Source organism: Cephaloticoccus capnophilus (assembly GCF_001580045.1).
Taxonomy (GTDB): Bacteria; Verrucomicrobiota; Verrucomicrobiia; order Opitutales; family Opitutaceae; genus Cephaloticoccus; species Cephaloticoccus capnophilus.
Genome location: NZ_LSZP01000062.1, coordinates 1 through 102,622, shown reverse-complemented (window position 1 = coordinate 102,622; position 102,622 = coordinate 1). Strand labels below are relative to the sequence as shown.

Annotated in this window: 78 protein-coding genes and 4 pseudogenes; 49 read left to right on the top strand and 33 right to left on the bottom strand. The window is 62.1% G+C overall.

All coding sequences use genetic code 11. From position 1 onward, the window contains the following. The coding region (locus AXK12_RS09555; RefSeq protein WP_156468943.1) for a helix-turn-helix domain-containing protein at positions 1 to 161 on the bottom strand (161 nt) is incomplete at its 3' end. A gap of 610 nt (positions 162 to 771) precedes the next feature. Between AXK12_RS09555 and AXK12_RS08340 the strand changes: the two genes are divergently transcribed. The 15 genes from AXK12_RS08340 (at position 772) to AXK12_RS08275 (ending at position 17,541) form a co-directional block, all read left to right on the top strand. Then, on the top strand, positions 772 to 2,148 hold the full coding sequence (locus AXK12_RS08340) for a TolC family protein (protein WP_269446584.1): 1,377 nt from the start codon (positions 772 to 774) through the stop codon (positions 2,146 to 2,148). Between the two features lie 68 nt (positions 2,149 to 2,216). After that, on the top strand, positions 2,217 to 3,329 hold the full coding sequence (locus AXK12_RS08335; protein ID WP_068713342.1) for an efflux RND transporter periplasmic adaptor subunit: 1,113 nt from the start codon (positions 2,217 to 2,219) through the stop codon (positions 3,327 to 3,329). A 62-nt stretch (positions 3,330 to 3,391) separates the two neighbouring features. Next, entirely contained in the window at positions 3,392 to 4,636 is a 1,245-nt protein-coding gene (locus AXK12_RS08330) for an ABC transporter permease (RefSeq protein ID WP_068713340.1), read from the top strand. Positions 4,637 to 4,645: 9 nt separating this feature from the next. Then, the gene (locus AXK12_RS08325) at positions 4,646 to 5,377 is read left to right on the top strand and encodes an ABC transporter ATP-binding protein (RefSeq protein ID WP_082782759.1); all 732 of its coding nucleotides are present in this window, start codon (positions 4,646 to 4,648) and stop codon (positions 5,375 to 5,377) included. A gap of 543 nt (positions 5,378 to 5,920) precedes the next feature. Next, positions 5,921 to 6,199, top strand: a complete 279-nt coding sequence (locus AXK12_RS09165) for a hypothetical protein (RefSeq protein WP_156468940.1) — start codon at positions 5,921 to 5,923, stop codon at positions 6,197 to 6,199. A gap of 39 nt (positions 6,200 to 6,238) precedes the next feature. Then, positions 6,239 to 6,895 carry a cytochrome c3 family protein gene (locus tag AXK12_RS08320; protein WP_068713338.1) on the top strand — a complete coding sequence of 219 codons (657 nt, stop codon included), beginning with the start codon at positions 6,239 to 6,241 and terminating at the stop codon, positions 6,893 to 6,895. Next, the gene (locus AXK12_RS08315; RefSeq protein ID WP_068713336.1) at positions 6,892 to 10,350 is read left to right on the top strand and encodes a TAT-variant-translocated molybdopterin oxidoreductase; all 3,459 of its coding nucleotides are present in this window, start codon (positions 6,892 to 6,894) and stop codon (positions 10,348 to 10,350) included. The genes AXK12_RS08320 and AXK12_RS08315 overlap by 4 nt, the downstream gene beginning before the upstream one ends. Beyond that, the gene (gene nrfD, locus AXK12_RS08310; RefSeq protein ID WP_068713334.1) at positions 10,350 to 11,813 is read left to right on the top strand and encodes an NrfD/PsrC family molybdoenzyme membrane anchor subunit; all 1,464 of its coding nucleotides are present in this window, start codon (positions 10,350 to 10,352) and stop codon (positions 11,811 to 11,813) included. The genes AXK12_RS08315 and nrfD overlap by 1 nt, the downstream gene beginning before the upstream one ends. A gap of 62 nt (positions 11,814 to 11,875) precedes the next feature. Further along, the gene (locus AXK12_RS08305) at positions 11,876 to 12,409 is read left to right on the top strand and encodes a DUF3341 domain-containing protein (protein ID WP_068713332.1); all 534 of its coding nucleotides are present in this window, start codon (positions 11,876 to 11,878) and stop codon (positions 12,407 to 12,409) included. Between the two features lie 12 nt (positions 12,410 to 12,421). Beyond that, the gene (locus tag AXK12_RS08300; protein ID WP_068713330.1) at positions 12,422 to 13,075 is read left to right on the top strand and encodes a c-type cytochrome; all 654 of its coding nucleotides are present in this window, start codon (positions 12,422 to 12,424) and stop codon (positions 13,073 to 13,075) included. Next, positions 13,072 to 14,397 carry a hypothetical protein gene (locus tag AXK12_RS08295; protein WP_068713328.1) on the top strand — a complete coding sequence of 442 codons (1,326 nt, stop codon included), beginning with the start codon at positions 13,072 to 13,074 and terminating at the stop codon, positions 14,395 to 14,397. The genes AXK12_RS08300 and AXK12_RS08295 overlap by 4 nt, the downstream gene beginning before the upstream one ends. Next, on the top strand, positions 14,390 to 14,740 hold the full coding sequence (locus tag AXK12_RS08290; protein ID WP_068713326.1) for a hypothetical protein: 351 nt from the start codon (positions 14,390 to 14,392) through the stop codon (positions 14,738 to 14,740). Before AXK12_RS08295 ends, AXK12_RS08290 begins: the two co-directional genes overlap by 8 nt. 64 nt (positions 14,741 to 14,804) lie before the next feature. After that, positions 14,805 to 16,226 (top strand): cbb3-type cytochrome c oxidase subunit I, encoded by a 1,422-nt coding sequence (locus AXK12_RS08285; RefSeq protein WP_068713324.1) that lies wholly within the window; start codon positions 14,805 to 14,807, stop codon positions 16,224 to 16,226. After that, a complete protein-coding gene (locus AXK12_RS08280; protein ID WP_068713322.1) occupies positions 16,223 to 16,861 on the top strand; it encodes a cbb3-type cytochrome c oxidase subunit II in 639 nt (212 codons plus the stop codon). Before AXK12_RS08285 ends, AXK12_RS08280 begins: the two co-directional genes overlap by 4 nt. Next, a complete protein-coding gene (locus AXK12_RS08275; protein ID WP_068713320.1) occupies positions 16,861 to 17,541 on the top strand; it encodes a c-type cytochrome in 681 nt (226 codons plus the stop codon). Before AXK12_RS08280 ends, AXK12_RS08275 begins: the two co-directional genes overlap by 1 nt. Before the next feature lie 190 nt (positions 17,542 to 17,731). On the opposite strand, the gene rfaD is transcribed toward AXK12_RS08275, so the two are convergent. The 5 genes from rfaD to AXK12_RS08250 form a co-directional block, all read right to left on the bottom strand. Next, a complete protein-coding gene (gene rfaD, locus AXK12_RS08270; protein ID WP_068713318.1) occupies positions 17,732 to 18,790 on the bottom strand; it encodes an ADP-glyceromanno-heptose 6-epimerase in 1,059 nt (352 codons plus the stop codon). Between the two features lie 28 nt (positions 18,791 to 18,818). Next, the gene (gene proC / locus AXK12_RS08265; protein WP_068713316.1) at positions 18,819 to 19,622 is read right to left on the bottom strand and encodes a pyrroline-5-carboxylate reductase; all 804 of its coding nucleotides are present in this window, start codon (positions 19,620 to 19,622) and stop codon (positions 18,819 to 18,821) included. Positions 19,623 to 19,625: 3 nt separating this feature from the next. Next, positions 19,626 to 20,570, bottom strand: coding sequence for a bifunctional methylenetetrahydrofolate dehydrogenase/methenyltetrahydrofolate cyclohydrolase FolD (folD, locus tag AXK12_RS08260; protein WP_068713313.1), 945 nt, complete (start codon positions 20,568 to 20,570; stop codon positions 19,626 to 19,628). Positions 20,571 to 20,661: 91 nt separating this feature from the next. Then, on the bottom strand, positions 20,662 to 21,618 hold the full coding sequence (locus AXK12_RS08255; protein WP_068713311.1) for a RodZ family helix-turn-helix domain-containing protein: 957 nt from the start codon (positions 21,616 to 21,618) through the stop codon (positions 20,662 to 20,664). Then, positions 21,611 to 22,480 carry a pseudouridine synthase gene (locus AXK12_RS08250; protein ID WP_231863609.1) on the bottom strand — a complete coding sequence of 290 codons (870 nt, stop codon included), beginning with the start codon at positions 22,478 to 22,480 and terminating at the stop codon, positions 21,611 to 21,613. The genes AXK12_RS08255 and AXK12_RS08250 overlap by 8 nt, the downstream gene beginning before the upstream one ends. 241 nt (positions 22,481 to 22,721) lie before the next feature. Here AXK12_RS08250 and AXK12_RS08245 point away from each other — a divergent pair, with 241 nt between their 5' ends. The 5 genes from AXK12_RS08245 (at position 22,722) to AXK12_RS08225 (ending at position 27,364) form a co-directional block, all read left to right on the top strand. Next, positions 22,722 to 23,891 carry a sulfite reductase subunit alpha gene (locus tag AXK12_RS08245; protein WP_068713309.1) on the top strand — a complete coding sequence of 390 codons (1,170 nt, stop codon included), beginning with the start codon at positions 22,722 to 22,724 and terminating at the stop codon, positions 23,889 to 23,891. Positions 23,892 to 24,052: 161 nt separating this feature from the next. Next, positions 24,053 to 24,805, top strand: a complete 753-nt coding sequence (gene fabG, locus AXK12_RS08240) for a 3-oxoacyl-[acyl-carrier-protein] reductase (protein WP_068713307.1) — start codon at positions 24,053 to 24,055, stop codon at positions 24,803 to 24,805. A 29-nt stretch (positions 24,806 to 24,834) separates the two neighbouring features. Further along, a complete protein-coding gene (locus AXK12_RS08235) occupies positions 24,835 to 25,095 on the top strand; it encodes an acyl carrier protein (protein ID WP_068713305.1) in 261 nt (86 codons plus the stop codon). Between the two features lie 196 nt (positions 25,096 to 25,291). Further along, positions 25,292 to 26,596, top strand: a complete 1,305-nt coding sequence (gene fabF / locus AXK12_RS08230) for a beta-ketoacyl-ACP synthase II (protein ID WP_082782758.1) — start codon at positions 25,292 to 25,294, stop codon at positions 26,594 to 26,596. A 42-nt stretch (positions 26,597 to 26,638) separates the two neighbouring features. Further along, positions 26,639 to 27,364, top strand: a complete 726-nt coding sequence (locus AXK12_RS08225) for a hypothetical protein (protein WP_068713301.1) — start codon at positions 26,639 to 26,641, stop codon at positions 27,362 to 27,364. A gap of 365 nt (positions 27,365 to 27,729) precedes the next feature. On the opposite strand, the gene AXK12_RS08220 is transcribed toward AXK12_RS08225, so the two are convergent. The 4 genes from AXK12_RS08220 to AXK12_RS08205 form a co-directional block, all read right to left on the bottom strand. After that, a complete protein-coding gene (locus AXK12_RS08220; protein WP_082782757.1) occupies positions 27,730 to 28,749 on the bottom strand; it encodes a D-alanyl-D-alanine carboxypeptidase family protein in 1,020 nt (339 codons plus the stop codon). After that, on the bottom strand, positions 28,746 to 30,437 hold the full coding sequence (locus tag AXK12_RS08215) for a peptide chain release factor 3 (protein WP_082782756.1): 1,692 nt from the start codon (positions 30,435 to 30,437) through the stop codon (positions 28,746 to 28,748). Before AXK12_RS08215 ends, AXK12_RS08220 begins: the two co-directional genes overlap by 4 nt. A 161-nt stretch (positions 30,438 to 30,598) precedes the next feature. After that, positions 30,599 to 30,916: a hypothetical protein gene (locus AXK12_RS08210; RefSeq protein ID WP_068713298.1), complete on the bottom strand. Its 318-nt coding sequence runs from the start codon at positions 30,914 to 30,916 to the stop codon at positions 30,599 to 30,601. A gap of 42 nt (positions 30,917 to 30,958) precedes the next feature. Continuing rightward, positions 30,959 to 31,879, bottom strand: coding sequence for an IPT/TIG domain-containing protein (locus AXK12_RS08205; protein ID WP_068713296.1), 921 nt, complete (start codon positions 31,877 to 31,879; stop codon positions 30,959 to 30,961). Positions 31,880 to 31,973: 94 nt separating this feature from the next. On the opposite strand from AXK12_RS08205, the gene hemW reads away from it, so the two are divergent. The 9 genes and pseudogenes from hemW to AXK12_RS08160 all read left to right on the top strand — a co-directional run bounded on the left by hemW (position 31,974) and on the right by AXK12_RS08160 (position 44,746). Beyond that, a complete protein-coding gene (hemW, locus tag AXK12_RS08200; RefSeq protein ID WP_068713360.1) occupies positions 31,974 to 33,152 on the top strand; it encodes a radical SAM family heme chaperone HemW in 1,179 nt (392 codons plus the stop codon). Beyond that, entirely contained in the window at positions 33,149 to 33,670 is a 522-nt protein-coding gene (locus AXK12_RS08195; protein WP_068713294.1) for a hypothetical protein, read from the top strand. The genes hemW and AXK12_RS08195 overlap by 4 nt, the downstream gene beginning before the upstream one ends. After that, positions 33,667 to 34,782, top strand: a complete 1,116-nt coding sequence (locus AXK12_RS08190) for a M23 family metallopeptidase (RefSeq protein ID WP_082782755.1) — start codon at positions 33,667 to 33,669, stop codon at positions 34,780 to 34,782. The genes AXK12_RS08195 and AXK12_RS08190 overlap by 4 nt, the downstream gene beginning before the upstream one ends. 116 nt (positions 34,783 to 34,898) lie before the next feature. Continuing rightward, positions 34,899 to 37,172, top strand: a complete 2,274-nt coding sequence (gene priA, locus AXK12_RS08185) for a replication restart helicase PriA (protein ID WP_068713358.1) — start codon at positions 34,899 to 34,901, stop codon at positions 37,170 to 37,172. A 151-nt stretch (positions 37,173 to 37,323) separates the two neighbouring features. Then, positions 37,324 to 38,025 (top strand): ABC transporter ATP-binding protein, encoded by a 702-nt coding sequence (locus AXK12_RS08180; protein WP_068713290.1) that lies wholly within the window; start codon positions 37,324 to 37,326, stop codon positions 38,023 to 38,025. A 142-nt stretch (positions 38,026 to 38,167) separates the two neighbouring features. Next, on the top strand, positions 38,168 to 39,580 hold the full coding sequence (locus AXK12_RS08175) for an ABC transporter permease subunit (protein WP_068713288.1): 1,413 nt from the start codon (positions 38,168 to 38,170) through the stop codon (positions 39,578 to 39,580). A gap of 21 nt (positions 39,581 to 39,601) precedes the next feature. Further along, positions 39,602 to 41,053: an ABC transporter permease gene (locus AXK12_RS08170; protein WP_068713286.1), complete on the top strand. Its 1,452-nt coding sequence runs from the start codon at positions 39,602 to 39,604 to the stop codon at positions 41,051 to 41,053. A 131-nt stretch (positions 41,054 to 41,184) separates the two neighbouring features. Next, entirely contained in the window at positions 41,185 to 42,981 is a 1,797-nt protein-coding gene (locus AXK12_RS08165) for an ABC transporter ATP-binding protein (RefSeq protein WP_068713284.1), read from the top strand. Then, positions 42,978 to 44,746 (top strand): annotated as a pseudogene (locus tag AXK12_RS08160) (ABC transporter ATP-binding protein). The gene AXK12_RS08165 and the pseudogene AXK12_RS08160 overlap by 4 nt, the downstream one beginning before the upstream one ends. A gap of 196 nt (positions 44,747 to 44,942) precedes the next feature. Here AXK12_RS08160 and rhuM read toward each other — a convergent pair. The 4 genes and pseudogenes from rhuM to AXK12_RS08145 form a co-directional block, all read right to left on the bottom strand. Next, a pseudogene (gene rhuM / locus AXK12_RS09610) lies at positions 44,943 to 45,039 on the bottom strand (RhuM family protein); the annotation flags it as partial. Further along, positions 45,036 to 48,212: pseudogene (locus tag AXK12_RS08155) on the bottom strand (type I restriction endonuclease subunit R); the annotation flags it as partial. The pseudogenes AXK12_RS08155 and rhuM, both read right to left, overlap by 4 nt. A 133-nt stretch (positions 48,213 to 48,345) precedes the next feature. Beyond that, positions 48,346 to 49,629 carry a restriction endonuclease subunit S gene (locus AXK12_RS08150; RefSeq protein ID WP_197457029.1) on the bottom strand — a complete coding sequence of 428 codons (1,284 nt, stop codon included), beginning with the start codon at positions 49,627 to 49,629 and terminating at the stop codon, positions 48,346 to 48,348. Beyond that, entirely contained in the window at positions 49,583 to 51,151 is a 1,569-nt protein-coding gene (locus AXK12_RS08145) for a class I SAM-dependent DNA methyltransferase (RefSeq protein WP_068713280.1), read from the bottom strand. Before AXK12_RS08145 ends, AXK12_RS08150 begins: the two co-directional genes overlap by 47 nt. A gap of 336 nt (positions 51,152 to 51,487) precedes the next feature. Here AXK12_RS08145 and AXK12_RS08140 point away from each other — a divergent pair, with 336 nt between their 5' ends. The 5 genes from AXK12_RS08140 (at position 51,488) to AXK12_RS08120 (ending at position 58,954) form a co-directional block, all read left to right on the top strand. Further along, positions 51,488 to 53,629: a TonB-dependent receptor domain-containing protein gene (locus tag AXK12_RS08140; RefSeq protein WP_082782754.1), complete on the top strand. Its 2,142-nt coding sequence runs from the start codon at positions 51,488 to 51,490 to the stop codon at positions 53,627 to 53,629. Between the two features lie 13 nt (positions 53,630 to 53,642). Then, a complete protein-coding gene (locus AXK12_RS08135; RefSeq protein WP_068713276.1) occupies positions 53,643 to 54,545 on the top strand; it encodes a DUF4198 domain-containing protein in 903 nt (300 codons plus the stop codon). A 191-nt stretch (positions 54,546 to 54,736) separates the two neighbouring features. Next, positions 54,737 to 55,246: a hypothetical protein gene (locus AXK12_RS08130; RefSeq protein WP_068713274.1), complete on the top strand. Its 510-nt coding sequence runs from the start codon at positions 54,737 to 54,739 to the stop codon at positions 55,244 to 55,246. A gap of 187 nt (positions 55,247 to 55,433) precedes the next feature. Continuing rightward, complete coding sequence (locus AXK12_RS08125) at positions 55,434 to 57,455, top strand: TonB-dependent copper receptor (RefSeq protein WP_068713271.1); 2,022 nt, start codon at positions 55,434 to 55,436, stop codon at positions 57,453 to 57,455. Between the two features lie 656 nt (positions 57,456 to 58,111). Further along, on the top strand, positions 58,112 to 58,954 hold the full coding sequence (locus tag AXK12_RS08120; protein ID WP_068713269.1) for a DNA/RNA non-specific endonuclease: 843 nt from the start codon (positions 58,112 to 58,114) through the stop codon (positions 58,952 to 58,954). Positions 58,955 to 59,027: 73 nt separating this feature from the next. Here the strand turns inward: AXK12_RS08120 and AXK12_RS08115 are convergent, their stop codons facing one another. The 3 genes from AXK12_RS08115 to AXK12_RS08105 form a co-directional block, all read right to left on the bottom strand. After that, positions 59,028 to 60,275, bottom strand: coding sequence for a glycine C-acetyltransferase (locus AXK12_RS08115; protein WP_068713267.1), 1,248 nt, complete (start codon positions 60,273 to 60,275; stop codon positions 59,028 to 59,030). 119 nt (positions 60,276 to 60,394) lie between these two features. Next, complete coding sequence (gene tdh / locus AXK12_RS08110) at positions 60,395 to 61,423, bottom strand: L-threonine 3-dehydrogenase (RefSeq protein WP_068713265.1); 1,029 nt, start codon at positions 61,421 to 61,423, stop codon at positions 60,395 to 60,397. 178 nt (positions 61,424 to 61,601) lie between these two features. Further along, positions 61,602 to 62,225 carry an HD domain-containing protein gene (locus tag AXK12_RS08105; RefSeq protein ID WP_068713263.1) on the bottom strand — a complete coding sequence of 208 codons (624 nt, stop codon included), beginning with the start codon at positions 62,223 to 62,225 and terminating at the stop codon, positions 61,602 to 61,604. A gap of 242 nt (positions 62,226 to 62,467) precedes the next feature. Here AXK12_RS08105 and serA point away from each other — a divergent pair, with 242 nt between their 5' ends. From serA to thrC, 5 genes are all read left to right on the top strand, one after another. After that, positions 62,468 to 64,057, top strand: coding sequence for a phosphoglycerate dehydrogenase (gene serA, locus AXK12_RS08100; RefSeq protein ID WP_068713356.1), 1,590 nt, complete (start codon positions 62,468 to 62,470; stop codon positions 64,055 to 64,057). Between the two features lie 192 nt (positions 64,058 to 64,249). After that, positions 64,250 to 64,945: a glycerol-3-phosphate 1-O-acyltransferase PlsY gene (gene plsY / locus AXK12_RS08095; protein WP_068713262.1), complete on the top strand. Its 696-nt coding sequence runs from the start codon at positions 64,250 to 64,252 to the stop codon at positions 64,943 to 64,945. Between the two features lie 27 nt (positions 64,946 to 64,972). After that, entirely contained in the window at positions 64,973 to 66,340 is a 1,368-nt protein-coding gene (locus AXK12_RS08090; protein WP_068713260.1) for a homoserine dehydrogenase, read from the top strand. A gap of 82 nt (positions 66,341 to 66,422) precedes the next feature. Next, complete coding sequence (locus tag AXK12_RS08085; protein WP_068713258.1) at positions 66,423 to 67,646, top strand: aspartate kinase; 1,224 nt, start codon at positions 66,423 to 66,425, stop codon at positions 67,644 to 67,646. A 40-nt stretch (positions 67,647 to 67,686) separates the two neighbouring features. Next, positions 67,687 to 69,045 carry a threonine synthase gene (thrC, locus tag AXK12_RS08080; RefSeq protein WP_068713257.1) on the top strand — a complete coding sequence of 453 codons (1,359 nt, stop codon included), beginning with the start codon at positions 67,687 to 67,689 and terminating at the stop codon, positions 69,043 to 69,045. Between the two features lie 107 nt (positions 69,046 to 69,152). Here thrC and AXK12_RS08075 read toward each other — a convergent pair whose 3' ends face one another. From AXK12_RS08075 to AXK12_RS08055, 5 genes are all read right to left on the bottom strand, one after another. Beyond that, entirely contained in the window at positions 69,153 to 70,151 is a 999-nt protein-coding gene (locus AXK12_RS08075; RefSeq protein ID WP_156468939.1) for a shikimate dehydrogenase family protein, read from the bottom strand. Between the two features lie 146 nt (positions 70,152 to 70,297). After that, on the bottom strand, positions 70,298 to 72,595 hold the full coding sequence (locus AXK12_RS08070; protein WP_068713255.1) for a TonB-dependent siderophore receptor: 2,298 nt from the start codon (positions 72,593 to 72,595) through the stop codon (positions 70,298 to 70,300). Positions 72,596 to 72,896: 301 nt separating this feature from the next. Beyond that, positions 72,897 to 73,520 (bottom strand): transcription termination/antitermination protein NusG, encoded by a 624-nt coding sequence (nusG, locus tag AXK12_RS08065; RefSeq protein WP_068713253.1) that lies wholly within the window; start codon positions 73,518 to 73,520, stop codon positions 72,897 to 72,899. Next, positions 73,511 to 73,945 carry a type II 3-dehydroquinate dehydratase gene (locus tag AXK12_RS08060; protein WP_068713251.1) on the bottom strand — a complete coding sequence of 145 codons (435 nt, stop codon included), beginning with the start codon at positions 73,943 to 73,945 and terminating at the stop codon, positions 73,511 to 73,513. The genes nusG and AXK12_RS08060 overlap by 10 nt, the downstream gene beginning before the upstream one ends. Positions 73,946 to 73,991: 46 nt before the next feature. Continuing rightward, a complete protein-coding gene (locus tag AXK12_RS08055) occupies positions 73,992 to 74,756 on the bottom strand; it encodes a Nif3-like dinuclear metal center hexameric protein (RefSeq protein ID WP_068713249.1) in 765 nt (254 codons plus the stop codon). Positions 74,757 to 74,834: 78 nt separating this feature from the next. On the opposite strand from AXK12_RS08055, the gene AXK12_RS08050 reads away from it, so the two are divergent. Beyond that, entirely contained in the window at positions 74,835 to 75,356 is a 522-nt protein-coding gene (locus tag AXK12_RS08050; RefSeq protein ID WP_082782760.1) for a deoxycytidylate deaminase, read from the top strand. Positions 75,357 to 75,537: 181 nt separating this feature from the next. Here the strand turns inward: AXK12_RS08050 and rpmB are convergent, their stop codons facing one another. The 5 genes from rpmB to nadE all read right to left on the bottom strand — a co-directional run bounded on the left by rpmB (position 75,538) and on the right by nadE (position 82,890). Then, positions 75,538 to 75,768, bottom strand: coding sequence for a 50S ribosomal protein L28 (gene rpmB / locus AXK12_RS08045; RefSeq protein WP_068713247.1), 231 nt, complete (start codon positions 75,766 to 75,768; stop codon positions 75,538 to 75,540). A 432-nt stretch (positions 75,769 to 76,200) separates the two neighbouring features. Beyond that, the gene (locus AXK12_RS08040; protein ID WP_068713245.1) at positions 76,201 to 78,693 is read right to left on the bottom strand and encodes a hypothetical protein; all 2,493 of its coding nucleotides are present in this window, start codon (positions 78,691 to 78,693) and stop codon (positions 76,201 to 76,203) included. Between the two features lie 29 nt (positions 78,694 to 78,722). After that, a complete protein-coding gene (locus AXK12_RS08035; RefSeq protein ID WP_068713243.1) occupies positions 78,723 to 80,594 on the bottom strand; it encodes a SpoIVB peptidase S55 domain-containing protein in 1,872 nt (623 codons plus the stop codon). Positions 80,595 to 80,692: 98 nt separating this feature from the next. Then, complete coding sequence (gene hemL, locus AXK12_RS08030) at positions 80,693 to 82,006, bottom strand: glutamate-1-semialdehyde 2,1-aminomutase (RefSeq protein ID WP_068713241.1); 1,314 nt, start codon at positions 82,004 to 82,006, stop codon at positions 80,693 to 80,695. A 5-nt stretch (positions 82,007 to 82,011) separates the two neighbouring features. Then, entirely contained in the window at positions 82,012 to 82,890 is an 879-nt protein-coding gene (gene nadE, locus AXK12_RS08025; RefSeq protein ID WP_068713239.1) for an NAD(+) synthase, read from the bottom strand. A gap of 129 nt (positions 82,891 to 83,019) precedes the next feature. On the opposite strand from nadE, the gene AXK12_RS08020 reads away from it, so the two are divergent. The 5 genes from AXK12_RS08020 to AXK12_RS08000 all read left to right on the top strand — a co-directional run bounded on the left by AXK12_RS08020 (position 83,020) and on the right by AXK12_RS08000 (position 88,771). Continuing rightward, the gene (locus tag AXK12_RS08020; protein WP_068713237.1) at positions 83,020 to 84,606 is read left to right on the top strand and encodes a TolC family protein; all 1,587 of its coding nucleotides are present in this window, start codon (positions 83,020 to 83,022) and stop codon (positions 84,604 to 84,606) included. Next, positions 84,603 to 85,199, top strand: coding sequence for a Maf family protein (locus AXK12_RS08015; RefSeq protein ID WP_068713235.1), 597 nt, complete (start codon positions 84,603 to 84,605; stop codon positions 85,197 to 85,199). The genes AXK12_RS08020 and AXK12_RS08015 overlap by 4 nt, the downstream gene beginning before the upstream one ends. Then, positions 85,200 to 86,366, top strand: coding sequence for a hypothetical protein (locus AXK12_RS08010; protein ID WP_068713233.1), 1,167 nt, complete (start codon positions 85,200 to 85,202; stop codon positions 86,364 to 86,366). Next, positions 86,363 to 87,265, top strand: coding sequence for an RluA family pseudouridine synthase (locus AXK12_RS08005; RefSeq protein WP_231863607.1), 903 nt, complete (start codon positions 86,363 to 86,365; stop codon positions 87,263 to 87,265). Before AXK12_RS08010 ends, AXK12_RS08005 begins: the two co-directional genes overlap by 4 nt. 450 nt (positions 87,266 to 87,715) lie before the next feature. Next, positions 87,716 to 88,771, top strand: coding sequence for a 3-deoxy-D-arabino-heptulosonate 7-phosphate synthase (locus AXK12_RS08000; protein WP_068713229.1), 1,056 nt, complete (start codon positions 87,716 to 87,718; stop codon positions 88,769 to 88,771). A gap of 333 nt (positions 88,772 to 89,104) precedes the next feature. Here AXK12_RS08000 and mutS read toward each other — a convergent pair whose 3' ends face one another. Then, entirely contained in the window at positions 89,105 to 91,777 is a 2,673-nt protein-coding gene (gene mutS / locus AXK12_RS07995) for a DNA mismatch repair protein MutS (RefSeq protein ID WP_068713227.1), read from the bottom strand. Between the two features lie 170 nt (positions 91,778 to 91,947). Between mutS and AXK12_RS07990 the strand changes: the two genes are divergently transcribed. After that, a complete protein-coding gene (locus AXK12_RS07990; RefSeq protein WP_068713350.1) occupies positions 91,948 to 92,826 on the top strand; it encodes an alpha/beta fold hydrolase in 879 nt (292 codons plus the stop codon). A gap of 59 nt (positions 92,827 to 92,885) precedes the next feature. Further along, the gene (locus tag AXK12_RS07985) at positions 92,886 to 96,215 is read left to right on the top strand and encodes a glycoside hydrolase family 2 TIM barrel-domain containing protein (RefSeq protein WP_082782751.1); all 3,330 of its coding nucleotides are present in this window, start codon (positions 92,886 to 92,888) and stop codon (positions 96,213 to 96,215) included. A 300-nt stretch (positions 96,216 to 96,515) separates the two neighbouring features. On the opposite strand, the gene AXK12_RS07980 is transcribed toward AXK12_RS07985, so the two are convergent. The 3 genes from AXK12_RS07980 to AXK12_RS07970 all read right to left on the bottom strand — a co-directional run bounded on the left by AXK12_RS07980 (position 96,516) and on the right by AXK12_RS07970 (position 100,011). Beyond that, the gene (locus tag AXK12_RS07980) at positions 96,516 to 97,961 is read right to left on the bottom strand and encodes a hypothetical protein (protein WP_082782750.1); all 1,446 of its coding nucleotides are present in this window, start codon (positions 97,959 to 97,961) and stop codon (positions 96,516 to 96,518) included. A 26-nt stretch (positions 97,962 to 97,987) separates the two neighbouring features. Continuing rightward, positions 97,988 to 98,638, bottom strand: a complete 651-nt coding sequence (gene tmk, locus AXK12_RS07975) for a dTMP kinase (RefSeq protein WP_068713223.1) — start codon at positions 98,636 to 98,638, stop codon at positions 97,988 to 97,990. A gap of 227 nt (positions 98,639 to 98,865) precedes the next feature. Continuing rightward, positions 98,866 to 100,011, bottom strand: a complete 1,146-nt coding sequence (locus tag AXK12_RS07970; protein WP_068713221.1) for a PfkB family carbohydrate kinase — start codon at positions 100,009 to 100,011, stop codon at positions 98,866 to 98,868. A gap of 215 nt (positions 100,012 to 100,226) precedes the next feature. Between AXK12_RS07970 and AXK12_RS07965 the strand changes: the two genes are divergently transcribed. Then, complete coding sequence (locus AXK12_RS07965; RefSeq protein ID WP_068713346.1) at positions 100,227 to 100,943, top strand: MotA/TolQ/ExbB proton channel family protein; 717 nt, start codon at positions 100,227 to 100,229, stop codon at positions 100,941 to 100,943. A 101-nt stretch (positions 100,944 to 101,044) separates the two neighbouring features. Beyond that, positions 101,045 to 101,476 carry an ExbD/TolR family protein gene (locus AXK12_RS07960; protein ID WP_068713219.1) on the top strand — a complete coding sequence of 144 codons (432 nt, stop codon included), beginning with the start codon at positions 101,045 to 101,047 and terminating at the stop codon, positions 101,474 to 101,476. A gap of 112 nt (positions 101,477 to 101,588) precedes the next feature. On the opposite strand, the pseudogene AXK12_RS09160 reads toward AXK12_RS07960, so the two are convergent. Both AXK12_RS09160 and AXK12_RS07955 read right to left on the bottom strand, forming a co-directional pair. Continuing rightward, positions 101,589 to 101,731, bottom strand: a pseudogene (locus AXK12_RS09160) (IS1595 family transposase); the annotation flags it as partial. Between the two features lie 107 nt (positions 101,732 to 101,838). Continuing rightward, on the bottom strand, positions 101,839 to 102,622 hold a 784-nt coding region (locus AXK12_RS07955; protein WP_156468937.1), incomplete at its 5' end, for a type 2 periplasmic-binding domain-containing protein.

Genomic DNA, 102,622 nt, shown 5'->3' with positions numbered 1-102,622 from the left:
CCCGCCTCAACCTTGTACAAGGTGGTCCGTGAAATTCCTGCTCGTTGCGCTACGGCGGCATTGCTTAGCCTGCGTCGCTTGCGGGCAAGACGGAGCCGCTCTCCCAGTGAGGACAGGAGCCGCTGCTCTTGAGGGAAGACGGTGGGCGGTTTACGTGGCATGTTCGCTATTATGGGCTATACCTATCTAATTTGTCCATAATAGATAAATATTTCGTTTTGAGCGCGTAGCGCGCCTTTTTCCCACTACGCGTGGGGCGGCACCCATTTACAGAGCCGCTTGGTTGCCGTGCATTCGCACAGCAGCCAAGCGGCTCTGTGAAAAGGACCCCATTGTTTGGAGGCGGGAGTTTACTGGTGATTTTTCCCACCTCGCCCAAACGGGTTATCACTCTACTTTTCCCTCCCTGTCGCAGCGCGACAGGGGAAAGTGCTTTCAAATTTTGGATTTCGCTTTCGCGCGATAGCGCGATGCGAAATCCAAAATTGAATGGGTGCAGCGATGGACGGCGGGCCAACGAGCCCGCCGCCAAATAAAACAGCCTGCGGCTGCGCCCCACGCGCAGTGGAAGCTTAGAGAGGGCGGGCACTGACCGCGCGGCATCTGGCTCGCGGCTCGCCACTCACGTGTGCTGCGCACGCTCGCCGCTGCGAACCTGTTCTAAGCTGATACGTAGCAAGGAGTAGCGGTCTGCGTTTCGTTTACTTAGATAACGGTTGCAATCGACTCTATGCGCTCTTCCCCTTGGCCCTTTTCGCTTTTTTTCCCTCTGTGAGATTACGCTCTGCATACCGACTTCTCCCCGCGCTACTCGTTTGCTCTGTTGGGCTTTTGCAGTCGTTGCAGGGGGCTGAAGGGAGGACTTTTGACCGACCACAGCTTCCCGAGGACTACTTCCCTCAGTTGCGGTCGGTTTTGGATGATGCGCTCCGCGAGTCTCCACGTATGCTTTTGGCGCGACTCGAGCTCGACGTCGCCGACGGCGCGCTTACCCAAGCGCGCGCAGGGCTCTACCCGACCTTGAACGGTTTTTCTCGAGGCCTGCTCACGAGCGACATCCGAAGAGACCGGCCGGGAACCGTTAACGCGACAAAGATCTACTACGACATTGGGCTTTCCCAGCCTCTTTTCCATTGGGGAGAAAAACGTAACAACGCCCGCATCGGCGCGATCCGCGCCTCGCTCGCCGAGCGTGATTACGAAGAAGGCTACCGGCTGCTCGCCCGTGAAATCCGGCAAGGCTACCTGAGGCTCATCTCGCTAAAATCCCAACTCGTCGGGGCACGCTTTGGGCGGGAGCAGGCCGCTGCGGCTTTGCGTGCTGCCGAAGAGCGCGTTAAGGCAGGGCTCATTACCGGAGCTGAGCTCTTTGGCCCACGGATTGCACTTGAGCGGGCCGAGCTCAGCGAAGCTTCGGCGGAAGCGGCCTTTATCGCGGCCAGTGAGCAGTTCGAGCTGCTCACGGGGGCGGCGGCTCCGACGGAGGTCGAGCTTCCCGAAGAGCTACCTGAAATCCAAGCGCAGGCCGAGGCCACTGGCTTACTCTTTGCCGAGTTTCTGGCGGAGCCGAAGCCCTCGACACCCACCTTAGAAAGGCTTGAGGAAGAAACCGAGATTGCTCGGCTGACTTACAAAAACCAAAAAACGCGACTGCGCCCGAAGTTCAATTTCACCCTCGGGGTGAGCCAAGACGAGCAGAGCTACACGATAAATAGCGGCCAACGTTATGGTGTGACCTCGCGCTACGCGGGCATTCAGGTGAACTGGGCGATTTTCGACGGCTGGGCAAATCGCGGCGCGGTCCGCAGTTCGCTCGCCCGGCTGCGCAGTGCCGAAGCCCGCTACACGCAAGCCCAGTCTGCCGCTCGCCAACAAGCCCGCGCGGCCACTCGCGCACTCGAGCTCGCCCAACGAGAGATGCAGCTCAATGATCGGCTCCTTAGCAGCAGCCGAGATTATCTGCAAATCCGAGAAGACGACTTCGCGGCGGGCCGCATCTCGCGCGAGGTGCTCGACCAAGCCCAATCGGGCTATTACTCGGCCCGCACTTCCGCCAACAACGCCCGCCTCAACTACCTAATGGCTCAAGTCGAGCTCCTCACCAAGCTCGACCGCGATCCGCTGCTGGAGCATCTCCCCAAGCCTTAACCCCTCCGCCCGTCTTGCCGCTCTGCGGCGACTGCCTTTAAAACGCCTCCCTGTCACCCGCTATACACATGGGCAAAAAGACCTTAATCGCTGCGTTTGCCGCGCTCCTCGTAGTTTTCGCTTACCTCTACTTTTCGCGTCCCTCGGCTTATGTTGCCGAGGCGCGAGCGGGTAGGGCGGTCAAGGCCGTGCCGGGGAGCATCACCGTCCAAGCCGAGTATGAGATGCAGCTTCGCAGCGACCTCGGCGGTCGCGTCCTGCGCAGTTTTATCGACAAGGGCCAGCACGTGAGCGAGGGCGATGTCCTCTGCGAACTCGATACGGGCGACCTGCGCCTCGAAATTGAGCGGATAGAAAACGAGTACGAAACGGCCAAGCGCCGCCTCGCCGTCGGCTCCGCAGTCGAGCTCCAACTCGCCACCTCTGCCGAAAACCTCGCCGAGTTTGAGCGGCTCAACCGCGCGGGGCGTTACGCCGATGCCGAGCTCACCAAGCGCCGCCGTGAGCACGCCCAAGTCGAGCAGCGCGCCGCGCTCGAAAAAGTTAACAACGAGCAAACGCTCGCCACTTACGAAAACACGCTTCGCCAAAAACAACGCCAGCTAGAGAAGATGACGCTGCGCGCGCCTTTCGACGGCGTCGTGAGCCAGGTCTACGCCCGCGCGGGCGATCTCATCGGCGGCGGCGCGTCCATCGCCTCGCTCATTTCCACCAGCCGCACCGTGGAGGCGAAGATCAGCGAAGAGGACTTTGCCGACATCCGCGTCGGCCAAAAAGTTTCCGCGCGCTTCCTGCCTTACGGCACCACGCTTTACGACGGCACGGTGAGCAAAATCCTCCCGACTGCCGATCCGACTACCCAACGCTACATCGTCGAGCTAGAGGTGGACATCCCCGCCGATCGGCTCGTCCCAGGAATCACTGGTGAGGTGATAATCGTCGTTGGCGAGCGCGACGCCAAGGCGCTCATCCCGCGCCGCGCGCTCTTTGGCAGCGCGGTTTACGTCGTGCGCGAAGGTCGCGTCGAGCTGCGCCCGGTCACAGTCGGCTACGTGAGCCTCACCACGGTCGAAATCACCAAAGGGCTCGAAGCGGGCGATCAAGTCATCGTCGAAGCCCTCGACCAATTCCGCGAAGGTCAGCGCGTGCGCCCCGTGCTTCCGGGGACAGAGGGTAATTAGTCTCGATTTCCGATAACCCACACCGCGTTCCCGCCGCTCATCGCTCCGCCGTTTTTCGCCCCATGTCGCCGAATCTGCGCATCGCCTACCGCTTCCTGACCGCGAAGAAGCGTGCCATGTTGATGAGCCTGTCGTGCATCGTGCTCGGCGTGGGCCTGTTTGTCGTCACGCAGGCGACGACCAAGGGTTTTGAGGAGTTTTTTATCCGCACCATCCTCGGCACGCGCGGCGCGATTGTCATTGAAGACCAGATACAGGACACGATACGCAGCATGAGTGCGGGCGGGGGCGGTTCCGGCTTCGAGCTTCAGCAAAAAGAAGGCCGCAAATACATCCAAGGCATTCGCGAACCCAAACTCCTCATAGAAGCGCTCGCGCAGTTCCCTAGCGTGCTGGCCGTCTCCGAAGTCGTCACCGGAAACCTTACAATCAAGAGCTCATTCCAAGACGCGGTGGTTAAGGTTTACGGGATAAATCTCGAAGACCACATGCGCGTCTCCGAGCTCGGTAACCAAATCGTGCGCGGCGAGCTCAACGAGTTTCGCGCGAGCCCCAGCGGGGCGATTCTCGGCCTCGAAATGGCGCAACGGCTCCAGCTCGACCTCGGCGATTCCTTTGTGCTGGAGACCGGCGGGCAAAGCCGCCGCTACCGCGTCGCCGCGCTCTACGAGACCGGCGTCAGCGACATCGACCGCGTGACCCTGTACCTCAATTTGAGCGAGGCTCGCTCGCTGCTCTCGCGCCCGACCGGCGCCTCCTACCTGCAAGTCAACCTCGCCGACAAAGATCGCGCCCCCGCAGAGGCCGACCACATGCGCGAAGTGCTCGGCCACAGTGCAAAATCGTGGCAAGAGCGCGAACGCTCCTGGCTCCAAGCCTTCGCTGCGCTCAGCTACTCGTCGGCCATCACGGTCTCGGTCTTCACGCTCATCGCCGGCCTCGCGATGTTTAACACGCTGGCCATGCTCGTTATGGAGAAGACCAAGGAAATCGCGATTCTGCGCTCGATGGGCTATACCCGAGAAGACATCTCCCAGATCTTCCTCTGGCAGGCAGGCATCGTCCTCGCGATCGGCTGTCTGCTCGGGATGGGCTTTGGCGCGGGCGTGACCTACGCCGTCTCAAAAATCCCGCTCTCGATTTCCGGAATTTTTAAAACCGAGACCTTCGTCGTCTCGTGGAACAAGTGGCACTACGTCAGCGCCAGCGCGACCGCCATAACGATGGTCATGATCGCCAGCCTTATCCCCGCCCGCCGCGCCGCCCGACTCGAACCCGGCGACGTCATTCGCGGCACCGCTCAATAACCGAAACTTATGACGCTGCCGCCTCACGCCTCTCCGGTTTCCGCTATTGCGGGCACTTCCCGCAACGACCAGCTCGCGCTACATTGTAGCGGGCTGCACCGCTATTTGGGCCAAGGCGAAGGCCGTGTGCACGTCCTCAAAGGCGTGTCCTTCGAGGCGCGACGTGGCCAAGTTTACGCAATCGTCGGCCCCAGCGGCTGCGGGAAAAGCACGCTGCTTTACCTGCTCGGCCTCCTAGACCGGCAAGACGCGGGCGACATCGTCATTAATGGCCAAGCCATGTCGCAGAGCAGTGATGCGGCACGCACCGCGGCCCGCTGCGAACACATCGGCTTCGTCTTCCAGTTTCACTTTCTGATGCCCGAGTTTAGTGCGCTCGATAATGTGATGATGCCCATGCGAAAGCTGGGCCGCCTCACCGCGCCCGAGATGGAGGCGCGTGCGCTCGAGCTTTTGGGCGAAGTGGGCCTGCGGCAAAAAGCGCACCGACTCGGCACGCAGCTCTCCGGCGGCGAGCAGCAACGCGTGGCAATCGCCCGCGCACTGGCCAACCAGCCGTCAATCATCCTGGCCGACGAGCCGACCGGAAACCTCGACGTAAAAAACTCCGCAATGATTTTCGACCTGCTTACGCGCCTAGCAAAGGACAACGGCCAAGCAGTGATCCTCGTGACGCACAACCCCGAGATCGCCGACGCGTGTGACACCGTGCGCCCAATGCGCGACGGCCTGTTTGTCTAGGAAACCGCCGCAGGCTGTTTTATTTTGCGGGCCGCTCGTTGGCGGCCCGTCAGTGTCAGCGCTTAAAGAGCTCCACTACGCGTGGGGCGGCAGCGTGTCGCTGCACCCATTTAGATTTTGGTTTCGCCTCTGCGCGTTGCGCAGAAACGAAACCAAAATCTGAAAAGGCCCCCAAACTTTGGGACGGAAGTTTACTGGTGATTTTTCCCTCCTCGCCCAAACGGGTTATCACTCTACTTTCCCCGCCCTGTCGCAACGCGACAGGGGAGAGTGCTTTCAAATTTGGGATTTCGCTTTCGCGCGATAGCGCGATGCGGAATCCCAAATTAAATGGAAGCGGTCACTGACCGCCGCTCCACGCGTAGTGGAAAAGGATCATCCAGCGCTAGGCGAGCGGGCACGGGCCGCCGATTAGCAGCCCTATGCGAACTATTAGCTAATGCTAATGATTAGCACGGCTTGGTATACGTAGTAGAATTTTGGGTTTACTTTGAAAAATCGGTGGGTTGCCTCGCGGCTTCCTTTGTTTGAACCACACGACCTGTGAGCCACGACTTATCGCGAAAACACTTTGTTGCTAAGGGCCTAGGGCTGCTCGCCCTAGTTGGGATTGCGCCCAAACTGCGCGCGTTTTCCGCGTCTCCTGCTGCTGCCCAAGCGCGTGTGTCCTCGTTGCGGTCTGGCGGCGTCCAGCGCAGCGCCACTGCTCGCAACCAAGCCCTGCCGCAAGTGCGCGTGGAGCCGCGTGCGGTGGCCCACGGCGATATTTCGACTGCGGCCTCATCATCCCCCGCTGCCACCGCATCTTCTTTTAGGAACTAAGCTCCTCCTACCCAAGCACGCGCGCTCGAACCCACGCCCATGTCCAAGCTTTTTCCTAAATCGGCCAACAAGCTCCCGTTACAGATCGTCATTTATCTGTTCGTGCTCGGTGGCATCGCCACGGCGGGCGTGAGTTACTACATGACGCCGAGCTATACGCGGATCGGCTACGCACCCACGCAGCCTGTCCCCTTTAGCCATGCGCTTCACGCGGGCCAGCTCGGCCTTGATTGCCGCTATTGCCATGTCGGCGTCGATAAAGGCCCGGCCTCGACTATTCCGACTGCGCAGACCTGCATGAACTGTCATAACCAGGTCAAGCTGGATAGCCCGCTGCTCGCGGTGGTCCGCGAGAGCTACGAGACCGGCGATCCGGTGCCCTGGGTAAAGGTGCACCAAGTGCCCGACTACGTTTACTTTAACCACTCCGCACACATTACTCGCGGGGTGAGCTGTGTGGAGTGCCACGGTCGCGTCGACCAGATGGACACGGTCACCCACGCCAAGTCGCTGAGCATGAGCTTCTGCCTCGACTGTCACCGCAACCCCGAAGCCGCCGTGCGTCCGCTCGACAAGGTCACTGACCTCGCGTGGGAGCATCCCGAAGGCAAGGCCGGTCAACTGCGTGACGGTGCAAAGTTTGTCCACGACTGGAACGTCAAGCCCCCGCAAAGCTGCTCTGGCTGCCATCGATGAAGCGCATAGTTCAACATCCCGCCCCCTCTGAGCAGGAGCTCGCCAATGGCCCGCGTTACTGGCGCAGCCTCGACGAGCTTGCCTCTACGCCCGGCTTTAAAGCGCAGCTTGAGCGCGAATTTCCCGAAGGCGCGTCCAGCCTCGAAGGGGTAGACCGCCGCGGTTTCATGAAGATCATGGCCGCGTCCTTCGCCCTCGGGGGCGTGGGACTCGCGGGCTGCCGCCGCCCAGAGGCGCACATCCTCCCTTACGGAAAATCCGTTGAGGGCGTCATTCCCGGCCTGCCGCTTTACTTCGCGTCGGCGATGCCCGTGCGCAAAGGCGCGGTGCCTATCCTCGCCGAGACGCACCAAGGCCGCCCGACAAAAATCGAGGGCAACCCGGGCTATGCGGCTTACAAAGGCGGCAACAATGCCTTCGTCCAAGCCAGCGTGTTAGACCTTTACGACCCCGACCGCTCGACGACTTCGACCGTCGATGGCGCGGCAGTGTCGCAAGCGGCGATTAACGACCTGTTGGCGGGCATCTACGTGGATGCTACGGGCAGCGACGGCGCAGGGCTCGCTATCCTCGCCGGGCACTCCAGTTCGCCGACCCGCGCGGCTCTCGTTAAAAGGCTGCGCAAGAAATTCCCCAAAGCGATTTGGGCGGAGTACGAGCCGGTGCAGGACGAAGTGCCGGTGAGTGCCGCGCGCGCTGCCTTTGGCCGCGACGTGAAGCCGATTTACCAGTTCGGAAAAGCGCGCCGCATCCTCTCGATTGACGCGGACTTTTTCCACTCCGAGGCGCACTCGCTCTACTACACCCGCGAATTCAGTAAGGGCCGCAAAGTCGTCAAAAGAGACGACCCGATGAACCGGCTCTACTCGGTGGAGAGTGCCTTCTCCCTCGTCGGCGCGATGGCCGATCACCGGCTGCGCTTGGCGAGCAGCCACATGCTCGCCTTTGCCGCTGCGCTCGCGGGCAAGGTCACGGGCACGAGCGACTTCGCGCCGCTCGCCCAAGGGCTCGACTTTAAAGACCGTGAAGCGTGGCTCGATGCCTGCGCCGCCGACCTGCTCGCGCACAAAGGCGAGTGCCTCGTCGTCGCCGGGGCGCACCTGCCGCCGCCTGTCCACGCTATCGTTTACGCGCTCAACTACGCGCTCGGAAATATCGGCAAGACGCTTGATTTCGTCGAGCTACCCGAGGATGAGCCGGTTGCCGCGAGCATCACTGCGCTCACCAAGGCAATCGACGCAGGCTCGGTCGAAACGCTGCTCATCCTCGGCGGCAACCCGGCTTACGATGCGCCTGCGGACTTGGGCTTTGCGGAAAAACTGGGCCGCGTGCCCAACGTTATCCGTTATGGCTACTATGTGGACGAGACCTCGCAGCTTGCCCGCACGCACATTCACGCGGCGCACTACCTAGAGTCCTGGGGCGACGCGCGCACGAGCGACGGCACCATCGTTCCGGTGCAACCGATGATTCTCCCGCTCTTTAATGGGCTAACGGAGATCGAACTGATCGCACGCATCCTCGGCGAGCCGGAGAGCGACCCCTATACGCTCGTTTATAAAACGATCAGCGAACTCGCTGGCACGCGAAACGAAGCGACCGCGCAGCAGCTATTTAAACAATTTCTGCACGACGGTTTCTTGGCCGACTCGGCTTATCGGAAGACTGAAGTGCGCTTCAACGCTGCCGGACTCGCGCCGTTTTTTGCGCTGGTGTCCGCTCCGCCGGAGCTTTCGCCCGACAACCTCGAAGTGCGCTTCACCTTCGACGCCAAGGTCGATGACGGACGCTACGCGAACAACGGCTGGCTCCAAGAATGCCCCGACCCGATTACCAAATTGGCCTGGGACAACGCGATTCTCGTTAGCCCGCGCCTAGGCAAGCACCTCGGCATCGACCCGCAAGGCTCGCTCCTGCAAGTCGCCCGCAAGGAAGTCGCCAATTTCAAGCAAGGCAAAGAGCAGGCCTTCATCGGCGAGGTGACGCTCAACGGCGTGACCGTGCGCGGCCCGCTCCACATCCAGCCCGGCCTTTCCAACTATACGATCGTCCTGCCGCTCGGCTATGGCCGCCGCGTTTCCGGTCGGGTGGGGAAGGGCGTTGGCCACGACTTCTATCCGCTGCGCACGACGAGCGGGCTCGGCTTCGCAACCGGCGCGACGCTGCGCGTGACCAAGGATGTTTACGCGCTCGCCAACACGCAGGAGCACTGGTCGATGGAAGGCCGCGAAATCGTCCGCGAGGAGAATTTTAAGGAAGATGGCACGACTGACCTCGGCTTCGTAAACAAGTTTGGCATCGAGTCGCACGCTCCCGCCAATCTCGGCGAGGGCAACAGTGCCGCAGAGCTCGCTGCGCTCCCGCCTGAAGAGCGCGCCGCCCGCCAGGCCTTGTTTGCGGTCAATACGCCGCGCGGCCAGTCGCTTTACGAGCATCCTGACTTCACCGGCACGCACCAGTGGGGCATGTCGATCGACCTGAACACCTGCATCGGCTGCAACGCCTGCATCATCGCCTGTCAGGCCGAGAATAACATCCCCATCGTCGGCAAAGACCAAGTCTTACGCGGACGTGAGATGCACTGGGTGCGGCTCGATCGCTATTACTCGGACGGCAACATTGAGGCCGCTGCCTTTGGTGGGCCCGGCAACAAAGAGATTCCCGAAGACCCGCAAGTCTCGCTCCAACCGATCTCGTGCATGCAGTGCGAGATGGCCCCTTGCGAAATCGTCTGCCCCGTAAACGCCACCGTGCACGACGAAGAAGGCCTCAACACGATGGCCTACAACCGCTGCATCGGCACGCGCTACTGCGCCAACAACTGCCCGTATAAAGTGCGCCGCTTCAACTTCTTCGACTGGAACGACCGCGCAATCGACGAAGTTTACCTCGGGCCGCTCGGCAAGTCCGGCATGCCCGAGCTGGTCAAGATGGTGCAAAACCCCGACGTGAGCGTGCGCATGCGCGGCGTCATGGAAAAGTGCACCTACTGTGTGCAACGCATCCAGCAGGCCAAGATTCGCCAAAAGGTGAAGGCCGGTGCGTCTGGCGCAGTCGAGATCCCCGACGGTGAAATCAAGGTCGCTTGCCAAGAGGTTTGCCCGGTCGATGGCGTCGCCTTTGGCAACCTCAAAGACCCGAATAGCGCGGTCTCGAAGGCCAAGGCCCGCGAGCAAGACTACGCGCTGCTCGGCTACCTCAACATCCGTCCCCGCACCACTTACCTCGGCAAGCTTCGCAATCCGAACCCTGCGATGCCCGACTACGCTGCGATGCCCTTTAGCCGCACCGAATACGAAAAGAAAAACCACCCGCCGCATCCTGAGGGCGCCCACGGTCACGGACACGACGACCACGGCGCACACGCGCACACGACGCTGGGGACGACGCAAACCAGCGAAGGCTCGGCGGCGTCCGCCGCCCTGCGCACTTCGCTAATGGGAGGGCTCGCCTAATGGCCGCCGCACACGCACAGGCCGCCGCCACCGCGCCGCGCAACGCGATTCTCGATGAGGTCGCGCCTGCGCACTTGCCCCGCGCCACACTCGTCGAGAGCGAGCGCAGCATGGGCTGGGTGACGGATAAGATTTGCGGAATTATCGAAGGCAAAACGCCGCGCTGGTGGTGGCTGCTGTTCATCGTCTCCTGCTGTGTCGCATCCTTCACGGTCGCCGGTATTACTTACCTCGTCGCGACCGGCGTCGGTGTTTGGGGACACGCCAACCCCGTCAACTGGGCCTGGGATATCGTTAACTTCGTTTTCTGGATTGGTATCGGCCACGCGGGCACGCTGATTTCGGCCATTTTGTGTCTGCTGCGCCAAAAGTGGCGCACGTCCATTAACCGTGCGGCGGAGGCGATGACGATTTTCGCGGTCGTCTGCGCGGCGATTTTTCCGGTCTTTCACGTCGGTCGGGTGTGGTTTGCGTGGTTCCTGTTCCCGCTGCCCAACTACAACGACATCTGGCAAAACTACCGCTCGCCGCTGGAGTGGGACGTGTTCGCCGTCTCGACCTATGGCACGGTTTCGGTGCTCTTCTGGTATGTCGGGCTCATCCCTGACCTCGCGATTTTGCGCGACCGTTTTTTCGCCGCCGGTAACAAGCTGCGCGCCTCGCTTTACGGTTTCTTCGCAATGGGCTGGCGCGGCTCGAACCGCCACTGGAGCAACTACGAGATGGCCTACTTGATCCTGGCCGGTATCTCCACGCCGCTCGTGCTCTCGGTGCACACCATCGTGTCGTTCGACTTTGCGGTGTCGCTCTTACCCGGCTGGCACACGACGATTTTCCCGCCTTACTTCGTTGCGGGCGCCATTTTCTCGGGCTTCGGGATGGTCTTAACGCTGATGCTGCCGGTGCGTGCCGTCTACGGCATGCAAGATCTCATCACGCAGTATCACATCGACTGCATGTGTAAGATCGTTTTGGCGACGGGCACCATCGTCGGCTACGCCTACGGGATGGAGTTCTTCATCGCCTGGTATGGGGCGAACCCCAACGAGGGCTTTGCCTTCATCAACCGTGCCTTCGGTCACTACGCGTGGGCCTACTGGTGGATGATCGGGTGTAACGTCATCACGCCGCAGTTCTTCTGGTTTAAGGCGGTGCGTAACAACACGACCTTCGTGTGGGTGCTCTCGCTCTTCGTTAACGTGGGCATGTGGTTCGAGCGCTTCGTCATCATCGTGACTTCTCTGGCGCGCGACTTCCTGCCGTCGTCGTGGGGCTACTACAGCCCCTCGATTGTCGAGATCTTCACCTTCTTTGGCACCTTTGGCGTCTTCGGCGTGCTCTTCCTGCTCTTCATGCGCTTCCTCCCGGTCATGCCGATGGCGGAAATTAAGATGGTCATGCCGCAGGCCGATCCGCACGCAGGCCACGACGACCACGGCCACGCTGCACACGCGAAACACTAATTGCGCAGCACCGACTCTTCACACGCACACAATCTAACGCGCTACCTTTTCACACGTCCGACATGTCTGAACAACCATACGGCTTGATTGCGACCTTCGACACTGCTGCGGGGCTCTACCATGCAGCGGAGCAGGTGCGCGATGCCGGTTACAAAAACTGGGACTGCATCACGCCTTGCCCCGTGCACGGGCTCGACGGCGCGATGGGCCTTGGCCGCTCGCGCGTGCCACGCATCTCGCTTTGCGGTGGCCTACTCGGCTTCACCACCGGCATGTCGCTCATCTATTGGAGCGGCGCGGTAAACTACCCGCTGATTGTCGGCGGCAAGCCGCTCTTTAGCCCGATGTTTGCGTTTCCGGTCAGTTACGAACTCACGATTTTGTTCACCGCGTTTGCGACGATCATCGGGATGTTCGTCTTAAACGGGCTGCCGCGCCACTATCACCCTGTCCTCAAGGACGACGTGATTCTGCGCGGGCTCGACGACAAATTTCTCATCGTTATCGAAGCGGGCGACCCGCGCTTCGATGCTATTCACACCCGCGCCTTACTCGAGAACATCGGCGGCACGGGGATCAAGGAGTTGGAGGCTTAACCGCGACCTACCATGCGCAACGTTTACCTAGTCACCGCGCTCGCCGTCGTCCTCCTCGTCTCCGTCCTCGGATTGCGGGGGACGGTCTTTACTGCGCCGCCGATGGACGTCTTCCCCGAGTGGGCGTTTCCCGGGATGAAGCGGCAGTCGAAGTATAAGCCGCAGGCGAGCAGCAAGCTCTTTGCCGATGGTCGCGCGGACCGTCCGCTCCCTGCGGGAGTCGTCGCCGCCAACTACGGCCCGCTCGGTCGCCCGCTGCAAAGCGACTCGCACTTGCTTAGCGGCAAGCTCGCGGACGGCAGCTTTGCGCGCGGCTTCCCCGAGTCGATCGAGGTCAACCGCCAGTTTTTGGAGCAAGGCCGTGAGCGTTACTCGATTTACTGCGCGCCGTGCCACGGTGCGCTCGGTGACGGCAACGGCATTACCAAGTCCTACGGCATGGGCGCGACGCCCACCTATCACGACGAGCGGCTGCGTGAGATCGCCGAAGGCGAGATCCTCAACACGATTCTCCACGGTAAGGGCAACATGCTCTCCTACGCCGATAAGCTCACGATAGAGGAGAGCTGGGCGGTCATCGCCTACGTGCGCGCCCTGCAACTCGCCCAACACGCCAGCCCGGCCGACGTGCCCGCTGCCCACAAACCTTCGCTCGGTATCAAATGAGTAGTCCCAACGTAACTACTGCCACTGCCTCCGTGGCCCTCGCCGCAAATGCGGTGAGCGCGGCGGCTGCGCCCGTTTCGGCAAGCCCCGCGTCAACGAAAGCCCTGGCCGCCAAGTTTCTCGGTGTCGGGCTCATCGGCATCGCGGCGACCGCACTCGGGCTCTTCGTCTCGCCGCCTAAAACGGTCGTGCTCGCCTGGCTCGTCGGCGTGTCGTTTTGGACGGCCATCGCCATCGGGATGCTGCTGCTCGTCCTCATCCACCATATTTTTGACGCGTCGTGGTCGGTCGTGCTGCGCCGCCAATTCGAGCACGGGCTGGCGAGCTTTAAGTGGCTTGGGCTGCTCTTTGCGCCGCTACTCATCATCACTTGGATGCAGCCCGGGTTTATCTGGGATTGGACGAATCTCGCGTCGCCGCTTCATGGCGGCCACGGCACAGTCGGTGACGATGTCCTCTACATCAAGAAGGCCGGCTTCCTCAACACCACCATGCTCACCGCGATGAGTGTGGGCTTCTTCCTCATCTGGATGTGGCTCTCGGCGCGGCTGCGCAAAGCGTCCTTTACCCAAGACAGCGACGGTAATGTGGGGTGGACGACCATGAACCGCACGACCGCCGCCTTCGGGATTCCGCTCGTCGCGCTCTCGCTCACCGGAGCCGCCATTTATTGGATGAAGAGCCTCGAGTATCACTGGTTCTCGACGATGTATGGCGTGTGGTTTTTTGCCAATTGCGCACGCGGGGCCCTCTCTATCGGCATCGTCATTACGCTGTGGCTTTCCGCGCGCGGGGACTACCAAGGCATTTTAAACAAGAACCACCTGCACAGCATTGGGCAGCTCATGTTGGCCTTCACTGTCTTCTGGGCCTACGTGACCTTCTCCCAATACTTCTTGATTTGGAACGCCAACGTCCCCGAGGAAACCTTCTGGTATAACTTGCGCGAAATTAACAACAGCGACGGCCAGCCCAACCAGTGGAAATGGGTCGGCATGCTGCTCCTCTTCGGTCACTTTTTCGGGCCCTTCCTCGCGCTGCTCTCCTACCGCTTCAAGGTCACGCCGCACATCATCCGTCGGATCGCCTACTGGATTTTGGCGATCATCCTCGTCGACCTGTGCTACAACATTTTGCCCGCGCTCAAAGATGCACATGGCGACCCCGAGCCCTTCCTTTCGATGACGCTCTTGTGGGTCGTGACTGCCGTCATCGGCGTGGGCGGTGTCTGTGCGTGGGCCTACCTGCGCAGCTTTCCCTCCGCCAAACTCATCCCGATTCGCGACCCGCGTATCACCGAGTGCCTCACACACCATGAGTAACGCCACGTCCCATACCCCTTTTGCTCCCGCGCAAAAAAAGGCCTGCCGCTGCGACTGTGCGTCGCTGCTCGCCGTGCTCGGCTGCTTCGCGCTTTTCCTCCTGCTGGTTTCGCTCGCTTACTTGCCCAAAAAACAAGGCACCGAGCGCGGGCCCTTTGACCAAGATGGGATTCGCACGCCCGCTGAGCGTTTGGAAAAACTCGCCGAGATCCGCGCCAACGAAGCCGCCGCCGCCCACGCTTACGCGTGGCTCGACCAATCGGCTGGCCAGCTCCAAATCCCCATCGAGCGCGCGATGGAGCTCATCGCCCAACGTCACTCGGCCAAGTCACAACAGCCGTAGGTTCTTGTCTTTTCGCGACCCCTTATGAGGACGGCGCATCTCTCTTTGTTTTCCAACTCCACCAATGACCACCTCTTCCAGTCCGGCACTCGCTGAAGTGAGCGACCTCGATCGCTCCGCCCGCTGGCCGCTCGCCTTTCTGATTTTGGCGAGTCTTGGCTGGCTGGTTTTTAGCGGTTTCACGGCTCTGCTCAACACGCTCCAAGTCCTCGAACCGCGCCTCCTCGCCGATTGCGAATGGTTCATCTATGGCCGCCTGCAAGCGATTCAGGAAAGCGCCTTCCTCTACGGCTGGGCGGTCAACGCCGCGCTTGCCGTTGGGCTTTGGCTGCTCGTGCGTCTGGGCGGTGCGCCGCTCCGCGCGGCAAACTGGGTGGCGGTTGGCGCGCTGTTTTGGAATCTCGGGCTGACGCTCGGCCTTGGCGGCATCGCTGCCGGGCACATGACCTCCTTCGCGCTTTTCCAGCTTCCCGACTACATCCAGCCGCTCATGCTCGCCGCCTTTGCCGCCATGGCTGCGCCGGGCGTCCTCGCGTGGACGGGTCGCCGCGAACGCCCGACCTTTGCTAGCCAATGGTATGTCGTCGCGGCGCTGTTCCTTTTCCCGTGGGCCTTTTCCGTCGCGCAAGTGATGCTGCTCTTTGCGCCGGTGCGCGGTGTCCTTCAGCCGATTATCGCGACTTGGTTCGGGCAAAACTTCCTCGGGCTCTTCCTCGCACCTATCGCGATCGCTGTGCTCTACTATCTCTTGCCCAAAATTAAGGGCCAAGTGCTGCCGGCTTACGACTTTGCGCCTTACGGGTTCTGGGCACTGCTGCTCTTTGCGAGTTGGACGGGCGGGCGGCACCTCATCGGCGGGCCGGTTCCGGCTTGGCTGCCCACGACGGCGATTGCAGCGGCGTCCATGCTCCTTTTCCACCACTTGATTCTGGCGCTCAATTTGCGCGGGCTCTTCGCCCCCGGCGGCAGCCTCGCGCTCAAGTTTGCGGCGGGCGGCCTCGCCGCCTATCTGCTCTCGGGCCTGAGTGACGCAGTCTTCTCGATGCGCGGCCTGTCCGTCATTACGCACTTCACTTATTTCGAGCAGGCGCAGTCCCAGCTTTTCTTGGGCGCGTTTTCGCTGAGCATTTTCGCAGCGATTTACACCCTCGCCCCGCGCCTCCTCGGTATAGTTTGGCCCTCGGTCACGCTTATCCGTGCGCACTTTCTGGCCTCATTCATAGGGATTCCCGTGCTCGTGCTCGTCCTTGCGCTTGCAGGCTGGCAACAGGGCGTCGCCCTCGCGGATGCGGAGATCCCGCTGCGCACTATCGCCGCCAACACGCGGCCTTGGCTCCAAGTCGCCGCCGCCGCGCAGGCCGTCCTCCTCTTTGGTAACCTTACGTTCCTTGTTCACTTCGCAGGGCTGCTCTGCTTCTCGCGCCGTGGTGGCGCGTCGATCGCCCAATTTCGCCAACTCCAAGCCTTGGAGGCCACTGCGTCATGAAAAATAGTGCCGTCTTCTTCTTAGGCCTTTTCGCGGTCTTCGCGCTCTCTTGGGCGGGCATCGTCCTCGGCACGCAGGCGCAACTCGGCGACCTCGCGCCGCACTTCGACGAGATGGAAGAAAAAGCCTTTCCGTTGCGCCAAAGTGGGCTCGCCACCCGCGGCCAGCAGGTATTCCAAGACCTCGGTTGCATCGCTTGCCACACGCAACAAGTGCGGCGCCCCGACTTCGGCAGCGACCAAGCGCGCGGCTGGGGCGATCGCCAGAGCGTCTCCCGCGACTACCTTTACCAGGCCCGCCCACTACTCGGAAATCAACGCAGCGGGCCCGATCTCGCCAACTACGGTGCACGCGCCGAGGCACGCGAACTCACCGAGGCCGACATGCTCGTAGAGCTTTACAACGGCAGCGACGAGCGCCCGCCGCACCGCTTCCTCTTTGAAGTGCGCGAAATCTTAGGCGAGCCCTCGCCCAAGGCCCTGCACGGCGTCGCGCCCGAAGGCTACGAACTCGTCCCCACTGAGCGTGCGCTGAACCTCGTCGCTTACCTCTTTAGCCTGAAACAAACTTACGACTTTGCCGAAGCGCAGCCCTACGAAGGCGGCGAAGACGCAGCCGAGGGAGGAGCCCAGTAATGAGTGCCAATAATTCCCCCCAGAACGACAGAGCCGCTGACCCGCGCTTAGAGCAGCTCGCTGCGAGCGACGAAAGCCTCCTCCACGTACATGACCGCGCCAGTGCCGGCGCGCCCGACGTGGGAGCCCGCTATCAGCTCCTGCCGCTTGCGCTACTCTTTATCTTTAGCGGACTCATCTTCTACGGCGGCACCTATCTGAACCGCTACTCGGGGCACTTTAGCGCGGAAGTCTTTGACGAACGCAAATTGCCCGGTGGCGAAGTCCAAGTCGTGCAAATCGACCCGATCACGCTCGGCAAACGTCAATACGCGCTCGCCTGTGTGACCTGCCACATGCCCAACGGCCAAGGCTTGCCCACGGTTTATCCCTCGCTCGTTGATTCCGAGTGGGTAACTGGCTCCGAAGAGCGGCTCATCCGCATCGTCATGCACGGGCTCAAGGGCCCGGTAACCGTGAAGGGCGAAACCTTTAATGCGGCGGCGATGCCTGCCTTCGGCCAAGTCCCCGGCAGCGGTTACAACTGGAGCGACGAACGGATCGCTGCCGTGCTGACCTACATCCGCCAAGAGTGGGGCAACGACGCTACGCCGATCGAGACGGCCACGGTCGCGGCCGTCCGCGCCGAAATCCCCGCCCGCGCCGAGTGGTCCGAAGCCGAACTGCTGGCGATTCCGTAAGCGGTAAATCAGGGCGCGGTCGCGCCCTGCGTCCTAATCGCTGCGGGATTCGCGGGCAGTGCAGCCGAAGCCTTTCCGGCTTCGCTGCGCTTTCTGATTTGTAGCCTCGGCGCGCGCTTGTGCCTGTCGCGCGTAAAGCGCCCCGGCTAGAGTCACCGCGCGCTCCCTTGCTGGAACAGCGCCGCCGTCTTTACTCGCCGAGTTTTTTGGCGGGGCGGAGGTAGTTTTGGACGTAGTCGCGGACGGAGTCTGCGAGCGGAGTGACGGGGGCGCTGTAGCCTGCGTCGCGGAGTTTTCCGATATCGGCGCGGGTGTGGTATTGGTATTTGCCGCGAAGCGACTCCGGCATGTCGATGAAGTTGATTTGGGGTTCGCGCCCGAGTGCCGCGAAGATGGCGCGGGTGAGTGTGAGCCAAGTATTGGCTTCGCCGGAGCCGAGGTTGAAGAGACCAGATGGCCGGTCGGAATTTGGGACAGGAGCGTCGCCCAAACGGCCTTCGGCCAAAAACAGCGTCATCGCGACGGCGTCTTTCACGTAGAGGAAGTCTCGCTGTTGTTCGCCGTCGGCGTAGTCGGGGCGGTAGCTTTTGAAGAGGCCGACGCTGCCGCTTTGCTCGATTTGCTGGTAGGCTTTGTTCACGAGTGAGCGCATGTCGGCCTTGTGGTCTTCGTTTGGGCCGAAGACGTTGAAGTATTTGAGGCCCACGATACTCTGGAGCCAGCCCTCGCGTTGGGCGTGTAGGTCGAAGAGGTGCTTCGAGTAGCCATACATGTTGAGCGGACGCAGCGCGGGAAGCTCGTCGCTGCGGTCGTCCATGCCTCGCGTGCCGTCGCCGTAGGTTGCCGCGGAGGAGGCGTAGACAAAGCGGGTTTTGTGGGCGAGGGCCCAGCGCGCGAGCTCTTTGGTGTAGGTGTAGTTGTTGTCGATTAGGTAGCTGGCGTCGCGCTCGGTGGTCGCGGAGCAGGCCCCGAGGTGAAAAATCGCGCTGAACTTCCCGAAGCTCTCGGGGTGCTCGGCGAGCTGCGCACGAAACGCGGGGGCCTCGACGTAATCGGCAAAGCGCAGCGGAGTGAGGTTTCGCCATTTCTCGTCGGAGCCGAGAATGTCGCTTACGAGGATGTTGGTGAGGCCTCGTTGGTTGAGCTCCCAGATGAGCGCGGAGCCGATGAAGCCGGCTCCTCCGGTGACGAGGATCCGGCCTGAGAACGGGGGAGCGGTGCGGGCGGCGGGCAAGGAGGCGGTGTGCATTTTTTGAGGCGGTTGATAGGTGGAGCGCTTAGCTTTCGCGGGCGATTTCGAGGCCGCGGGCTTGGGCGGCGCGGACGGTGGCCAGGACGGTTTCGCGGAGGCGGGCTTCTTCCATTTTACGGAGTCCGGCAAGGGTCGTGCCGTTGGGCGAGGTGACTTGGTTGCGAAGGGTTTCGGGGGCCGCGCCGCTTTGGGCGAGGAGTTGGGCGGAGCCGAGGAGGGTTTGCGTGACGAGCCGTTTTGCGACTTCGGGCTCGAAACCGATTTGCTGCGCAGCGGCACTTAACGCGGCGGCGAACTCGAAGAAATAGGCGGGGCCGCTGCCGCTGATGGCGGCGATGTCGTTGATTTGCGCTTCGGTGACTTCGAGGGCGAGCCCGAGCGGCGAGAGCAGCGAGTCGACGAGGGCGCGGTCAGCGTCGGCTAGCGTCGTGTGTGCGCACCAGCCGGTGACGCCCGCACCGATTTTCCCCGGAGTGTTGGGCATGGCACGAACCCAAGCGCGTGCGTGGGGGAAGGCGCTTTGGAGTTGCGCGAGGGTTTTTCCGACCATCACCGAGACGATGAGTTTTCCGGAGCTTGCCTCGACGAGTGCGGCGTCGCGCGTGGCGAGGTGCTGCGGCTTAAAGGCGACGACGAGCAGGTCGGCACCGGCGAGTAAGGCGGGGATAGACTCGGCGCGGGTGATGCCGGTCAGGGCAGAGAGTGCGCGGGCGCTTTGGCCGCTCTCGGTATAGCAGCGGAGCGCGGCGTGCGCGTGTCCGTTTTTTAAGAGGCCGCCGACCATCGCGGCGGCCATGTTCCCTGCGCCCAGAAATGCGATAACACTCATGCCTTAACCGGCTATGCGCTGCCGGTAGGCTTTCAAGGTGTTACTCATGAGCATGGCGACAGTCATGGGGCCGACGCCGCCGGGGACGGGCGTGATGAGCGAGGCGATTTCGGCGACTTGCGCAAAGGCGACGTCTCCGGTGAGGCGATAACCGGTTTTTCGCGTGGGGTCTTCGACGCGGTTTATGCCGACGTCGATGACAACTGCGCCGGGTTTTACCATATCGCGCGTGATAAACTCAGGGCGGCCAATCGCGGCAATCAGCACATCGGCTTGGCGTGTGAGGGCGGGCAGGTCGGCGGTGCCGGAGTGGCAAATGGTTACGGTGCCGTTGGCTCCGGCCTTTTTTTGCAACGCAAGGAGGGCGACGGGTTTGCCAACGAGGAGGCTTCGCCCGACGACGACTACGTGCTTGCCGCGCAGGTCTACGCCGCTGCGTGCGAGCAGAGCCATGATGCCAGCGGGCGTGCAGGAAACGAAGCCGGTGTCATCGTCTTGTGCGACCTTGCCGAGGTTCATCGTGCCGAGCCCGTCGACGTCTTTCTCGGGGGCGATGCGGCGAAAGATCCGCAATTCGTCGAGCGGCGCGGGCAGCGGCGACTGAACGAGGATGCCGTCAACCGAGTCGTCCGCGTTGAGCTCGTCGATGAGGGCTTCGAGCTCGGCTTGCGTGGTGGTGATGGGCGGTAGGATGACGCGGCTCGCAATGCCGATCTCGGCGGCGGTCTTTTCCTTTTTGCGAACGTAAGAAACGGAGGCCGGATCGTCGCCGACGCGGACAAGTGCGAGCGTAGGTAAGTGCTGGGCTCTTTTATCATGCGGGCCGCTCGCCGCTGGCTCGTCTCGGCTGCTGGTTGCTTGTGCCTTAGCCAGAGTGGCGACTTCGGCTTTGAGTTCGGCGATTATGGCGGCGGCGATTTCGTTTCCGTCGATGAGTTTGGATGACATCTGTAGTGATTTGGTGCGCGGCTCGTTAGCGATTAGGGCCTTAGCCTCGGCGGTCCTGCGTTGGAGTTTAGGCTGTGGAAGAGGCGATGATTTACTGGGGCCGGATGCTTTCGACTAGCATGACGTATTGGCCGTCGTCACCCAGAGGGCGAACGAGGCCGTAGACGACGACTGCGCGGCCTTCATAGCGGGCGAGTTGGTCGGTGCCCTGCATTTGCGAAAAATCGAGGTAGGCGATGCGGAAGTTAGATTTGGCGTTGATCTGCCAATCGTAGGGGCGGCGGGGGCCGAAGCGTTTCCGCGTGGAAACGAGTTTGCCTTGGATTTGGGAGCGGTTGAGGGGCGCGCTCGCAGAGCGATTTATTTGGCTTGGTGTCGTTGCCGCCGAGTCGATTGCTCGTGGCGGATTGGCCGCTTGTGCGAGCGGCTCAGTTTGCCCAATGGGTTCGGAATCGACGACTGCGAGCGTTTCGGGCGTTTCGGTTTCAGCGGGGAGGGCTTCGGGGAGTTCTACCGTGGCATCTTTGGTCGAGGCAGTTGGGGAGGCGGTTTCCTCCGGAGCGGGGATTGGCACGGGCAGTGTGGAGATCGTCGGTGCAGTATCGCTCGTAGTGGCTGCGGCATTACCGGCTGCGCTGCGGGCGACGTAAGCGGTGAGCGGTTTTTGGAGTTCGATTTGCGTCCAGCGTCCGCGCAAGCCGGTGATGCTGATGGCGTCGCCTACTGCGGCGTAAGTGACGACTGCGGCGGCGTTGTCGGGCTCGAGGTAAAGGGGGGAGCTGGGTTTGATGGCGAGGCCCTTGTCGATGTCGCCATTGCGCACGTAGAGCGTGAAGGGGCCGTCTAGCGTGATTGCTTCCCAAGCCGGAGGAAGCTCGGTGGGCGTAGTCGCGGGTGTGAGTTTGCTACCTGCGGGGAGGCTGCGGAGGACGGCGGCGTTTTCGTTGGGCGCGAGCCGAGCGGTCGTCTGTGCAAATGAGTTAAGAGTCAGCGCGGTGCAGAGCGACGCGAGGGCAGTGCGCGTGAGGAGGGAGAGCAGGTTAGCCATGAGTCCGTTTGGTGTTGGGTGTTCGCGATGTTCTGGAAGTCGCCGTCCGTTTGACCTTTCCGGCGAGGCGTGGTCGCGCGGCGGGCCGCGCTGCGGGTCGGGAGCGATGCTGAGGCTCGGGCGTCTCGAAGAGGAGCGCGATTTCTTTATGAGAGAGGATTTTTCCGGCGCGCAATGGGATTCCTTTGAGCGGAAGTGCGCCGATTTGGTAGCGGCGGAGTCGCTTCACGTCGTAGCGCAGCGCGAGGAAGAGTTGGCGGATTTCCCGCTTTTTCCCGTGGTGGAGGTGGACGTCGAGTTGGGCGGAGGCGTTGGCCGCGCCGGGGGCGATGAGGGAGGCGTATTCGACTTTTAGCTTTTCGCCTTCGAGGGTGACGCCGCGTAGCAGTTGGCCGAGTCGCGCGGCGGGGTAGGGCTGCTTGAGCGTGACGTGGTAGCGTTTGACCACGGTGTTCGACGGGTGCATCAGCCGGTTGGCGAGTGTGCCGTCGGTGGTGAGGATGACGAGGCCCTCGCTGTCTTTATCGAGTCGGCCTGCACAGAAGAAGCGGTGTTGGGCGAGTTCGCGCGGGAGCAGGTCGAAGACGGTCGCGGGGTTGTGCGGGTCGTCGTTGGAGCAGACGAGCCCGCGCGGCTTGTGTACGGCCAGCGTGAGGCGAGGTTGGGGCGCGGTGCTGGGGCGAATGGGTTTGCCGCGCACGGTGAGTTTGTCGGTCTCGGGGAGGATTTTTTGGCCGAGCGTGGCGCGTTGGGCGTTTACCCAGATTTCGCCTTGGCGGATGAGCTCTTCGGCGGCGCGGCGCGAGCAGAGGCCGATGTCGGCAAGGTGTTTTTGAATGCGAACGGGCTTGTCAGTAATCATGTGAGGCCAGTGGCCTCTGCCATTTAGGTCGCCGACAGTCTACTCACGCAAGGCATTCTTCCCCGCCTAGCGGCGAGCGTGCGCAGCACACGTGAGTGGCGAGCCGCGAGCCAGAGGCCGCGCTTGGTCGCGCAGGACAATCCGCTCGTTGGCCGTGTGCGTGTCGGCGCTATTTTAGTTGTTTAGTGTACAACAAAGGCTTGCGCGGGCGGGGCGTGAGCCGCTTCATCGGCGTTCGATTATGTCAATTGAGACCTCTTCGCATCCCGCGCCTACCTACAACAGAGACCATCCGTTTCTTGCTCGCTTAGTCGAAAACCGGATGTTGAGCCGCCCGGGTTCTGACAAAGAGACGCGGCACATGGTCGTGGATTTGGAGGACAGCGGGCTTGTCTATAAGCCGGGCGACTCGCTCGGGGTTTATGGGCTCAATCGCGATTGCGAGGTGGCGGAGATTATTGAGCGGCTGGGCGCAACGGGCGAGGAGCTCGTTACGCCGATGCGCGCGACGGAGCCGGTGCCGCTGCGGCTAGCCCTCACACGCGACTGTGCGCTGGCGGGGCCGACGAAGAAGACGGTGGAGATTTTTGCGGCTAAGGTAAGCGACGCCGCGCAGAAAGCGCAGCTAGAGGCGCTGCTCGCGCCAGAGGCGAAGCCGCAACTCGACGACTTTCTCTATAACCGCGCCTTCGTGGATTTCTTGGCGGAGTATCCGAGTGCGAAGTTCGAGCCGCAGGAGTTTGTGTCGATGCTTCGGCGGCTGGTGCCGCGGCTTTACTCGATCGCTTCGTCGCCGCGAGTGAGCCCCAAGTCGGTAGACCTGACGGTGGCCGTGGTGCGCTACACGACCAATGGCCGCGACCGCGTGGGCGTGTGCACGAGTTATTTGTCCGACCGCGTGCCGCTCGGGGAGCGGGTGCCGGTCTTCGTGTCGCACTCACACTTTGCGCCGCCTGACGATACGAGCGCGGACTGCATCATGGTCGGCCCCGGGACGGGCATCGCGCCGTTTCGCTCGTTTGTGCAAGACCGCGTCGCGCTCGGTGCGAGCGGGAAAAACTGGATTTTCTTTGGCGAGCAACACGCCGCGCTCGACTACCTTTATGAGGAGGAGTGGGCGGACTACGTGGCGAAGGGCCAAGTGCAGCGGCTCGACCTCGCTTGGTCACGCGACCAGGCTGAAAAAGTTTACGTGCAGGACAAGATGCGCGCGAGCGCGGCCGAGCTTTGGGCGTGGTTGGAGCGCGGTGCCTACTTCTACGTGTGCGGCGACGCGAAGCGGATGGCGAAGGATGTCGATAAGGCACTCCACGAAATCATCGCCGAGCAAGGTGGTCTCGGTGAGGCGGGGGCAGCCGATTACGTGAAGCAGCTAAAGAAGGACAAACGCTACCAGCGTGACGTCTACTAAGGGCCTGTTCCCGTTTCAAACGTGGCCGCGCGGGGCGTTTATTTTGCGAGCCGCGCTGCCGCGCGTTGGCGGCTCGCCTCGGGGCTGGCTTCTCGAAGCTAGCTTTTCTTTAGCTTTCTTTTTTGCCTCCACTTCTAACCTCTCCTGATTCTTTTCCCTTTATGAGCTACACCTTTACTAATCGCACGGCGGTCGTGACGGGGGCGGGGCGCGGCATTGGTCGCGCGATCGCGGAGTTGTTGGCGAAGCACGGCGTCAACGTCATTTGTGTATCGAAGTCGGCTGCCTCTTGCGGAGCGACGGCGGAGGCAATTGTCGCTGCGGGCGGGCGTGCGAAAGCACTCGCGGTCGATGTCGCAGACGGGGCGGCGGTCGCCGCTGCGGCGGAGTCGCTCCTCGCCGAGTTTCCCGCAATCGACATTCTCGTTAATAACGCGGGCATCACGCGCGACGGGCTGCTTTTTCGGATGACTGATGAGGACTGGGAGAGCGTCCTCGCGACGAATCTGACGAGTTGTTTCCACTGGTGTAAGCAGCTTGGCCGCCCGATGACGCGCACGCGCTGGGGCCGGATCATCAACATCGCCTCGGTGAGCGGCATCCTCGGCAACGCCGGTCAGGCCAACTATTCGGCGGCGAAGGCGGGCATGATCGGGTTTACCAAAACACTCGCGCGCGAATTTGCCTCGCGCGGCGTCACGGCCAACGTCGTCGCCCCCGGTTTTGTCAAAACGGACATGACGACTGACTTCGTGAACAACCCAGAAGTGGCCGAAAAAGTCCTCTCAGCAGTCCCGCTCAAGCGCTTCGGCGAAGTGGCGGACATTGCGCACGCGGTCGCTTTTCTCGCCTCTGAAGAAGCCAGCTATGTCACCGGGCAAGTTTTTGCCGTTGACGGTGGCATGGCGATGTGAAGCGTCCTAACCCAAGAATTTATTCCCCTATGGCTGACCATAAAACCATCGAACAACGCGTTAAGGAGATCATCGTTAAGCAGCTCAATGTGAACGAAGAGCAAGTGACGCCCTCCGCTTCCTTCCTTGACGATCTCGGCGCGGACTCGCTCGACACCGTCGAGCTCATCATGGCCTTTGAAGAGGAGTTTCGCGAGGAGATCAAAGGCGAGATTCCCGAGGCGGACGCTGAGAAGCTCCAAACGGTCGGCCAAGTCAGCGACTACATTAAGGCTAAAGCCGGCGCGTAAGCGGCCGCTGCTTTAATTGGCGCGCTTCGCCCCGTCGAAGTTCTTCCCTTTCGTTTGCTCGATTTCCAAGGCACCCCGCCGCGAAATTTTTCCGGCGGGGTGCTTTTGTTTTTGAGAGGGGCGACATCGCCGGCCGATTAACGTTGCTCAAGCGGTGGCTCGCTTGGCTAGCCTTTGCGCTTTTTACACACCAGACATGCAGACTCAATCCACAGGGCAACAACAGCAGGATGGGAGAGGCAGCAGGCCGGTCGTGCGCGAGCCGAGTCGGCGAGTAGTCGTTACCGGACTCGGGGCGATTACCGCGCTCGGGCACGATGCAGAGCAGTTTTGGGCGGCACTGGTCGCGGGGACGCCCGGCGTGCGCCGTGTGCAGCGTTTCGACCCTTCGCCCTTTGCCAGTCAAGTCGGTGCCGAAGTGCTCGACTGGGACGCCGCCCAGCATATGGACCCGAAGGAAGCGCGGCGAAACGACCGCTACACGCACTTTGGTTTCGTGGCGGCGAAGCAGGCGGTCGCCGACTCGGGGCTCGTGATGGATGGTGAAGACCGCGACCGCGTGGGCGTGATGATCGGCTCGGGTATCGGCGGCATGTATACCTACGAATCGCAGCTCGCCGTGCTGGCCGAGCGTGGCCCGCGTAGGGTCTCGCCGTTTACGATCCCCTCACTGATTGGCAACATGTGCTCGGGCATGGTCGCGATCGAGTATGGCGTGCGAGGGCCCAACTTTGGGCTCGTATCGGCCTGCGCGACTGGCTCGCACGCCATCGGCGAAGCCATGCACACAATCCAGCGCGGCGATGCCGATGTGATGATCGCGGGCGGGAGCGAGGCGGCGATTACGCCTTTTGCCTACGCGACGTTTTGCGCGATGAAGGCGATGAGTGAGCACAATGACGAACCCGCGCGGGCGAGTCGGCCTTTTGACCGGGCGCGCGACGGCTTCGTGATGGGCGAGGGCGCCGGTATCCTCGTTCTCGAATCGCTGGAGCACGCGCAGGCTCGTGGGGCGCGGATTTACTGCGAGGTCGCGGGCTACGCGGCGAGCTGCGACGCGTTTCACATTACCCAGCCCGACCCCGAAGGGCGCGGGCTCTTGCTCGCGATGAGCCGCGCGATCGAGAAGGCCGGACTCGCGCCGAGCGACATCGACTACATTAACGCACATGGCACCTCGACGCCGTATAACGACAAGTTCGAAACGCTCGCGATTAAGAAGCTCTTTGGCGCACATGCGCAGCAACTCGCGGTGAGCTCGACCAAGTCGATGACGGGGCACTTGCTCGGCGCAGCGGGCGGGATTGAGTCGGTCATCTCGGTCAAAACGATCCAAACCGGCACGATTGCCCCGACGATTAATTTGGACGAACCGGACTTGCCGGATTGCGACCTCGACTACGTGCCGCACACCGCGCGGGCGAAAACGGTGCGCGCCGTTTTAAGTAACAACCTCGGCTTCGGCGGCCAAAACGCCGCGCTGGTCTTCAAAGCGGTATAAGCGAGGGAGCCCGTTTGACGTGTTTGCTAGGCTGCGAAGCGAATGAATTCACTCCTCACGACGATTACGATAACGGGCTTCACGGTGGCGTTTTTACACGCGGCGATTCCCACGCATTGGCTGCCCTTTGTCCTAGTCTCGCGAGCACGAGGTTGGCAGACGACGAAGACCCTCGGCGTCGTGCTTTTGGCGGGCATGGGGCACATCGCGCTGACGACGTTGATCGGGCTCTTGATTGCGTGGTTTGGGTTTCAACTCGACCACGAGTTAGAGCACGTTTTCGGGCCCTTGATTGGCGGGGTGATGATTGCGATCGGCGCGTATTTTGTGTGGCGGCAATTGCGCGGAAAAGGCGTTTGCCACCACGCTGCGCCCGGCAGTCGCCACGCGAAAACGGAGCACTGCGGCCACGAGCACGAAGACGAGCCGAGCCACTGGGAGCAGGAGTTGCGCGAAAGCCGACTCGGTGCCGATAAAGGCGACTGGGCGGCAATCGGCGGGCTTTTCCTTATGCTGACGCTCTCTCCCTGCGAGGTCTTCCTGCCGGTGTATCTCTCGGCAGTGCCCTTTGGCTGGCTGGGCTTCGTGCTGCTAAGCGCGATTCTGGCGGTGGCGACCTTGGCGGGGATGCTGCTGTTTACCTGGCTGACCTTGGTCGGTTTCGAACGGCTGCGACTGCGCTACTTCGAACAACGCGAATCGGGCCTGCTCGGTGCCATCTTTATGCTCCTGGGCGTCCTCCTGCTCTTCTTCCCTCACGGCCATTAAGGTCCGTGACCTGAGCGTCCACTGCGCGTGGAGCGGCAGCGTGTCGCTGCACCCGTTCAATTTGGGAATTGGCCTCGTCGCTTCGCGACAAAACCAATTCCCAAATTTGAAAGCATTCCCCCTGTCGCGTTGCGACAGGGGGAGGGAAGTAGAGTGATAACCCGTTTGGGCGAGGAGGGAGAAATCACCAGTAAGCTCCCGTCTCCAAGTTTGGGGTCCTTTTCACAGAGCCGCTTGGTTGCTGTGCGAATGCACAGCAACCAAGCGGCTCTGTGAATGGGTGCAGCGATGGACGGCGGGCCGACGAGCCCGCCGCCAAATAAAACAGCCTGCGGCTGCGCCCCACGCGCAGTGGGAAAAAAGCGTTAATGCGGTGCAGGAATGGTGAACTGGATATGGCCTTCGGCGTCGTGGGCAGTTTTGGCGGCTTGTGCGCGCAGGGCGGCCCCGTCGGCGAGGGCGGCAAAGCCGCGTTCGAGGAGTTCGACCATTGCGAGATCGCGCGTTTTCGAGGCCGGGGCGCCTAGGATGACGGCGATGATGCGCTGGCTGCTGCGCGCGGCGGTCGCCGCGAGGCAAAACCCTGCGGAGCGGGTGTAGCCGGTTTTTAGCCCATCCACTCCGGCGACTTTTCCTAAGAGGTGGTTGTGGTTGCGCATGTCGACGCGCCGCTGCGGGTCATTGGCACGGAAGCGGCGCTGTTGAGTGGAGCTGTATTTAAGAATGTCGGTATGGGTGACGAGGTAGCGCGAAAGCGTGGCGATGTTTCGCGCGGTGCTAAGGTTTCCGTCGGCGATGTTGCTCTTGGTCCCTCCGGAGGGCGGGAGTCCGTGGGGATTGTGAAAGCGGGTCAGGGTAAGACCGAGCTCGGCGGCGCGGGTATTCATCATTTCGCTAAACGCTTCGATGGAGCCGCCGACTGCGAGTGCCAGCGCGTGGGCGCAGTCGTTGGCGGAGTGGAGCATGAGGGCGTAGAGCAGTTCTTCGACAGGGAAGACTTCGCCTTCGCGCAACCAGACTTGGGTGCCGCCGATGCGCGCACTAGCCGCGGTGATGCGGATGGGGCTGTCGAGCTGGAGTTGGCCGCGCTCAATCGCGTCGTGGACGAGCAGGAAGGTCATGAGCTTCGTCACGCTCGCGAGCGGCGCGATGCGGTCTGCGTCGTGGTCGAAAAGGACAGCCCCGCTTGCGGCATCGATAATGATTGCGGCTTTGTAAGGCGGAGTAGTGGCGGCGGCTTGCGGGAGCGACTTGGGCTTTGCCGCATCTGCGGCGTAAGCGAGTGGCGCGGAGATGATCGCAGTCGCAGCGAGGATTAAGCTGCCGCAAACGAGTCGGGACAAGCGGGAGAGGAAAGGTTGAAGCCAGGTCGGGAAAGCCATCATACGGCGTTCGCGGCGTTGGCACCGGATTGAGCGGATTGGCCGGAGCCGCTTTGGGCGACTTGCTCGAGGGGCAACGTGTGAAGCCGTAGCTCGGGGTTTTTCTCGACGAAGTAGTTGAGTGACCAGTCGTTGGGGAAGAGGACGACCGGTTGTTCGAATTTGTCGTGACCAAAGCTTACGCCGCTTGCGACGACGATTGAGCTTAGGTCGGCGAGGCGCGGGTGCGGCTCTATCCAGCGCAGCAGCGTCCACGGGGCGGGGCTGAGTCGAGAGTCGGCCTTGTATTCGGCGCGCAGCCGGTGTTGCACGACCTCGAATTGGAGCGTGCCAACGGCGGCGATGAGCGTGGTATCGCTTGGCGCGTTGCGGACCTGAAAGGACTGCACGACGCCTTCTTGGAGGAGTTGGGCGAGGCCGGTGCGGTATTTTTTGGCTTCGGCGGGACTCGTGCTGGAGAGGTAGGCAAAGACCTCGCTCGGAAAGCGCGGGATCTCGTCGTAAAAAATCGAGCGGTCCTCGGTGAGCGTGTCGCCGATGCCGAACTCGCTGTGGCCAACGAGGCCGACAATGTCGCCCGGCCAGGCTTCATCGACGGTTTCACGCTCTTGACCGAAGAGTTTGTGCGACGAGGAGAGGCGGACGCTTTTTCCCGTGCGTTGGTGGGTGACCGTCATGTCGCGAGTGAAGCGGCCCGAGCACACGCGGACAAAGGCGATGCGATCGCGGTGCTTGGGGTCCATGTTGGCCTGGATTTTGAAAACAAAGCCGGAGAACTTATCGTGTGCGACGGGCACTTCGCGGGCAGTCGTCGGCGCAGGCAGTCCGGGCGCCATGCGGCTGATGGAGTGGCGCGGTGCGGGGGGCACGGAGTCGCGTAAAAAGCCGCGCAACAGGAGCTCGATTCCGAAGTTGTTAATCGCCGAGCCGAAGTAGATGGGGCTTTGCGCTCCGGCGTGCACGGCCGCGAGGTCGAAGGCGTGGCCCGCGCCGTCGAGCATCGCGAGCTGTTCGGTCGCGGCGGCGAGGCTGAGTTCGTCGAGTTGGGCCCGTAGCGCGGCGTCGCCGATTGAGGCGACCTTGACCGGTGCTTTGTACGCGCCGCCGCCCGCCATGCGCTCGAAGAGGTGCACTTGCGAACTGAGTCGGTCGAAGACTCCGCGAAAGCTCGGGCCGTTACCGAGTGGCCAGTTTATGGGCGAGGCCTGGATGCCGAGCACGGTTTCCAACTCGTCGAGCAGCTCTAGTGGATCACGGGTAGGCCGGTCGCATTTGTTGATGAGCGTAAAAATGGGGACTCCGCGACGGCGGCACACTTCGAAGAGTTTGCGCGTCTGCACTTCGACGCCTTTGGCCGCATCGATGACCATGAGTGCGGCATCGACGGCGGTTAGCACGCGGTAGGTGTCTTCCGAGAAGTCTTTGTGCCCGGGGGTGTCGAGCAGGTTGACGGCGTGACCCTCGTAGTCGAATTGCAGGACGGTCGAGGAGATGGAGATGCCGCGTTGCTTCTCGATTTCCATCCAGTCGGAGGTTGTGGCGCGCGCGGCTTTCCGGTCTTTGACCGAGCCTGCGAGGTGAATCGCGCCGCCGTAGAGGAGGAATTTTTCGGTGAGCGTGGTCTTGCCTGCGTCGGGGTGGGAGATGATGGCAAGAGTGCGGCGGCGGGCGATTTGCTGAGCAGGCGACATTTTAGGAAAACCGCCATATCCAGCACAAAAGCCTAGCGGCGAAAAGGGCGGACTTCGGCGAAGGCCGCTTAGCTGCCTATTTTCTCGCTGCCGAAGGGCTCAGCCTTCGCTGCGGTGCGCGGTGCACACGCAAGCGCTTATGTTTGCTTGCTGCCTGCTGCTTAGCGCGGGGGCGTCAGACCGTAGTCTTGGCCGTGGAGATCCATCATGCCTTTTTGGACAAGGAGGGCAAAAATGCCCCAGCCGATGGCGTAGACGATAGGCGAGGCGACGATCGTCAGCAGCAGCGTGATTAGGCCTCCCGAGATGTTTCCTTGGGCCAAGACGACAATGGAGAGGATGAAAGCCACAAAGCACAGGGCGATGCCTCCTGAAATGCTGAGTCCCGGAATCGGCAGTAGGAAAAACACCCATCCGAGCGCGAGGCAGATCCAAGTCGCCCGAAGTGGGCCAGACGACGCGTTGGCGGGTGTGCTCATGAAAACAGAGGGCGGCGGCTGCGTGGCGCGGCGACGAGCGCTTTACCGTGTGACGCGCACGGGGATCGTGAGTTCGCCGCTGTCGTAGCCACGCAGGAAGAGGCTGCCGGTGCCCGGGGAGCCGCCTTGCACGTTGATGGTCACGGAGCTTTGCCCAGCAGGGACGATGACTTCGTCCATAATCACACTGCTCGGGATGTCTGTCGTGACGTCGAGGAGGAGCCCTCCGAGCGGTGCGGGTTGTGGGAGCGTAAAGGTGAGCGACTGCACCGAGCCGGAGCGCAGGCTGAGCGCGGAGGGCGTGACGAGGAGTTTGCTGCCGTCAATGCGGAAGCTGCCGAGCGGGGTCGCGCCGCGCGCACCGACGAGGGCCACTTGATAGTCACGGCCGATCTCGAGTGCGGGGACGAAGAAGCTGAGCGAGCTGATCGACTCGTAATGGCTGCGCACAGGCTGCCCGTCAAAGGTCACGCTGTCTTGCGGGCTAAAGCCGCGCCCGATGACGCTGATGCGTGCGCCGACGGGTCCGCGATTGGCTTCGAGCGAGTAGACGTAGCGACCGGTGACAGTGGCGCGCGCGAGCTCGGTGTAGGCTTCGCCGGGGACGTTGCGGTCGTTGCTGCGCACTTCGTAGTTCACCAAAAAATAGTAGGCGATTTCGCTGCGGCCTGGGGCCATCGCGTAGTCGAACTCGTAAAACTCTGCGCCGACGCGGCTGGGCTGCATGAGGTGCCGCTCGCCGTCGATGATGAGGTAGGGCTGCACGCTGCCGGGGACGATGCGTTTGCGCTTTTGGTCGACGCGCAGCGTGATCGTGTAAATGCGCGAGGGGTTTTCCGTCAGCGAGCTGGGCGTGAGGTTGTTGAGGACGACATCGTTACACCCGGGCAACAGGACGAGCAGGCAAAGGGCACTGCACCACAGGAGGAGTCGGCGTGCGAGAGTGGGACGCGAGTTTTGCATTGGATTTCGTGAAGGGCCGGTCAGTGAAAGCGGCGAGATAATGACTGCGGCTTTACTAGCGCAAGGGTCTAAGCCCCCTTTTTTTAAGACGGAAATGGCAGCGCCAAACCGCGCGGCTCCCTTGGGGCTGTATGTGCACGTCCCGTTTTGCGCGTCGACCTGCGATTTTTGCGCGTTCTACCAAGTGCGCCCTACTGCTAGCGATATCGCCGACTACTTCGCCGCGTGCGAAGCCGAAGCCGCGCTCGTGAAATGGTCGCGCCCGGTTACCACGGTTTTTTGGGGCGGTGGCACTCCCGGGCTGCTCTCACCGGATGCGCTCCGGCGGCTGGGGGAGTTTACGCTTCGCTGTTGTTCAGAAACCGAGTGCGGCAGCGGGCCAACCGAGTGGACGGTGGAAATGGCCCCGGCCTCGGTGACGGAAGCGCGCTTGGCCGCACTGCGCGAAATCGGTGTCACACGGATCTCGATGGGCGTGCAGAGTTTTCAAGCCGCGCTCCTCGCCGCGCTGGGCCGCCAGCATTCGCGCGAGCAAATTTATCGCGCCTACGAGCGGATTCGCGCTGCCGGCTTTTCCAGTGTGAACCTCGACCTGATGTTTGCGCTGCCGGGCCAGACTGCCGCCGAGTGGGAGGCGGATATCGCCGAAGCCCTCGCGCTCGCGCCCGATCACCTCTCGACCTATTGCCTGACTTTTGAGGAGGACACCGCGCTTTGGCTCAAGCTTTCGCAGGGGCGCGTAAAGCTCGACCCCGAGCACGAGGCGCAGCTTTACGAGCAGACTTGGGCCCGGCTGGCCGCCGCGGGTTATGGGCAATACGAAGTCGCGAACTTTGCGCGGCCCGGGCATGCCTGTAGGCACAATTTGAATACATGGGCGATGAGCGAGTGGGTGGGGCTCGGGCCTGCTGCCGCGTCGCAACATGGCGGCTGGCGCGGCGGTAATGTCGCTGACCTACGCGGCTGGGCCGAGCGCGTGCAGCGCGGCGAGCGAATGACCGAAGAGCGCAAAGAAATGACGCCGGCTGCGCTTGCCGAAGATGCGTTTATTTTTGGGCTGCGGATGAATGCGGGCGTATCGCTCGAGGAGTGGCGCACCCGTGCGCCGGATGCGCCGTGGGCGGCCGTCGAGGCTTTGGCTGAGCGACTCGTTGCCGACGAGTTGGCGCTTTGGAGTGACGACCGGCTTTGCCTCAGCACGCGCGGTCGGCTGCTGGCCGATGCGGTTGGGCTGGAAATGATGGAGGCCTTTCAAGACGCTTCGCAGTCATGAGTTCTTCCCTCCGTGCTGCCCCGCTTTCCTTACTCGCGCTTGCAGCCGTCCTGGTGTTTGCGGGGCTTGGCAGCGGTTGCGTGTTGTGGACGAAGCCGCCTCCGCAACCCGGGGCTCACGCATGGTTTTTACTCGAAGCCGATGCGGAGCAAGAGGGCGTGCCGCTCGTTTTACCGGTGAGCGGCGTAGCCATCCGCGTCGCGCCGAAGCCGGTTATCAGCGAGTTCGACATTGTGGAGGCCGCCGTTGTGGAGGTCGATTTGGGACGCTGCCTTGGGCTGCGGCTCACGGGCGAAGCGGCCCGCGACCTTTACCGGATGAGTGTCTCGCAGATGGGGCGGCGGCTCGTCCTTCTCGTTAACGGGCAAGCCTTGGGGGCACGGGTGATCGACGGCGCGATTGAGGGCGGCGTGCTCTTTGTATTTGTCGAAGTGGCTGACGAGGAACTCCACGCGCTCGCTCGCGAGATCAATACCTTCGCGGCGGCTATTAGTGCTGCCAAAGCCAAAGCGAAATGAGAGCCCACCGTTACTCGCGCTCGTCTCCGTCGTGCTGCCTTGGTCGTATCCATCGCGTCATTACGGCGATCGCGTGGATTGTCCTGTTGGGTGTTTTGATCGGGGGTGCGAGACCGGTTTTGGCACAAATAGAGCTGCGCTGGCCGACGCCCAACCGGGCATGGGAGCGCGGCGAGCCGGTGCGTGCGTTTTTACAGCATGCGGGCTCCGGAAATCCAATCAGTGGCGGCTACGGAAGCGTGCGAAATGGCGGGACGCGATTTCACGAGGGGATTGATCTGTTCCCCGTGCGGCGCGATGCGCGGGGCGAAGCACTCGATGAGGTTTTTGCGGCGATGTCGGGCATCGTCCGCTATGTGAATACCGAGCCCGCCCGCAGCAGCTATGGCCGCTATGTCGTGCTGGAGCATGACGCGCAGAGTCCCGCCATTTACACGCTCTACGCGCACCTCGCCTCGGTGGACTCGGCACTGTTGCCCGACGTGGCGGGCGAGCTCGTGCGCGTTCGCGCGGGCCAAGTGCTCGGTCGGATGGGCCGGAGTGCGGGCGGGTATACGATTCCCAAGGCGCGCGCGCACTTGCACTTCGAGATGGGGCTGCGGCTGACCGATGACTTTGAGCGCTGGTATGACGCGCGCGGCTTTGATGACCCGAACTATCACGGTGTGTTTAATGGGATGAACCTCATGGGCTTCGACCCGCTCGCATTTTACGAGGCGCACAGGGCCGCAGCGATTCGGACAGTGGCGGACTGGTTTGCGCAAATGGAGCCCGCCGTAGTGCTGCATGTGGCGAGCCGCGCCACACCGGACTTCGTCCGCCGCTATCCGCGCTTGCTAAAGCAAGGGGCGGTGACACTGGGCGCACAGGCGGGGTGGCGAATTGAGTGCGACCCGAGCGGGATTCCTTTTGCGTGGACGCCGCTTAGCGCGGACGCAGTGCGCGGGTTAAAGCTAAGCCCGGGGGAGGCGGCCATCGTCGCAGTCGATGAGGCATTGCTTGGTACGCAGCCGGCGAAGCGACTTGTCATGACTAGCTCGACAGGAGTGCCGATTATCGGCCCCGACTTGGACGCCGTTCGACAACTTTTGTTTGGGCGAGAGGATTCGTGAGATAAATGCGCGCTCGTTGAGTGGCTGCGGCGGTTTGGCGCGGCCAGCATGGCCGGCGGCGGGAGCTATAAAAAACCTCGCGCGCAGGCCGGGGCTTGGGCGTCTTCATGCCCCTCATGATTGTGGGTGTCCATCCGCTGGCTGGCTTTGACAAGCTCTTGCACTATCGCGTGCCGGAGCGGCTACGCGGTGACTTGCGGCTGGGAGCGCTCGTGCGCGTGCCGGTGTTGCGGGCGCTGCGGCTGGGCGTGGTGGGCGAGATTTCGCCGCCGGCAGCTCCGCCCGATTTCCCGCTCGCGAAGCTCAAATCAGTCGCAGAGCTGGTTTATCCGTTTCCGGCCTTGTCGCCGGATTTGCTGCGGCTCGCGCGGTGGATGTCGCGTTATTACGCCGCGCCTCTCGATGGGATCATTGAGACGATGATTCCGGTCGCTGTGCGAAACGGCGCGGCGATTAAGGAGGAGGTGCTACTGCGGGCGATTTCAGAAGAAGAGCGTGTGTCGGAGCTGCCGCCAACGAGCGGCACGCCAGCTAAAAAGGCTCCGCGCGCCGCGCCAAAGCAGGCTGCTGTTTACGAATTTCTGGCGCGTCAACCGCACCCGCAGCCCAAGCGGCTTGTTCTTGAGCGCTTGGGCGTGACGCCGGCAGTAATCGCCGGACTCGTTAAGCGCGGGCTCGTCCGCGAAGAGCGGCGGCGGGTGCAGCGGCATGCGTATGCGGATGATTGGGCGAGCGGCGAGGTCGCGGCGGCGCAACCGCCGGTGCTCAACACCGAGCAGGCGGCGGCGGCGGCGGCGATTGAGGAGAAATGCGCTGGCGGCGACTTCGGTGTGACTTTGCTCCACGGCGTGACCGGCTCAGGGAAGACAGAGGTGTATCTGCATGCGATTGACCGCGCACTGAAGACGGGCGGGGGCGTGATTTTTCTCGTGCCAGAGGTCGCGTTGACACCGCAGACGGTGGCGCGGCTGCGTGCGCGGCTGGAGGCGATCGCGCCCGGGCATGCTTGCGTCGTGTGGCACAGTCGCTTGAGCGAGGGCGAGCGGCTGGATGGTTGGCTGGCGCTGGCGAGCGGCGAGGCGCGAGTCGTGGTGGGGGCGCGTTCGGCGGTCTTTGCGCCGGTGCAGGATTTGCGACTCATCGTGGTCGATGAGGAGCACGAGCCCGCCTATAAGCAGGACGAGTCGCCGCGTTACCACGGGCGCGATGTGGCGGTGTATCGCGCGCACTTGGCCGGGGCGCATTGCGTGCTGGGCTCGGCGACGCCGTCGCTGGAGAGTTACGCGAATGTGCAGGCGGGGAAATACGCATTTCTGGAGCTCAAGCAGCGCGTGGATGACCGCCGCTTGCCGTTTATCGACGTGGTCGATATGCGCGTGGAGGTGATGCGCTCGCGCGGGCTGACGATTCTTTCGCAACGGCTGGTGCGCGCGATGCAAGACCGCTTCGAAAAACGCGAGCAGGTGATCCTCTTTATCAATCGGCGTGGGTATTCGTCGTCGATGATTTGCCAAGACTGCGGGCACGTCGAGGAGTGCGAGCATTGCAGTATTGCGATGACTTACCACCGCACGGACGAGACGCTGCGTTGTCACTTGTGCGGGGCACAGCGCTCTGCGCCCGCGCGTTGCCCAAAGTGCGGCTCACCTAAAATCCGCTGGCGCGGGCTAGGCACGCAGCGCGTGGAGGAGGCGGTGCGGCGGGTGCTCCCACAGGCGCGTATTGAGCGAATGGATACCGATACGATGGGCAAAAAGAACCGCTTTCGCGAGGTTTTGGCGGAGTTCCGCGCGGGGCAGATCGATGTGCTCGTGGGCACGCAGATGATCGCTAAGGGGCTGGACTTTCCGAACGTGACGCTCGTCGGGCTCATCGATGCGGACATTTCCCTGCACATTCCTGACTTTCGGGCGAGCGAGCGCACCTTTCAGCTCCTGGTGCAAGTGGCGGGCAGGGCAGGGCGGGGCGACCTCGCAGGTGAAGTGGTGGTGCAAACTTTCACCCCGCAGGCCGAGCCGATTCAGTTTTCGCGGCACGCGGATTTTGCGGGTTTCAGCGAGGCGGAGCTTAAGCTGCGCCGCGATTTTAAATATCCGCCCTACCGACATCTGATTAAACACCTGTTTCGCGGGCCTAACCCCGAGAAGCTCCAGTTTTACGCAGAGCAGTGGGCCAAGCGCGTCGAGTCGGAGTTGGGGGCTGCGGTCGAACTGCGTGGGCCCTCGCCTTCGCCAATTGAAAAAGTCAAAGATCACTACCGCTGGCAGCTCTGGTATTTTACGGAAAACGTCTCGAAGACCGTTCCGCAACTCGTCGCACTCCAACGCGAATTCCCTTGGGCTGAGGACATTATCCAAGTCCTCGACGTCGATCCGGTGAGCTTGGGCTAGTGCAGCGCTGGGCGCTCTCCGAACAGCGGAAAGCGGAGGCTAATAACGAAGGCAGCGGGAATTGCTATGAGAATTAGTTTCAAATATCGCATTGACTTGAGAATTGGTCTTAATAGCAAAGCGCACACCTAGTAATTCTCCCCCCACTCTCATGCTCCAAATTGATCGCCTCATAAAACGTTACGGCGGGTATACCGCCGTAAACGGACTCTCTATCAATATCGCTCCGGGCGAGCTTTTCGCGCTGCTCGGGCCCAACGGCGCGGGCAAGACCACTACCATCAATTGCCTGCTCGGCTTTATTCAGCCCGACGAGGGCCGGGCACTCATCGACGGTCTGAATGTTAGCGACGCTCCGCTCGAAACGAAACGGCGGCTCGCGTACATCCCCGAGCAAGTAAATCTCTATGGGCACTTCACCGGGCTGGAAAACCTCGCCTACTTCGCCGAGCTGAGCGGGCATCGTTACGAGGAGCCTAGGCTGCGCGGATTTCTCGCCGAAGCCGGGCTGCAAACCGAGGCACACGCGCGTCGCGTGAGCGGTTATTCAAAAGGCATGCGCCAAAAGGTCGGTATCGCTATCGCCCTAGCAAAAGAGGCCAAGGTGCTCTTGCTCGACGAGCCGACCAGCGGGCTCGACCCGAGTGCTTCGCACGAGTTTAGCCGCCTACTTGGCCAACTGCGCGAGCGCGGCGTCGCGATTCTTATGGCGACGCACGACTTGTTTCGCGCGAAGGAAGACGCCACTCGCGTGGGCATCATGCGTCATGGCTCGCTCGTCCGCGAACTCACCGCCGCCGAGATTAGCCACACCGATTTGGAGAAGCTCTATCTCGAAACGATGAGCGATTGAGGGCCTGCGCGCAGTCTGCCGCGCAGCTTTCGATTTCGTATCATTGGAGCAACTACGCTGCTTCCCTCACTCAACTCTTAGCCCATCTCCTGCCTCCCGCTCCCTCTCGAAACGTCGCCTGTTTCACCTAATCCGATTTTCCATGATTTCCACAATTGTACGCCACGAATTCAAAGGCGCACTGCGCGACGGCCGCTTCCGCTGGGCCGGTATCATTATCGCGCTGCTGCTCCTCGCGGCCCTGCTCGCGGGTTGGTCTTACCACCGCGAGATTTCCGCCCAACGTCACCATGCTTCACTCGCCGAGCAGGAGCGTTGGCTCGCCCAGCCCGAGAAAAATCCGCACTCGGCGGCGCACTACGGGATTTATGCGTTTAAGCCGCGGCTCTCGCCCGCGCTGCTCGACCCGGGTGTGGAGCCCTACGCGGGCGTTACGACTTGGATGGAGGCGCACAAGCAAAACGACGTGCTGTACCGCCCCGCCGAAGATGCAACCGCGGCGCAGCGTTTTGGCGACCTGACGGTTGCGCTCATCCTGCAATTACTCCTGCCGCTGCTCATCGTGGCGGTCGGTTTCTCGGCAGTGACTGCGGAGCGCGAGCGCGGCACGCTCCGCCAAATCTCTGCGCTCGGGCTTTCGCCCACGCGCTGGCTTTTCGGAAAGGCAGCGGGGCTTGCCGCGGCCTTCGCGCTCCTCGCTGTGCCTGCGCTGCTGCTTAGCGGGCTCGTCCTCGCGGGACTCCAAGATGCGGCTACCGAAAACGCCTGGAGCCGCTTCGGGCTGATGGCCCTGCTCTATCTCGTTTATTTGGGCGTCTTCCTGTTTCTCACACTCGGCGTGTCGGCCACTGTGCGCAGTTCGCGGGCCTCGCTCATCATCTTGCTCGGTGTTTGGATGCTTAACGGCTTACTCGTCCCGCGCATGCTCTCAGAGATCGCAGCGGGCCGTTACGCGATCCCCTCGGTCGCCACGGTGAAAAACGAGATTCAGCGTCGGCAACAAAACCCCGAGTACGCTGTGCGTGCCCGCGCGATTTGGGAGCCGCGTGTCATCGAGCGGTACGGCCTCTCTGGCGTGGAGGAACTAAACGGCCTTTCCTCGCGCGGGCTGAGCCTCCTGCGCGGCGAGTCGGCGGGCTACCTCGTTTTCGACGAAGTGTATGGAGAGCTCCACGACGTGATTGAGGCGCAAAACGCCTACCAGCGCGCCCGCTCGTGGATTGCTCCGCTCGCTGCGCTGCAACCGCTTTCGCGCGCGCTGGCTGGGACGGACTTCGCCCATCACCGCCACTTCATTGAGAGTGCCGAGGCGTACCGCCGCCTGGTCCAAGATACGCTCAACGAAGACATTCTTATCAATGACGGGAAGCAGGGCAGCGGGGCTTACCTCGCCGGTGCCGAGCTCTGGGCCAAGGTGCCGCCGCTCGTCATTAGCGCGCCTTCGCTTGGCGATGCCTTGCGCGGTCAAGCCGTCCCGCTGATCGCGCTCGCGGCGTGGTTTGCGGCGACACTCGCCTTTTTCACCACTGCCGCCCGTCGGCTTAACGCTCTGTAATTTTACAAAAAAACGACACCCATGAATTTCCGATTTTTCTTTTGGGAACTGCGGCACCTGCGCTCCGAGCCGACCTTTGCGGTGGTACTCTTGCTGCTGCTCGTGCTCTCGGGGCTGGCGATTTCCAACGGCAGCTCGCGGCTGCGCGACCAGCAAGCGAAGCAAGCCGCCGCGCTTTCCGCAGTGGAGACTAGCGCAGCGGCAACGGCCGAACTCGCGCGCAAGCTCGATAGCGGTGAGGCGACGACGCCGAGCTTTTCTGATCCACGCACGCCTTCCGGTTTCGCGCTTCGCCATATGGTTGCCAATGCGGTGAAGCCGAGTCGTGCCCTCGCTGCGCTTTCCGTGGGCCAAAGCGACCTATACCCCAGTGTGCATAAACTCGCGCTCAACTCGCGGGACAGCGCATTAACGGCTGCCGAGTACGAAAACCCGCAGCGGCTCCTTATCGGCAGTTTCGATGTCGCCTTTGTGGTCATCTACATCGTGCCGCTGCTACTCCTTGGGCTGACTTACAACCTCGTTTCGGCGGAGCGCGAACGCGGCACCTTGCCGCTCATTCTCCTACAGCAAGGCTCCGTTAAACGGCTTGCTTTGGGGCGCAGCCTCTTTCTCGGAGTGTGCGTGCTGCTCGCACTTGTGGCGATTTTGCTCGGTGGCTTGAGCGTTACGGGCCTGCTCGGGCAGGTAAGCGGCGGGGCACTCTTTGGCTGGCTCGCCGTGGCCTTCTTTTACGGACTGTTTTGGGTCGGCTTGGCCGTCTTCGTCTCAAGTCGTGGAGGCGCTTCGGCGACGAATGCCGTTGTCCTCGCTGGAGCTTGGTTGGTCTTCACAATCATCGTGCCGTCTACGGTGAGCGTCGCGGCAAAAGCGATTTACCCGGTGCCTTCGCGCATGGCGTACATCGACGCGCAGCGCGTCGTGACCGAAGAGGCGCGCAACCGCCAAAGCCAGCTCTTGGCCGAGTACTTCGAGGATCACCCCGAATTGGCCTCCGCTGAGGCGCAAGCTGCCGTGGCCGCAGGCACGCAGGCGAATCCTCGGCTTATCGCCCACCTCGGCTATCAGGAGCAGGAGCGGCTCCTTGCGCCGGTTCGTGCGCGCTATACCGAGCAGCTCGAACGCCAACAGGGCCTTGTCGATGCGCTTAAATACCTCTCGCCCGCGCTGCTCGCGCAAGCCGCCTTCAACGATCTAAGCGGCACGGGGATGGAGCGGCACCGTGAGTTTCAACGCCAAGCGGGCGACTTCCACGACGCACTCCGCGATTTCTTCCAACCCAAGATTATCGCAGGCGAGGCGTTTACGGAGTTCGACCAAGTGCCCCGCTTCGCGTTTGAGGAAGCCGCAGCGACGTCCGCAAACGCGACCGCCCAGTGGCTGGTCCTCGCGCTCGGCGCAGCATTGCTGCTCGCCGCGAGTCTCCCCGGCCTGGGCCGCTATTCGCCCAATGGCGTAAACGGGGGTGCCTAACGCCGCCGCACCTTTCGTCCCTGCGCCCGGCCACCGCGTGCCCGTGCGCGTGGCCTGCTCTGCCGAGCAAGCCCGATCCTGTGCGCTGCAACTGGTGGGCGCGAGCTAAAGCCTTCGGGCCATGGAGAACCATGCAGTCTTCACGTCACGACGAGTCGCTTCCCATCCGCGGCGATCGGCCCCTGAGCTTCGGAAGCTTGCTGCGCATCGCGCCGTGGCCTCTGAGCGGCGCGCTCGTCACGGCCGTTGCCTCGGCGGCGCTGAGCATCGCGCCGTTCTGGTTCATCTACCGGATCACGCTGGAACTGCTCTCGGGCGGGCCGTTCAACATGGCGGCGCTCTGGCCGCTGCTGGGGTGGATGCTGGGCCTGTTGGCGCTGCGCTGGGCCTTGATGGCGGCGAGCCACGTGCTGGCCCACACCGGTGCCTTCGCCATCCAGCACCGGCTGCGGCTGGCGATGGCGCGTCGGCTGGGCGAGGTGCCGCTGTCGTTCTTCGCCGGGCGTGGTTCGGGCAGCCTGCGACGTACGCTCAACGACGACGTGAACAGCCTCGAAGGCTTCTATGCCCACATGCTGCCCGATGCGGTGGCCGCGGCCACGGTGCCCTTGGCGGCCCTGGCTCTGCTGTTCGCGACCGATTGGCGGCTGGCCTTGGCCGCGCTGGTGCCGCTGCCGCTGGCGCTGCTGGCGCAGTGGTGGTTTATGCGCCGTGGTGCCCAGAAGATGCGCGCGTGGAGCGCGCTGCAAAAGCGCATCGCCGACCAAGTCGGCGAGTTCGTGCGTGGCGTGCATGTCGTCAAGAGCTTCGGGCTGGATGCCCGTAACTTCGGTGAACTGGCCGCTGCCGTGCGCGGTGCGGTGGATTGGGTAAGCGGTTACGCGTTGGAAAGTGCCAGCGGCTGGGTGCTGTTCGTTGGGCTTCTGACGGCCAACCTGGTGGTGGTCGCGCCGCTGGGCGCTTGGCTGCACGCCCAGGCAAGTTTGGATCTGCCGACCTATGTGCTTTTCCTGCTGGTGGCCCCTGCGGTGCTGATGCCGCTGCTGCGGCTGACCTTTGCGCTGGGCGAACAGATGCATCGCGGTGAATCGCTGGGCCGCATCAACGAGGTGCTGGCCGCGCCGACACTGGCCGACAGCGCCGTGGCGCAAGTTCCTGACGGAACCCTGGACATCGAGTTCGCCGACCTGCGCCACCGCTACGGCAATCGGCTGGCGCTCGACGGCGTGAGCTTCACGGCCCGGGCCGGTCAAGTGACCGCCTTGGTCGGCCCCAGCGGCTCGGGCAAGAGCACACTGGCGCGGCTGGTCGCGCGCCTGTACGAGTTCGAGGCCGGTACCCTGCGCGTGGGCGGCGTGGACGTGCGCGCATGGCCGCTGGATGCGCTGCTGGGCCGGCTCGGCATCGTGTTCCAGGAGGTGGTGCTGTTCGACGGCACGGTGCGCGACAACCTGCGGATGGCCCGGTCCAATGCTAGCGACGCAGCGGTCGAGGCCGCTGCCCGCGCAGCGCGGGCGCACGATTTCATTCTGGCGCTGCCCCAGGGCTACGACACCCCGCTGGGCGAGCGCGGCGCGCGGCTGTCCGGCGGCGAACGCCAGCGCCTGTCGATCGCCCGTGCGCTGCTCAAGGACGCCCCCATTTTGCTGCTGGACGAGGCCACCGCCAGCGTCGATGCCGAGAACGAGGCGCTGATCCAGCAGGCGCTGGACGAACTGCGCCAGGGCCGCACGGTGCTGATGATTGGCCACCGGCTGCGTACCGTCATGCACGCCGACCACATCGTCGTGCTGGACGGCGGCCGTGTCGCCGCCCAGGGCAGGCACGACGAATTGCTGAGGGACTGCGCCGTCTACCAGCGACTGTGGCGCGACCACGAACAAGCGCGGCACTGGTCGCTTAGCGCCCCGCAGGAGGTACAGCCATGATCCGCGAGCTGGTGCAGTCCGGTTTTCGCCTCTCCGGCACACGCGATCCGCGCTTGCTGCGCGGCCTAGCGTGCTCAGTCCTCGAAGGCCTGTTCGCCGCCGCGCCGTACCCGCTGCTGTACCTGCTGCTGCGCGACGTGTTCGCTGGCAGCGCAACGGCACAGGGTGCGCTGTTCATCGGTCTGGCGATGGCCGCCTGCGTGGCGCTGCGCATCGCGGCTGGCTGCATCGCCATGCCGCTGGTGTTCAACGGTGCCTACGCGATGATGGGCGAGGCCCGGCTGCGCGTGGCCGACCATCTGCGCCGCCTGCCAATGGGCTGGTTTGGCCGCCAGCGCGGCGGCGACCTGGGCGCGCGCCTGACCTCCGACCTGGAACTGGTCGAGAACCTGTGGTCGCATTTCCTCGGCGTGTTCGTGTCGGGCATCGCGATGCCGCTATTCTTGGCGCTGTTCCTGTTCTGGGTCGATCTACGGCTGGCACTGGTGATGGTGGTGGGGCTGCCCTTGGCCTTCGGCGCGCTGGTCTGGACCCAGCAGGTGCTGGCGCGACCTGGCGCGCGCGTGATCACCGCCAATGCCCGCGCGCACGCGGCCCTGCTCGAATACGTACAGGGCATCGCGGTGATCCGCGGCTTTGGCCGCTTCGGCCAGGCCTGGCAGCGCCTCGAAGCCGTGCTTGGCGAGCAGCATGCGGCCATGCTGGCGGTGGAATCCAAACCGGCACCCTGGCTGGCGGCCTACGGCTTCCTGCTGGAAGCCGGTTACGCCAGTCTGGTCGTGGCCGGTGCCTGGTGGCTGGGCAACAGCACACTCGCCCCCGAAGTGCTGGTGCTGTTCCTGGTGCTGGCGCTGCCGGTGTACCGGCAACTGTTCGACGTGGGCGTATCCACGATGCTGCTGCGCTTCGCGAAGCGGGCACTGGGGCGTATCGAGGCGCTGCTGGCCGAGCCTGCGTTGACTGAGCCCACGCAGCCCAAGTCGCCACAAGGCCATGAGATCGCGTTCGAGGATGTGCGTTTCACCTATGAAGGCACGAACGAGAAAGACGCACCACCCGCGCTCGATGGCGTGAGCTGCACCATTCCGGCCCAGGGCCTGACCGCCGTGGTCGGCCCCAGCGGCGCGGGCAAGAGCACGCTGGTGCACCTGATCGCGCGGCTGTGGGACGTCAGCGGCGGCACCATCCGCCTGGGGGGCGTGGACCTGCGCGAGATCGGCACCCACGCACTGCAGCGGCACGTCGCCATGGTGTTTCAGGACGTGCTGCTATTTTCCGGCACCGTGCTGGACAATCTGCGCATCGGCCGCCCTGACGCCACTCGCGAACAGGCCATTAGCGCGGCCAGGCGAGCGCAAGCACACGATTTCATCGAAGCCTTGCCGCAGGGCTACGACACCGTGCTGGACGAAGGCGGCGCGTCATTGTCGGGCGGAGAGCGCCAGCGCATTTCGATCGCCCGCGCGCTGCTCAAGGACGCGCCGATCCTGCTACTCGACGAAGCCACGGCCAGCGTCGACCCTTCAGCAGAAGCCGAGATCCAGCGCGCCATGGCGGAACTTGCGCACGGACGCACCGTGGTGGTCATCGCCCACCGGCTCAAGAACGTGCGCCACGCCAACCGCATCCTGGTGCTCGACCAGGGGCGCCTCGTCGAGCAGGGCCAACATGACGCGCTGCTCGCCCGCGGGAGCTTTATGCGCGGCTGTGGAACACGCAGCAGCAGGCCCAGGACTGGCGGCTGGTGCAGGGTAAGGCGCAGTGACACAGCACAGCGCGATCCCGCCATTGCCTTATCCCTCCAATATGATCGACGCCAAACTCGAATACCGGATCAACCCGGACTGGGTGTCGGTCACGCAACCGGCCTACGCGCACCTCGATGGCGGTGAGATCTTTACCGACTACTTTGACATCCAGCCCAACGGCGACATCGGCTACGCGGACCTCTACGCATTCCGCGAGGAGCTCCGTGGCCCAGCGGCGGAATTGTGTACCCCGTGGGGAGCGCACCCGGTAGCCGACCGCCAGAATCGCCTCCTGGCTGTAGTAGGCCACTCAGCAGACAACGCCTCGGCCTGTTGCAACACGGTTTGCACCGCCGCATCCTGCAAATCCGGCGGATAACCGTATTTGCGCAGGATGCGCTTGACCAGCACGCGCATCTTGGCGCGCGCCGACTCGCGGTGTGCCCAGTCCACCGAAACATTGCTTTTCAGGCTGACCAGTAATTCATGGGCGATCACCTTGAGATTGTCATCGCCAATGATTTGGACTGCCGATTCGTTTTCAGCCAGCGCGTCATAAAAGGCGATTTCTTCGTCACTTAGCCCTGACTCTTCCCCACGCTGCCTGGCCGCTCGAATGTCCTTCGCCAACTGGATAAGCTGCTGCAACACCTCGGCGGTGGTGATGGCGTTGGCGTGGTAGCGGGCCACGGCATCTTCCAGCCGTTCGGAAAACGCCCGCGTCTGGACGATGTTGGCCTTGCTGCGCGAACGGATACCATCGCCCAAGAGCTTGCGCAGGGCTTCAAGCGCAAGGTTCTTCTTCTGCATCTGCTGCACTTCGGCAAGAAATTCGTCGGACAGGATGGAAATGTCCGGCGACTGGATGCCTGCCGCTTTCAGGATGTCCACGATCTCGGTGCTGACCACAGCACGGCTAACGATCTGCTGGATTGCGAAGTCGCGCTCCTGCGAGCTCACGCCGGAGCCAGTGCTTGATTTGACCAGTGCGGCGCGAATAGCCTGGAAGAAGCCGACTTCCTCACGGATGCTGCGCGCCTCGTCGGAGGCCGATGCCAGCGAATACGCCTTCGACAAGGCCAGTACTGCGTCCTGGTAACACCGCTGAGCGTTCTTCTTGCCTTCCTTGCTGGTCTGCGCCGCGGCCCATTGTTGTTGCCTGTCCAGAATCCACTCGATGGCTCCGGCCATCATCGCCAGTCGTTGCTGCGCTGTGCCGTTCAGCGCCGTGAAGTAATCGAAGCCGTGGTACATGTCACGAACCACTTCGTACTTCTCCAGCAGCACGGCCACAGCCTGCGTCTCATCGATGCCCGTGGTTTCCTGGTCGCGCGCCGAATACTGTGCCAGTGCTGACTTCAAACTCTGAGCAATGCCGATGTAGTCCACGATCAAGCCTGCTGGCTTGTCGCGGAACACGCGATTGACGCGGGCGATGGCTTGCATCAGCCCGTGGCCCTGCATCGGCTTGTCCACGTACATTGTGTGCATGCACGGGGCGTCAAAGCCGGTCAGCCACATGTCGCGCACGATGACCAACTTGAGCGGGTCTTTGGCATCGCGGGCGCGCTTGGCGAGCAGGTCGCGTCGCGCTTTGTTGCCGATGTGTTGCTGCCATTCGGGTGGGTCGCTGGCTGCGCCCGTCATCACGATCTTGATGGCTCCGGCATTGTCGTCGGCGCTGTGCCAGTCCGGGCGCAACTTGACGATCTCGTCATACAGCGCCACGCAGATGCGGCGGCTCATGCACACCACCATCGCCTTGCCATCCAGCGCGGCCAGCCTGTCCTCGAAGTGCGCCACCAAGTCCTTCGCCACCAGCGCGACGCGTTTTTCACTGCCGACCAGTTGTTCGACGCTCGCCCATTTCGCCTTCAGCTTTTCCTGTTCGGTGACCGCCTCGTCCTCGGTCAGCGCTTCCACCTCAGCATCGAGCTTGGGTTTCTCGTCCTCATCCAGTTCGATGCGCGCCAGCCGCGATTCGTAGTAGATCGGCACCGTCGCGCCGTCCTCCACCGCGCGGCTGATGTCGTAGATATCAATGTAATTGCCGAACACGGCCGGAGTGTTCACGTCCGTCGCCTCGATAGGCGTACCCGTAAAGCCGATAAACGAGGCGTTCGGCAGTGCATCGCGCATGTATTTGGCGAATCCGTAGGAAACCTCGCCGGTGTTGGCATTCATTTTGGCGCGAAAGCCGTATTGCGAACGGTGCGCCTCGTCGGCAATGACCACCACGTTGCGGCGTGTGGTCAGCGGCGCGTTCACCTCTCCAAATTTTTGCAAGGTGGTGAAGATCACGCCACCCGAAGCGCGAGCCAGAAGTTGCTGCAAATGCTCGCGGCTTTCGGCCTGCACCGGTGTCTGGCGGACCAAGTCGCGGCACATTGAGAAGGTGGCGAACAACTGGTCGTCCAGGTCGTTGCGATCGGTCAGCACGACAAGCGTCGGGTTCTCCATCGCAGGGTGTTTGACCAGTCGCCCGGCGTAGAAGGCCATCAGCAGACTCTTGCCCGAACCTTGCGTATGCCAGATCACACCCGCACGGCGGTCTCCCTTGGATTGTGTGTCCACGCTGGGCAGACCATAGGCCGCTGGTTCCTCGCGGACACCCTGCCACGGATCGGCAGCGCGAATCGTGGACTCGATGGCGCGGTTGACCGCGTGGTATTGGTGATAGCCCGCCACGATCTTCGCCAAGCCGCTGCCGGTATCAAGGAACACGGTGAAATGGCGCAGCAGATCGAGGAACCGATGATGCTCGAATACTCCCTCGATCAGCGTCGGTAATTCCGGCAAACCTTTTTCCAGAATAGCCCTGCCATCCGTGGTGCGCCACGGCATGAAGCGTTCCAGATCGGCCGACAGCGACCCCACGCGCGCCGCGATGCCGTCAGATGTGACCAACAGCGCATTGGTGTGAAACAGCGCCGGAATCTGCTGCTTATAAGTCTGCAACTGGTTAAATGCGCCCGCCAGATGTGCGCCCGCGCTACCTGGTGCCTTCAGCTCGATCACTGCAAGCGGCAAACCGTTGACAAACAGTACTATGTCCGGCCTGCGCTTGACATCACCGTGGATGACCACGAACTGCGGCACGGCTAGCCAGTCGTTGCGCGCAGGCGCATCGAAGTCCAATAACGCCACCTTGCCCGACGTCTGCACGCCATCGTCGCCGTAATATTCGACGTCCACGCCCTCGGTCAGCAGCGTATGGATGCGGCGGTTTTCTTCCAGCAGAGCGGGGAATACCGATTGGGAAAGCTTGCGAATGGCATCTGCCTGTGCTTGCGGCGGTAGGTGGGGATTGAGGAGCCGAACAGCATCGGCCAGCCGCCGGTACAAGATCACGACATCATGGCTTTCGCGCTCGGGCACGCCGCCGTCCGGGCCGATGTCCGTATCCGAGGCCGTCACCCAGCCCAATTCGCGCAACTGCGCCATCAGGGCGTGTTCGAGTTCGGCTTCGGAGAGAAAGGGCATGCAGGGTGGTCTCGCGCGGATCGTGTCCCCAACGAGTCGCCAAGTTTACCTTGAGCGATCACTAAGGTAAAGAAAATCGATTTTCTTTACCTTAAAAAAGATTAAGGTAAGCCAGCGCCCGGATTTGAAGGATTCAACTTTCATGAATACGTCCGTGGAAGCGCAGCTTGCCGGAAATCAGTTTGGGGAGCAGTGTGTCGCGCAACGCCGCGAGCGTACGGACCTCATGGATGTTCGATATGATTTTTTCGACCATCTGTTGTACTTGTTCATTGAACGCTGTGGCGATTGACTCCGGTGGCAGCACGACAGCGTAGCGCGACATTTCGCGCCAACTTGTACGCGGCATTTTTGTCCCAGTCGAACCGGCATTGGTGTACTCGACGAACGGATCACTTGATGCATGAGCAAGCACGAAGCCGAACCACGCAGGCGACTTAGGTGTAATGACTACGATATCGGTTGAGCAAACGCCATCAATTGGCGCGACGCCGACCTTGTGAAAGTATGGGCGCAGTTTTCCAAACAGGATTTCTCCGCGCTTGAACTCGTGTTTGTTGCTCTCCAAGCCAACTGCCATACCCCAATCGCTAAGTGCGATGCAGCGCCTCGGCATGTGTTCCAAGGCGATGTACGGTGTAGAAGATTCGATTTCTTCCGGTTGTACACCGCGGCGCGGATGTTCCGCCACATCGCCAAACGTCCCAACACGCCACTCCTTGGGAATCAAGCCAAGTTCCGATTCCTGCATATCTTCTGGCGGCACGCCGTCAAAATCCACAAACCACGATTTGAACAACGCCTGCGCAATCGCTTCCAGCGTGGCATTGGTCTGGCGCAGGTTGGCGATGCGGTCGTCGAGTGTGCCGAGGATATGGGAGATGGCGCGTTGTTCTTTGAGTGGCGGGAGTGATAATTCAATCGTCTTCAAATATGAAGATGGCCGCGCAATTGATGGAACACCAGTCTGTGACGCGTTGGCGAGCAGTTTGTGCTGCCCTTCACTGCTATGAAAAAAGTAGGAAATAAAGACTGGATCAGCCTTGCTCAAATCGCAGCGTAAATAGAACCGGAGTGGCGAAATGACATATCGTTCGTATTGTGAATTGTGCGGAATGTAGGCGACTTGACCGATGTTTCCAGCGCGCGTGAAGATGACATCGCCCCGAAAGACATTCGAGTTCTTCATCCGTTCCGCGTGTTCTTCGGTAACGAAGTTGAAAACGCCATCCTCCACACGAATGCCGTGAAGGTGGGCACCACTGATGACGGGAACACCGCTTTCGACGAACGTTTCAGCTTTGATGTTCGAGCCGAATGGCCCCAACGCAATCTTTTCTGCAATGTCCTCAATGCGGACGATTGGCCACTCAGACACCATGACCCAGTGCCCCCAGATTTTTGCGGATAACAGCATCCAATTCCGCGCCGCGCTTCATCTGTTCGCCAAGCTGCGCGGTCAACCGCTGCATCTTGTCCTCGAAGGCTTCGCTGTCATCTTCCACCGCTGCCGCGCCGACATAGCGACCCGGCGTGAGGACATGGCCATGCTTGCGGATTTCATCGACAGTGGCTGACTTGCAGAAACCGGGGATGTCCGAGTACTCGCCCGCTTCGGCCTCGCCACGCCATGCGTGGTAGGTATCGGCAATCTTGCGGATTTCACTATCGGTTAGTTCGCGCCGTGTGCGGTCCACCAGCACGCCCATCTTGCGGGCGTCAATGAACAGCACTTCGCCACGCCGGTCGCGCAGCTTGCTCTCCTTCACCAAGCCATTGCTTCGATCTTTCGCAAGAATCCACAGGCAGGCCGGAATTTGCGTGGAATAAAACAACTGGCCGGGCAGGGCGACCATGCAATCCACCACGCCAGCACCGTTAGCCGCCTCAAGCATGGCCTTGCGGATATCACCCTCGCCACTTTGCTGGCTGCTCATGGAGCCGTTGGCGAGCACCACACCTGCAAAACCATGCGGCGCAAGATGATGAAAAATGTGCTGCAACCACGCGTAGTTGGCGTTGCCCACAGGTGGCACACCGAATTTCCAGCGCACGTCTTCGCGCAGGCGCTCGCCGCCCCAGTCGGAAATATTGAACGGCGGGTTGGCGAGGATGAAATCGGCCTTGAGCTCGCGCAGCTCGTCCTTGTGAAAACTGCCCTCGTTGTTCCAGCGGATGTCGCTGTCAATGCCGCGCACGGCAAGGTTCATTTTCGCCAGCCGCCAGGTGGTGTAATTGCTTTCCTGCCCGTAGATGGCGATATCTCCAATGCGCCCGCCGTGCTCAGACACGAATTTTTCGCTTTGTACGAACATGCCGCCACTGCCGCAACAAGGATCATACACACGCCCCTGGTACGGCTCCAGCATGTCCACCAGCGTGCGCACGACCGAGCGCGGGGTATAGAACTCGCCGCCGCGTTTGCCTTCCGCGCCCGCGAACTGGCCCAGGAAATATTCATAGACGCGGCCCAGCACGTCTTTGGATGTGTCGTTGCCTTCATTCAGCGCAATGCCGGAGATCAGGTCGATCAATTCGCCCAGCATCACCTTGTTGAGCGCAGGGCGGGCGTAGTCCTTGGGCAGCACGCCTTTGAGCGACTCATTGTCCTTCTCGATGGCGCGCATGGCCTCATCAATCAGCGTGCCGATGCTGCTCTGCTTGGCGTTGGCTTGCAGATGCGACCAGCGCGCTTGCTTAGGCACCCAGAAGATGTTGTCCGCCAGGTATTCATCCTTGTCCTCGGCGGCGGCAGCATCCTCGGCCAGCAACTCGGCATGACGCGCCTCGAAGGCATCGGAGATGTACTTAAGGAAGATCAGGCCCAGTGCGACGTGTTTGTAGTCACTGGGCTCCATGTTGCCGCGCAGCTTGTCGGCGGCTTTGAACAGCTCAGCCTCGAAACCGAGGGTGCCGCCGTTGTTGTCATTCTGTGCCATTGTTTCCTGTCCTATGTGCGTGCCGGGCCGCTCAGTACAACCAGAAGTTTTTTGCCATCGCTATTCATGAGCAAGCACCGCTAACAGGCTGGCGATGGCAGAGCGTGCCTGCTCCTTATCTGGGCTGGCTAACGTCGTGCGCGGCGGGGTAGGGGGAGGGGGCGCTTTTTATTGGGCGGTTAGTTGCGCTGTTTGGAGCTTGGCGGTTTGGGCTTTTTTAAGGCGGCGCTGACGTTGCGGGTTTCGGCTTTGATATGTATCATTGGTTACAAGTTTTAACTTGTAATACCAAAAAACGCGCGACTGAACCCGAGCCCCATTTTTGCGCTGCTTTTTATGAACACCACAAACCATCCCAATCCCTCCACCCCAATGCGCTGCCGCAGCTCAATCCACGGCTTCGCACTCGCGGCTTCGCTGCTCGCGGTGGCCGTCGCCGCATTTGTGGCACCGCTCACTCGTGGCGTGAGCCAGACAGGCATCGGCTCGCGCGACGCTGCAGACGACACGCTGATTAACCTCGATGCGATTACCGTCTCCTCGACGCGCACGGCATGGCGGGCCTTTGACGTGCCGGGGATGACTTCGGTGGTCGATTCGCGCGCACTCGACCTGCTCCAACCCCAGAGCATGGACGAGATTCTGCGCAGCCTGCCAAACGTCGAACTGTTTGGCGGGCCCCGCCGCACCGCCGAGGTGCCCCGTATCCGTGGGCGCAACTCGGAGAACATCCTCATCCTCATCGACGGGATGCGCCAAAACTACAGCGGCGCCCACCGTGGCCGCTACTTCATCGAGCCCGACCTACTCAAAAGCGTGGAAATCGTCCGTGGGCCCAACTCCGCGCTCTATGGCAGCGGCGCCCAGGGCGGCATTCTCTCAATGGAAACGAAGACTGCCTCCGACCTGCTGCTTCCCGGTCAGCGTTATGGCAGTCGGCTGAAAACCGGTTACGTGTCAGCCAATGACGAGCGTTTCTTTGGCGCGGCGGCCTACGGGAGCACGGGCACGGTGGACTTGCTCGCCTCGGTCACGCATAGAGAGGGCGGCGACATCCGGCTCGGCACAGGCGAGAAGCTGGAGTTCAGCGGTAGCGAGCTGCGTGCGGCGATGTTCAAGGCCACTTGGCACATCGCCCCCGGCCAATCGCTCTCACTCGTCCACGACACGGCGCGCGAGGAAAACATCCAGCCGACCAACCCGCAGGGCAACATCCTGAGCAGCATCGTAAACCGCAAGACCAAGGTCGAGGGCAGCCGAGCGCGTTATGTGCTTCACCCCGCGCAGAGCGACTGGGTCGATCTCGAAGCGGTCGCCTATCGCGTCACCACGGGAAACCGCGACCTCGGTGTGTCCGCCGGCCTGCTCGACCGCGACGAGCGCCGCTCGGTGCGCACCACGGGCTTCAACCTCATCAACCGCAGCCGTTTTGAGGCCGCTTGGCTCGGGACGCACCGGCTGGCTTATGGTGTCGATTTTTTCGGCGATGAAAACGTGGCCCGCCGATTTGATACGGGCGCGGGCCTACCCATTCAGACCTCGCCCGAGGGCGACGTGGATTACGCGGCGGTCTTCCTCCAAGACGAGATTGGACTGCCGGGCGGCGTGACCCTCATCCCGGGGCTGCGCTACGATCGGTTTAAGTCGAAGGCTATCGGCGAAAACTTCGCTTCGAGCGACGACGACGTTTCCCTAAAGCTGGGCGCAGTGTGGCGGCCACTGCCCGAGTTTTTCGTTTTCGGGCTCTACTCGGAGGGCTTTCTTACGCCGGACGTCGCGCAGATTTTTCGCTCGGGGCGACACTTTCGCATCGGGGCACGCCAGCAGGATTTCGTGCCGAGCCTCGGCCTAAAACCTGAAAGCGCGCGAAACTATGAGGGCGGCCTTGGCTTTGAGCGAAAACTGGCGAGTGGCGCGCGGCTCCAGACGAAGCTCTCACTTTTTCACCAAGACTCGCGAGATACGATTTCGCGTGAGGTGGTCATTTTGCCAGTGCCGGCCGAGTTGGCGGCGATTGGCATCACCCAATATGAGCAATCGCGCGCGGCGAATCTAGAAGGGGCCGCGTTTCGGGGCGCGGAGCTAGAGTTTGGTTATACGACAGAGACTTGGTTTGTGAATGGAGGGGCCTCCACGCTTCGCTCGAAAGTGGATGGCACGGGCCTGAAGCTCAGCACGACTCCGGCGGACAAGCTTTCGCTTAGCGGTGGGCGGCGCTTTGCAGATGCGCGGCTCACGCTGGGCGGCAGCGCGCTCTTCGTCGGCAACCGCCGCTCGAAGGTTGAGGAGCCGCAGTATCAGACGCACGGCTACGCGGATTTCGGACTCTCTGCCGCCTGGCAGCCTTCAATTGCCTATCCCGATACTACCCTAAACCTCACAGCGAGTAATCTCTTCGATAAGGCCTATGCGCGCGACGATGTCGGGCGCTTCGCCACGGGCCGTTCTGTCCAAGCCACGCTTACCGTTAAATTCTGAAATCCGTATTCCGATGCCTCGCTTAAAAACGTGTTTCTTCCTCGTCGTCGCACTCGCCTCTGCACTGCCCGCCTCGGCGCATCATCTTTGGCTTTATGCGAGCCGCTATGATGCGCCGCGCCTCGCGACCGCGCGGCAGTGGGGACAGTGGAAGCCCGACTCGGTTATTCTCTTCGGCTATGGCGATTACTACCCGCTGCACGACCTTTTGGAGCCGGCGCAGGTCGCCTCGCTCACGCGCTACTCGGCCAACGGCGACCAGCAGCCCATTCGGCTCGGCAGCGGCCCTTTTCTCGCCTCGGAGTTGGCGGTTTTTAGCGAGGGCGCACACCTCGTCGCCGCGAGCCTGCAGCCGCGTTTTGTCGCCCGCGTGGGCGACGAAGCCCAGCACCATTATGTTTTTGTCCCGCGTGACGAGGTGATGGAGGGCCTGCCCGTTATCCGCAGTTTCCTGTATCACAATTATGCGAAGGCACTCTTCCAAGTCGGGCCGCGAGAGCGTGCCTCCAGTCCCGCCGACGCAGCGCTCCTCGCTCGGCCTGTAGGCCATCCGCTGGAAATCGTGCTGCTGAGTAATCCGCGCGAACTGGGCGAGGCGAAAAGTAAAGCAGGGCAGGAGCGCTCTCTCGGAGGCGGCGGGCTCGACTTTGCCGTGCGCTTCAACGGCCAGCCCTTGGCCGAGGCTTACGTGCAGGCGCGGCACCTCGGGTTGCCGAAAAGCGAAGTCGGCGCGACCTGGACGCTCGAGCTCGACGAAGCGGGGCAGGGCACGCTTCCCGCGCCGCGCGCCGGGATTTGGGAGCTGCAAGTCTCGCATCGCGCGGCCCCAGCACCCGAGCTTGCGGACAAGGTCGGTGACCTGCGCTACTCGGCCAGCTTCACCTTTGAAGTGCCGGCTGCCTCCCCATCTCGATAAAAGGCTGTCCCGATTGGAGGCAGCGCTTTGGCATAGTGGGAGTCGCTGTCGTAGCGCGCCGAAAGCGGTGCTACTGGCGGAGTTGAGGGCGGCTAATAAGGGCCTGTGGCACTGTGCAGTTCTTGCGCTACTGGCGGTGTGCCTCATCTAGGACGGCACAGCCAATGCCGTTACGTAAAAGAGACTCCTCTATGTCGCCCACCGCGTTAGCAGCGGGGAAGGGGGCGCTGGGCGTTCTCGTGTCGCGGCAGCGCAGCGGCAGGCGGTTTTTATTTTGGCTGCGGTCACTGACCGCGCGGAGACTTCAGCTTATCGCGTTTCTCCTTGCCGGACTTTTGACGACCGGTGCGCAGTGGGATGCCGTGCAGGTGCTGGCTTGGGCGCGAATGACGGTGCAATCGCTAAACGCGGGGACTGCTTGGGAGGCTGCACTGGCGGACACGTTTTCGGGCGAGCTGTGTGAGATTTGTGAAGCGGTCGATGAGGCGCGGCAGGCGCAGCACTCGCCGGCGGGTGCTGCGACTACGCCCAAGGGGGGAAAGCTGCTTCTCGCAGTGTATCCCGCTGCCGATGAGTTAATCTTTTCCGAAGTGTCCGCCGTTGATGTGGCGGGCCGGTGGTCGCTTAGCGACCAAGTGGGACGCTCGATTGAGCGTGGGGCACCGCCTGCCCCGCCGCCGAAAAGCCAAGGGCTGGTTTAGCTTGGCTAAGCGACAGTGAGGACGGCTCGGCGATCCATGATCGCGCGGCGCCTGTCGTTTATTGGCCCGCATGAGCCCGAGCGGATTTTTTCGCTTGGGCGTTAATCCTCGTTTCCGCTGCGCCCGGGCGAGCAGCGCTTTGCGCGGCGATACACCTCTCAATTCACCCTTTTTTTACTCAAATTTCATGAAGTCTTTTTCTTTTGTTTTTTTAGCAACGGCTCTGACGGCGTTTGCCCAAGCGGAATCGCTTAGCGCGAGCGACGCTGTCTCCGTGCTCAGTCCTCTCGTTGTCACGAGTGTCCGTGCGCAGTCGAAGCCGCTCACTGTCATTTCCTCTACCCAAACGCCCGTGCAGCCGATTCCGGCTCAAGACGGGGCCGATACCTTAAAGGCGATTCCGGGGTTTTCCGTCGGGCGCAAAGGCGGGACCGGGGGCGAGGTCACGCTTCGCGGGCAAGCGGGTTCGCGGCTCGACTTGCTCCTCGACGGGCAGAGCGTCCTCGGCGGCTGTCCGAATCGGATGGACCCGCCCACGGCGTATATTTTCCCTGCGTCCTTCGACCGCGTGCGCGTGCTCAAGGGGCCGCAGACTGTCCTTTATGGGCCGGGAAATTCGGCGGGCGTCGTGCTTTTCGAACGCGAGCTGCGACGGTATGTGCAGCGCACAGCTCAGGCGGATGCTTCAGCGACTCTCGGCAGCTTCGGCCGTCGCGACGCTTGGGCCTCGGCCCGGGCGGGGAGCGCCCTGGGTTACGGCGAGGTTTCGCTTAATCACACTCGCGCGGCCGATTATGAGGATGGTGACGGCGCGCGTGTGCATTCGCAGTATGAACGCACGAGCGTAAATGCGGCCCTAGGCTGGACGCCCGATGCGCAAACGCTCGTCGAGCTTTCGGGCACTTGGAGCGAGGGCGAGGCCGCCTACGGCCATAGCATGATGGATGCGACGCAGCTCGATCGCGAGAGCCTCGCGCTGCGCGTCGAGCGCACGGAGCTTTCGTCTAAAGTTGCGCGAGTGGAGGCGCAGCTCGCCTACAATCATGCCGACCACATCATGGACGACTTTCGGCTGCGTGTGCCGGGGATGATGCCGATGGGCGAGTCGCGTCCCGATCACCGCGTGTGGAGTGGGCGAGTGCTGGGCGAGTTCGCGGCGAGTGAGGCGTTGGAGCTGCGGCTCGGCGGCGATTTTCGCGAGGGTCGGCACCGCTCAAAAGACTCGGGGGCTTGGGTCGCCGATGCGAAGATCGGGAGCACCGGCGTTTTTGCCGAAGCCGAGATGGGCTTGGGCGATCGGGGCCGTGTGCTTGCCGGTGCACGTCTTGACCGCTGGGAGGCGCAGGACTTTAGGCAAAGCCTCGCGAGCGGGATGATGGGGATGGGAGGCAGCGTGCCCAACCCGACTGCGAATGCGAAGCGCCGCACGACACTCGCTGCGGGCTTCGTGCGCTATGAGCATGGATCACAGGAGCAGGAGGGGCTTACCAGCTATGCGGGACTCGGCTACACGGAGCGTGCGCCGGACTACTGGGAGCTCGTGCGGCATGAGAGCCTCGGGACACGCAGTGCCTTTGGCACTCGGCCCGAAAAAACCGCTCAACTCGACATCGGGCTCAATTACGCGCGCGGGCCGTTTACCGCTTTCGTCGCCGCCTTTGCCAATCGCGTGGACGATTTCATTTTGCTGCAAAACGGCGTTGTGAAAGGGATGCGCACCGTGACCGCCGTGCGCAATGTCGATGCCGAGTCTTGGGGCGGCGAAGCGGGCTTGGGCTACACTTTGGCCGAGCAGTGGCACGTAGACACGAGTCTCGCCTATGTGCGTGGGCGTAACCGCAGCGATGCCGCTGCGCTTGCACAACAGCCACCGCTGGAGGGCCGACTAAGCGTGAGTTACGCTGCGCCGCGCTGGTCGGTCGGGGCCTTGGCCCGTGCGGTCGCCGCGCAAAACCGCGTCGCAGTCGGGCAGGGGACAATCGCTGGACAAGACCTCGGACGTACGCCGGGGTTTGGGGTGCTCTCGCTCAACGCGGGTTGGCGTGTGACCGAGCGCGCGACGCTGACGGCGGGAGTCGATAACGTATTCGATAAAACTTACGCCGAGCATCTGAGCCGCGCGGGCGCAGCAGTAAATGGCTACCCGACGACCGCGCGGATTAACGAACCAGGCCGCACCTTGTGGACGACACTCAGGGTTTCTTTTTGAGCCGTAGCGCAGCGGTCAGTGGCCGCTCTCTCTGAGCTTCCACTGCGCGTGGGGCGGCAGGCTGTGCCTGCACCCGTTCAATTTGGGAATTGGCCCCGTCGCTTCGCGACGAAACCAATTCCCAAATTTGAAAGCATTCCTCCCTGTCGCGTTGCGACAGGGGGAGTAGAGTGATAACCCGTTTGGGCGAGGTGGGGGAAATCACGAGTAAACTCCCGCCTCCAAGTTTGGGTTCCTTTTCACAGAGCCGCTTGGTTGCTGTGCGAATGCACGGCAACCAAGCGGCTCTGTAAACGGGTGCAGCGATGGACGGTGGGCCAATATTTGACGACGGCTCGGCGACTAAGGTCGTCCTGTGCACGCCGTCAGGCCCGCCGCCAAATAAAACAGCCTGCGGCTGCGCTCCACGCGCAGTGGGGAAAATAGCCTGTTGCGTGATTTGGTAAAGTGCTGCGGTTTGGCAGTTTGAGTTATTCCTTGTTATGTCGCGAAAACCCAAACGCAGTCGCTCCTCCCGTTCTTCTTCGTCGCAACGGTTACGTTCTCGTGCGCCGCGCCGTTGGCGGCGGGCGAAGGTCTTTTTATGGGCGAACCTGGCCTTATGGGCGGCGATAGGCGGCTGGTTTCTCCTGCAGCCTGTCGAGCGGCAGCAGGAAGTGAAGCGACTCGTGGTCAATGCCGTGCAGGGCAAGAAGGATGTGACCGCTTTCGAAGTCGCGTGGGATTTGTGGCAACTGTATTACGGAAAGGACTACGTCGAGGTCGATGTGGCTGAGCGTGCCGCGCGCAAAACTGCGACCACATCGAGCGATCTGAATTATTTTTATGGTGGTGCACCAACGTCGGCCAGTGGCGCGCTGCGCATTCTGAAGAATACGGGCTATGCCGTGGGCTACAGTGATGCGCGGGGGAATCCACTCTGGGCGGCGTATGGGGTGAGCGACCGGCCTGTTACGGAGGTGCCGCCGCGCCCCGAGAAGTTTGTTGTCGATAGGCGCACGGTGGCGCGCGTGACGTCGGCGGCGTATACAGGCAGCGGTTACGATCGTGGGCACCTCGCGCCCAACTACGCGATCGCGCTCCACCACGGGGCGCGTGCTCAAGAGGAGACGTTTTTAATGTCCAACATCATTCCGCAGCGGCACGGGCTAAACGCAGGGCTTTGGAAAAAGTTGGAGCAGCGAATCGCGCGCAACTATCCCGCCCGTTTCGGCGAAGTGTGGGTCTTAGCGGGACCGATTTTTGGGAGGAACCCGCAGCGGCTTCGGGAGGATGTCGAAGTGCCCGAAGCCTGTTACATGATACTCGTCGATGAAAATGCGGGGCGGCTGCGGACGCTGGCTTTCATCTTTCCGCAGCAACCGCTCTCGGATGATCTAGCCGACTACTTGACGACGATTGACGAGATTGAGGCCAGGACGGGGCTAGATTTCTTTGGTGCACTGCCTGCTGCCACCCAGCACGCCCTCGAGTCCACCAAGGCCTCGCGCGTATGGTAGCCGCGTGCTCAGTGAGCGTTTCCGCTCACTCTCTCGCGTAGGGTGCAGGGTCACCGCTCCTTGAGCCGCGTGATCAGTGAGCGCCGAGCTCGGCTTTGGTTTCGGTGAATTTTTGGACGGCGTGGGCGAGTTCGTCGCGGCTGTGCACGGCGGAGACTTGCACGCGGATCCGCGCTTTGCCGAGCGGCACGACGGGATACGAAAAGCCGACGACGTAGATGCCTTTTCCCAAAAGCCGATCGGCAAAGCGTTGGGCGAGTGCGGCGTCGCCAAGCATTACGGGAGTGATGGGGTGTGTGCCGGGCAGAAGCGTAAATCCCGCTGCGCTGAGCTGCTCGCGAAAGAAGCGGGTGTTTTCGGCCAGTCGCGCGCGCAACTCGCCCGAACGGGTGAGCAGCTCCAAGGCCTTTAGCGAGGCCGCAGCGACCACGGGCGGGAGCGTGTTGGAGAAGAGGTAGGGGCGGGAGCGTTGGCGGAGCAGTTCTACGATTTCGCGACGCGCACTGGTGTAGCCGCCGCTCGCGCCGCCAAGTGCTTTGCCGAGCGTGCCGGTTAGGATGTCTACGCGGCCTTCGACGCCGCAGTGCTCGGGAGTGCCGCGTCCATTTGCACCGATGACGCCGACTGCGTGGCTGTCGTCGACCATCACGAGTGCGCCGTAGCGTTCTGCGAGGTCGCAGATGCCGCGCAGGTCGGCAATCGTGCCGTCCATCGAGAAAACGCCGTCGGTGGCGATGAGTTTGTGGCGTGCGCCGTTGGCATCGGCTTCGCGCAGTTTGGCTTCGAGGTCGGCGAGGTCGTTGTTTTGGTAACGGTAGCGGCGCGCGCGGCAGAGCCGGACGCCATCGATTATGGAGGCGTGGTTGAGCGCGTCAGAAAGGATGGCGTCTTCGGGGCCGAGGAGCGTTTCAAAGAGGCCGCCGTTGGCGTCGAAACAGGAGGCATAGAGGATCGTGTCCTCCATGCCGAGGTAGTGGCTGAGCGCAGCTTCGAGGTCGCGGTGGAGCGTCTGTGTGCCGCAGATGAAGCGCACGGAGGCGAGCCCGTAGCCCCAGCGGTCGAGCGCGGCATGTGCCGCGGCGACGAGTTCGGGGTGGTTGGCGAGGCCGAGGTAGTTGTTGGCGCAGAGATTAAGGAGTGCGTGTGGCGTATCGGAGGAGGCACTACTCTTGGTCGCGCCGAGCATCGTGCCATAGGGCGGCGCAACCTGCACTTGTGCGGCTTGCGGCGTGGTGATGAGCCGTTCGCGCTTGGTCGTGCCAGCGGTGTCGATTTCGGCGAGTGTGGCGCTGACTTGGGTTTTGAATTCGGGGCTGAGCATGGGGGGCGCTGACTCTTTTTATGGGCGAGGCGCAGTGTGGGCGCCCCGCCGGAGGGGTTGGGGAAACTTAATGGGCGGTTTTCCGCGTTTTTTTGGGGGAGTTGGGTTAGGGCAGCGTTTTAATCGTCCCAAGTGAGGATGATTTTTCCGCTCTTGCCGGAGCGCATGAGGGCGAAGGCGTGCTCGAAGTCGCGGTAGTGAAAGCGGTGCGTGATGACGGGCGATATATCGAGCCCGCTCTGAATCATGGCGGTCATCTTATACCAAGTCTCATACATCTCGCGTCCGTAGACGCCTTTGATGGTGAGCATGTTAAAGACGACCTTGTTCCAGTCTACGGGGGCGGCATCAGGCATGATGCCGAGTAGCGCGATGCGCCCGCCGTGTGTCATGTTATCAATCATCGCGTCGAGTGCGCGCGGGTTACCCGACATTTCGAGTCCGACGTCGAAGCCTTCGTGCATGCCGAGTTCGCGCTGCACGTCTTGGAGCTTTTCGCGGGAGGCATCCACCGTGTGCGTCGCCCCCATCCGCGAAGCCAGCGCGAGCCGGTCGGGGTTGACGTCGCTAACGACGACTCGGCGTGCGCCGACATGGCGGGCGATCGCGGCAGCCATGCAACCGATGGGCCCCGCACCGGTTATCAATACGTCTTCGCCCACGAGGTCGAACTGGAGCGCGGTATGCGTGGCGTTTCCCAGCGGGTCGAAGCAGCTCAGCACGTCGAGCGGGATGGCGGGGTCTACGTGCACCGCGTTGGCGGCAGGGATGCAGAGGTATTGCGCGAAGGCGCCGTCGCGGTTGACGCCCACGCCTTGTGTATCGCGGCAGAGGTGGCGGCGACCGGCGAGGCAGTTGCGACACATGCCGCAGACGATGTGGCCCTCGCCATCGACTAGGTCGCCCGGCGCGAAGCCTTTTACATTGGCCCCGACTCGATCAATCGTGCCGACGAATTCGTGCCCGATAATCATCGGCGGGCGGATGGTCTGCTCGGCCCAGTGGTCCCAGTTGTAAATGTGTAGGTCGGTGCCGCAGATGGAGGTCTGCTTAATTTTGATGAGCACATCGTTGATGCCAGGCTCGGGAATCGGCGCATCGATCAGCGCGAGCCCGGGGCCGGGCGTGGTTTTGGCAATGGCGCGCATATGAGGCGGCCTGCGGCCTCGGCCATTTTGACGACGCCCGCTGAGCGCCTGCGGCGGTGTCGGGGGAGGGGAAGAGAGTGGGGGCTGGCGAGTCGGGGCACTCATAAGCCAGAAGGCAGATTGGGTTGAGGTAAAGAGAAGCGCCCCTGCGTCAGTCGGGAAGCACGTGCGGCGTGCCTTATCCTGTCGTGCGAGCGTGACTGTCAGTGCCACAGGGCGCACTGGCGCTAAAGGTTTCTTTGATAATGGATTTTGCGTAGTCCCAGAGCGCCGGGGAGCCCGCAGCGATGTGCGCGTTTCGCTCAAGGACGCGGTCTTGGGTGATGCCGTGTTTTTGCCACGCTGCGCCGCCGGTCAAGGTGTTGAGGAGGATAGGGTTTAGCCGGTCGCAGGCTGTGGCGAAGCGCGCTTCGGGCGTCTCCTGCGCCTCAAACTCGTCCCAGAGTGCGCGATACTCTCGCGCTTGGTCTTCGGGCAGTAGCCCGAAGATCCGATCTGCGGCGCGGGCCTCGCGAGCGTGTTGGTCGGTCCTGTTCACCTCGTCGTAGGCGAAGGTGTCGCCTGCATCGATTTCCACGAGGTCGTGAATCAGGGCCATTTTGAGGACGCGCAGCACATCGAGTGGCTGGCCCAGTTCGCCTATGGCATGCTCGGCGAGTGTCATGACCATCAGGGCGAAGTGCCACGAGTGCTCGGCAGTGTTTTCGGCGCGGCGGCTCTGGCTGGTGAGCGTTTGCCGCGTGATTTCCTTCAACTTATCGGCCTCGATGATGAACCGTATCTGTTGCTCTAGGCGTGTCATGCTGGACAGGGTGGCTTTGGCGTTCGCGCGTGTCGCGTGTGCGAAGGGTGGTCCCCGACAAAATCGGGGGAGAAATTACCCTGCGTGTTTCATTTTGTCGCGTGAGCGTCAATGGCAGAGGCGCCAAACCTCCCCCCACCTAGAGGGGGTAGGTTTGGCGCGGGCGTTGACAGAGGTTTTCATTGCTTTGGCCCAAGCGGAGACTTTCACTCGCCGCCTTTTTTCAAGAAAGCTTCTCACTGATGAAAATCCTCGTTGCCGATAAAGTCTCGCCTAAGGGAGTGGAATACCTGCGCCAGCAGCCGGGTTTGAGTGTCGTCGAGGCCTATGGCTCCACGCCTGAGCAAGTCCTTGGCCTCGTGGGCGATGTGCACGCCATCATCGTTCGCAGCGAGACGAAGATCACCGCCGAGGTGATCGCTGCGGCCCCGTTGCTCAAAGTCGTGGGCCGCGCGGGTGTGGGCGTGGATAATGTCGATGTCGAGGCGGCGACTGATCGCGGCGTCATCGTCATGAACACGCCTTCGGGGAACACGATAGCGACTGCGGAGCTCACCTTTACGCACATCCTTTGTGGGGCGCGGCCTGTGCCGCAGGCCGCAGCGTCGATGCGCGAGGGCCGTTGGGATCGCAAAAACTTCTCGGGCGGCGAGCTGTTTAGAAAAACGCTCGGTGTCGTCGGCCTAGGCCGTATCGGCGGCGAGGTGGCCAAGCGCGCTCAAGCCTTCGGCATGCGTGTAATCGCCTACGACCCGTATCTCGCACCCAGCCGCGCGAAGGCGATGCAGGTGGAGGGCGTCTCGCTCGACACGCTTCTCGTGCAGAGTGACTACATCACCGTGCACATGCCGCTAACTGAGGCGACGCACCACATGATCGACGAGGCGGCGCTCGCGAAATGCAAACACGGCGTCCGGCTTTTCAACTGCGCGCGCGGCGGCATCATCAAGGAGACCGCGCTCATCGCCGCGCTCCAATCCGGCCAAGTCGCCGCCGCCGGGCTCGACGTGTATGAGGACGAGCCACTCGCTGCCGATAGCCCCCTGCGCTCGCTCCCCGGGCTCACGCTTACGCCGCACCTCGGGGCTTCGACGGCGGAGGCGCAAGAGAGCGTGGGCATCGAAGTGGCCGAGCAAGTCGCCGATGTGCTCCAGGGCGGTGTCATTCGCAATGCGGTTAACATGCCCTCGCTCGACGCCGCCGCGCTCAAGACGCTGGGCCCCTACATGGAGCTTGGCCAAAGCCTCGGTGCACTCGTTCAGCAACTCGGCCCGAAGCAAATCGACTCGCTCAACATCACTTACTGGGGCCGCGTGATCGACCTCGATGCCAACGCGATCACCCGCGCTATCCAGCGCGGCTTCCTGCGCCGGATCAGCGGCGAGGCGATTAACTACGTCAACGCGCCGGTCGCCCTCAAGCGTCTCGGCGTGCAATCGAAGGTGCTCAAATCCACGGACGAAGTGGACTACACTGAGCTTATCTCGGTCGAAGCGGTCGCGCCGGACGGCACCGTCGCGGCGGCGAAAGGCACGCTCGTTGGCAAGACCGGCAAGGCGCGCGTGGTCGAGATCAACAACCGCGAGGTCGAGGTCGAGGCGGTGGGCAAGCTCCTCATTATCGAAAACCAAGACCAGCCTGGGATGATTGGCTATGTGGGTAACCTGCTCGGGCGCGACCGCGTGAACATTGCCAACATGTCGCTCTCCCGCACGGGCCCAGGGGAGACGGCGCTCATCGTCATCAATCTCGACAGCGAGCCTAGCGCGGAGACTCGTGCCGAGCTTAAGGCGAACCCCGCGATCAAGATGGCCAAATTTGTGCAGATCTAACGCTAACGTGAGACGCGCTGCCCGCAGTTCCTCATCGCTCGTCGGCACGGCAAACACACTTGCCGCCGCCTGCGCTTGCGCACCAGTCGCCACCAAGACTTGCGCGCCAACCGCCGGCCACGCTTGCGCACTTTTCGTAGCCCATGCTAGCGCAGCACACTTCGCCTGTGCCGCGCACTTGTCGCATTCCTCATGAGCCTCCTTTTTGCTGCTGCCGTTCTCGGGTATCTCTTAGGGGCAATTCCCTTTGGCTACCTCGTCGCGCGGGCGAAGGGCGTAAACATCTTTGAGGTCGGCAGCAAAAGCCCGGGGGCGACCAATGTGCGCCGCACGCTCGGCCCCGCAGCGGGCAACCTCGTTTTTGCGCTCGATGTGCTAAAAGGCGCACTCGCCGCGTGCTGGGCCTTACACGCGCACAGCAGCGTAACGCTCAACGCGGCGGCCCTCGGCCTGCCTGCGCTCGGCTCGGTCGATATTGCGGGCACGAGTTGGTATCCACTCGGGGCTGCCGGACTCGTCGGCGCATTACTCGGGCACAGCTTCTCGTGTTTTACGAAGTTTCGCGGCGGCAAAGGTGTGGCCACTGGCGCGGGCGGCGTGCTTGTGCTCGTGCCGATCGCGGGAGGCATCGGCGCGCTGCTCTGGGGGGCGACGTTTTACGCGACGCGCTACGTGTCGCTCGCCTCGATGCTCGCCGCGCTCTCGCTGCCGCTCTCCACTTGGGCACTCGGGCGACCTGGCTGGCTCGTTGGCGTGACGACCCTCATCGCGCTCTTCGTCATTTACCGCCACCGCGAGAATTGCCGCCGCCTGCTTGCAGGCACTGAAAACCGTTTTGCGAAAAAACAGCGCCCTTCAACACCCGCGCCGCCCGTTGCCGGCGCATGACCGACCCACAACCAAACGACACCCCGCATGAGTAAGGACACTAGCATTAACATCGGCCTTTGTGGCTTCGGCACTGTGGGGCAGGGCGTTTGGAAGCACCTTGAGCAAAACCGCGCCGAGCTCGCCGCTCGTCTCGGTGCACCGCTACGCATCGCCGCGATCGCGGTGCGCGACCCCCAGCGCAAACGCGCGGTCAAGCTTCCGCCCAAACTCTTGCGCGAGGACCCGCTCGAAATCGCCACTGCACCCGACATCCCAATCGTGTGCGAACTCATGGGCGGCACGGACCTTGCGCACCGCGTGACGCTCGCCGCATTGCGCGCTGGGAAAATCGTCGTCTCAGCGAACAAAGCACTCATTTGCGAGCACGGCGCGGAAATCTTCGCGACCGCGCGCAAACACGGTGGGCACTTCTTTTTCGAGGCCAGCGTCGCGGGCGGCATCCCTATCATCAAGGCCCTGCGCGAGGGATTAGTCGCCAATCGCTTTCCGCAAATTTACGGCATCCTCAACGGCACGTGTAACTACATCCTTACGCAGATGGAGGAGCGCGACGCGCCCTACGCCGAAATCCTCAGCGAGGCCAAGGCGATGGGCTATGCCGAGGCCGACGAGTCGCTCGATGTCGGCGGTTGGGACGCCGCGCACAAGGCGGCCGTCCTCGCTTGGTTGGCACACGGGCTGTGGGTTCCGCCCTCGCGGATGATTGTCGAAGGCATTGAGCGCGTGACGCCCGCCGACTTTAAAAACGCCGCCACGCTCGGCTACAGCATCAAGCTCCTAGCCATCATCACGCGAGACTTCGCCAGCAACGAAGTCTCGGTCAAAGTGCATCCCGCGCTGCTCCCCGACCACGACGTGATTGCGAGCGTCAACGGCGTCTACAACGCGATTTCCGTCACGGGTGACGTCGTCGGCACGACGCTCTATATTGGCAAAGGGGCCGGACAAGATGCGACCGCCAGCGCAGTGATTAGCGATATCGCCGATGCCGTCGCGCTCCTGCGCAGCGGCAAATGCGTGCACCTCAATTCCGAAGTTGCGCCGCTGCCCGCCGAGCAAGCGAGTGCGGGGAAGAGCGGCGAAGGGAGTGTCGCCGCTTCGGCCGTGACGCTCGCCCCTCTGGAGCGCATCCACGGTCGCTATTACTTGCGACTCACGGTGCGCGACGAGCCGGGCGTCCTCGCACATATCGCCTCGATCATGGCGCAGCACGCGGTGAGCATTGCCAGCGTGTTGCAGACGCCTTCGGAAGATCCCGAAATGGCCTCACTCGTTCTCACCACGCACGACGCCAACGAACGCGCGATGCGCGACACGCTGCACGAGCTCTCGCGCCTAAAAGTCGTCAACGGTGCGCCGCTGCTCCTGCGTATTTGCGAGTTTAATACGTAAGCAAAGCTCGCGCCAAATCGCCGTATCCGTGTAGCCCTACTTTTCTCCAAACCCTTTTACGTTTTTTCAAAAAACAACCCACATGCCACGCATCGTTCAAAAATACGGCGGCACCTCGGTCGGTGACGTCGAACGCATCAAAAAAGTCGCCGAGCGGATCAAGGCCACACGCGAGCGCAGCGGCTCGGTCGTCGCCGTGGTATCTGCCCGAGCGGGCGTGACCAACGAGCTGCTCGCCCGTGCCCGCTCAGTGAGTGAGCAGCCGCCGCGTGAGCGCGAGCTCGACCAGCTCCTCGCCGTCGGCGAGCAAGAGACTTGCGCCCTCATGGCCATGGCCCTGCACGGGCTCGGGCTTGAGGCGGTCAGCTATACCGGTGCGCAGGCCGGTATCCGCACGGATAACGTGCACACGAGGGCGAAGATTAGGATGATCGACCCGGCGGCCATTGAGCGCGACCTCGCCGCCGGCCGCGTGGTCATCGTCGCCGGGTTCCAAGGCATCAACGACCACGGGCACACGACCACCTTTGGCCGCGGAGCTTCCGACCTGAGCGCGATCGCGCTCGCAGCCGCGCTGAAAGCCGACAAGTGCGAAATCTACACCGATGTCGATGGCGTCTACACCGCAGACCCGCGCGTCGTGCCCGATGCACGCAAGCTCGACGAAATCGCCTACGACGAGATGCTCGAACTCGCCTCTTCGGGCTCGAAAGTCATGATGTCGCGCTCCGTCGAGCTCGCCAAAAAATACAACGTCATTTTTGAAGTCCGCTCCTCCTTTAACTACAACCCGGGAACCATCGTGAAAGAAGAAGTCGCCTACATGGAGAAGGTCGTCGTGCGCGGCGTCGCCGTCGATAAAGACCAAGCCAAGGTCATCGTGAGCAACATTCCCGACAAGCCCGGCACGGCGGCGAGCGTCTTCCGTGCGCTGGCCGATGCCAACGTGAACGTCGACATGATCGTGCAAAACGTCGGCCGCGGCGGCGTCGCCAACCTCACCTTTACTGTGCCCCAAGGCGACTCGCACAGAGCCGTCGAGACGCTGCAGCCCGTTTTGGCCGAACTCGGCGGCGGCGAGGTCTCAATCCAAGACCACATCGCCAAACTTTCCGTCGTCGGTGTCGGCATGCGCTCGCACTCCGGCGTGGCCGCGACACTTTTCCAGACGCTCGCCGCGGCGGGCATCAACATCGAGATGATCAGCACTTCGGAGATAAAAATCTCGATCGTGCTCGACCAATTGCGCGCGGACGACGCGGCGCGGCTCGCGCACGCGGCGTTTCACTTGGACGCCGCAGTCTAGCCGTCCTCCAGCGCACTCGTTTCCTCCTTCCTTCGCCGCTATGCGCTTCATCTCGACACGCGGGCTCGCTGAGCCGCTAGGGTTTTCTGACGCAGTCGCCACCGGGCTCGCACCGGATGGCGGGCTCTTTTTGCCCGAGACCTTGCCCGACCTCTCGGCGCAGTGGGCGCAGTGGGCGGGGCTCGGCTACGCGGAGCTGTGCTACGAATTTATAAAGCTTTTCGCGACGGACATCTCCCCGGACACGCTGCGCGAAATTGTCCGCAAGTCGTATCAGCATTTCGACCATGCGCAGACTGCACCGCTCGTCGCGCTCGATAGCAGCACCTACGTGCTGGAGCTTTTTCACGGGCCGACGCTCGCCTTTAAAGACTTCGCGATGCAGCTGCTCGGGAACCTCTACGAGCACCAGTGCGCGCAGCGCGGCGAGTCGATCAATGTCCTCGGCGCGACCTCCGGCGACACTGGCGCGGCGGCGATTCATGCGCTCCTCGGCAAACCGGGCACTGCGATTTTTATCCTCTATCCAGACGGCCGCGTATCGCCGCTCCAAGAGCGGCAAATGACCTGCACGGGTGCGGACAACGTCTTTGCGCTGGCGATTGATGGCTCTTTTGACGATGCGCAGGCCGCACTCAAAACCATCTTTGGCGATACTGCATTTCGGCTCAAAAACCGGCTCTCGGCGGTCAACTCGATCAACCTCGCTCGCGTGCTCGCTCAGTGCGTTTACTACCTTTACGCGTGGCTCCAGCTGCCGAGCGAGGCGCGGGAGCGGGCGGAGTTCGTCGTTCCCACTGGGAATTTTGGAAACGTCCTCGCGGGCTGGCTCCTTCGGCGAATGGGCGTTCCCATCCCCGGTTTTAAAGTTGCGACCAACCAAAACGACATCCTCTACCGGCTCTTCACGACGGGCGAGTATCGCGTCGCCGAGGTGCAGCCTAGCCTCGCGCCCTCGATGGACATCCAAGTCGCCTCGAACTTCGAGCGCTTCCTTTATTATCAGTTAGGGAGCGACGCGGCAAAAGTGCGCGAGGTGATGGCCGCCTGCGCAAAGGACGGCGTGTATCGCTTTGAGGACTTTGACCGCAGCGCCTTTAGCGCGAGCCGCTGCACAGATGCGGAGATTCCCGAGATCATCGCCCGCGTGCGCCGTCGCTATGGCTACCTCGTAGACCCGCATACGGCCTGTGCGTTTAAGGAACTCTCGCCCGAAAAAGTCAGCGTTGTCCTCGCGACGGCCAGCCCGACGAAGTTTCCCGAAACGATTGGTGAGGCGATTGGCGCAGAGCCCAAGCACCCGCGCCTAGAGGTTTTAGGCAAGCTCCCCATCGTGAAACACCGGCTCCCCGCGAGCGTGAAAGCGATTACCGATTTCGTCGAAGCGCATGCCGTGTAGCGACTGGGCGCGGATTGGCTCAAGGCCATGCGATCCGTGCTGCGCCTCCGTTTTCGCCACCCAACAAGTCTACTCCCAACGGCTCCTTCCACTTCGCTAGCGCTGGCTTAGGGCGTCAGCGATTTTTGCATTAACGGGGCGATACGTGAGGCGGCGATCCCGCTCCAGATTTCGAGGGCTTTTGCGCCTTGATGGACGAGCATCGAAAGTCCGTTGGCGCGGGGGAGGCCGAGTTTGCGTGCGCGGTGGAGCAGGGGCGTTTCCGGCGGATTGTAAATCATGTCGTAGACGCCTGCGGGGCGTGGCAGTGCAGGGAGGTCGATCGGCATCGGGTCGCTTTCACGTAGCCCTGCCGAGGTGGCATTGATGACGAGTGCGTGTGCGGGTAGGTCGTCGGGAACCCGCGCGGGCGAAAATCCGTGAAGACGGTTTTTTTCGCCGCGGCGACTTTTGTCGGCCAGCGGTGCAAGCTCACTCAACAGGGTTTCCAAGTTGGCGGCGGTGCGGTTGGCGATCCAGAGCGAGGGGCAACCTTGGGCGAGGCACTCGACGGCTGCGCCACGTGCTGCGCCACCAGCACCGAGAAGAATGACGGGCTGCCCACTTAGATCGAGCCCGAGCGTTTCGCGCACGGCAGCGGCGAGCCCATAACCATCGGTATTAAAACCCTGCCAGCCGTCGCCAAGACTGTCGCACTGGTCGCCGCCCGCGTGTGCGGGTTGATCGTCATTTGCGCCACCGAGTCGCCGCAGGGTGTTGACGGCACCAATTACGCGGGCTGCGGGATCGATTTCGGCGACATGCGCGAGGGCGAGCACCTTGTGAGGGATGGTGAGGTTGAGCCCAAGAAACCCGCGTTTGCGAAGGAGCCGCAAGGCACGCGGCAAGTCTGCGGGCGGCACATCAATGGCGTAGTAACGCCAATCGGCTAGCTGCGGTGCCTCCTTAGCAAGCGCGGCGAGTGCGCCGTTGTGCATTTGGGGCGAGAGCGAATGCGCAATCGGATGCCCGAGCACAGCGAGCGAGGTCTGCGCAAACGACAGATCGCCCTGCTCTAAATCTGCGAGCGTGAGCACCCGCTGCGTATCAGTAATCCCGTGACTCATCCGGCGATGCTACGCGTCCCTTTCCGCATTCAACAATCCGCAAGACTTACATTTTTCGGATTGGCGACGGCTCAGCCCGAAGGGACGGACAGATTTTGGACGCAGCACGCGCGCGTGCTGCGCCCAATACAAACGGCCTGCGAGCGTTAGAACTTATAGGTTACAGAGCCCGCGAAGGCGCGCGGGTTGGCGACTTGGATGATATTCCACGAGAGCGCGGAGTAGTAGAGCTTGTCGGTGAGGTTGGTGACATCGACTCGATAGCTCCACGGGCCGCGTTCGTAGCCGATGTACGCATCGACGAGTGTGCGCGCGGGCAGGTAGCCGCGTGGCTGGATGGGGACGCCCATCGGGGTGAGGCCTGAGACGTTTTCCACGGAGCGTTTGCTGCTCCAGTTGGCACCGAGTCCGGCGGAGAGGCCGGCGAAGCGCCCCGTAGTGAATTCGTAGCGGACGAAGCCGGAGGCCATGTTCTCGGCAGAGCCGCGCAGCATGACGCCGTTGGGGTCACGGTTTTTGGTGTCGGAGGCACTGGCGATAATCGAAAGCTGCGGGGTGATGGAGCCCATGATTTGCAACTCGTAGCCGCTGGCTTTGCGCGAGAGCACGAGATCGGGCAGGAGCACCGGCGGCGGGGGTACGACGACGTTGAGCGGGTTGAAGACTGTGTAGCCGGTTTGCTCGATTTCGTAGTAGGCGAGGCTGGCAAGGATGCGTCCCTCGAAGAGTCGGAGCTTTAGGCCGACCTCGTCTTGCGTGCCTTCGGAGAAGGGATCGCGGCCTTCGTAGGTCTGCTGGAAGTTATTGGCAGGGACGGCGTTTTCGCTGTGTCCGTAGTAAACGGATACATTTGCGAGGGGTTTGAGGATGATGCCGTAGTTGTAGGTCGCCTTCGAGCCGGAGCCGGGGTACATCATGCCGGCGGGCGCGGTCGCGGTGGCGGCGGAGAGTTTGTTGCCGAAGACGCCGTTGTAGCTGGAGTGAGAGACCCCGCCAGAGAGGACGAGTCGGCTATCGAGGAACTCTAGACTTTGCGTAAGGTAGCTTTGGTAACTCGTGGTGATGCCCCGGCGATCGGTGTTGTTTGGGTAGGTCGTGACTGGCTCGTGAGGTACGTTATCGACCGTGAAGTCGGGGAGTTCTTGGCGGCGGGATTGGATGTTGTGGTGGGAGTAGGAGTAGGCGAAGCCGACGAGGGTGGAGGATTTTACAAGGTCGTTATCGACGATGTACGACCAATCGTTTTGCAGGTCGCGATAGCGTCCTTCGACAGCTTCGTAGGTGCCGACGTGCTGGAAGACGTTGCTCGGCTGCGGAGCTGGGCCGGAAACCCAGTTTGGGTTAGCTGGATCGGCCGAGGTGTTTTGCCAGCGGACGCCGCCTTCCCATTTTCCAGTAAAGGGGTTGATGCTGCCTCCGGGGGTGTCGAGGCCCCAGCGGAAATCGCCATTGGGGTGCGTGGATTGAGCGAGGCGACCGGCGAGCCGCACGGAGAGGCGATCGGTGATCACCGAGGTGAGTAACATCGTGACGGTGTTTGAGCGGCTCATCCGGTAGGAGTATTCCTCGCCCGGGGCGGCGCTGAAATCGAGCGGTACGCCGGGCATGGTGCGGAAAGCATCGTCGGGGCCGACCATCGGATCCATCGGGATGCCTTCGAGGTTGGAGGTGCGCGCGTCGTAGTATTCGTAGCGCAGCGTTAGGTTGGTCGCGGGGGCGATGCGCCAAGTCAGCGAGGGGGTGACAAGCAGCGACTCGCGGAAAGTACCCTGCACCCAGCTTTTGTTGTCTTGGGCGGCGGCGATGAGACGGTAGGCGAAGCGGTCGTTGATGGGGCCGGTGACGTCGGCCTCGACGCGGTTCGTTTCGTACTCGCCGAGTTGCGCCTTGAGCGAGCCGCCAAAGGCCCACTGCGGTTTCTTGGTTACGAGGTTGATCGATCCGCCCGGGACACCTGCGGGTTGGAGCACCGAGTCAGGTCCTTTGCTGATTTCCATGCGGTCGATGGCGGCGTGATCGTAGTTGGACTGCGAGGGCGTCGAGAAGCCATCGACGAGTCGCGAGCCCATGGCGAAGCCGCGGATGTTGGCGCGGTCTTGGGCGTTGGGGATGGTCGCATCGTTAATGCCCGCGACGTATTTGGCGGAGTCGAAGATCCGATTGCCGCCGATGTCGGCCACGAAGTCGCTAGTGAGTACGGTGACGGTCGAAGGCGTGTTGAGGACGTTCGTGACGATGCGCCCGCCGGAGGCCGCTTCGTCGGCCTGGTAGCGTGCGGGTTGGTAGGAGGAGACCTCAAAGGGCGATAGGATGACGGTCTCTTCGGATTCAGCGGCGCGGGCACTGGCGGGTGATTCGCCGGAGCTGCGTTGGGCAAAGCCAATTGGGGCAGTGCAAAGAAGGAATGCTGCGCAGGCGACGCGCAGCGGCGTGTTTCTTTTCATGGGGTAGGGGTATTGGGGTTTAGGGGTAGAGCGCGACCGCCGCTAAGCGGCAACGCCGAGTCGAACCGAACCCAGAACTACGATTTTTGCGCAACGCAAACCTGCGCATCTGCGTAATATTTCCGAAGTGCCGTGACGGTCGACTAACGAACCCAAGCGCAAGCCTCGCCGTTCACGACGAGGTCAAGCGAGGCAGTCTTTTTATGGAGCCGAAGGCTCCCCTGGCTTGTGAGGAGAAGCTCCGACCGCAGGGGCGGAGTTCTTCACAGTCAGCCATGCGCCGCCGGCGTGCCGTACGGTTTTAGGGCAGCACTTTTAGATCTGCGGCAGGGACGGGCACGAGGAGCCCTTGTTGAAGGACGTCGATTGAGAGAAGCACGCCGCTGGTGTTTCCGCCGCCACTGCCGTGGTGTTTGCCGCTCGATTCGGGGGCTTCGACAAAGCCCTCAACGCCTTTGAGCGGGCCGCTGATGATGCGCACGCGGCGGCCTTTGGTGAGGAGCGGTTTGAGCGTGAAATCGAGTCCGGAGGCGAGGAGTGCGCGGATATCGTCGAGCTGCGCGAGGAGGCGAGGGACGTCCTCCACTTCGAAGGCGCGCGCGAGCAGGTCTTGCTGATAAATGAGCGGCTTTTTCTCGGGCGGAATTTTAGCAAAAACGTAGCCGGGGAAGAGCGGTTTGGTAAAAACTTTGATACGCGCGCCGTAGCGGCGCTCGCTCCTCACGAGTGGCAGGTAGTGCTCGAAGCCGTGCGCCTGCATCAGCGCGGCAACCTTTTTTTCGCACCTCGGTTTGCAATGACACACCCACCACAGCGGCAGGCTGTTTTTATCGGGCGCGTTGTCCTCGCCTCCGCGTTCTTGAACGGGGGGCTCGCCGTTACAGGCCGGGGCCGCTGGTCCTTCGCTGTTTCCCTTCAAAGCCATTGCGCGATTTGGTCGAGGGCTTCGGCGTAGCCGTTAAACCCTTTGCCACTGATCATGACGCGGCAGGCGCCGGCGGTCATCGAGTGGTGGCGAAATTCTTCCCGCGCTTTGATGTCCGAGATATGCACCTCGACGGCGGGCAGGGCGGAGGCCGAGAGCGCGTCGCGCAGCGCGATACTGGTGTGTGAGTAGGCACCGAAGTTAACGATGAAGCCCGCCACGCCGGAATCCGTCAGTGAGTGGATTTTATCGACGAGTGCGCCTTCGCTGGCCGACTGGAAAAAGCGCGTCGCGAAGCCGCGCTGCTCTGCCTCTGTGCGGATAAAGGCCTCTAAGTCGGCGAGTGTGGCGTGTCCGTAAACTTGCGGCTCGCGTTTGCCGAGGCGGTCGAGGTTGGGGCCGTGGAGGATGGCGATGGTTTTCATAGTGCGTGGCGTCGCGCCCAAGCGGGCGGCGGTGGCGGGCGTTTTTCTAAAGTGGGTTCTCCGTCTCAATAAATTCCCAAGGCAACTCGAAGCGGTTGGCGAGTTCGGCGGCGAGTGCGCGCACGCCGTGGACTTCCGTAGCATAGTGGCCGCAGAGGTAGAGGTTGAGCCGAGCTTCTTGGGCGAGGTTAAAGTGCTCCTCGCGCAGCTCGCCAGTGATGAGTGTATCGACGATTGCCCTCCCGTCGTGGCCGACGAGTTCGCGCAATGCGCTGTTGCCGCTGCCGCTGCATAGAGCGACTTCGCGCGGTGCCTCGGCCCCGTAGCAAATCGCCGTGACTTGGCGGTAGTGTTCGCGCAACCGGGCTTCGAGCGCGTCGCGCGTCAGCGTGTTTCGGCAAATGAGCCCAATGTCGCCCCCCGGGTTAGGCGCGAAGCCGCGCTCGGGGCCGAGCCCGAGTTGGCGAGCGATGAGTGCGTTGTTGCCGATTTCTGGATGGGCATCGAGGGGCAGATGGCTGGAGTAGAGCGCACAGTCGGCGCGCAAGAGCGTCGCTACGCGTTCGTAGACGGGGCCGACGATCGGGCGGGGCATATCCCAATACATGCCGTGATGCACGATGAGGAAATCAATGCCTGCGGCGGCCGCTTTTTGGAACGGGATGAGGCCTGCATCGACAGCGGCCCCGATGCGTGTGACCTTGCCCGAGTTGTCCATTTGCAGTCCGTTGTGCGCGGCGGGCGCATCGACGAAGGCAGTGCGGCGGGTGCGTTGGTCACAATAGGCGACGAGTTCGGCAGTCGTTGGCATGGTCTCAGACAGACTGGAGCGGCGCACAAAAGTTTCGAGGTGGATTTTCCTAAAACAGCGGCCTACCGCTTTGCGCCCATGAGTGAAGCCAACGCGTCATCTGAGTCTCTCCCTTCCCGCAATTCGCCAGTCGAGCTAATCGCGGAGGCGGCGGGAAAGTTCGGACGCCGTCCCACTTGGGATGAATACTTCATGGCGACCGCGGTGTTGATTTCGACGCGCTCGTCTTGCGAGCGGCTCAACGTGGGCTGCGTAATCGTTACGGCGGGAGAGTCGCACAAAAACCGAATCGTCGCCGCGGGCTACAATGGGCACTTGCCCGGCTCTCCGCATACCTCGCGGATGCGAGACGGTCACGAGCAAGCGACCGTGCATGCCGAGCAAAACGCGATTTCGGATGCGGCGCGGCGCGGCTCGTCTGTCGAAGGCTGCACCGCCTACGTGACGCATTACCCGTGTATCAACTGCGCCAAGATCCTCGCCTCGGCGGGCATTGCGAAAATTTGCTACCGGCTCGACTACCATAATGACCCGCTGGTGAAACCGATGCTCGCGGAGGCCGGTATCGAAATCGTGCAGCTAGGCGAGGCGGCAAGCTAAGTGGCGGGCAGTTGCGCACGGCCCCTTGTCTGTCGGGCCACTTAGCTAATCCTTGCCGAGGATGCCCCCGTTTTGACACAAAAAAACCGCAGCGTCCGAAAAAGACCGTCTGCGGTTTGGAGAAACGAGTGACTGCGCGCTCGCTGCAGGGTGCGGCCGCGCTGCGTCGGCTTTTGGGGCTTTACGCTTTTTGGACGAGACCCGCCTTGAGCGCCTTTACCGAGACGAGCATCCGCTTGGTGCCCCCGTTGGGCAGTTTTACGCGGATGCGCTGGAGATTTGGCCGGAAGGTCCGGGGCGTGATGGCCGTGATATGCGTGCCGATGCCGCCGCTCTTTTTCGCAATGCCTTTGCGGTGAATGATGCGACCCTTGGTCGGGCGTTTGCCAGTGATTGCACAGATTTTGGCCATGTCTCGGTGTAGTGTTAAGCGGTGGTGAGTCTGGTGAAAAAGGGGCCGATTAGAGGGCTCAGAAACGCCGAAGCAAGGACATTCATAGTGAGTCACTGCTTCCCATACTCACTGAGTGCCACTACGCGTGGGGCGGCAGCGTGTCGCTGCACCCGTTCAATTTGGGATTTCTCATCGCGCTATCGCGCGAAAGCGAAATCCCAAATTTGAAAGGCTTCCCCCTGTCGCGTTGCGACAGGGAGAGTAGTAAAAGGGAAAGTAGAGTGATAACCCGTTTGGGCGAGGTGGGAAAAATCACTAATAAACTCCCGCCTCCAAGCGGCTTTGTAAATGGGTGCAGCGATGGACGGCGGGCCAACGAGCCCGCCGCCAAATAAAACAGCCTGCGGCTGCGCACCACGCGTAGTGGTACATCCTGTCGTCATCCTGTCGTTATTCTTTTATCGGGATGGGGAGGCGCTGGGTTGTGGCGTTGTAGTGGGTATCAATTACGGTCGCTTCGAGGAAGGAGCTAGAGCCGACTTCTTCGGTGTTGAGCTCGATGACGAAGGTTTCGCGTTTGCCGTCGAGGATACCGTCGAGTGTTTGGGTGAATTCGTAGCGGTTGCCGTTATTGAGCCGGATTTCTGCGCCGAGGAGCAGCGAGTCGAGGTCTTGCGCGACGAGGCTGATGCTGAGCCCGCCGTCTGCGGTGCGCAGGATTTCCCTAGTGAGAATTTCGGGCGGGCTGTGGTCGATGACGAAGGACTCGCCTTCAAAGCTCACGCTGAGTCGCTGCTCGACTGGGCGTGGGGCGGTTTCGCGGACTTCGAGCTTGGTGCGGTAGCGACCTTCTTTCATCCCATCGGTGTTGAAGACGGCGTAGCGCTGGGTGGAGTCCACGAGGACGGGTTGCCAATCGGTGTCGCTCGGGCCGCGTATCGAGAGCGTGCTAAGGAGCGCATCGTCGTTTGGGTCGCTCAAGTCCCAGACGATGACGCGGGTCCTGCGGTGGAGTGGGGTGCTGCTGGCGGCGGCGAGGTCTTCGCGGTAGCCGATACTGGGCGTACTTTCAGCGAGTTTGCGTAAAGTGTCGGTGCCGTTGCGCGCGTTGCTAAGCGGGAGAACGGCGAACTTTGTGAGCTGCGGGCGTTGGTTTTGCGGGAGTAGATAGAGCCGTGGGGACTCGGCCTCGAATAGCGGCGCATCGGGGCCGGCTGCGGTGAAGCGAAACTGCACGTAGCGTCCGCGCAGAGGGCCGTGCTCAGCGCGGTAGCCGCCCATGTCGAAGGGCGACTCAGCGGTGGGTTCCCAGTGGCCCCAGCCCTCGAGCGGGTCGCTGCTTTCGCTGGTGCGCAGCCCGACTTGGAGACTCGCCGATGAGGCGTCCGAAAGTTCGGGAAAGCGCAGTGCGCCGATTTCGGCGGGACTGCCGAGGTCGATCCGGCGGGTCGTGGCACTGCGCTCGGCGGCGGCGGAGAAGTCCATGAGTTCGAGCGAGGCGGGGTTGTTTCCAATCAAGAGGAATCGCTCTGGGAGTGTTTTGTTTGGCGTGCTCCTGACGCCCGCAGTTGCGCTGCTCACTTGGGTGGGAGGCAGCGGGAGGATGCCGTTGACTTGGGCGGCGGTGGCTCCAGCGAAGACCATCCCGAGTCGGTTTTTTGGGTCGTAGCCGAGGAGTTCGCCTTCGTCTCCCGCGGTGATGAGGACGAGGTCGCCGTGCCGCGCGATTTGGTAAAATCCCACGCCTTGGCGTGCGCCTGCGACTTCGGGATAGCCGCCATCGGGGAACCAGAGGAGTCGCGAGGAGCCGCTAAACTTGGGCGTGGGCGCTGTGCGCAGGGCGGGGCGTTGCGGGCTGCGGGGCGCGCCTTGTTCGCCCTCGTTACTGGGCTCGCCGTCGCCCGAGTCGTTGCCAGCACCTTCACCGCCGCCGGAGTTGTTTGCAGAATCTCTGGTGGGCGTGGGTCGGACATTATTGGCAGAGTTGCGCGCCAGTTGTGCCGTGCGGCGGCCAGTGTCGCCGGTGGTTAGCGCGGCGAAGAAGCCGCCTTCCCACGCGAGCAGCGAGGTGACTTCCGTATTGGTATTTTCGCTTAAAACGCGCGGCTCACCGCCGCTTTCCTTAAACTCGTAGAGGTTTCCCTTGGGGGCGGAGCCGGCGATCACGCGTCCATCGGGCAGCCGAAGCAGTGAGCGAATCGCCTCGTCGCGCACAGCGCCCCAAAGCTCGATACCGCATTCGGCCAATGCGTCTGCATCGTCGTCGAGCTTCTCAATTCGCCTGCCGCTTTTACGAAAGTGAGCGAGGTCGACGCGGTAAACCCGCGCAGGCGATCCCGTCGCCACAAGGGCGTATTCGTTTCCCTCATACGTGGCGTTTACGTCGATTGCCAAAATGGAGCTGACGGGGAGCGCGGTGCGGGCGATTACCTCACCCCCTTTAATGAGGCTAAGTGCGCCCTCGGGCGAGGAGCCGACGAGGAGCTCGCCGTCGGGGAGTGCGGCGAGCGCGAGCAAGTGCGAGTCGTGCGGGAGCGAAATGGTTTCGCTTGGCTTGAGCGTCACGCCGTCGTCCGAAACCTCGAGCGAGAGAATGAGGCCTTCGGGGCCGGTGCCGAGGTAAACGGTCTGGCCAATGCTGACTGCACTCCAAAGCAAGTCGGCGCCTTGCTCCGAGAGCACGAGATCAAGCGGGCGAATATGCGGGCCGTTGAGGAGGACGCCGTCGGAGCGGGCGGCGAGGCCCTTGAGGCTGCGGCTGGGGATGTCGCGGTAAAAATTGACTTCGCGCGAGGTCGAGAGCGTTTGCGCGTTGAGCGAGGCGACGGGGCCGATCGTGAGAAGCGAGAGGAGCAGGAATGCGCGAGTCAGAGCGGCAACGGGAGAGCGGCAAGAGCGTGTCATGAAGAGTCCGAGTAGGAGCGCAGTCGTGCCCTTAATCAAGGGGCGTGTCGCGGCTACAGCACGGCAGCTCAGCGCTCGACGACTTTAAAACTGAGGCGGTGGGCGCTGGGGATGAGCCGATCGGGGAGGATTCGGGTTTCCCAGAGGACGGCACTTGCCTGGCGGTTTTGGTAGCGGGCCGAGTCTGCCCGCGTGGCGATTCGGGCGAGCGAGCCTGGGAGTTCGCGTGTGGGGGTCGCTTGGTCGAGGAAGAGCCGTGAGTTTTCGACGACGGCGATGTGCAGGCCTTCGCTGTTTCGACCTTCGCGGACGAAGTCGAGGAAGGCGGAGAAGCTGCGAAGCTGCGTGCTGGTCTGGATGAATTGGCGCTCGGTGACTTGGTCGAGCAGCTCGCCGCGCGCGATGATGATTTCGAGTGAGCGCCCAAGCCACTCGGGCGAGACAGGGATGCGGACGAGTTCGCGCCCGACTTCGCCCTGAAAATTGCGCCATTGAAGGGTGAGCGTGAGCACTTCGCCTGGGGCGATTTCGCTGCGTGAGAGTTGGGCGGTCTCGATGGTGGTAATCGGGTTTTCAGCGAGCGGAGTGAGCCGCAGTTTTACCTCAGTCGGGAAAACCGGTTCATAGGGGTTTTGCATCAGTGCGTTTATCCCGCGAACGAGCTCGCCGATGCCTTGCATGCTGCCTTGCGAGCCAGGGAGGAGAGTTTCGAAGCGGAGCGGAGCCTCGCCTGCGAAATGAAACTCGGCGACGAGCCGTGCGCCTTGGCTGAGGCCCGCGTCGTTCGAGCCGATCGCGGCTTGGGCGGCGCCGATGCCGATGGCGAGTGGGGTCAATTGCGGGTGTTGGACGGCGTGGAACTTTAGGCTTCGCCCAAGTGGAGGCACAGGTTGAGCGAGCGTGTCATCATTGGTTTCTGGGGCCGAGTTTTCCGACTTCATTTCCTCAATCGTAATCTCGATCGGAAGCATGGGCGGTGCGTCGCCAAAAGCCCCGGCGATTGCGGAGAGCCGGTCTTGGTTGATGGTGCCGATGAGCTCGCCGGTGTTGGCGATTTTTACCGAGTTTTCGCTGGAAGGGAGGATGGTGACGATCTCGGCGCGTGCCATCGGGAGGGCGACTTCGCCAAGGCTCATCATGGGATGGCCGAAGGCGATGAGCCGGTCGCCCGCGACGTAGGAAACGGTGCCGGTGGCCGCGAGCGTGATGTCGCCCGTGGTCAGCGCGACAGCGACGGCGTCTCCCGCGTTTAGGGGGCTAAGTCCCTTTTTATTTTGCGGGTGGGTGCGAGGCGCACTGCCGTTCGTTGGCCGCCCGTCGTTGGCCCTATCGTTTACACTCGTTGCCGTTCCCCCAAGTGCGCCCACTTGCAGCCCGAGTTGCGCAAAGTGAGGCCGTAGCCAATCGACTACGCGCGGCGAAACGCCACTTAGCATGAAAACAGGGGTTAAGGGCTTGAGTCCCGAATCTCCGGTTTGGCGGCTTTCTTTGAGTGAGGGCGAGTGGCTGGCCGAAAGCCGTCCCAATGATTTCTGCGACTTTTCTCCGACCTCGATGAGGTCGGCGACTGGAGTGAAACCGGCATAGCGGACGGTCTCGAATTTTTGTACTTGGTAGGAGAGTGCGCCCGCGAGCTTGCCGTCGATGTAGAGCGGGCTGCCACTCATGCCCGCGACTGCCCCCATCTTTTGCACGCGCTTGTCGGTGAGTTCACACAGGATGAGCGATTTCCCGGGCCCGAGCCCGTTGTGGATGACGCCGGTAAACTCGACCTCAAAGGGCTCGGGCTCGGTGCCACGGAAAACCGTCCACACCTCGCCGCGCATCCCCGGGCGCAATTCGTCGAGCCCGATAAACTCGGGCGACTGCGGCTGCTGTCGCGCCTGTAGCGGCATTAAACACTGCAAGCCGAGGAGTAGAAGGAGGGAGAAAAGACGCATAACGCTATGAGCTGGCGTGTCTAAAATGGTTCTGCTTGGGACGACTGCTCTTGAGGAGAGGGCGAGCTGGCGGCGCAGGATGGCTGCACTGAGCGGCGTTACAATTCGTGTATTGCTGCGGAGATTTGCTCGCACGCGCGATCGATTGCTTCTCCCGCGTGGGCGGTGCTGATGAAGCCCGCTTCGTAAGCACTGGGCGCGAGGTAGACGCCGCGCGCGAGGGCGGCGTGGAAGAGGCGGGCGTAGAGTGCGGCATCGCTTTTGAGCGCATTCGCGTAGTCGCGCACCGGCTCGGCGTTGAAGAAGAGGCTAAACATCGAGCCGCATTGAGGGACTTGGAGCGGGATGCCCTTGGCGCGTGCGGCGGCGAGCGCAGCGTCGCGGAGTTGGCGCCCGAGTGTGTCGAGTTGAGCGTAGGGGTTGAGCTCTTCGAGCAGGAGCAGCGCGGCGATACCGGCGGCGACCGCGAGCGGGTTTCCGCTCAAAGTGCCTGCTTGGTAAACGGGGCCGCTGGGCGCGAGGGCGTCCATGATGTCGCTGCGGCCACCAAAGGCTCCGACGGGGAGCCCGCCGCCGATGATTTTACCGAGGCAGCTGAGGTCGGGCGTGATGGCTTCGAGCTCTTGGACGCCGCCGGGGGCGAGCCGGAAGCCGGTCATTACCTCGTCAAAGATGAGGAGGGTGCCGTGCTTGGCGGTGAGTTTGCGCAGGTGGGCGAGGTAGCCCGGGTCGGGTATGATGAAGCCGACGTTGCCGCAATAGGGCTCGATGATGACGGCGGCGATTGTGTCGGGCTCGGCAGTAAAAACGGCATCGAGCGCGCTGCAGTCGTTGTAAGGCAGGACGAGTGTTTCTCGGGCAAAGGCGGCGGGGATGCCCGCGCTATCGGGGTGCCCGTGAGTGAGCGCGCCGGAGCCTGCCTTGATGAGGAGCGAGTCGCTGTGGCCGTGGTAGCAGCCGGAGAATTTAATGATCCGGTCGCGGCCTGTGAAGCCGCGGGCGAGTCGGATCGCCGACATAGTCGCCTCGGTGCCGCTGCTGCACAGCCGGACTTTTTGGATGGAGGGGAAAAACTTGGTTATCAGTTCGGCCAGCTCGACTTCGCCGGCATGGGGGGCGCCAAAGGAGGTGCCGCGTGTGAGTGCGTCGGCGATTGCGGCGCGGATGCGCGGGTGGTTGTGGCCGTGGATTGCGGGGCCCCAAGTGCAGACAAAATCGATGAGTTCGCGCCCGTCTTCCGTGGTGAGGGTCGCGCCTTGAGCGGAGCGCACAAAAAAGGGCGTGCCGCCAACCGAGCGGAAGGCGCGGACGGGCGAGTTGACGCCGCCGGGGATGCGTTTTTCCGCGCGGGCAAAGAGCGAAGTCGGCTGCGCTTCAATTGGGTTCGGTGAAAACCGTTCGTTATCTTTCATGACGATTAAGCGGCGGAGAAGTGGAGGTTGAGGGCGGGGGCGGCCTGGGCGCGTTTAAAGGCCGAGCGGGCGAGTTTTTGGGCGACGTCTTCGACGGTTTTTTTGTCGAAACTTTCGCTCACCACTTTGTCAGGCGAGAGTCCCGCGTCGAAGAGCTGCCGGAGGATTTCGTCGAGAGTGTCGTAGGGCGGCAGGCTGTCTTGGTCCTTTTGGTCGGGCCGCAGCTCCGCGCTGGGCGGCTTGTCGAGCGTGCTTTGTGGGATGATTTCGCGCTCACGGTTTATCCAGCGGCTGAGCGCGTAGACTTCCGTTTTGTAAAGGGCGACGATTGGGGCGAGCCCGCCGCACATATCGCCGTAGAGTGTGCAGTAGCCGACGAGGGCTTCGCTCTTGTTGCCGGTGGAGAGGAGCAGTGAGCCGAATTTGTTGGAGAGCGCCATCATGAGTAGTCCGCGCATCCGCGCTTGGATGTTTTCCTCGGTGAGGTCGGGCGCGAGGCCAACGAAGAGCGGTGCAAGCGCGGACTCGACGGCGGCGACGGGGGCGGCGATTTCAATCGTCTCGAAACGGACACCAAGGTTTGCCGCTAGATCGCGTGCATCGTCGCGCGAGTGTTGCGAGGAGTGACGGGAGGGGAGCGAGACGGTCATCACGTTTTCCGCGCCGAGGGCTTCGACGGCGAGTGCGGCGACGAGGGCCGAGTCGATGCCGCCCGAGAGCGCGACGAGGATGCGCTTAAACCCGTTTTGCTGGGCGTAATCGCGAATGCCGCTGACCAGAGCCGCGTAAAGCTCGGCGAGTGGCCAAGGCCCAGTTTGGGCGGAAGCGGGATTCCGGGCGAGTGGGCCGACGGTGGTGATGATTTTAGAGGAGCCGCTGTGCATGAGTTGAGCAGAGGAGTGCAGACCGAGACTGTGGACAATCCTAACGTGCGCGTTCAGTGGCCGCGGCCGTTCGCGCTCGTGCGACTCCGTTGAGAGGCGCGCAGAGGCGCTTGAGTCTACGCCGCCTCGATGAGTGCGTGCGCTCGGGTTTTGAGCAAGTCGGTCTTTGCCGTGAAGGCCGAGCTCGGCCCACCACAGTTTCGCGCGTCGATGAGTGCGCGAGGCTTGCTCTCTTTTGATGCGCCGCCCTTCGTTTTTCACACACCCATGCTGCCCCGGATTTTTCGCACCCGTTTCCCGTTCTTTGCTGCGTTCAGTTTCTCGCTCGTGGCGATGCCTGGCCTCGGCTTCGTCCGCGCTGCCGAGGTTCGCATCCTCGCTGCGGCTGAGGTGGACGCACTTTTTACCCATGAGGCGGACACGTTTGTCGGCGTTCACGCTGAGGCGCCGGGGAGCGCTGGGCTGCACGAGTTGCTCGTGGCGCGTGAGTTTACCCTCGGCGAGGCACTTGGTGTAGTGTCGCAGTCGAGCCTTGAGGTGCTCATCAGCCGCGAGGCGGTGACGCAGGCGATCGAGGCCCAGAGGCAGACGCGCAGTGGGCTTTTGCCTAGAGTGACGCTTGATGCCGCGCAGCGCCGGAGCCAAGTCGCGACACTCGGGGGCGCGCCGCAGCCGAGCCCGAGCAACCGTTTCGATGGGGCGCTCAATGCGCGGCTCGATCTGGTAAACCCGGTGAACCTCGCCCGTTATTCGGCGGCGCGGGCCGCGGTGACGGTTGCCCAGTTGGGCGAGGCGGGCACGCGGCAAGCGATCCTCGCCGCAGTTGCCGAGACTTACTTTGCCCACTTGCGCAATCTGGAGCGGACGCGCGTCTTGGAGGACAATATTGCGCGGGCGCAGCGGCTGCTCGAACTGGCAACCCACCAGCTCAACGCGGGTGTCGCCACGCAGATCGACGTGACTCGCGCGGAGGCACTGGTCGTAGTCGCCGAGCAGGCTCTGATCCAGCAGGGCACCGTCGTTCACAGCAGCGAGCTCGCGCTGAAGCGACTGCTCGCCTTTGACAACATGCACGCGCCGCTAGCGCTCGCGCCCTTCGAGCTGCCGCGTGCCTTGCCGAGTCGGCGGCGCGATGAGGGAGAGGTGTTTGCGCACCGCGCGGAGCTGCGTGCCGCGCGGGCACTACTGGAGCAAAATCTTATCGAAATCCGGGCCGCCCGATCCAACCGACTGCCCTCACTCGCTCTGGTGGGCAACTACGGCTATGCGAGTGCGGTGGCGTTTAACGGTGACGAGCGCAAGGCGTGGACGACGAGTGCGGCAGTCAGCGTGCCGATTTTTGACGGCGCGCAAACTCGCGCGATGACGCGCCAAGCGCGCTCTCGTCACCGCGCCCAGACCCTGCGCGTGCGCTCTCTCGAGAATCAAGTCTCTGCGGAGCACCAACTGGCTATGCAAGACGCCGCCTCGCGGCTCGCGCAAATCGGCGTCGCCGAAACGCAGCTCGCACTTGCGCGCGAGGAGCTCGATTTGGCGGAGAAACGTTTCGAGCAGGGGGTGGCCGATAACCGAGAAATCATTGAGGCGCAGGGCCGACTCGCCACAGCGGAGGACAACTTGGTGGAGGCGATTTTTCTCTATAACGTGAGCCGTGTGGAGCTGGCCCGCGCACAGGGCGAAGTGTTAGAAATTCTCTCGGGAGGAAACGACCTATGAATGATGGGGCTCGACTAATTTTGGCGTCGGCCTCGCCGCGCCGGCACGAGCTTTTAGCGCAGATTTATCCCGTCTTCGAGGTCATGCCTGCGGAGGTCGAGGAGCAGGAAGATCCGACGACTGCCCCGCGCGTGATGGTCGCGCACAATGCAGCGATAAAGGCGGCGTGGGTCGCCGAGCGGCAGCCCGATGCGTTTGTGCTCGGGGCCGATACGACTGTGTTTATTGGCAACCGTGTGCTCAACAAACCGGCCAACGCCGCCGAGGCGCGCGCGATGCTGCGCGAGCTTAGCGGGCGCACGCACACCGTGTTTACAGGCTTGGTGTTAACGTGCGCGGCCAGTGGGCTGACCTTGAGCGACTACGTGACGAGCGAAGTGACTTTTAAGCCGCTAAGTGAGGCACTCATCGAGGCCTACCTCGCGAAAGTGCACACGCTCGACAAAGCCGGTGGCTATTCGATCCAGGAGCATGGCGAGATGATTGTCGCCGCGCGTCGCGGCTCGCTTTCCAACATCATCGGCTTGCCGCTCGATGAGACGAAACAATTGCTGGAGAGCGCAGGTCTCCCCTGCGTTTCGGGCTCTAACTAAATGAATCTTCTCGACCCTACGCCGAGCAAAGTGCGCAAAGGCAATGACCGCGACGGTGAGCGCGGGCTGATGCCCGACTTTGTGCGCGGCGGGCGCGACCGCTCCGTGCAAATCGGTATCGTAGGGACGATTCTCATACACCTGCTCTTCATCCTCGTCGCGCCGCACCTGCTCCGCTTCGAGCACGATGGAAGCCTCGGCACCCGAGCCGAGCGCGAGGCGATGCAGGAGTTTAATATCGAGCTCGAAGACGAGCTTGCTGAACAACTCGCCCAAGCTGAGGAGCCGCCCGAGCCGTTTAACTTCGTGGAGGTGAATCCTGAAGCGCCCGAAAACGAACCGGACTCGGTCGTAAACTTCGGTGCGCAAAATCAGCAGACCGCCCAGCTCGAAGAGTCGGAAGATACAAGCGGCGACCGGCCTTTTCTCGAAGGCCAGACAGAGATTCAGACCAACCAAATCGTCTCCGGCGAACTGACCGAGCAGCCGCTGCTGCCACCCGAACTCAGCGCCCCGCCGCCGCCCGAAGCACAAGAGGAGGCGACTGACGAGGAGCAGCGTGAGGCTGCGCGCAAAGAGGAAATCCCGCTTAGCGGTTTTGAAAAAATCACGGGTGAAGACAGTGACGGCTACGGCGCAAACCTCGCGGAGTTGCCCGATGGCTCGGCGGAGTTTGAGGAGTATGTGGAAGGCGTGAAGGACGCCGCCTCGACACTCGGGCCGCCGGGGCGGCTGCGCATCGACCCGAATCGCCCGCTGCCGCGTCCGCGATTGGAGCCACAGCAACTCCGCGCGCGACCTGCTATTTTTACGGAAAACCTCGCAGGCACGGCAAACATCGGGCCGACAGCGATTGACGCGCGTTGGAGCGACTACGGCCAATACCTCCAGCAACTCATCGAGACGGTGCAAATCCAGTGGGACCGGATTTTGATCCAAAGCCGGATTTACCCGGGCTCGGGCACGAATGTGAGCGTGAAGTTCGTGCTCAACGAGCGAGGCGAGGTGGCGCGGATCGTCAGCGTCGAGGGTTCCTCGGGCGAAATCGGCAAGCAGTCGTGCGTGAGCGCGATCACCGCTCGCGCACCCTACGGTGAGTGGAGCGACGACATGAAGCGTGTGCTCGGGGCCGAGCAGGAAATGACCTTTACCTTTTACTACCAGTGAGTGCGGGAAGGGCAGGGCCGCCCGAGCGCGGCGCAAACGACGTTGATCGGCCAAGCACGATGGAGCCGCCGCCTAATATCGACGCGACCTGGTGGAGGCGGCTCCCGCTCGGGCGCGGCGTCGAGCTGATCGCGCACGATGCCAATGGCGTCGCCGCACTCTATAAACCGACGGGGCTGCTCTCGCATCCCAACGCGGCGGGTGACGAGGCCCGTGCATTGCTTCGTGCGACGTATGATTTTAAGGAAGAGTGCTATGAGCTGGGCTCACTGGCTGTGACGGACAAGCGACGGGATGCCGACGAACGGCCCGCCAGAAAAGAGAACCTTTGGCTCCTGAATCGGCTCGATTCGGCGACCTCGGGGCTCCTCCTCGTGTGCGCAAACAGGGAGCTCGCGCTAAAAATCCGCCAACGCTTTCGCGAACGCGCCGTGCACAAGGTTTACGCGGCACTCGTATTCGGAAAGCTAGGACAATCGCTGCGAGGGGGCGCACAGCCTGTAGTTTGGCGAGACCGCTTGAGCATTGAAAAACGCGGTGGGCAGATTCGGACAAAGGCGAGTGCGCGAGGCAGTGCAGGCGTCAGTGCGGAAACGCGTGTAAAAGTGCTGCGCGTCGGGCAAGGGGTTTCGCTGCTCCAGCTCGAGCCGCTGACGGGCCGCAGTCACCAGTTGCGCGTGCAATGTGCGCGGCGCGGACTGCCGATTGTGGGCGATGCGACCTATGGCGATTTCGCCGCGAATCGCCTTTTTAGCAAGGCGCACACTGGCACGCGCGGGCGACTCTTCCTGCACTCGCTGGAAACGCGTTTCGACTACGAGTGGCGCGGGCGAACAGTGCGCTTTGCGGCTCGCGCCCCGCTGCCCGAGGAGTTCGCGCGCCTAGTGGGTGCTCAGTAGGGCAGTGTGTGCCGGGCAGATTTTTCGGCAGCTTCGCCTAGTCGGTTACTAGGGTCTGATCCCGCCTCAAACGTGGTCGCGACAGAGGCCGAGTTAGGGTTTTCCGCGTGGCGCAGGGTGCAGCGTTGACAGTTGCTTGCGCATGGCGCACACCCGAGCCCGAAGTTTTCCTAAAACCTCAAAATCCCTTTCGCCGCCCCGCCTAATTTTTTTATCCGCCCTCACTGAGATGAGCCACCCTGCACAAGTCCGTTATGCGTTTCGCTTTAGCAGCTGGTACTTTTTTAGCACCGGAAGCACCGCGCTGGGCAGGCTTGCTCACTTAAGTTGAGACGCAATTTGTAGTTTCACTTACACTACGAAAAAGCCGCCCCAAAAAGGGCGGCTTTTTTTGGCACCTAAGTGCTCCGCCAACCACTAAACAGCACATAATACACACAGCGCACGCATATGATCCTACCTAAAGCCAGTTGTTTGACTCCCACGCAGCTCGACGAAGTGACCCGAATCGTCAGCGAGTTTGACTGCCAGATACAGCCAATCGCGGGAGCCCTCCGCACGATCTACGCGATCGTGGGAGATGAGCGCCACGAATTGATGATGAACCGAATCGAAGGACTAAACTATATCGACCGGATCGACCGGATTCAGTCGCCCTTCAAGCTCATGGATCGTCGCTGCGATCTCTCGCGTGGCCGCCTAAAAATCGGCCAAGTGATGCTCGGCGAGGAATTGCTCGTGATCGCAGGGCCCTGCACGATTGATCCGAATAATCCGAACTACTTTTACGAGACTGCCGCCGCAGTGAAGGAAGCCGGTGCACAGGCGATTCGCGGCGGGGTCTGGAAGCCGCGCACTAATCCGTATAGCTTCCAAGGCAGCAACCGCTCGCTCGACATTTTGATGGAGGGTGCACGGCGTACTGGCCTTCCGGTCGATACGGAGGTGATGGATGAGGCGCAGCTCGCGCTCGCGCTCGATGCAGGGGTTACGATCTTGCAAGTGGGCGCGCGCAACGCGCTCAACTACTCGCTTCTGCGTGCGATTGGGCAGGCCATTGCGGACAAGCCAGAGGTCTCCGTGCTGCTCAAACGCAGCCTACACATGGGGCCGATAAACGAGTTTATCTCGGCTGCCGAGTACATCGCCGCCTTTGGTAATCCGAACATCATGCTGTGCCCGCGCGGGACCACGCCCACGCTCGACGGCTACCGCAATCATCCCGATGAGAGCGTGACACCGCTGTTGAAGGAAAAGACTTGGGCTGCGGTCGTAGTCGATCCGTCTCACTCGGTGGGGAAAGCTGTCTACGTGCCGAGCGCGTCGCTGGCTGCAGTCGCTTACGGTGCGGATGGGCTGTGCATCGAGAGCCACGTGGAACCGCAAAAGGGGATTGGCGACGATCCGAAGCAGTCGGTGACGCCCGAGGAGCTGCGCGCGCTAATCGTTCGCGCACGCGGACTCTGGGACTCGATGCACGACGCGCCGAAGGCAAAAGCCGCTTAGCGCGCGGCGTCTTTTAATCCTCTTTTCCACTACGCGTGGTGCGGCAGGCTGTGCCTGCACCCGTTTAATTTGGGATTTCGGCTCACGCGTTGCGCGATCACGAAATCCCAAATTTGAAAGCACTCGCCCTGTCGCGTTGCGACAGGGCGAGGAGTAAAAGAGAAAGTAGAGTGATAACCCGTTTGGGCGAGGTGGGGAAAATCACCAGTAAACACCCGCCTCCAAGTTTGGGTTCCTTTTCACAGAGCCGCTTGGCTGCTGTGCGAATGCACGGCAACCAAGCGGCTCTGTAAATGGGTGCAGCGACACGCTGCCGCTCCACGCGTAGTGGTTCTAAAAGAGGCTAAGTTGTGGGTCGTCGATAGGTTCGACGGTGAGTTTCTTTTTGGGCTTCGGGGGGAGCTTCGGTTCTGGAGATGACGGGGCAGGGTGGGGTGCTGCTGCGCTCGTCGTTGCGGGCAGTGCGACGACGGCCTCATCGCTCTCGAGTCGAGAGAGGATTTCCTTTGCGCGGTCGATTACGCTTAGGGGGAGGCCGGCAAGGCGGGCGACCTGGATGCCGTAGCTGCGGTCCGCGGCTCCGGGCTGCACGCGGCGGACAAAGACGATTTCGTCGTTCCACTCTTTGACTGTGACCGAGAGGTTGCGGAGGCGCGGGAGGTGTTTTTCGAGCTGGGTGAGCTCTTGGTAATGTGTGGCGAAGAGCGTGCGCGGGCCCGCTTGCGGGTCGGAGTGTAGGTGCTCGACGACGGCCCAAGCGATGGAGAGCCCGTCGTAGGTCGAGGTGCCGCGGCCGATTTCGTCGAGGATGATGAGTGAGCGTCGCGTGGCGTTGTTGAGGATGTTGGCGGTCTCGTTCATCTCGACCATGAAGGTGGAGTTGCCGCGTGCCAGGTCGTCGCTCGCGCCGACGCGCGAAAAGATCCGGTCGATGAGTCCGATGCGGCAGGATTTGGCGGGCACCCAGCAGCCGATGTGGCCGAGCAGCGCGATGAGTGCGACTTGGCGGATGTAGGTGGACTTACCGGCCATGTTGGGGCCGGTGATGAGGGCGAGCTGCGCGCCGCTCGCGCACAGCTCGGTGTCGTTGGGGACGAAGGCGGCGGAGCTGCTTGCGCTGGCGCTCGCAGCGGCTTGGGGCGATTTGAGCATTTGTTCAACGACGGGGTGGCGGCCTTCCTCAATGAGGAGTTGGTCGCTGTCGTCCACGGTGGGGCGCGTGTAATCCCATTCGCGGGCGAGCGCGGCCCAGCCGGCGAGGACATCGAGCTCGGCGAGCGCATCGGCGGTGCGGCTGAGTGCGTCGGCCTCGGCGAGCACGGAGGAAACGAGTGCGTGAAAGAGGTCTTGTTCGCGGGCGAGGGCGCGTTCCTCGGCAGTGAAGATTTCCTTCTCCTTTTCGCGGAGTTTTTCGGTCACGTAGCGTTCGCCGCCGACGGTGGTTTGGCGGCGAATGTAGTCGGTCGGGACTAGGTGCAGGTTGGCCTTGGTGACTTCGATGAAGTAGCCGAAATTGTTAGAGAATTTGACCTTGAGGCTCTTGATGCCGGTGCGCTGCTGTTCGGTGGTTTCGAGTGCGGAGAGCCAGGTTTTGTTGTTGGTGGTGAGTGAGCGCAGGCGGTCGAGCTCGGCATCGTGTCCGGGGCGAATCATACCGCCGTCGGCGACGTCGCCCGGAAGCTCGTCGGCGAGCGCGCGGGAGAGCAGCGCGAGGAGATCGGGCAGCGCGGCGATCCGGTCGGCGTATTCTGCGGCGAGGCGCTTGGGCTCGGGGCTGCTGCTGTTAGCGCTTGGTGAATTCCAGTCCGCGAGCACGGCGCGAATTTTGGGAAATTGCGCGAGCGTATCGCGAATGCCTGCGAGTTCACGCGGGTTGCGCAGTCGGTTTTGGAGGCGACCGAGGATGCGAGGGATGTCGCGGACCTGGACGAGCGAGTCTTGGAGCGCAGAGAGCCGACTGGGCTGCGCGGCAAACTCGCCGACTAGCACTTGGCGACGGTGGATCTCGTGGAGTTCGAGTGTGGGCGCACTGAGCCAACGTTCGAGGAGGCGTGCGCCGGTCGCACTGCGGGTCCGGTTGATGGCGTCGAGCAGCGAGCCTTCGCGCGTGCCTCGTGAGGAGGAGAAAATCTCGAGGTTTCGCAGCGTGGCGGGGTCGAGGAGGAGTGTGCCGCTGCTACGGTATTCTTTGAGCGTGCGGAGATTTTCGGGGCGGGCGCGGAGCGTCTCGGTCGCGTAGTAAAGGAGCGCACCCGCAGGGCCGAGAGCGGAGTGTTCGGGCGAAATACCGAAGCCTTCGAGATTGAGCACGCCGAGCGTGTCCATGACAGTCTTGGCTCCGGCGCGGGGCTCGAAGTGGTAGTTCGGGATTTCGCTGCGAGTGTGGTCGGCGCAGAAGTGGTAGAGGCTGCGTAGGTCGGCGTGTCCCGCGTCGTGGTGGGCCTGCGACTCGGCCTCCCATTTGCTAAAAATGCCTTCGGCGAGGACAAGCTCGGCCGGTGAGAGTGCGGTGAGGACGGGCAGGAGAGATTCGATTTGCGTGTCGCTCGCGATACGAAACTCGCCGGTTGAGAGGTCGAGCCAAGCGGCGTGCAGCCCGCGTTTATCGTGAGAGAGCGCGCAGAGGTAGTGGTTGCGGTTGGCGTCGAGTTGCGAGGCCGCGAGGGTGGTGCCGGGGGTGAGGATTCGGGTGAGCGCGCGTTTGACGAGTTTGCCGGGTTGTACGGGGCCGGACTGATCGCAGAGGGCGACCTTGCGACCGGCGGCAAGCAGCTTGGTGATGTAGCTGTCGGCGGCGTGGTAGGGGAGGCCGGCCATCGGGTAGTCTTGACGCTTGGTCAGCGTGAGGCCGAGCAGGCGTGAGGCGATGACCGCGTCTTCGTAGAATAGCTCGAAAAAGTCGCCAAGGCGGAAGAGCAGGAGGGTGCCATCGGGGAGGCCGCGCTTCACCTCGAAGTATTGCTCCATCATCGGGGTAAGTTTGGCGGCGGGCTTTGAATCACTCATGGGTAGCCGGCGACGCTCCAATAAAGGACAACCCGCGCGCAAGCTTTGAGCCCGCCGTAGTCTTCTTCATTTGCGTGTGAGCGTGGGCTTGCAGCTGTGAGGCGCAGCGCACAAAGGCGGAGTAATCGGCGTTGCGAGGGGGTGAGGCACTGCGTTTAGGGGAGGGACGTATGACTGAAACTGTTGCGCTTTTTCATCGGGATTTGGGCGAGAATCGGGCTGGTGCGGTTGCGGAGGGAGAGGGCGAGAGGCCGCCGTTGATCCTTTTACATGGCTTGCTCGGATCGTCGCGGAATTGGCAGGCAGTCGGGCGGGACTTGGCCCAGTCGGCGGCGGCTTGGCCCGGGCAGGAAGCAGCGAGTGAGTGCGCGGCGGGGAGTGAGGCGCGGGTGCGGGTTTTTGCGCTGGATGCGCGAAACCATGGTCAGTCTCCGCACAGCGACTCGATGGATCATGCGAGCATGGCCGAGGACCTGCGGGCGTGGTTGGACAGCCAAAAGATTTCTGAGCCGGTCGATTTACTTGGGCACAGTATGGGCGGGCGAACGGCGATGGCGTTTGCGTGCCGCTACCCCGAGCGGGTGCGGCGACTCATCGTGGTGGATACGGCTCCGCGCGCTTACGAGTGGGCGGGCGGGCGACCCGAGTTTGCGGCGATGAATGCGCTAGATTTGCGCACTCTGAGTTCTCGCGCAGAGGCGGAGCGTGTGATGGAGCCGCGGGTGCCGGACTGGGGGATGCGGAAGTTTTTAACGACAAACTTGGAGCGCGACGAAGAGGGGCAGTGGCGGTGGTCGATTAATTTGGCTGGGATTACGGCGGCGTTGCCCGCGCTGGAGGCGAGTCCGTTGGCGGCAGGCGAATGTTTTGAGGGTGAGGCGCATTTTATCGTGTGTGGGCGTTCGCCTTATGTGCGCGCGGAGGATCATGCGCTGATTCGCGAGCATTTTCCGGCGGCGCAAATCACGGTGCTGCCCGACTCGGGGCACAACCCGCACATGGAAGCGCGCGAAGCGTTTTTACGGACTATCCTGCGCATAATTGCCTAGGGAAAGCGGCGGTTTGCCGCTCGCATTCGGTGAGCGAGCGCCTAGTGCTTTCGGCCTGTATGCAGCTTCTACAGACCGGCCCCCTCAAGTCGTGGATGTCGCCCGAAACGTTGTCGTTTAATCGACTGCCTGCTCGCGCCACCCTTTACCCCTATCCCAACAGTGCCAGTGCGCGGCGCGGCGACCGCACAAAGTCGCCTTGGTGGCAGTCGCTCAATGGCGAGTGGGATTTTTGTTACTTTGAAAAGCCGGAGTTCGTGCCGGAGGCGTTTTTAAGCCCCGAGTATGTGCCGACTGTGGCGGATAGTTGGGCGAAACTGCCGGTGCCGAGTAATTGGACGATGCACGGGTATGACCGCCCGCACTACACGAACACCCAGATGCCTTTCCCGAATCAACCGCCGGAAGTGCCGGAGGCGAATCCCACGGGGCTGTATCGGCGGACCTTTACGGTGCCAAAGGATTGGGCAGGGCGGCGCACCGTTTTGCATATCGGGGCAGCGGAGAGTGTGCTTGCGCTCTGGGTCGATGGTGTGCCGGTCGGGCTGGCGAAGGACTCGCGCTTGCCCTCGGAGTTTGACCTAACGGCTTACGTCCGCGCGGGAGAGCTGCACACGCTCACGGCGGTCGTCGTAAAGTGGTCGGACGCAAGTTTCATCGAAGACCAAGACCACTGGTGGATGGCGGGCATCCACCGCGAGGTCTACCTCTACTCACAAGCGACGCACTACATCGAAGACCTCTTTGTGCGCGGCGACCTCGACGAGTCGTTGCGTAAGGGCACACTCGCGATAGAGGCGCGGCTCGGTGCGCCTGCGAGCGCGGATCTCTGGGGCACGCTTAACGGGGCCGCGTGCAAACTGTGTGTGCGGATTTACGATCCTTCGGGCAAAGCCGTAGGCAGGCCGCACGAGGTGGCGTTTCCTAGCGAGAACTCGTGGCTCAACCCGCGTAAACGGCTTGCGCTCTCGATCCCCGTCGCGCGCCCCTCGCTTTGGTCGGCGGAGGCGCCGCAGCGTTATACGGTCGTCGTTTCGCTTCTCGCGCCTGATGGCAGCGAGATCGAACACACGAGCGTGCGCACGGGTTTTCGCCGCGTGGAAGTCCGCAACCGCGAGCTCCTTATCAACGGCAAGCCCGTTCTCATCATCGGCGTAAACCGCCACGAGCACGACGACCGGCGCGGCAAGGCTGTGACGCCCGAAGGCATGCTGCGCGACGTGATCGCGATGAAGCAGCACAACATCAATGCGGTGCGCACCTCGCACTACCCGAACGACGTTTACTGGTATGAACTCTGCGACGAGTACGGGCTCTACGTCTTCGATGAGGCCAACATCGAGGCGCACTGGTTTTACCACGAGCTTTCCAACGATAACCGCTACGCGCCCGCCTTTCTCGACCGCGTTACGCGGATGATTGAGCGCGATAAAAACCACCCCTCTATTATCGCGTGGTCGATGGGTAACGAGAGCGGCTACGGCCCGCATCACGACGCGGTGGCGGCGTGGGCGCGGCATCGTGACCCGAGCCGCGTCATTCACAACGAAGGCGCGATTAACCGCGACTGGTCGCGTGGCAAGGTCGGCACGGACATCGTCGCGCCCATGTACGCGTCGATTGACAAAATCGTGGCTTGGGCGCGTGACCCGTACGCCGCCGCCACCGACCCGCGCCCGCTCATCCTTTGCGAGTACTCGCACGCGATGGGCAACAGTAACGGCAGCCTCTGCGACTACTTCGATGCCTTCGACGCGCATCGCGGGCTCCAAGGCGGTTTCATCTGGGAGTGGGTGGACCACGCGCTCGTGAAACATGCGCCTGACGGTCGCGAATACTGGGCTTACGGCGGCGACTTTGGCGACGAGCCCAACGACAAAAACTTCGTGTGCGACGGGCTTGTGTGGCCCGACCGCGTGGCCCACCCCGGACTCCTCGAATACAAACACCTCGCGCAACCGCTGCGAGTCTCGCTCAAGTCCAGCCGCAAAGGTCGCGCCCGCTTCGTTATCGAAAACCGCCGCTGGTTTACCGACCTGTCCGACCTGCGCGGCGAGTGGACGCTGCAAGTCGATGGTGAGCCCGTAATGGGTGACGCACTACCGCTCTTCAAAACTGCGCCGCAGGCGAAAGAGGAGATCGAGATCGACATCTCGGCACTCGCGCTCCCTCCGGGTTCGGAAGCGCACATCACATTTCGCTTTTTTACGCGAAAGACGACGGCGTGGTGCGCAGCCGGATACGAGCTTGCGTGGAGCCAGTCCGAGTTGCCCGCGAAGCACTTTGCGGTGGCAAAGCCCTTGTCGGCAAAAGCGAAGCGCGGCGCGGCGTCGAGTGTTGCGCGGACGTCCAAACTTGAAGTCGCTGAGACGGAAACCGGTTGGGAACTTGCCGCGGCTGACTTGCGCTTCGAGGTGAATCGCGAACGCGGGGTTTTGGCGAAGCTTAGCCGTAGTGGGGAACTGCTCATTGAGCGCGGCCCGCAGCTCAACCTCTGGCGTGGCGCGACCGATAATGATGGGCTAAAGCTCTTCACCGAAGTCGAGTGGGGCGGCCCGAAGACCAAGGCGCTCGATGCCTGGCTCACTGCGGGCTATAACCGTCTCGAACTCGTCGATACGCAAACTCGGCTGAGCGCGGACAAAAACGGGCAATCGGCGAGAATCACCGTTAAGCAACGCTGGCTCGCCCCGGGTGCGAAAAAATATGTCGTGCATACTCACCGCTACCTTGTGTCGGCGAGCGGCGACTCGCGCGAAAGCGCAGGTGGCGAGCTTTTGGTGGAAAACGAATTCGCAATCGACAAGGGCCTACCCGAGCTGCCGCGAGTCGGTGTCTCGCTCATTTTGCCGACTGCGCTCGAACACCTGCAATGGTTTGGTCGCGGCCCTTGGGAAAACTATTCCGACCGCAAACGCAGTGCCTTGCTCGGCGTGTGGGAAACGACCGTCACCGACGATTACGTGCCCTACATTTTGCCACAAGAATACGGTAACAAAACAGAGGTCCGCTGGCTGCGCTTGCACGAAGGGGAAACCCGTTTGGGCGGACGCTCGCGGACAAGGGGAAAAGCGAAATCCGCCGCTCTAGGCGCAAAGGCTTCGGGCCTAGGTGCCGCCGCGGGCGAGCGCGGGGGCTTACTCGTTAAACGTGCGGCGGATGCACCGACCTTTGAGGCGTCGGCGAGCCATTTCACCGCTGCCGATCTCTTCGCTGCAAAACACACGATCGACCTAAACCCTCGGCCTGAGGTTTATCTCAATATCGACGTCGCGCAGCGCGGACTCGGCACCGCGAGTTGCGGCCCCGACACGCTCTCCCAATACCTGCTGCAACCGGGAAACTACGCGCTGCGTTTCTCGCTTGGTGGCGGCGGCGGCGGTCAGTGACCGCTTCCATTTAATTTGGGAATTGGCCCCGTCGCTTCGCGACGAAACCAATTCCCAAATTTGATTCCCTTTCCTTGTCGCGTTGCGACAAGGAAGGGGCGTTGAAATGGGGGAGTCCCCAGTTTCCCGAGATGGGAAGAATTACGAATAAATCCACGTGCCAAGGATTGGGTTCCTTTTCACAGAGCCGCTTGGTTGCCGTGCATTTGCACGGTAACCAAGCGGCTCTGTAAATGGGTGCAGCGACACGCTGCCGCCCCACGCGCAGTGGCGGTCAGTGACTTGAAACGGGAACAGCCCCTAGCGCCTTGCCCACAAGCGCATGGAGTGCAGGAGGAAGTTCTCTAGGGCGGCGGCGTGGTTTAGGTTTAGCCGCAGGAGGCCCACGCTGTGTTCGAGTTCGCTGATTGCCGCGGTGTGGGCGCGGCGGATGCGTGCGGTGGTTTCGGCTGCATTTTCGCCCTCGCGACTGTCCGCTCGTGTCAATCGCGGCAGCGCAAAGGCGCGGGTGGCTTGTTCGATCTCGGCAAAAATTCGTTGGCGGATGCCGTTGGCGAGCCGCTTCTCGACGGCCTTTTGCTCTTCTTTGTCGAGCTCTTCGGAAAGCGCATTTTTTTCGCTTTCCCAAGCTTCGGCGGTCGCAGTGGTGAGGATTGCGTCGAAGCGGGCGACGAGGCCGTAGAGCGTAAAAATCGAGTCGGCGATTTCGCGTTTGCCGGTCACGCCTTCGCAGAGTTGGCCGAGCCACGCTTGATAATCGCTGAGCCAAGCGGGGAGTCCGGCGGCTTGGGCGAGTGAGTCGCTGCCGACGGGAAAGCGGAAGTGCAGGACGCGGCTGCGGACGGTGGGCAGGAGCGCGTAGGGCTGCGTCGTGAGGAGGAGCAGCGTCGTATTGGCGGGTGGCTCTTCGAGGGTTTTTAGAAAGATGTTGGCCGCGGCGAGGTTCATCCGGTCGCACTCGTAGAGGATGGCAACTTTGCGCGGGGAGACGCTGCCGGAGACTTGGGTTTTGCCAATGAGTTCACGGGTGTCGTCTGCCGAAACTTGGCGAGACGCACCGCTGGGCCGCAGCGCGAAGCAATCGGGGTGCTGCGCGACCGGGAAGTAAGCACTCGCTTCGGGCGTGTTGAGGAGCCGGTCGGCAAGGGCGAGGGCGACTTGGGTTAAGAGCGTAAAATCGTCGCCGTGGAGGAGCAGGCCGTGGGCGAGTCGGTTTTTCGCAATCGCATTTTCCAAAACCGCAATGCTGGGCGTGCCTTGTAGGGCTTCGGGCCACGCGAGCGGGACATGCGTGGCCGTCGTTCGAGCGGTTTTATTTTGCACCGTGCCTGACGGCGTGCGCAGGCCCGCACTCGCCGCCGACAAGGCTGGCTCACTTGTCGCCGCCGAGGCTAACGCACTCGTCGCCGCCGCGTCGGCGTCAACTCGCGCGCTGTCGCTTGCCGTTGGCTGCTTAGTTAGCGGGGTAGGACTTTCGCCCGTCTCTCCCCGTGATTTTTGCTCACTCGCCAACGCGGGGTCGCCGACCTTTTCATTTTGCGACGCGTTCGCTGGCGCGTCGTTATGGAGTGCTGCGGGGATAGTCGATTCGGGTGGTATTTCCGGTTGGGCGTTTGGCGCCGTGGACTCTACGGGCTCCGCAGTTTTCCCGAGTTTTGCTTTCGCTGATTTCTTGGCTGCTTTGGGCGCGGGGGAGGGGGCCGGCTCTTCTGCAAAGAGCAGCCCGCCGAATAGGTCGTCTTCCATTGTAGTGATTATGGACTTACGACTTGCTACAGGCTGAGGCGGACTTGCACATGTTCCCAGATGGCTTGGGCGACTTGGGCGGTGGTGCGGGTGCCGTCTACGAGGACGACGCGATCGGGCATGTTTTTAGCGAGGAGCAGGTAGCCTTCGCGGACTTTGCGGTAGAAGTCGATATTCTCGCGCTCCATGCGGTCGGGGACATCGGTGACGCGTTGGGCGAGGCGCGAGAGGCTGACCTCGGGCGGCACGTCGATGATTACGGTGATGTCGGGCATCACGTTGCCTATGGCGAAGTGGTTGATTTGCGCGACGGGGCCAGAGGCGAGGTTGCGGGCGATGCCTTGGTAGACGGTCGAGGAGTCGAGGAAGCGGTCGCTGAGGACGTGTTTGCCGGCGCAGAGCGCGGGGGCGATGACTTCGCGGACGAGCTGGGCGCGGGCGGCGGTGAAGAGCAGCAGCTCGGTCTCGGGGCACATCTCGTCGCCGCGCGAGTTGTGGACGATGATGTTGCGGATTTGCTCGCCGATTTCGGTGCCACCGGGTTCGCGCGTGGTGAGCACTTCCTTGCCGAGTTTTTGGAGGTGGGCGGCGAGCAGCGAGGTTTGCGTCGATTTGCCGCTGCCCTCGGGGCCTTCAAAGGAGATTAAGCGACCGGTGGGTTGGGTTTCCAATGGCATGGCTAGGAGGGTTCAGTTCAAATGCTCGGGTTGGTGTTTTGTGTGGGTGGAGTGCTAGGGCCTGTTCCCGTTTCAAGCGGCGAGTCGCGCTGCTACTCAAAATTTTGCCAGACCAGGCGCAGCAGGCCGCCAATGTGTACAGCCTTGGTAAAGGCTGCAACGCCGTATGGCGAGATTTTGGGCGCAGCCCGAAGGGACGACGCAGATTTTGCGCAATTGGGGGCACTTCAACGCCAGCTCGTGAGTAGCGCTTCGATGTCGGCGATCGTGGGGCTTTTCGCGGTGCGCACGTAGTGGCCGCTGGTGCACACGCCGACGGCCAGGCAGGCTTCGGGGGAGAGGCCGAGGAGTTGGCCGGTGGCGAAGCCTGCGTTGAAGTGGTCGCCTGCGCCGGTCGAGATAAAGGGCTCGGCGACGAAGGGGCCGGGCACCCAGTGCGTGCCGTCGCGGGTCGCGCTAGCGGCAGATTCCTTGGGGTGGACGACGACGGTGGACAGGCCGAGTCTTTCGCGGATGCGCGCGGCCATGTTGCGCAAGCCGCTTTCGCTTTCGGTTTCCACGCCAAAGCCGAGCACGGCATAGACCTGTTGGGCTTCCTTAAGGTTTAGCCCGAGGGTGACGGAGCCGAATTCTGAAAAACGGCCGATGGTGTCGAGCGCGTAGGAGAGGTCGCTGGGCGAGCGTTTCTCGGGGTCGCACAGGTCGAAGAAGTAGATCCGCTCGGTCTCAGTGCCGTCTGCGTGGCGGCGTTTGCGCGGGATTTTGGGGAGCACGTTGTCCACGAGGTCGACGAAGACCTCGGTGAGGTTGGGAATCATGACCCAGTTGAGGACGGCGATGAGGTCGGAGGCCTCGAGGGTGGCGAGGTAGCGTTCCTCGCCGATCACCGCGCGGATACGTGCAGGGGTGACCTCATCCAGGCTGCGCATTTGTCCGAGGAGCAGTTTCCCATCGGTAAACTCAACGGCAGTCGTGGAGCCGGCTTGGCAAAGGCTAAAGACTTCCTTGGCGCGCTCGGTAATGCTCGAAAACACGGGGTGGGTGTTGGGCGCACCGAGTGCGCCGATGTAGGTTAGCGCGAGTTCGTGAGCCAGGAGCGCATTGGCCATGATGGGGCCGTTACCGCCGAGCTTTTCCATAGTGGGGAAAAACTCGATATTGGTGCTCTTGCCACTCGCGCCGAGGATCCGCTGGCCAAACTCCTCAATCGTGCGAAAGGGCGTAAAGTTGTCGCCCTGACCGGCGCGCCGTGAGACGGGCGCCACGATGGTGTCTACGAAGCCGTCAAAGCCTACGAGGACGTGCTTGGTGGCGAGGGCTTGGGCGGCGGAGGCGGTGCGGAGTTCGGCGAGAGTGCGGGTCTTGAAATCCATAAAAGCGCGGTCGGCGGTTCGTGTGCAGCGTGTCAGCTAATAGTGGTGATTAGACGAGAGAATCGAAACTGTGCCTAGCGAAACGAGGGGCTGCGCAGCGCGGCAAACAGATTTCAAATTATTCAGAGCATCCTTGAACGCTTCCCTCAAACCGCGCAACGCTCGCAGGCATGCTCGTCGCCCTGTCTCAAGTGTCGCCTCTTTTGTTCGCGCCAATGCCGGAGTTCGCACTTGCGCACTGGGCGGCGCCCGTCCCGCTCGCCGCCATTAACATTGTCCAGGTCTTTTTGCAGAGCGACATCGTCGGGCAGGTCATCACGGTATGCCTCTGTATTTCGAGCCTCGTGACTTGGACGGTGATGTTTGGGAAACGCAGCGAAATGAAGCGGATGGGCGAGCTTAACGCGGCCTTCGAGGCGCGCTTGCGCGACGAGCGCTCACTGCTCGACCTGCCGGAGTCGTTTCGCCAACGGCGCGTCATCCCTTACGGCGACCTTTTTGCTGATGCGGTCGAGAGCTATTGGCGAGCAGATGCGATCTCGCGGGAGCGCGGCGATCCCGATCCGCGCGCCCGAATCGAACACGCCGAAAACGCGCTTCAACGTGCGCTTTCGCGGCAGACGCTCCGCTACGAGTCGAGCATGATTTTCCTGGCATCGATTGTGACGGGTGCCCCGTTTCTCGGACTGCTCGGCACCGTGTGGGGCGTGATGGAGTCGTTTAGCTCGGTTTCGACGCAGCAAACTGCCTCGATCCAAGCCCTCGCGCCCGGTATTTCCTCCGCGCTGATGACGACCGTTGCGGGGCTGCTTGTCGCCATCCCTTCGCTCTTTGGCTACAACTACATCCTCGCGCACACCAAGAAACTCATCACCGAACTCGAAAACTTTGCCAGCTCGCTCGCCGACCGGATCGAGCTAGAGAGTAAGTAAGCCGAAAGAAACCGTCGCCTAACCCCAAAACGAACCTTACGCCGCGGCGGCAGAAAATCGGTCTGCGCGCGCGCTGCGCCAATAAAAAGAACCCGCGACTCATGGCCCGAACCTTTCGCCGCCGCCAAAACCAGCAACCCATTGCTGAACTCAACATCACTAACCTGATGGACGTGGCTTTCGTGTTGTTGATCATCTTTATGATCGCCTCGCCGCTCATCCAGCAGGAGCAGACTATTCCGGTAAATCTGCCCAGCGAGTCGGAGCGACCGCAGCAAAGCCCGCCACCCGAACAGCGGTTTCAAACCATCTCCATTGACGCGAGTGGACACTACTTCTGGGGTGCACAAGCGGTGAGCATGAACGAGCTTTCGCGACTCCTCGAAAACGAGGCGCGCCAACCCGAGCCCGCCGCCATCCGGATCCGCGCCGCCTCGCAGCTCCAATACCAACGCGTCGTCACGCTCATGGACGAAATCATGAAGCACAAACTCAGCAAAATCAGCTTCGATACCCAAGTGGGCGGGCAGTGAGGGGCCGTGAGTCATCGCTCCGATTGACGCTCTCGCGACACTAGGCGCCCCGCAACACGGTCACCCTGCTAGAGCAGGAAATTAATGATCGGGCTGTTTAGTAAATCAGGGTTTATATTTGGCAGCAATCACGCAGGATTCTGAGTTGTTGCTTTGGTGTTCCATAGTTAAACCTGCATTCACAGTCTTTGAGAAACAGCGGGAAGGCTGTTTTATGAATGCAATGCTATTGTACTTTCTCAGAACTCGTTTGGCGTATTGATCCGGCCCGCAAATAGATTCATGCGGCATAACTGACATCACCGCATAAATCCCATGGAGTTAACTTATTTATAGGCTCGATTAATAGGCGTGGCTTGGATCTAGCTCTCACCTATAAATACATTTCTATCTACGAGTTTCTGGAGTGCGTTCTGGGACTTTTTGAGGACTCGTAGGGCCTCAACAGCGAGAGGTTCGACTTCATAAATACTGTATTGTTCGGCGTGGGCGCGCAGAGCGATCATTGCGCTAACCAGTTCCGCATAAGCCAAGTTTTGATAGGGAGAAGCCGGCGACTGAGGCATATGGGGGATCTGCTCAATGAAAAGCGTGCCTGTCTGTTGCCCTCCGCAAAACGGATCGGGTTCGTGATAAAAGGGCGCGTCCCAGTTTCCTTTCAAAGGGGTAATCATACCGGCCACGCGGTAAAGGTATTCGGCGACCTCTATGGAGGTGTAGAGGTTTTTAGCCATTTCCCATGCAGTTTCGATATGTGCACTACGCTTGTTGATAGAGATCATCGTACTGCCGATTGTAGTGGTGCGGCGGCCTCCGGGCTCAAACGCAGGGATAGGGATAAATTTTATTTTCCCTCCGATCTGGGGATTTTCCCTTTTCCAAACGGCAAGCTGCCAGTTGGTGATTATTGTACCTACGACGAATCCATCGAGCCGTTGTTTGTGTCCAGTAGAAGTATCAAAGTCGACATGGGTTGTTACGCGTTTTGGTCCGGTAATCCATGTAGTGAGCGTCGCAAGAGTACGGGCGTTTTGCTCATTGGCAAAGGAAGGGTTACCGTCTTCGTCAAAAAGCACTCCGTCATTTTGTAGAACGAGCATGCGGATTGTGTCGTGGCTAATGTCCCCGAGACTCAGTAAGTAGCGA

Excerpts from the sequence above, each read along its gene's own strand:
- hemW (WP_068713360.1), top strand. The coding sequence starts at position 31,974 with ATGGCAGCGCCAAACCGCGCGGCTCCCTTGGGGCTGTATGTGCACGTC.
- nadE (WP_068713239.1), bottom strand. The coding sequence starts at position 82,890 with ATGCACAGCGGCTCCTCTAAAATCATCACCACCGTCGGCCCACTCGCC.
- AXK12_RS08220 (WP_082782757.1), bottom strand. The coding sequence starts at position 28,749 with ATGATGGCTTTCCCGACCTGGCTTCAACCTTTCCTCTCCCGCTTGTCC.
- AXK12_RS08325 (WP_082782759.1), top strand. The coding sequence starts at position 4,646 with ATGACGCTGCCGCCTCACGCCTCTCCGGTTTCCGCTATTGCGGGCACT.
- AXK12_RS08215 (WP_082782756.1), bottom strand. The coding sequence starts at position 30,437 with ATGTCGCCTGCTCAGCAAATCGCCCGCCGCCGCACTCTTGCCATCATC.
- AXK12_RS08115 (WP_068713267.1), bottom strand. The coding sequence starts at position 60,275 with ATGCTCAGCCCCGAATTCAAAACCCAAGTCAGCGCCACACTCGCCGAA.
- tdh (WP_068713265.1), bottom strand. The coding sequence starts at position 61,423 with ATGCGCGCCATTGCCAAAACCACGCCCGGCCCCGGGCTCGCGCTGATC.
- AXK12_RS08295 (WP_068713328.1), top strand. The coding sequence starts at position 13,072 with ATGAGTAGTCCCAACGTAACTACTGCCACTGCCTCCGTGGCCCTCGCC.
- plsY (WP_068713262.1), top strand. The coding sequence starts at position 64,250 with ATGAGCCTCCTTTTTGCTGCTGCCGTTCTCGGGTATCTCTTAGGGGCA.
- folD (WP_068713313.1), bottom strand. The coding sequence starts at position 20,570 with ATGTCATCCAAACTCATCGACGGAAACGAAATCGCCGCCGCCATAATC.
- AXK12_RS08000 (WP_068713229.1), top strand. The coding sequence starts at position 87,716 with ATGATCCTACCTAAAGCCAGTTGTTTGACTCCCACGCAGCTCGACGAA.
- AXK12_RS08315 (WP_068713336.1), top strand. The coding sequence starts at position 6,892 with ATGAAGCGCATAGTTCAACATCCCGCCCCCTCTGAGCAGGAGCTCGCC.
- AXK12_RS08250 (WP_231863609.1), bottom strand. The coding sequence starts at position 22,480 with ATGATTACTGACAAGCCCGTTCGCATTCAAAAACACCTTGCCGACATC.
- AXK12_RS08235 (WP_068713305.1), top strand. The coding sequence starts at position 24,835 with ATGGCTGACCATAAAACCATCGAACAACGCGTTAAGGAGATCATCGTT.
- AXK12_RS08280 (WP_068713322.1), top strand. The coding sequence starts at position 16,223 with ATGAAAAATAGTGCCGTCTTCTTCTTAGGCCTTTTCGCGGTCTTCGCG.
- AXK12_RS08300 (WP_068713330.1), top strand. The coding sequence starts at position 12,422 with ATGCGCAACGTTTACCTAGTCACCGCGCTCGCCGTCGTCCTCCTCGTC.
- AXK12_RS07990 (WP_068713350.1), top strand. The coding sequence starts at position 91,948 with ATGACTGAAACTGTTGCGCTTTTTCATCGGGATTTGGGCGAGAATCGG.
- AXK12_RS08130 (WP_068713274.1), top strand. The coding sequence starts at position 54,737 with ATGTCGCCCACCGCGTTAGCAGCGGGGAAGGGGGCGCTGGGCGTTCTC.
- AXK12_RS08075 (WP_156468939.1), bottom strand. The coding sequence starts at position 70,151 with ATGAGTCACGGGATTACTGATACGCAGCGGGTGCTCACGCTCGCAGAT.
- AXK12_RS08245 (WP_068713309.1), top strand. The coding sequence starts at position 22,722 with ATGTCAATTGAGACCTCTTCGCATCCCGCGCCTACCTACAACAGAGAC.
- AXK12_RS08320 (WP_068713338.1), top strand. The coding sequence starts at position 6,239 with ATGTCCAAGCTTTTTCCTAAATCGGCCAACAAGCTCCCGTTACAGATC.
- AXK12_RS08205 (WP_068713296.1), bottom strand. The coding sequence starts at position 31,879 with ATGCAAAACTCGCGTCCCACTCTCGCACGCCGACTCCTCCTGTGGTGC.
- AXK12_RS08285 (WP_068713324.1), top strand. The coding sequence starts at position 14,805 with ATGACCACCTCTTCCAGTCCGGCACTCGCTGAAGTGAGCGACCTCGAT.
- hemL (WP_068713241.1), bottom strand. The coding sequence starts at position 82,006 with ATGAAAGATAACGAACGGTTTTCACCGAACCCAATTGAAGCGCAGCCG.
- fabF (WP_082782758.1), top strand. The coding sequence starts at position 25,292 with ATGCAGACTCAATCCACAGGGCAACAACAGCAGGATGGGAGAGGCAGC.
- AXK12_RS08225 (WP_068713301.1), top strand. The coding sequence starts at position 26,639 with ATGAATTCACTCCTCACGACGATTACGATAACGGGCTTCACGGTGGCG.
- priA (WP_068713358.1), top strand. The coding sequence starts at position 34,899 with ATGATTGTGGGTGTCCATCCGCTGGCTGGCTTTGACAAGCTCTTGCAC.
- AXK12_RS08090 (WP_068713260.1), top strand. The coding sequence starts at position 64,973 with ATGAGTAAGGACACTAGCATTAACATCGGCCTTTGTGGCTTCGGCACT.
- AXK12_RS08180 (WP_068713290.1), top strand. The coding sequence starts at position 37,324 with ATGCTCCAAATTGATCGCCTCATAAAACGTTACGGCGGGTATACCGCC.
- AXK12_RS08210 (WP_068713298.1), bottom strand. The coding sequence starts at position 30,916 with ATGAGCACACCCGCCAACGCGTCGTCTGGCCCACTTCGGGCGACTTGG.
- AXK12_RS08125 (WP_068713271.1), top strand. The coding sequence starts at position 55,434 with ATGAAGTCTTTTTCTTTTGTTTTTTTAGCAACGGCTCTGACGGCGTTT.
- AXK12_RS08135 (WP_068713276.1), top strand. The coding sequence starts at position 53,643 with ATGCCTCGCTTAAAAACGTGTTTCTTCCTCGTCGTCGCACTCGCCTCT.
- AXK12_RS08085 (WP_068713258.1), top strand. The coding sequence starts at position 66,423 with ATGCCACGCATCGTTCAAAAATACGGCGGCACCTCGGTCGGTGACGTC.
- AXK12_RS07965 (WP_068713346.1), top strand. The coding sequence starts at position 100,227 with ATGCCGGAGTTCGCACTTGCGCACTGGGCGGCGCCCGTCCCGCTCGCC.
- rfaD (WP_068713318.1), bottom strand. The coding sequence starts at position 18,790 with ATGCACACCGCCTCCTTGCCCGCCGCCCGCACCGCTCCCCCGTTCTCA.
- AXK12_RS08015 (WP_068713235.1), top strand. The coding sequence starts at position 84,603 with ATGAATGATGGGGCTCGACTAATTTTGGCGTCGGCCTCGCCGCGCCGG.
- AXK12_RS08145 (WP_068713280.1), bottom strand. The coding sequence starts at position 51,151 with ATGGCACAGAATGACAACAACGGCGGCACCCTCGGTTTCGAGGCTGAG.
- AXK12_RS08175 (WP_068713288.1), top strand. The coding sequence starts at position 38,168 with ATGATTTCCACAATTGTACGCCACGAATTCAAAGGCGCACTGCGCGAC.
- AXK12_RS08195 (WP_068713294.1), top strand. The coding sequence starts at position 33,149 with ATGAGTTCTTCCCTCCGTGCTGCCCCGCTTTCCTTACTCGCGCTTGCA.
- AXK12_RS08140 (WP_082782754.1), top strand. The coding sequence starts at position 51,488 with ATGAACACCACAAACCATCCCAATCCCTCCACCCCAATGCGCTGCCGC.
- AXK12_RS08055 (WP_068713249.1), bottom strand. The coding sequence starts at position 74,756 with ATGCCAACGACTGCCGAACTCGTCGCCTATTGTGACCAACGCACCCGC.
- AXK12_RS08035 (WP_068713243.1), bottom strand. The coding sequence starts at position 80,594 with ATGCGTCTTTTCTCCCTCCTTCTACTCCTCGGCTTGCAGTGTTTAATG.
- nusG (WP_068713253.1), bottom strand. The coding sequence starts at position 73,520 with ATGGCTTTGAAGGGAAACAGCGAAGGACCAGCGGCCCCGGCCTGTAAC.
- AXK12_RS08020 (WP_068713237.1), top strand. The coding sequence starts at position 83,020 with ATGAGTGCGTGCGCTCGGGTTTTGAGCAAGTCGGTCTTTGCCGTGAAG.
- fabG (WP_068713307.1), top strand. The coding sequence starts at position 24,053 with ATGAGCTACACCTTTACTAATCGCACGGCGGTCGTGACGGGGGCGGGG.
- mutS (WP_068713227.1), bottom strand. The coding sequence starts at position 91,777 with ATGAGTGATTCAAAGCCCGCCGCCAAACTTACCCCGATGATGGAGCAA.
- proC (WP_068713316.1), bottom strand. The coding sequence starts at position 19,622 with ATGAGTGTTATCGCATTTCTGGGCGCAGGGAACATGGCCGCCGCGATG.
- AXK12_RS08010 (WP_068713233.1), top strand. The coding sequence starts at position 85,200 with ATGAATCTTCTCGACCCTACGCCGAGCAAAGTGCGCAAAGGCAATGAC.
- AXK12_RS08275 (WP_068713320.1), top strand. The coding sequence starts at position 16,861 with ATGAGTGCCAATAATTCCCCCCAGAACGACAGAGCCGCTGACCCGCGC.
- AXK12_RS07960 (WP_068713219.1), top strand. The coding sequence starts at position 101,045 with ATGGCCCGAACCTTTCGCCGCCGCCAAAACCAGCAACCCATTGCTGAA.
- AXK12_RS08070 (WP_068713255.1), bottom strand. The coding sequence starts at position 72,595 with ATGAAAAGAAACACGCCGCTGCGCGTCGCCTGCGCAGCATTCCTTCTT.
- AXK12_RS08335 (WP_068713342.1), top strand. The coding sequence starts at position 2,217 with ATGGGCAAAAAGACCTTAATCGCTGCGTTTGCCGCGCTCCTCGTAGTT.
- AXK12_RS08060 (WP_068713251.1), bottom strand. The coding sequence starts at position 73,945 with ATGAAAACCATCGCCATCCTCCACGGCCCCAACCTCGACCGCCTCGGC.
- serA (WP_068713356.1), top strand. The coding sequence starts at position 62,468 with ATGAAAATCCTCGTTGCCGATAAAGTCTCGCCTAAGGGAGTGGAATAC.
- AXK12_RS08305 (WP_068713332.1), top strand. The coding sequence starts at position 11,876 with ATGTCTGAACAACCATACGGCTTGATTGCGACCTTCGACACTGCTGCG.
- AXK12_RS08105 (WP_068713263.1), bottom strand. The coding sequence starts at position 62,225 with ATGACACGCCTAGAGCAACAGATACGGTTCATCATCGAGGCCGATAAG.
- AXK12_RS08170 (WP_068713286.1), top strand. The coding sequence starts at position 39,602 with ATGAATTTCCGATTTTTCTTTTGGGAACTGCGGCACCTGCGCTCCGAG.
- rpmB (WP_068713247.1), bottom strand. The coding sequence starts at position 75,768 with ATGGCCAAAATCTGTGCAATCACTGGCAAACGCCCGACCAAGGGTCGC.
- AXK12_RS08190 (WP_082782755.1), top strand. The coding sequence starts at position 33,667 with ATGAGAGCCCACCGTTACTCGCGCTCGTCTCCGTCGTGCTGCCTTGGT.
- AXK12_RS07970 (WP_068713221.1), bottom strand. The coding sequence starts at position 100,011 with ATGGATTTCAAGACCCGCACTCTCGCCGAACTCCGCACCGCCTCCGCC.
- AXK12_RS07985 (WP_082782751.1), top strand. The coding sequence starts at position 92,886 with ATGCAGCTTCTACAGACCGGCCCCCTCAAGTCGTGGATGTCGCCCGAA.
- AXK12_RS08255 (WP_068713311.1), bottom strand. The coding sequence starts at position 21,618 with ATGGCTAACCTGCTCTCCCTCCTCACGCGCACTGCCCTCGCGTCGCTC.
- thrC (WP_068713257.1), top strand. The coding sequence starts at position 67,687 with ATGCGCTTCATCTCGACACGCGGGCTCGCTGAGCCGCTAGGGTTTTCT.
- AXK12_RS07980 (WP_082782750.1), bottom strand. The coding sequence starts at position 97,961 with ATGGAAGACGACCTATTCGGCGGGCTGCTCTTTGCAGAAGAGCCGGCC.
- AXK12_RS08290 (WP_068713326.1), top strand. The coding sequence starts at position 14,390 with ATGAGTAACGCCACGTCCCATACCCCTTTTGCTCCCGCGCAAAAAAAG.
- tmk (WP_068713223.1), bottom strand. The coding sequence starts at position 98,638 with ATGCCATTGGAAACCCAACCCACCGGTCGCTTAATCTCCTTTGAAGGC.
- AXK12_RS08150 (WP_197457029.1), bottom strand. The coding sequence starts at position 49,629 with ATGCTGTTATCCGCAAAAATCTGGGGGCACTGGGTCATGGTGTCTGAG.
- AXK12_RS08050 (WP_082782760.1), top strand. The coding sequence starts at position 74,835 with ATGAGTGAAGCCAACGCGTCATCTGAGTCTCTCCCTTCCCGCAATTCG.
- nrfD (WP_068713334.1), top strand. The coding sequence starts at position 10,350 with ATGGCCGCCGCACACGCACAGGCCGCCGCCACCGCGCCGCGCAACGCG.
- AXK12_RS08165 (WP_068713284.1), top strand. The coding sequence starts at position 41,185 with ATGCAGTCTTCACGTCACGACGAGTCGCTTCCCATCCGCGGCGATCGG.
- AXK12_RS08330 (WP_068713340.1), top strand. The coding sequence starts at position 3,392 with ATGTCGCCGAATCTGCGCATCGCCTACCGCTTCCTGACCGCGAAGAAG.